At 56.1% G+C, this 115,343-nt stretch carries 105 protein-coding genes, 2 tRNA genes, 1 pseudogene and 1 riboswitch (2 of these 109 running past the window's edge); of the genes and pseudogenes, 62 read left to right on the top strand and 46 right to left on the bottom strand.

What is annotated here, in order from left to right; translation table 11 throughout:
• Positions 1-260, bottom strand: the 5' end (the start) of a protein-coding gene (locus tag ACZ5EH_RS08005; RefSeq protein ID WP_464277599.1) for an RluA family pseudouridine synthase. Its footprint begins 721 nt before the window's first position; 260 of the gene's 981 nt are visible here — the first part of the coding sequence; its start codon is at positions 258-260; its stop codon lies beyond the left edge, outside the window.
• Between the two features lie 346 nt (positions 261-606).
• On the opposite strand from ACZ5EH_RS08005, the gene ACZ5EH_RS08000 reads away from it, so the two are divergent.
• The 3 genes from ACZ5EH_RS08000 to ACZ5EH_RS07990 all read left to right on the top strand — a co-directional run bounded on the left by ACZ5EH_RS08000 (position 607) and on the right by ACZ5EH_RS07990 (position 3,149).
• Positions 607-1,638 carry a TRAP transporter substrate-binding protein gene (locus ACZ5EH_RS08000; RefSeq protein ID WP_464277598.1) on the top strand — a complete coding sequence of 344 codons (1,032 nt, stop codon included), beginning with the start codon at positions 607-609 and terminating at the stop codon, positions 1,636-1,638.
• Between the two features lie 126 nt (positions 1,639-1,764).
• Positions 1,765-2,604 carry a fumarate hydratase gene (locus ACZ5EH_RS07995; RefSeq protein WP_464277597.1) on the top strand — a complete coding sequence of 280 codons (840 nt, stop codon included), beginning with the start codon at positions 1,765-1,767 and terminating at the stop codon, positions 2,602-2,604.
• Positions 2,604-3,149 carry a Fe-S-containing hydro-lyase gene (locus ACZ5EH_RS07990; protein ID WP_464277596.1) on the top strand — a complete coding sequence of 182 codons (546 nt, stop codon included), beginning with the start codon at positions 2,604-2,606 and terminating at the stop codon, positions 3,147-3,149. Before ACZ5EH_RS07995 ends, ACZ5EH_RS07990 begins: the two co-directional genes overlap by 1 nt.
• Positions 3,150-3,322: 173 nt before the next feature.
• Here ACZ5EH_RS07990 and ACZ5EH_RS07985 read toward each other — a convergent pair whose 3' ends face one another.
• Positions 3,323-6,112 (bottom strand): ATP-binding protein, encoded by a 2,790-nt coding sequence (locus tag ACZ5EH_RS07985; protein ID WP_464277595.1) that lies wholly within the window; start codon positions 6,110-6,112, stop codon positions 3,323-3,325.
• A complete protein-coding gene (locus ACZ5EH_RS07980) occupies positions 6,109-7,377 on the bottom strand; it encodes an ABC transporter substrate-binding protein (RefSeq protein ID WP_464277594.1) in 1,269 nt (422 codons plus the stop codon). Before ACZ5EH_RS07980 ends, ACZ5EH_RS07985 begins: the two co-directional genes overlap by 4 nt.
• 285 nt (positions 7,378-7,662) lie before the next feature.
• On the opposite strand from ACZ5EH_RS07980, the gene ACZ5EH_RS07975 reads away from it, so the two are divergent.
• From ACZ5EH_RS07975 to ACZ5EH_RS07935, 9 genes are all read left to right on the top strand, one after another.
• Complete coding sequence (locus ACZ5EH_RS07975; RefSeq protein WP_464277593.1) at positions 7,663-8,577, top strand: SDR family oxidoreductase; 915 nt, start codon at positions 7,663-7,665, stop codon at positions 8,575-8,577.
• Positions 8,578-8,754: 177 nt separating this feature from the next.
• Positions 8,755-9,513: an SIR2 family NAD-dependent protein deacylase gene (locus ACZ5EH_RS07970; RefSeq protein ID WP_464277592.1), complete on the top strand. Its 759-nt coding sequence runs from the start codon at positions 8,755-8,757 to the stop codon at positions 9,511-9,513.
• A gap of 124 nt (positions 9,514-9,637) precedes the next feature.
• The gene (locus ACZ5EH_RS07965) at positions 9,638-10,369 is read left to right on the top strand and encodes a MotA/TolQ/ExbB proton channel family protein (RefSeq protein WP_464277591.1); all 732 of its coding nucleotides are present in this window, start codon (positions 9,638-9,640) and stop codon (positions 10,367-10,369) included.
• A gap of 51 nt (positions 10,370-10,420) precedes the next feature.
• Positions 10,421-10,903 (top strand): protein TolR, encoded by a 483-nt coding sequence (gene tolR / locus ACZ5EH_RS07960; RefSeq protein ID WP_464277590.1) that lies wholly within the window; start codon positions 10,421-10,423, stop codon positions 10,901-10,903.
• 21 nt (positions 10,904-10,924) lie between these two features.
• Positions 10,925-11,989, top strand: coding sequence for a cell envelope integrity protein TolA (gene tolA / locus ACZ5EH_RS07955; RefSeq protein ID WP_464277589.1), 1,065 nt, complete (start codon positions 10,925-10,927; stop codon positions 11,987-11,989).
• Positions 11,990-12,021: 32 nt separating this feature from the next.
• Positions 12,022-12,957 (top strand): TonB family protein, encoded by a 936-nt coding sequence (locus ACZ5EH_RS07950; protein WP_464277588.1) that lies wholly within the window; start codon positions 12,022-12,024, stop codon positions 12,955-12,957.
• Positions 12,958-12,965: 8 nt separating this feature from the next.
• The gene (locus ACZ5EH_RS07945) at positions 12,966-14,258 is read left to right on the top strand and encodes a translocation protein TolB (protein ID WP_464277587.1); all 1,293 of its coding nucleotides are present in this window, start codon (positions 12,966-12,968) and stop codon (positions 14,256-14,258) included.
• A 283-nt stretch (positions 14,259-14,541) separates the two neighbouring features.
• A complete protein-coding gene (pal, locus tag ACZ5EH_RS07940; protein ID WP_464277586.1) occupies positions 14,542-15,060 on the top strand; it encodes a peptidoglycan-associated lipoprotein Pal in 519 nt (172 codons plus the stop codon).
• A gap of 273 nt (positions 15,061-15,333) precedes the next feature.
• Positions 15,334-16,452, top strand: a complete 1,119-nt coding sequence (locus ACZ5EH_RS07935) for a CsgG/HfaB family protein (protein ID WP_464277585.1) — start codon at positions 15,334-15,336, stop codon at positions 16,450-16,452.
• A gap of 96 nt (positions 16,453-16,548) precedes the next feature.
• Here the strand turns inward: ACZ5EH_RS07935 and budA are convergent, their stop codons facing one another.
• The 5 genes from budA to purU form a co-directional block, all read right to left on the bottom strand.
• Positions 16,549-17,334, bottom strand: a complete 786-nt coding sequence (budA, locus tag ACZ5EH_RS07930; RefSeq protein WP_464277584.1) for an acetolactate decarboxylase — start codon at positions 17,332-17,334, stop codon at positions 16,549-16,551.
• Between the two features lie 204 nt (positions 17,335-17,538).
• Positions 17,539-18,333, bottom strand: coding sequence for an ABC transporter ATP-binding protein (locus ACZ5EH_RS07925; protein ID WP_464277583.1), 795 nt, complete (start codon positions 18,331-18,333; stop codon positions 17,539-17,541).
• On the bottom strand, positions 18,327-19,229 hold the full coding sequence (locus ACZ5EH_RS07920; protein ID WP_464277582.1) for an ABC transporter permease: 903 nt from the start codon (positions 19,227-19,229) through the stop codon (positions 18,327-18,329). Before ACZ5EH_RS07920 ends, ACZ5EH_RS07925 begins: the two co-directional genes overlap by 7 nt.
• 71 nt (positions 19,230-19,300) lie before the next feature.
• On the bottom strand, positions 19,301-20,248 hold the full coding sequence (locus ACZ5EH_RS07915) for an ABC transporter substrate-binding protein (protein ID WP_464277581.1): 948 nt from the start codon (positions 20,246-20,248) through the stop codon (positions 19,301-19,303).
• Positions 20,249-20,470: 222 nt separating this feature from the next.
• The gene (gene purU / locus ACZ5EH_RS07910; protein WP_464278277.1) at positions 20,471-21,328 is read right to left on the bottom strand and encodes a formyltetrahydrofolate deformylase; all 858 of its coding nucleotides are present in this window, start codon (positions 21,326-21,328) and stop codon (positions 20,471-20,473) included.
• A gap of 355 nt (positions 21,329-21,683) precedes the next feature.
• Here purU and ACZ5EH_RS07905 point away from each other — a divergent pair, with 355 nt between their 5' ends.
• From ACZ5EH_RS07905 to ACZ5EH_RS07875, 7 genes are all read left to right on the top strand, one after another.
• Positions 21,684-22,439: an ABC transporter substrate-binding protein gene (locus ACZ5EH_RS07905; RefSeq protein WP_464277580.1), complete on the top strand. Its 756-nt coding sequence runs from the start codon at positions 21,684-21,686 to the stop codon at positions 22,437-22,439.
• A 126-nt stretch (positions 22,440-22,565) separates the two neighbouring features.
• Positions 22,566-23,258, top strand: coding sequence for an amino acid ABC transporter permease (locus ACZ5EH_RS07900; RefSeq protein ID WP_464277579.1), 693 nt, complete (start codon positions 22,566-22,568; stop codon positions 23,256-23,258).
• Between the two features lie 26 nt (positions 23,259-23,284).
• A complete protein-coding gene (locus tag ACZ5EH_RS07895; protein WP_464277578.1) occupies positions 23,285-24,049 on the top strand; it encodes an amino acid ABC transporter ATP-binding protein in 765 nt (254 codons plus the stop codon).
• The gene (locus tag ACZ5EH_RS07890; protein WP_464277577.1) at positions 24,049-24,741 is read left to right on the top strand and encodes an amino acid ABC transporter permease; all 693 of its coding nucleotides are present in this window, start codon (positions 24,049-24,051) and stop codon (positions 24,739-24,741) included. The genes ACZ5EH_RS07895 and ACZ5EH_RS07890 overlap by 1 nt, the downstream gene beginning before the upstream one ends.
• Before the next feature lie 3 nt (positions 24,742-24,744).
• A complete protein-coding gene (locus tag ACZ5EH_RS07885) occupies positions 24,745-26,148 on the top strand; it encodes an FAD-binding oxidoreductase (protein WP_464277576.1) in 1,404 nt (467 codons plus the stop codon).
• Between the two features lie 165 nt (positions 26,149-26,313).
• The gene (locus tag ACZ5EH_RS07880; RefSeq protein ID WP_464277575.1) at positions 26,314-27,498 is read left to right on the top strand and encodes a pyridoxal phosphate-dependent aminotransferase; all 1,185 of its coding nucleotides are present in this window, start codon (positions 26,314-26,316) and stop codon (positions 27,496-27,498) included.
• 77 nt (positions 27,499-27,575) lie between these two features.
• A tRNA-Leu gene (locus ACZ5EH_RS07875) sits at positions 27,576-27,662 on the top strand.
• Positions 27,663-27,774: 112 nt separating this feature from the next.
• Here the strand turns inward: ACZ5EH_RS07875 and ACZ5EH_RS07870 are convergent.
• The 3 genes from ACZ5EH_RS07870 to ACZ5EH_RS07860 form a co-directional block, all read right to left on the bottom strand.
• On the bottom strand, positions 27,775-29,256 hold the full coding sequence (locus ACZ5EH_RS07870; RefSeq protein ID WP_464277574.1) for a hypothetical protein: 1,482 nt from the start codon (positions 29,254-29,256) through the stop codon (positions 27,775-27,777).
• A 148-nt stretch (positions 29,257-29,404) separates the two neighbouring features.
• Positions 29,405-30,499 (bottom strand): lytic murein transglycosylase, encoded by a 1,095-nt coding sequence (locus tag ACZ5EH_RS07865; RefSeq protein WP_464277573.1) that lies wholly within the window; start codon positions 30,497-30,499, stop codon positions 29,405-29,407.
• A 39-nt stretch (positions 30,500-30,538) separates the two neighbouring features.
• Positions 30,539-30,808 carry a hypothetical protein gene (locus ACZ5EH_RS07860; RefSeq protein WP_464277572.1) on the bottom strand — a complete coding sequence of 90 codons (270 nt, stop codon included), beginning with the start codon at positions 30,806-30,808 and terminating at the stop codon, positions 30,539-30,541.
• Between the two features lie 311 nt (positions 30,809-31,119).
• Here ACZ5EH_RS07860 and ACZ5EH_RS07855 point away from each other — a divergent pair, with 311 nt between their 5' ends.
• From ACZ5EH_RS07855 to ACZ5EH_RS07835, 5 genes are all read left to right on the top strand, one after another.
• Entirely contained in the window at positions 31,120-31,911 is a 792-nt protein-coding gene (locus tag ACZ5EH_RS07855; RefSeq protein ID WP_464277571.1) for a hypothetical protein, read from the top strand.
• Between the two features lie 131 nt (positions 31,912-32,042).
• A complete protein-coding gene (locus tag ACZ5EH_RS07850; RefSeq protein ID WP_464277570.1) occupies positions 32,043-33,020 on the top strand; it encodes a GGDEF domain-containing response regulator in 978 nt (325 codons plus the stop codon).
• 252 nt (positions 33,021-33,272) lie between these two features.
• On the top strand, positions 33,273-34,724 hold the full coding sequence (locus ACZ5EH_RS07845; RefSeq protein WP_464277569.1) for a vWA domain-containing protein: 1,452 nt from the start codon (positions 33,273-33,275) through the stop codon (positions 34,722-34,724).
• Positions 34,721-34,996: a hypothetical protein gene (locus ACZ5EH_RS07840; RefSeq protein WP_464277568.1), complete on the top strand. Its 276-nt coding sequence runs from the start codon at positions 34,721-34,723 to the stop codon at positions 34,994-34,996. Before ACZ5EH_RS07845 ends, ACZ5EH_RS07840 begins: the two co-directional genes overlap by 4 nt.
• A gap of 61 nt (positions 34,997-35,057) precedes the next feature.
• On the top strand, positions 35,058-35,609 hold the full coding sequence (locus tag ACZ5EH_RS07835) for a hypothetical protein (RefSeq protein ID WP_464277567.1): 552 nt from the start codon (positions 35,058-35,060) through the stop codon (positions 35,607-35,609).
• Here ACZ5EH_RS07835 and ACZ5EH_RS07830 read toward each other — a convergent pair whose 3' ends face one another.
• Positions 35,610-35,774: a YegP family protein gene (locus ACZ5EH_RS07830; RefSeq protein ID WP_464277566.1), complete on the bottom strand. Its 165-nt coding sequence runs from the start codon at positions 35,772-35,774 to the stop codon at positions 35,610-35,612.
• 108 nt (positions 35,775-35,882) lie between these two features.
• On the opposite strand from ACZ5EH_RS07830, the gene ACZ5EH_RS07825 reads away from it, so the two are divergent.
• Both ACZ5EH_RS07825 and ACZ5EH_RS07820 read left to right on the top strand, forming a co-directional pair.
• Complete coding sequence (locus ACZ5EH_RS07825; protein ID WP_464277565.1) at positions 35,883-36,128, top strand: hypothetical protein; 246 nt, start codon at positions 35,883-35,885, stop codon at positions 36,126-36,128.
• Between the two features lie 104 nt (positions 36,129-36,232).
• Positions 36,233-37,486 carry a glycosyltransferase family 2 protein gene (locus ACZ5EH_RS07820; protein WP_464277564.1) on the top strand — a complete coding sequence of 418 codons (1,254 nt, stop codon included), beginning with the start codon at positions 36,233-36,235 and terminating at the stop codon, positions 37,484-37,486.
• On the opposite strand, the gene ACZ5EH_RS07815 is transcribed toward ACZ5EH_RS07820, so the two are convergent.
• Complete coding sequence (locus tag ACZ5EH_RS07815) at positions 37,435-38,136, bottom strand: DUF2238 domain-containing protein (protein WP_464277563.1); 702 nt, start codon at positions 38,134-38,136, stop codon at positions 37,435-37,437. The two genes, ACZ5EH_RS07820 and ACZ5EH_RS07815, sit on opposite strands and share 52 nt — an antisense overlap.
• Before the next feature lie 330 nt (positions 38,137-38,466).
• Between ACZ5EH_RS07815 and sbtA the strand changes: the two genes are divergently transcribed.
• From sbtA to ACZ5EH_RS07795, 4 genes are read left to right on the top strand one after another with little or no spacing between them, the layout of a single operon-like run.
• A complete protein-coding gene (gene sbtA / locus ACZ5EH_RS07810) occupies positions 38,467-38,577 on the top strand; it encodes an SbtA family thio(seleno)oxazole RiPP natural product precursor (protein ID WP_464277562.1) in 111 nt (36 codons plus the stop codon).
• 15 nt (positions 38,578-38,592) lie between these two features.
• The gene (locus ACZ5EH_RS07805; RefSeq protein WP_464277561.1) at positions 38,593-38,727 is read left to right on the top strand and encodes a hypothetical protein; all 135 of its coding nucleotides are present in this window, start codon (positions 38,593-38,595) and stop codon (positions 38,725-38,727) included.
• 24 nt (positions 38,728-38,751) lie between these two features.
• Positions 38,752-40,446 (top strand): thio(seleno)oxazole modification radical SAM maturase SbtM, encoded by a 1,695-nt coding sequence (sbtM, locus tag ACZ5EH_RS07800; RefSeq protein ID WP_464277560.1) that lies wholly within the window; start codon positions 38,752-38,754, stop codon positions 40,444-40,446.
• A 56-nt stretch (positions 40,447-40,502) separates the two neighbouring features.
• Complete coding sequence (locus ACZ5EH_RS07795) at positions 40,503-41,417, top strand: radical SAM/SPASM domain-containing protein (protein WP_464277559.1); 915 nt, start codon at positions 40,503-40,505, stop codon at positions 41,415-41,417.
• Between the two features lie 12 nt (positions 41,418-41,429).
• Here the strand turns inward: ACZ5EH_RS07795 and ACZ5EH_RS07790 are convergent, their stop codons facing one another.
• A complete protein-coding gene (locus ACZ5EH_RS07790) occupies positions 41,430-42,950 on the bottom strand; it encodes a SagB/ThcOx family dehydrogenase (protein ID WP_464277558.1) in 1,521 nt (506 codons plus the stop codon).
• 229 nt (positions 42,951-43,179) lie between these two features.
• Between ACZ5EH_RS07790 and ACZ5EH_RS07785 the strand changes: the two genes are divergently transcribed.
• The 3 genes from ACZ5EH_RS07785 (at position 43,180) to ACZ5EH_RS07775 (ending at position 45,605) form a co-directional block, all read left to right on the top strand.
• Positions 43,180-43,734, top strand: a complete 555-nt coding sequence (locus tag ACZ5EH_RS07785; protein ID WP_464277557.1) for a biotin transporter BioY — start codon at positions 43,180-43,182, stop codon at positions 43,732-43,734.
• Positions 43,731-44,528, top strand: coding sequence for an energy-coupling factor ABC transporter ATP-binding protein (locus tag ACZ5EH_RS07780; RefSeq protein WP_464277556.1), 798 nt, complete (start codon positions 43,731-43,733; stop codon positions 44,526-44,528). The genes ACZ5EH_RS07785 and ACZ5EH_RS07780 overlap by 4 nt, the downstream gene beginning before the upstream one ends.
• A 75-nt stretch (positions 44,529-44,603) precedes the next feature.
• The gene (locus ACZ5EH_RS07775; RefSeq protein ID WP_464277555.1) at positions 44,604-45,605 is read left to right on the top strand and encodes a hypothetical protein; all 1,002 of its coding nucleotides are present in this window, start codon (positions 44,604-44,606) and stop codon (positions 45,603-45,605) included.
• Between the two features lie 61 nt (positions 45,606-45,666).
• Here the strand turns inward: ACZ5EH_RS07775 and ACZ5EH_RS07770 are convergent, their stop codons facing one another.
• The 3 genes from ACZ5EH_RS07770 to ACZ5EH_RS07760 are packed head-to-tail and all read right to left on the bottom strand — an operon-like array spanning position 45,667 to position 51,547.
• Complete coding sequence (locus ACZ5EH_RS07770; protein ID WP_464277554.1) at positions 45,667-48,801, bottom strand: efflux RND transporter permease subunit; 3,135 nt, start codon at positions 48,799-48,801, stop codon at positions 45,667-45,669.
• Positions 48,798-50,063 carry an efflux RND transporter periplasmic adaptor subunit gene (locus ACZ5EH_RS07765; protein ID WP_464277553.1) on the bottom strand — a complete coding sequence of 422 codons (1,266 nt, stop codon included), beginning with the start codon at positions 50,061-50,063 and terminating at the stop codon, positions 48,798-48,800. The genes ACZ5EH_RS07770 and ACZ5EH_RS07765 overlap by 4 nt, the downstream gene beginning before the upstream one ends.
• Positions 50,060-51,547, bottom strand: coding sequence for an efflux transporter outer membrane subunit (locus ACZ5EH_RS07760; protein WP_464277552.1), 1,488 nt, complete (start codon positions 51,545-51,547; stop codon positions 50,060-50,062). The genes ACZ5EH_RS07765 and ACZ5EH_RS07760 overlap by 4 nt, the downstream gene beginning before the upstream one ends.
• Before the next feature lie 597 nt (positions 51,548-52,144).
• Here ACZ5EH_RS07760 and ACZ5EH_RS07755 point away from each other — a divergent pair.
• From ACZ5EH_RS07755 to ACZ5EH_RS07740, 4 genes are all read left to right on the top strand, one after another.
• Positions 52,145-52,498, top strand: coding sequence for a helix-turn-helix domain-containing protein (locus tag ACZ5EH_RS07755; protein WP_464277551.1), 354 nt, complete (start codon positions 52,145-52,147; stop codon positions 52,496-52,498).
• Between the two features lie 34 nt (positions 52,499-52,532).
• Positions 52,533-52,931, top strand: coding sequence for a hypothetical protein (locus ACZ5EH_RS07750; protein ID WP_464277550.1), 399 nt, complete (start codon positions 52,533-52,535; stop codon positions 52,929-52,931).
• A gap of 286 nt (positions 52,932-53,217) precedes the next feature.
• Positions 53,218-54,189, top strand: coding sequence for an MBL fold metallo-hydrolase (locus tag ACZ5EH_RS07745; protein ID WP_464277549.1), 972 nt, complete (start codon positions 53,218-53,220; stop codon positions 54,187-54,189).
• Positions 54,190-54,422: 233 nt separating this feature from the next.
• Positions 54,423-54,734: an isoamylase early set domain-containing protein gene (locus tag ACZ5EH_RS07740; protein ID WP_464277548.1), complete on the top strand. Its 312-nt coding sequence runs from the start codon at positions 54,423-54,425 to the stop codon at positions 54,732-54,734.
• A 350-nt stretch (positions 54,735-55,084) separates the two neighbouring features.
• On the opposite strand, the gene ACZ5EH_RS07735 is transcribed toward ACZ5EH_RS07740, so the two are convergent.
• Entirely contained in the window at positions 55,085-55,300 is a 216-nt protein-coding gene (locus ACZ5EH_RS07735) for a helix-turn-helix domain-containing protein (RefSeq protein ID WP_464277547.1), read from the bottom strand.
• Positions 55,301-55,541: 241 nt separating this feature from the next.
• Here ACZ5EH_RS07735 and ACZ5EH_RS07730 point away from each other — a divergent pair, with 241 nt between their 5' ends.
• From ACZ5EH_RS07730 to ACZ5EH_RS07720, 3 genes are all read left to right on the top strand, one after another.
• Positions 55,542-56,342, top strand: coding sequence for a LexA family transcriptional regulator (locus ACZ5EH_RS07730; protein ID WP_464277546.1), 801 nt, complete (start codon positions 55,542-55,544; stop codon positions 56,340-56,342).
• Positions 56,343-56,452: 110 nt separating this feature from the next.
• Positions 56,453-57,436, top strand: a complete 984-nt coding sequence (locus tag ACZ5EH_RS07725) for a lytic transglycosylase domain-containing protein (RefSeq protein WP_464277545.1) — start codon at positions 56,453-56,455, stop codon at positions 57,434-57,436.
• Positions 57,437-57,682: 246 nt separating this feature from the next.
• Positions 57,683-58,336 carry a hypothetical protein gene (locus ACZ5EH_RS07720; protein WP_464277544.1) on the top strand — a complete coding sequence of 218 codons (654 nt, stop codon included), beginning with the start codon at positions 57,683-57,685 and terminating at the stop codon, positions 58,334-58,336.
• 5 nt (positions 58,337-58,341) lie between these two features.
• Here ACZ5EH_RS07720 and ACZ5EH_RS07715 read toward each other — a convergent pair whose 3' ends face one another.
• From ACZ5EH_RS07715 to ACZ5EH_RS07705, 3 genes are read right to left on the bottom strand one after another with little or no spacing between them, the layout of a single operon-like run.
• On the bottom strand, positions 58,342-60,351 hold the full coding sequence (locus tag ACZ5EH_RS07715; protein ID WP_464277543.1) for a transglutaminase-like domain-containing protein: 2,010 nt from the start codon (positions 60,349-60,351) through the stop codon (positions 58,342-58,344).
• A gap of 8 nt (positions 60,352-60,359) precedes the next feature.
• Positions 60,360-61,847: a DUF58 domain-containing protein gene (locus ACZ5EH_RS07710; RefSeq protein ID WP_464277542.1), complete on the bottom strand. Its 1,488-nt coding sequence runs from the start codon at positions 61,845-61,847 to the stop codon at positions 60,360-60,362.
• 23 nt (positions 61,848-61,870) lie between these two features.
• Positions 61,871-62,875, bottom strand: coding sequence for an AAA family ATPase (locus ACZ5EH_RS07705; RefSeq protein WP_464277541.1), 1,005 nt, complete (start codon positions 62,873-62,875; stop codon positions 61,871-61,873).
• Positions 62,876-63,275: 400 nt separating this feature from the next.
• Between ACZ5EH_RS07705 and ACZ5EH_RS07700 the strand changes: the two genes are divergently transcribed.
• Both ACZ5EH_RS07700 and ACZ5EH_RS07695 read left to right on the top strand, forming a co-directional pair.
• Positions 63,276-63,443 carry a flagellar biosynthesis anti-sigma factor FlgM gene (locus ACZ5EH_RS07700; protein WP_464277540.1) on the top strand — a complete coding sequence of 56 codons (168 nt, stop codon included), beginning with the start codon at positions 63,276-63,278 and terminating at the stop codon, positions 63,441-63,443.
• A gap of 169 nt (positions 63,444-63,612) precedes the next feature.
• Positions 63,613-63,837 carry a hypothetical protein gene (locus ACZ5EH_RS07695; RefSeq protein ID WP_464277539.1) on the top strand — a complete coding sequence of 75 codons (225 nt, stop codon included), beginning with the start codon at positions 63,613-63,615 and terminating at the stop codon, positions 63,835-63,837.
• A 10-nt stretch (positions 63,838-63,847) separates the two neighbouring features.
• Here the strand turns inward: ACZ5EH_RS07695 and ACZ5EH_RS07690 are convergent, their stop codons facing one another.
• From ACZ5EH_RS07690 to ACZ5EH_RS07665, 6 genes are all read right to left on the bottom strand, one after another.
• Positions 63,848-64,420, bottom strand: coding sequence for a YeeE/YedE thiosulfate transporter family protein (locus ACZ5EH_RS07690; protein ID WP_464277538.1), 573 nt, complete (start codon positions 64,418-64,420; stop codon positions 63,848-63,850).
• Between the two features lie 44 nt (positions 64,421-64,464).
• Entirely contained in the window at positions 64,465-65,061 is a 597-nt protein-coding gene (locus ACZ5EH_RS07685; protein WP_464277537.1) for a YeeE/YedE thiosulfate transporter family protein, read from the bottom strand.
• On the bottom strand, positions 65,058-66,449 hold the full coding sequence (locus ACZ5EH_RS07680; RefSeq protein WP_464277536.1) for an MBL fold metallo-hydrolase: 1,392 nt from the start codon (positions 66,447-66,449) through the stop codon (positions 65,058-65,060). The genes ACZ5EH_RS07685 and ACZ5EH_RS07680 overlap by 4 nt, the downstream gene beginning before the upstream one ends.
• Positions 66,450-66,543: 94 nt before the next feature.
• Complete coding sequence (locus ACZ5EH_RS07675; RefSeq protein ID WP_464277535.1) at positions 66,544-67,356, bottom strand: efflux RND transporter permease subunit; 813 nt, start codon at positions 67,354-67,356, stop codon at positions 66,544-66,546.
• Positions 67,326-69,785 (bottom strand): efflux RND transporter permease subunit, encoded by a 2,460-nt coding sequence (locus tag ACZ5EH_RS07670; protein WP_464277534.1) that lies wholly within the window; start codon positions 69,783-69,785, stop codon positions 67,326-67,328. The genes ACZ5EH_RS07675 and ACZ5EH_RS07670 overlap by 31 nt, the downstream gene beginning before the upstream one ends.
• Positions 69,786-69,877: 92 nt before the next feature.
• Positions 69,878-70,087: a hypothetical protein gene (locus ACZ5EH_RS07665; RefSeq protein ID WP_464277533.1), complete on the bottom strand. Its 210-nt coding sequence runs from the start codon at positions 70,085-70,087 to the stop codon at positions 69,878-69,880.
• 297 nt (positions 70,088-70,384) lie between these two features.
• On the opposite strand from ACZ5EH_RS07665, the gene ACZ5EH_RS07660 reads away from it, so the two are divergent.
• The 13 genes and pseudogenes from ACZ5EH_RS07660 to ACZ5EH_RS07600 all read left to right on the top strand — a co-directional run bounded on the left by ACZ5EH_RS07660 (position 70,385) and on the right by ACZ5EH_RS07600 (position 89,127).
• On the top strand, positions 70,385-72,061 hold the full coding sequence (locus ACZ5EH_RS07660; RefSeq protein WP_464277532.1) for a response regulator: 1,677 nt from the start codon (positions 70,385-70,387) through the stop codon (positions 72,059-72,061).
• A 345-nt stretch (positions 72,062-72,406) separates the two neighbouring features.
• Positions 72,407-73,435, top strand: coding sequence for an HDOD domain-containing protein (locus tag ACZ5EH_RS07655; RefSeq protein WP_464277531.1), 1,029 nt, complete (start codon positions 72,407-72,409; stop codon positions 73,433-73,435).
• 1,113 nt (positions 73,436-74,548) lie between these two features.
• Positions 74,549-77,728 carry a PAS domain-containing sensor histidine kinase gene (locus ACZ5EH_RS07650; protein ID WP_464277530.1) on the top strand — a complete coding sequence of 1,060 codons (3,180 nt, stop codon included), beginning with the start codon at positions 74,549-74,551 and terminating at the stop codon, positions 77,726-77,728.
• Positions 77,725-79,182: a sigma-54-dependent transcriptional regulator gene (locus ACZ5EH_RS07645; RefSeq protein ID WP_464277529.1), complete on the top strand. Its 1,458-nt coding sequence runs from the start codon at positions 77,725-77,727 to the stop codon at positions 79,180-79,182. Before ACZ5EH_RS07650 ends, ACZ5EH_RS07645 begins: the two co-directional genes overlap by 4 nt.
• Before the next feature lie 272 nt (positions 79,183-79,454).
• Positions 79,455-81,677 (top strand): HAMP domain-containing methyl-accepting chemotaxis protein, encoded by a 2,223-nt coding sequence (locus tag ACZ5EH_RS07640; RefSeq protein WP_464277528.1) that lies wholly within the window; start codon positions 79,455-79,457, stop codon positions 81,675-81,677.
• Between the two features lie 26 nt (positions 81,678-81,703).
• On the top strand, positions 81,704-82,273 hold the full coding sequence (locus ACZ5EH_RS07635; RefSeq protein ID WP_464277527.1) for a chemotaxis protein CheW: 570 nt from the start codon (positions 81,704-81,706) through the stop codon (positions 82,271-82,273).
• An 87-nt stretch (positions 82,274-82,360) separates the two neighbouring features.
• Positions 82,361-82,663, top strand: a complete 303-nt coding sequence (locus ACZ5EH_RS07630) for an STAS domain-containing protein (RefSeq protein WP_464277526.1) — start codon at positions 82,361-82,363, stop codon at positions 82,661-82,663.
• A gap of 304 nt (positions 82,664-82,967) precedes the next feature.
• The gene (locus ACZ5EH_RS07625) at positions 82,968-85,022 is read left to right on the top strand and encodes a chemotaxis protein CheA (RefSeq protein ID WP_464277525.1); all 2,055 of its coding nucleotides are present in this window, start codon (positions 82,968-82,970) and stop codon (positions 85,020-85,022) included.
• Positions 85,023-85,051: 29 nt separating this feature from the next.
• Complete coding sequence (locus ACZ5EH_RS07620; protein WP_464277524.1) at positions 85,052-86,095, top strand: HD domain-containing phosphohydrolase; 1,044 nt, start codon at positions 85,052-85,054, stop codon at positions 86,093-86,095.
• Between the two features lie 402 nt (positions 86,096-86,497).
• Positions 86,498-87,070 (top strand): TetR/AcrR family transcriptional regulator, encoded by a 573-nt coding sequence (locus tag ACZ5EH_RS07615; RefSeq protein ID WP_464277523.1) that lies wholly within the window; start codon positions 86,498-86,500, stop codon positions 87,068-87,070.
• Between the two features lie 257 nt (positions 87,071-87,327).
• On the top strand, positions 87,328-87,768 hold the full coding sequence (gene ccsA, locus ACZ5EH_RS07610; RefSeq protein ID WP_464277522.1) for a cytochrome c biogenesis protein CcsA: 441 nt from the start codon (positions 87,328-87,330) through the stop codon (positions 87,766-87,768).
• A gap of 200 nt (positions 87,769-87,968) precedes the next feature.
• Positions 87,969-88,286 (top strand): annotated as a pseudogene (locus ACZ5EH_RS07605) (peroxiredoxin family protein); the annotation flags it as partial.
• 142 nt (positions 88,287-88,428) lie between these two features.
• Positions 88,429-89,127, top strand: a complete 699-nt coding sequence (locus tag ACZ5EH_RS07600) for a flavodoxin family protein (protein ID WP_464277521.1) — start codon at positions 88,429-88,431, stop codon at positions 89,125-89,127.
• Between the two features lie 164 nt (positions 89,128-89,291).
• Here the strand turns inward: ACZ5EH_RS07600 and ACZ5EH_RS07595 are convergent, their stop codons facing one another.
• Together ACZ5EH_RS07595 and ACZ5EH_RS07590 are read right to left on the bottom strand one after the other, a co-directional pair.
• Positions 89,292-90,038, bottom strand: coding sequence for a VPLPA-CTERM sorting domain-containing protein (locus ACZ5EH_RS07595; protein WP_464277520.1), 747 nt, complete (start codon positions 90,036-90,038; stop codon positions 89,292-89,294).
• Positions 90,039-90,492: 454 nt separating this feature from the next.
• Positions 90,493-91,230 (bottom strand): VPLPA-CTERM sorting domain-containing protein, encoded by a 738-nt coding sequence (locus tag ACZ5EH_RS07590; RefSeq protein WP_464277519.1) that lies wholly within the window; start codon positions 91,228-91,230, stop codon positions 90,493-90,495.
• Between the two features lie 307 nt (positions 91,231-91,537).
• Here ACZ5EH_RS07590 and ACZ5EH_RS07585 point away from each other — a divergent pair, with 307 nt between their 5' ends.
• Positions 91,538-92,107, top strand: coding sequence for a zinc-binding dehydrogenase (locus ACZ5EH_RS07585; RefSeq protein WP_464277518.1), 570 nt, complete (start codon positions 91,538-91,540; stop codon positions 92,105-92,107).
• A gap of 501 nt (positions 92,108-92,608) precedes the next feature.
• Complete coding sequence (locus tag ACZ5EH_RS07580; protein WP_464277517.1) at positions 92,609-93,775, top strand: phospholipase A; 1,167 nt, start codon at positions 92,609-92,611, stop codon at positions 93,773-93,775.
• Between the two features lie 50 nt (positions 93,776-93,825).
• Here ACZ5EH_RS07580 and ACZ5EH_RS07575 read toward each other — a convergent pair whose 3' ends face one another.
• From ACZ5EH_RS07575 to ACZ5EH_RS07560, 4 genes are all read right to left on the bottom strand, one after another.
• Positions 93,826-94,059, bottom strand: a complete 234-nt coding sequence (locus tag ACZ5EH_RS07575; protein ID WP_464277516.1) for a hypothetical protein — start codon at positions 94,057-94,059, stop codon at positions 93,826-93,828.
• A 15-nt stretch (positions 94,060-94,074) separates the two neighbouring features.
• Positions 94,075-96,138, bottom strand: a complete 2,064-nt coding sequence (locus ACZ5EH_RS07570) for a ribonucleoside triphosphate reductase (protein WP_464277515.1) — start codon at positions 96,136-96,138, stop codon at positions 94,075-94,077.
• 177 nt (positions 96,139-96,315) lie between these two features.
• Positions 96,316-96,489: riboswitch (cobalamin riboswitch) on the bottom strand.
• Between the two features lie 484 nt (positions 96,490-96,973).
• Positions 96,974-97,049, bottom strand: a tRNA-Lys gene (locus ACZ5EH_RS07565).
• Between the two features lie 69 nt (positions 97,050-97,118).
• Positions 97,119-98,141, bottom strand: coding sequence for a hypothetical protein (locus ACZ5EH_RS07560; RefSeq protein ID WP_464277514.1), 1,023 nt, complete (start codon positions 98,139-98,141; stop codon positions 97,119-97,121).
• A 363-nt stretch (positions 98,142-98,504) separates the two neighbouring features.
• Here ACZ5EH_RS07560 and ACZ5EH_RS07555 point away from each other — a divergent pair, with 363 nt between their 5' ends.
• The 5 genes from ACZ5EH_RS07555 (at position 98,505) to ACZ5EH_RS07535 (ending at position 103,193) form a co-directional block, all read left to right on the top strand.
• Positions 98,505-99,476 carry a GDP-mannose 4,6-dehydratase gene (locus ACZ5EH_RS07555; protein ID WP_464277513.1) on the top strand — a complete coding sequence of 324 codons (972 nt, stop codon included), beginning with the start codon at positions 98,505-98,507 and terminating at the stop codon, positions 99,474-99,476.
• A 20-nt stretch (positions 99,477-99,496) separates the two neighbouring features.
• Positions 99,497-100,699: a pyridoxal-phosphate-dependent aminotransferase family protein gene (locus ACZ5EH_RS07550; RefSeq protein WP_464277512.1), complete on the top strand. Its 1,203-nt coding sequence runs from the start codon at positions 99,497-99,499 to the stop codon at positions 100,697-100,699.
• A gap of 58 nt (positions 100,700-100,757) precedes the next feature.
• On the top strand, positions 100,758-101,141 hold the full coding sequence (locus ACZ5EH_RS07545; RefSeq protein WP_464277511.1) for a DUF1844 domain-containing protein: 384 nt from the start codon (positions 100,758-100,760) through the stop codon (positions 101,139-101,141).
• 166 nt (positions 101,142-101,307) lie between these two features.
• A complete protein-coding gene (gene argC, locus ACZ5EH_RS07540) occupies positions 101,308-102,372 on the top strand; it encodes an N-acetyl-gamma-glutamyl-phosphate reductase (RefSeq protein ID WP_464277510.1) in 1,065 nt (354 codons plus the stop codon).
• A gap of 11 nt (positions 102,373-102,383) precedes the next feature.
• Positions 102,384-103,193 (top strand): SGNH/GDSL hydrolase family protein, encoded by an 810-nt coding sequence (locus ACZ5EH_RS07535; protein ID WP_464277509.1) that lies wholly within the window; start codon positions 102,384-102,386, stop codon positions 103,191-103,193.
• Between the two features lie 91 nt (positions 103,194-103,284).
• Here the strand turns inward: ACZ5EH_RS07535 and ACZ5EH_RS07530 are convergent, their stop codons facing one another.
• The 13 genes from ACZ5EH_RS07530 to ACZ5EH_RS07470 all read right to left on the bottom strand — a co-directional run.
• Positions 103,285-104,493 carry a beta-ketoacyl-[acyl-carrier-protein] synthase family protein gene (locus ACZ5EH_RS07530; RefSeq protein ID WP_464277508.1) on the bottom strand — a complete coding sequence of 403 codons (1,209 nt, stop codon included), beginning with the start codon at positions 104,491-104,493 and terminating at the stop codon, positions 103,285-103,287.
• Positions 104,493-104,762, bottom strand: a complete 270-nt coding sequence (locus ACZ5EH_RS07525; protein WP_464277507.1) for a phosphopantetheine-binding protein — start codon at positions 104,760-104,762, stop codon at positions 104,493-104,495. Before ACZ5EH_RS07525 ends, ACZ5EH_RS07530 begins: the two co-directional genes overlap by 1 nt.
• 4 nt (positions 104,763-104,766) lie before the next feature.
• Positions 104,767-105,699, bottom strand: coding sequence for an LpxL/LpxP family acyltransferase (locus ACZ5EH_RS07520; RefSeq protein WP_464277506.1), 933 nt, complete (start codon positions 105,697-105,699; stop codon positions 104,767-104,769).
• Positions 105,692-106,927, bottom strand: a complete 1,236-nt coding sequence (locus ACZ5EH_RS07515; protein ID WP_464277505.1) for a DUF2062 domain-containing protein — start codon at positions 106,925-106,927, stop codon at positions 105,692-105,694. Before ACZ5EH_RS07515 ends, ACZ5EH_RS07520 begins: the two co-directional genes overlap by 8 nt.
• Positions 106,920-108,365 (bottom strand): B12-binding domain-containing radical SAM protein, encoded by a 1,446-nt coding sequence (locus tag ACZ5EH_RS07510; RefSeq protein ID WP_464277504.1) that lies wholly within the window; start codon positions 108,363-108,365, stop codon positions 106,920-106,922. Before ACZ5EH_RS07510 ends, ACZ5EH_RS07515 begins: the two co-directional genes overlap by 8 nt.
• Positions 108,366-108,467: 102 nt before the next feature.
• Positions 108,468-109,844 (bottom strand): lipid biosynthesis B12-binding/radical SAM protein, encoded by a 1,377-nt coding sequence (locus ACZ5EH_RS07505; protein WP_464277503.1) that lies wholly within the window; start codon positions 109,842-109,844, stop codon positions 108,468-108,470.
• Positions 109,841-111,106 (bottom strand): B12-binding domain-containing radical SAM protein, encoded by a 1,266-nt coding sequence (locus ACZ5EH_RS07500; RefSeq protein ID WP_464277502.1) that lies wholly within the window; start codon positions 111,104-111,106, stop codon positions 109,841-109,843. The genes ACZ5EH_RS07505 and ACZ5EH_RS07500 overlap by 4 nt, the downstream gene beginning before the upstream one ends.
• 14 nt (positions 111,107-111,120) lie before the next feature.
• Positions 111,121-111,894 (bottom strand): beta-ketoacyl synthase N-terminal-like domain-containing protein, encoded by a 774-nt coding sequence (locus tag ACZ5EH_RS07495; protein WP_464277501.1) that lies wholly within the window; start codon positions 111,892-111,894, stop codon positions 111,121-111,123.
• Positions 111,891-113,084 (bottom strand): beta-ketoacyl synthase N-terminal-like domain-containing protein, encoded by a 1,194-nt coding sequence (locus ACZ5EH_RS07490; RefSeq protein ID WP_464277500.1) that lies wholly within the window; start codon positions 113,082-113,084, stop codon positions 111,891-111,893. Before ACZ5EH_RS07490 ends, ACZ5EH_RS07495 begins: the two co-directional genes overlap by 4 nt.
• Positions 113,085-113,199: 115 nt before the next feature.
• Positions 113,200-113,658: an acyl-CoA thioesterase gene (locus ACZ5EH_RS07485; RefSeq protein ID WP_464277499.1), complete on the bottom strand. Its 459-nt coding sequence runs from the start codon at positions 113,656-113,658 to the stop codon at positions 113,200-113,202.
• Positions 113,658-114,038 carry an ApeI family dehydratase gene (locus tag ACZ5EH_RS07480; protein ID WP_464277498.1) on the bottom strand — a complete coding sequence of 127 codons (381 nt, stop codon included), beginning with the start codon at positions 114,036-114,038 and terminating at the stop codon, positions 113,658-113,660. Before ACZ5EH_RS07480 ends, ACZ5EH_RS07485 begins: the two co-directional genes overlap by 1 nt.
• A gap of 2 nt (positions 114,039-114,040) precedes the next feature.
• A complete protein-coding gene (locus ACZ5EH_RS07475; RefSeq protein WP_464277497.1) occupies positions 114,041-114,790 on the bottom strand; it encodes a hypothetical protein in 750 nt (249 codons plus the stop codon).
• A protein-coding gene (locus tag ACZ5EH_RS07470) for an MMPL family transporter (protein WP_464277496.1) crosses the window boundary here: on the bottom strand, positions 114,774-115,343 show its end. It continues 1,962 nt past the right edge of the window; only the last 570 of its 2,532 coding nucleotides appear in the window; its start codon lies off the right edge, out of view; the stop codon is at positions 114,774-114,776. Before ACZ5EH_RS07470 ends, ACZ5EH_RS07475 begins: the two co-directional genes overlap by 17 nt.

Here is a 115,343-nt window from a genome sequence, read left to right as displayed (position 1 = left end):
GGCGCTGTGTCCCAGAACTCCCGCGCCTGTGGGGGCAGCCGCACCATCTGCCCTGCTTCCAGACGCTGGAAAGGTTTGGCGCGTTTTTTGTCCACACGCACCTGCCCCGTGCGTATCCAGCGCATGAGCAAAGACTGGGGCGCACCGCCATCCTTATGCAATACACGCTGTATATATTGCAGCAGCTTCTGCCCCCCTTCTTGGGGAGTGACGGGCATAAGCAAAGGCCCGGTGTTCTGTTTATCGTCTGTCGGAGTCATAGTACAGGCGCCATTGTGTCAACAAACAGGAAATTCAGTTGTTATTGCCCAAAGCAGACGCATCCCCTCGCCGGATGCAGAAGCATCGAGCGCATCTTGCAAGAATGGAAAATACCACTTTCGGTTATAAGTAATACGCAAAACAATGCGCCGGGTCTACGTTGCTTGCCTCAAGAATCCTTCGGGGCTCCAATATGTTGCGGGGCGGGTGCCCGTGTGGTATCGGAAAGCCCTGCGGCAGAACGCCTGCTGGGGGCAGGCGCTGTTTCCGCAACTGCAGCTCTTTTCACATCTTCGGTCGTATAAGGCCGCCACCACTGGTTTCGTTCAATAAAAGGGGAGTGAGATGAAGAATCTTCTGCGTTCCGTCCTGTACAGCCTTGTATTCATGGCTCTTGTCGCCATGGCCTTGCCTTCTTTTTCGCAGGCAGCCGATATCACCCTGACCTATGCCAACTTTCCACCTGCCTCCACCTTTCCCTGCGTGCAGATGGAGCGCTGGAAAAAAGAAGTCGAAAAGCGCACCGGTGGCAAGGTTGAAGTGCAGACCTTTCCCGGAGGCACGCTGCTGGGCGCCAAAAACATGTACGATGGCGTCAAGCAGGGCCAGGCCGACATCGGCAACATTTGCATGTCCTACCAGCCGGGCGTCTTTCCGTTGACCACTGTACTGGAGCTGCCTGTGAGCTTCACCAGCTCCGTCACGCCCAGCATGGTGCTGTGGGACATCTACGAGAAATATCAGCCCGAGGCTTTTGCCGACGTCAAGGTGCTGGCCATGTTCACCACCGCCCCTTCCAATATTATGAGCCAGGTTCCCGTGCGCTCCCTTGCCGACCTCAAGGGACTGGAACTGCGGGCCTCGGGCGGCGCTTCCAAAGTGCTGGACATGCTGGGCGCAGTGCCCGTCTCCATGCCCATGTCGGAAACGCCCGAAGCCTTGCAAAAAGGGTTGGTCAAAGGCCTGCTCTCCTCTCTGGAAGTGCTCATGGACTTCAACTTTGCGGAAAGCTGCCGTTACGAGACCATGACCAACTTTCAGGTGTACCCTTTTGCTGTCATCATGAACAAGAGCAAGTGGGAAGAACTGCCTGAGGACGTGAAAAAGGTCTTCAACGACCTGGCCAAAGAGCAGTCCCAGTGGACGGGCGATTACATGGACGGACATGTGGACGAGTCCATCGCCTGGAGCAAGGAAAAATACAGCATCGAGGTCATTGAGCTGCCTGAAGAAGACATGAAGCAGGCCTCCAAGACCCTGGAACCCATGATTGCCGAGTGGAAAGAAAAAGCCAACGCGGCGGGGCTTCCGGCTGACGAGATTTTTTCCCAGATGCTGGACCTGAAGGCAAAATACGAAAAGGAATTCGGCCACTAGGCCGATGATGAAGGGGTTCTGGCCAGAGCGGCAAGAGCCCCTTCCTTGTTTTCATGTGGCGGCCGGCCGCGGAAGGCCATTGCCGGGGCCGGCCCTTGTTTCTTTCCTGTATCCCAAGGAGTCGCCATGCGGACCATACCCGCCCAGGAGATCATCGACGCGGTGGCCGGACTGTGCATGGACGCCAACCGTTACATCCCGGAGGATGTACGTAACGCGTTCGAAAAAGCCCGAGCCGAAGAAACGTCTGACGTAGCCAAGGAAATTTATCGCCAACTGCTGGAGAACGCAGACCTGGCCGCAGAAACAGGCCTGCCCCTTTGCCAGGACACGGGTCTGGCCGTCTTCATTGTGGAGATGGGCAACGACGTGCATGTGGAAGACATGCCTCTTTCCGAGGCGATCAACGAAGGCGTGCGCAAAGGGTACCAGGAAGGGTATCTGCGCAAATCTGCCTGCGACCCCATGACCCGGGCCAACACGGGCGACAACACCCCTTCCATCATTCACACCTTCACCGTACCTGGCGACAAGCTGAAAATCAGCTTCATGGCCAAGGGCGGTGGCAGCGAAAACATGTCGCGCGTTACCATGCTGGCCCCTGCACAAGGGTGGGAAGGCATCAAGAAATTCGTCCTGCAGCGGGTGGCGGAGGCAGGCCCCAACCCATGCCCGCCGATCATTCTTGGCATCGGTGTCGGCGGTACCTTTGACTACGCGCCCATCCTGGCCAAAAAAGCCCTGATGCGTAAGCTCGACGACACGCATCCGGATCCGGATGTGGCGGCCAAGGAAGCCGAACTGCTCGGCCTGGTCAATGAACTGGGCATCGGCCCCATGGGCCTGGGCGGCTCCACAAGCTGCCTGGCCGTAAAAATCTCCATGGAGCCCTGCCACCTGGCCAGCTTGCCCCTGGCCGTGAACGTCCAATGCCACTCCGCACGGCACAAGGAGGTCACGCTCTGATGGCTGAACATCATTTGCAGACACCGCTTTTTGACGAGGACATCATGAAGCTGCACAGCGGCGACGTGGTCTTTCTCACCGGCATGATATACACAGCGCGCGACGCAGCCCACAAACGCCTGGTGGAGGCATTGGACAATGGCGAAGAGCTCCCCTTTGATCTGAAGGGCGCGGCCATCTACTACGTTGGTCCCTCGCCTGCGCCTCCGGGGCGCCCCATTGGCGCTGCCGGCCCCACCACCAGCTACCGCATGGACTCCTACGCCCCCCGGCTGCACGCCCTGGGACTGAAGGCCTCCATCGGCAAAGGCAAACGCAACGATGAAGTGAAAGCCGCCATGAAAGAACACAAGGCCGTGTACTTCGGCGCAACAGGCGGCGCTGGCGCCCTGCTTTCCCAGTGCATCAAGGAAGCCAGGGTCATTGCCTACGAGGACCTGGGGCCTGAAGCCATCCGCGAACTTGCTGTGGTGGACTTTCCCCTTTTGGTCATCAACGATGCCTACGGGGAAGAGCTGTACGTCAAACCCAAGCTGGACATCTGAGTCGCACGCTGCAATCGGACTACATGGGGAAGTGAGGAGGGCCTGTCTGTTGGGTCCCCCTTGCTTCCCTTTTTTCATTCCCAAAGGATCTCTGCAAAAGTACGTGCGGGGGGCGGGAGCTGCTTTGCAAGATTCTCCCTTGCAGGGCTCTTGCTTCGTCCTTTGCCCGATGCTCAGGCAAGGCGGATGCTGTCGAGGTAATGCAGCAGGCCTCTGGCCAGTTCCGCCACGGTGCCTGCATCGCCTTCCTTGGCAGCGCTGTTGATCTTCTTGCCGTATTCGCTCACAGGGGGAAAGCCGTAGGCTTCTCCCTCGCCATGCATCTGGTGCGAATAGGTCCTGATAATGGTGAAATCGTCCCGTGCGGCAGCATCAAGTACAGCCTGGGCATTCTCGCGCATGACTTCCAGAAACTTCGGCGCCACATCTTCCAGTTCAGGGGGCACCACCACTTCCAGCTCCTCCTGCGCGTCTGCATCTGTTGCTTCTTCCTGCTTTGACGCTGGAACAGCCAGATTCTGTATCGCCTCTTCCGTTGTGGAGGGCGCAGAAGCTTGCGCCATGGCGTCATGCGTCTCAGGGTAAATGAGCTCCAGCATGGCCGAGAAAAGCGCCTCACGACTCACGGGTTTGGCAACATGCGCGTCGCACCCTACTTCGTTGCAGCGCGCAATGTCAGGGGGCAGCACATGGGCCGTCAAAGCTATGATGGGAACATGTGCGCCGCTTTTCTTCTCCATCTCCCGGATAAGGCGGGTTGCTTCAAGCCCGTCCATGACCGGCATCTGAATATCCATGAGCACCATATCGTAGTGCTTGGCGGCAAAACGCTCCACCCCCTCCTTGCCGTTGCGAGCCACATCTATGGTGAACGGGGTATTTTTAATGAACGATTGGATCAGAAAAACGTTGAATTCCGAATCTTCGACCAGCAACAAACGCAGCGGCGGCAATGCCACGGCCATAACGTCGCTGTCATTGCTTCCATCTCTATCCTGTTTTTCTTCCTGCTTGGGCAAGAACAACCCAACGTGAAAGTCACTTCCCTTGCCAGGGGTGCTTTCCACCCAGATGCGCCCCCCCATGAGTCCTATCAACCAACGTGAAATGGCCAGCCCAAGGCCGGTGCCGCCAAATTCTCGGGTAATGGAGCTGTCTGCCTGATTGAAGCTGTCAAAAATACTCTCCAGCTTGTTCTCCGGAATACCGACGCCGGTATCGCTCACCGTAAAAACATGGGAAAATTCGCCTACTTTTTTTGGTTTGGACACATGCAGCCGCACATGCCCTTTTTTGGTAAACTTGATGGCATTTCCCAACAGATTGGTGAGCACCTGTCTCAGCCGCATGGGGTCTCCCTTGACGTGGGGCCAGACATCCGGCTCTATGTCCAACTGCAGGGAGAGGTGCTTGTTGGCAGCCATGGGGTGCGCGAATTCCGCAAGTTCCTGCAGCAATTCACCCAGGTTGAACTCTATGCTTTCAAGACTCAGATTACCGGTTTCCACTTTGGAGAGATCAAGAATATCATTGAGTACGGACATAAGCCCGCGCCCTGCGGAACGAAACACTTCCACATAGCCGCGCTGTTCTTCATCCAGCTCCGTGTCCATGAGTATGTCGGCCATGCCCATGATAGCGTTCATGGGCGTACGTATTTCATGGCTCATTGTGGCCAGAAAGCGGCTTTTTGCCTGATTGGCCACCTCAGCGTCCTGCTTTGCCGTTTGCAGGGCGCTTTCAATGCGCTTCCGTTCTTCTATTTCGTCAGCCAATTCCTCATTACGTCGGGAAAGCTGCTCGGTACGCTCCTCCACCAGTTTTTCCAGGTGAGATCGATAACGTTCAAGTTCCTCTTCGGCCTGCTTGCGTTGCGTAATGTCACTGACCAAGGCGTCGATCCGCGCGATTTCTCCCCTGGAATCGAAAACCGCGTTGGCGTTCAGGGAAATCCAGATCATGACATCATCGTTGCGGCGAAAATTGGTCTCGTAGCCTTTGGCCTGCCCTCTTTCTCGCAGCAACTGTTTGATTTCGCGACGCTGCGTGGGATGCACATGGAGCAGATCCTTGATGCTCTGCACAGCATCCAGGGCGTCTTCCGGCTTGTTGTAGCCAAGAATACGCGCCATGGCCAAATTCATATTCAGGAACCGGCCATCTCCTGTCATCTGGCAAATGCCTTCAAGGGAATTTTCATACAAGGAACGGTAGCGTTCCTCAGATTCGCGCAATGAGGCCTGCTGCGATTGGAGGCGTTTGCTCATCTCATTGAAGGCGCTGGCCAGACTGCCTATTTCGTCATCGCCCTCCATGGGAACCCGCTCTCCCAAGCGGCCGGCCTGAATACTGGCGATTCCACTGCGCAAGGAATCCAGGGGGCGCAAAACCAGACGAGTGAGCAGATATTGCAGCGCCCCTGAGGTGATGAGCACGCCAGCTATGACCATGCCGGCAAAAAGCGTCAGATACAGAGTGGTTTCCCGCTCTATCTGGGCAAGGCTCGAATACAGGGCAATATAGCCCACACGCTCGCCATAGGCGGAAATATCTCCCAGGTGCAGCGCGTAGTCTTTTTCGCCAGCCTGGGTCCGCAGAAACAAGGGCTTTTCTGCAAGCCGCTCCAAAAGCACGGGCGCCAGATCAGGCGAGGCAAAATCCGCACTGCGCAAAACCAGCTGCCCCGAAGCATCGTACAAGGCCACTGCGTCTATACTCTGCACGTCCAACAATTTCTGAATGCTGTGCTGCAGCGCTTCGTGCTGTCCGGCAAAAAGCTCGTTGGCCAGGCTCTCCATGCGTTGCCCTGCGACTGCAGAAAGGAAAAGATCAATTTTTTCCAGGGCAGTCGCCCGCCGCTGTTTTTCCATCATAAACAGCGCGGAGCCAAAGATCAGGGCAACGATCAGGCCTGTAGCCCAGACCGCAAAAGTAGCCCTGGAGCGGATGCTTTGCAGTCTCATGGATTGGCCTGCATGTCTTCCGGGCTCACGGTTTGCAGATACACCGGCGTCTCTTGTTCATAGCTCATGATGACTGCGCTCTTGTGCGGATCGCCATGCTCGTCGAAAGTAATGGAGCCTGTCACGCCAGAAAAATCTTTTGTTTGACTGAGTGCTTCGCACAGGGCCGCAGCATCTGTGCTGCCCGCCCGATTCATGGCGTCCGCCAGGAGGTATACTGCATCATACGCCAACGCGAGCCCAGATGAAAGCTCTACAGTATTTTTATAACGCGCGACAAAGGCCTGGGTCTTTTCATTATCCCACAGGGGGGACCAGTGGGTGCAAAAATACACGCCCTGCCCTTCGTTACCTTCCAGATCTACAGCGGTGGTGGCTTCCCAGCCATCTCCCCCCAGTGCGGGAACCATGACCCCTTCCTTGCGCAACGCCGCCACTATCTTGCCGCTTTCCGCATGACCGGGAATGAACACGCCATCCACATCCAGATAGGCAACCTGAGAAACAAGCGCGCCGAAATCTTCCGCTCCGAGCAAATCTACACTTTTATACGGAAGGCGCTGGACGATCTGCCCCCCATAGGCCTTGAACCGGCTCTGGAAAAGGGCATCCAGGCCTATGCTGTATTCGCTGTTCAAATTGACCAGCGTGACAATCTTTTTCAAACCCAACTTTTTGGCGGCAAACCAAGCCAGAACCTTGGCCTGGAATACGTCGGTAAAACACACGCGAAACACGCAATCGCCGACCAGGGTCACTGCCGGCATGGTGGCGGTGTCCGAAACCATGGGCAAATCCAGCGCCTCGGCCTCCCGCCCTGCAGGCAGCGCATGAGAACTCCAACTCGGACCCACCAGGGCCGCCACACCAGCTTCGCTCGCATGTTTGACGGCAAGTTTGGAACCAATTGGCGTGCTCATGTTGTCAAACATTTGCAATTCCAGCTTGCGCCCCATCACACCACCGTTGGCGGCGTTAATCTCCTGCACCGCCAACCGTGCGCCTTTTTGCGAAAAGGTATTGGCAGGGGCGGCCAGTCCCGTAAGACTGTACACTCCGCCTATCTTGATGTTCGAATCCTGGGATTCCGCATCCGGCGCTGCAACGGGTGGACTGCCGAAAACTCCCGGCATTTCTTTGGCTGGTTCGCTGGCGTGAGCTCCAGATGCATACTGAAAAAAAGCGGCCATGAACGCCAGTATCGCAAAAGCAGCAAGCATCCAGATGCCTGGCAACCTCTGCGTCAGGAATATCCTTGATTGCATTTCCTACTTGTTTCCCTTGGCAGCATTGATTTTCCTGCTGGTTGGCTGCCCAATAATCTCCACCATGCCCAATTTTGAGAGGATATTCAATCATTGTCCATTATCCGTAATGCGTATCTCGCCCCGCTCCCACCTCAATAATAAAAGGCGGCAGACCGCCCCTGACAGTGCACGGCTGATGCCCGCACTTTGCGATTTCCGGCTGTATGGCCTATGCCATTACAGACAGGTATCTCGAATAACAGGTATGACGCGCCTGCTTTTTTACGACACCATGGAGCCAGAATGCACTGCAAACGGCTATTGCTGACAGGCGGCAGCGGCTTTCTGGGCGGACATCTCGCCCTGCAAGCTGCCCAGGACGGCTGGCAGGTGCTTGCCCTTGGGCACAACACCCTCCCGCTCAGTGGGCCGCGCATCGAAGCCATGTGCTGTGACCTCACCAGGCCGGGCGCACTCACGGAGGCCGTGGCAGCCTGGCGGCCAGATGTAGTGGTGAACCTGGCAGCCCAGTCCAATGCAAACAAGTGTGAACAGGACCCGGAAAAATCTCGTTTGCTCAATGTGGAGCTGCCGCGCGAGGCGGCAAGCGCCTGTGCTGCCCGTGGTCTGAAGCTGGTGCATGCCTCCACGGACCTGGTTTTCAGCGGGACAATGGCGCCTTATGCGGAAGACGCTCCTCCTGAGCCATTAAGCGAATATGGCCGGCAAAAAGCCGCTGCCGAAGCCGTGGTGTTGGAAGGCTGCCAAGCACAAGGGACGAGCGTCTGTATTTGCAGGCTGGCCCTGCTATACGGAAGCCCAGTTCAGACTCCGGACACGGGCTTTTTTTCCACCATGGTGCGGGAACTTATGCAGAACAACGGCGCGGGGCTTACGCTCTTCAGCGACGAATACCGCACGCCGCTCTTTGTAAAAGATGCGGCAAAAGGCGTGCTGCTAGCCGTTGAAAAAGGCAGCGGCCTGCTGCATCTTGGAGGGGACGAACGAGTTTCCCGTTTGGAATTCGGCAAACGCCTTGCTGCAGCACTTGGCAAAAGTGGCGAAGATATACAAGCCGTTCCTCTGGCCGCCGTAAAAATGGCGGCGTCACGGCCTGCAGATGTCTCCTTGTGCATAGACAAGGCCCAGGCGCTGGGCTTTGCTCCAATGCCCCTGGCAACCGGAATCAGTGCTGCCGCGACCCTGTGGAACAGCTGACAGAAGGCGTTTCAAAGGCGCGAACATTTGCAATATAATAGCATTTTACGCAACTTTTACGTGATGCTCCCCGCCCCCCTCTTCACAACTCGGCACAAGCGCTGTACAGGGGGGCGAGTCCATGAATATGCCTGCCCTGACATTCATGGCTGACAGAAACACAAAGGTCTGGAGACCATGAGTAAAGATTGGAGAACCGACGCAGAATCCGCCGCCGAAATCTGGCGTGCATCCGAAAGCTGCCTTGTACTCACAGGGGCGGGCATTTCCGTACCGAGCGGCATCCCCGACTTCCGCAGCCCCGGTGGTTTGTGGGAACGCTTCCGCCCGGAAGAAGTGGCCACATTGCAAGCCCTGCGCGCGCACCCCGACAAGGTTTGGAAATTTCTGCTGGAGGCCCACACCATTTTCAGCGGGGCAAAACCCAATCCTGCGCACAAAGCCCTGGCCAGGCTGGAACAGGCCGGCAAGGTGCAGGCAGTAGTCACCCAGAACATAGACAATCTGCACCAGCGCGCAGGATCGCGCAATGTCATCGAATTTCACGGTTCCGGTCAACGCTACTACTGCATGGGGTGCAAACGCGACTACGACCCCCAACAGGTATCCAGCCTGACTACTGCTGATATTCCCTGGCATTGCGAAGATTGCGGCAAAATAATCCGGCCTGATTTTGTTTTTTTTAATGAGCAGATACCTGCCAAGGCCATGAACAGCGCATTAGCTGCCGCGCAACAGGCCGATCTGGTGGTTATTATAGGCACTTCAGGAGAGGTTGCCCCCGCCAATACGCTGCCTTTGTACCCCAAGCGTAAAGGCGGGAAAGTATTGGAATTCAATATGGATACCTCCATGTTTGGAGACGTGTCGGACATTGTGGTAACCGGACCTGCAGAGGAATCGCTGCCATTTGTTTGTGACCTGCTGTTGGGGTGATGCACACGGTATTTTGAGGCCAATGCCTTGACCTTCCGGCGCGCAACTTGTATCGCCCCCAGGTGTAGACTTTATCTAGATAGACATGGTAAGGGTTCCCAAACCTTATTTCCGGAGCGCGCTCATGCAAGAGATGCAACTCTTCGAGCTTCTGGGCCACGCCACTCTCGTGGTCAAGATCGTGCTGAGTTTATTGGCTGTCATGTCCCTGTTAAGCTGGGCCATCATTTTCACCAAAATTTTCACGCTGGCCAGCGCCCGCCGCAAAGTCGCGGGGAACATGTATGAATTCCAGGAAGCAGACAGTCTGCGTGCCGCCATCAAACTGATGGGACGCGACGTTCGTTCGCCTGCTTATCAGGTGGCTGCCGGCGGTGTGGACGAATTGAACCGCCTGGAAGAAAATGGCAGCAGCGAGAAGATGAGCGTGGTCATGGACAACCTGCGCCGCACCCTGCGCCAGAGTGTCAGCGAACAGGAGCAGCGTCTGACGACATCGCTATCTTTTCTGGCCACATGCGCCAACGCAGCGCCCTTTATCGGCCTGTTCGGCACGGTGTGGGGCATCATGCACTCGTTCCACTCCATTGGCCAAATGAAGACGGCGGCCCTGGCCGCTGTTGCGCCTGGTATCTCCGAAGCACTGGTTGCCACTGCCATCGGGCTTGCCGTGGCCATACCGGCAACCGTTGCATACAACGCTTTTGTAGGAAAGATCAGCGCCATCGAAGCTGATCTGGTGAATTTTGCCGGCGTGTTTTTGAACCGCGTGCAGCGTGAATTACCGCATATGGACGATACACAGCCCAAGCAAAAGTCCGTGCCGCCCCGCTCCGGTGGTGGTGTCAGGCTGTAACCTGGAAACCTTATCCTGCCCGTGTTCACTGAGCCGGGCTTGGGAGCCGCCATGGCCGTAAAAATGAACCGCGGCGGACATCTAGCCGAAATCAACGTTACGCCCTTTGTGGACGTCATGCTGGTGCTTTTGATCATTTTCATGGTCACTGCCCCCATGCTGGAGCAGGGATTGGAAGTGGACCTGCCCTCCACCCGCACTGTGGAGTCGTTGCCTTCGGACAGCGACCACATGGTGCTCACTGTGCGCCGTGACGGTGCGTTGTACCTGGACGAATACGCGGTGCCCTTTGATGAATTGGCCGGTCACGTAAAGCGCCTGGTCACCGATAAGAAGAAGCAACTCTTTTTGCGGGCGGACAAGGAAGTTCCCTACGGACTGGTGGTCAAGGTCATGGGAGAACTGAAAAACGCCGGAGTGGACAAGCTGGGTGTGGTTGCCGAAAAGGACATGGAGCTCGACCTGCCCGCGCAACAATCCGGCAAGAAGCCCGCAACACCCGACGCGGCCGAAAAGGCCGGGAAGTCGCAGTAACTCCGGCGGTAGCCGGATCGGATGGGCGCGTCCATGTTACGCGTTGTCAGCTATACATTATCCATACTACTTCACGCCGGAATCATTTTTGGTTCCCTGTATTGGCCTGTGTCTCAAACGCACATAGACCTGAACGTACCGGTTTATGAGGTGAATCTTGTGACATTGGCCGGCGCACCGGGCAAACCTGGCGACCCGGGCGACCCTGGTCCGGGTGAAAAGCCTGCTGAGAAAGCTCAGGAAAAAGCCCAGCCCAAGAAGGCGGAAACGCCCCCTGCTCCCGAACCTGCTCCTGCAGTGAAGCAGACGCCCCCCGCGCCGGAGCCGAAAGAACAGCCCAAACCTGTGCAGCAGTCCAAGCCGGAGGCCAAGCCGCAACCCGTGGCAAAGAAGGCGCCTCCTGAAAAAGGCAAGGACATCAGCCAGAAAAAGAAAGAAGCGCCCAAAAAGCCCGAGCCTAAAAAGGCTGAGCCTGAAAAAAAGGTTGCGGAAAAAAAGCCGGAGCCAGAACCGGAAAAAAAACCTGAACCGAAGAAGACCGAGCCCAAGCCCAAGGAGCAGCCGAAGCCTGCGGCGGCCGCCACGCCCAAGCCGAAGCAGCAGGAGCAGAAAAAGCCTGACACCAGGGAGCAGATTCTGGCCCAGGCGCTGCAGACTGCGCGTACGGATGCAGCCAAGCAGGAGAAGCAGGACCGCGACACGCTGGCCAAGGAACTGGCCGACCTGCGCGAATCCGTGCAAGGCAGTGGCGGCGGTACCGGAACAGGCGGTGGTGGTCAGGGCGGCCAGAACGGTATGAACGGGCAATCCGCAGCGTATTTGCGCGCCGTTGCCTCTCTCATCAAGGAACGCTGGGCATTCCCCAAACTTGATTCCTCCACTGTTTTGAAGGCCACGGTGGAAATGCGTCTCAACAGAAACGGGGAAGTACTCAATTATAGCATTATCAACGAATCCGGACGCCAGGACTTCGACGCATCGACCCTCAAGGCCGTTGCCGAGGCCCAGCAGGTGAACCTGCTGCCGCCTCCGCCTCCTGGTCTGGAAGTCATCCGCATCAACTTCAACTCGCAGGAATTGCGGTAGGTACGTTAATGGCATTGTGCACGAGAGTTTTTTTGCTGGCAGCGCTGCCCATCATGCTCACAGCGCTTTACGCCCATCGTGCGGCCGCCAGCCAGAATGATGCACTCTCACAAGTTGCACAGCAGCAAAGCCCTAACCGTGAGGGGTTTGCCAGAGAAGTATTCAAACAGCACGTCGACAAGCAATCGCCTGAGCAAAACGAAAACGAAACGCTTTATGCCGCGTATATTCGCGCCGTTGCCGCTCTTATCAAGGAACGCTGGCTCCCCCCAAAGACATCCAGCGCTTTGGCTGCGGCAGTTGAAATACATCTGGACACTGATGGTGAGATTCGCGATTTTTCGCTTGCATCGTCATCTGGTGCTTATAAATTTGACGCATCTGTTTTGACCGCTGTGGCCGATTCCATGCAGAAGTACCTGCCCCCACCTCCGGCAGGGCTGAATACGTTTCAGATAAAATTCAGTTCCCATGAAGTACGGGACATGAACGCCCCACAAATGACGCGGGAGCAAATATTGGCGCAAGCGATTGCAAATGCCCGTAACGACGCGGAGAAACAAACTTCCAAGGACCGCGACGACCTTGCCAAGGAACTGGCTGATCTGCAGAAATCCATGCAAGGCAGCGGCGGCGCTACCGGCTCAGACAATGGAGGTCAGCGCTTCCAGAAAAGTAATAACGGGCAATCCGCAGCGTATTTGCGCGCCGTTGCCTCCCTTATCAAGGAACGCTGGGCATTCCCCAAACTTAATTCGCCCACGGTTTTGAAGGCCACGGTGGAAGTACGTCTTAACAGGGATGGGCATATACGCCATTACAGTCTGATCGAGCATTCCGGACGCCAGGACTTCGACGCATCGATCCTCACGGCCGTTGCCGAGGCCCAGCAGGTGAACCTGCTGCCGCCTCCGCCCCCTGGTCTGGATGTCATCCGGATTAACTTCAACTCGCAGGAACTGCGGTAGGTACGACCATGTCCTCGTGCACGAGAATATTCATATTGGCAGCGCTGCTTATCATGGCCGCGGCGCCCCGAGCGTTTGGTGAAGCTGTAACCATCGACATTTACGGCCCCGGGCAGAGCCGGATGAATATGGCTCTGGCACAACCGCTGGGGCAGCAAGGCGCACCCGCCCCCGCCCTTGCCCAGGATTTGCAGGCTTTGATCCGTCAGAACCTCGATATTCTGCCGTTTCTCGAGCTTGTTTCGCCCCAGTCCATTGTGGGGGGGGACAGGCTGGAAGGCTACACAAACGACGCCATCGACTACAAACGTTTTCAACTGGTTGGGGCGGACCTGCTGCTGACTGCAGGGTGGACGAGTGATAACAGCGTTGAGTTGCGTGTTTTCCAGGTTTTTACCCAACGCATGTTGCTGGGCAAAAGCTACACAGACGTCACCAAAGGGCAATTGCCTCAGGTGGCGGACCGTTTTTGCGCTTCGTTTATGGAAGAGCTGACTGGTCATGGCGAATTCTTCCGCTCCACCCTGGCGTTTGTTCGCAAGACGGGCGAAAGCAAAAATGTTTTCACGGTGCGCCCCATGGGGCGTGATCTGCATCAGGTCACCAACCTGAACGGCTATTGCCTGTCCCCGGACTGGTCCAAGGATGCGCGCTACATAGCCTTTACCTACATCGACGACCGCAAGCACTCCCTGGGCGTGGCCGACCTGGCCACCGGCAATGTGACAACCAAGGCCTTCAGCGGCCGCACCGTCATCAGCCCTGCCTTTACCGCAGCCAACAAAATTGCGGCCAGCATGTCGGAAGGAGACTACTCAGACATCGTGCTGCTTAACAACGCCCTGGAAGTGGAGCGCAAGCTCGTACAAAGCCAGAGCATCGATGTATCCCCTTCCTTTGATCAGAAAGGCTCGACCCTGGCCTTTGTCTCCGACCGTTTCGGCGGCCCCCAGATTTTCATTTCCGCAGGCGGTGGTGCGAACCGGGTTACTTTTGAAGGCTCCTACAACACCGACCCCTCTTTGAGCCCCCAGGGCGACAAGGTGGTTTACACAAAACGTATGCCGGACGGTTTCCGAATTTTTGTCATGGACTTGAAAACCGGCATTGAGGAGCAGATTTCCTTTGGCCCAGGCAGCGACGAGCAACCGGCATTTGCACCTGATGGCTACTTTGTGGCCTTCACCTCCACCAGAAACGGAGGGCGGCAGCTTTTTCTGACCACCCGCCACGGCGACCAGCCGGTGCAAATACCCACCAATGGCGAAGGCAGCTTTCCCGCCTGGGGGCTGACGGACTAGCTAAACGTTGTTGCTATGGGCAGTTATATTGCGAAACCAGGCAGGCAAAGCATACCTTCTTATAATAACTGCATTTTAAGGCAGCAGATGTGTGATGAGTATGTAACATGCAGCTTTACTTGGATTTTCGATTGAAAAACTAATGTAAAAACTTTCTTGCAACCTTGACAGAAAACGGCTGCGAGATCATACAGTGCCAACAATTTTCACCGCCACGGGTGGAATTCACCCCGCAACGAGGAAGAACACACCCAAGCGCATGATGCGCAAGGAGGAAGGTCCTATGAACGTACGTCCCATTTGGTTTTTGGCTTTGATTCTGGCAGTGGCTTTGACTGCGGGCGCAGGCTGCGCCAAAAAGAACGTCGGCTCCGCCCCCGGCGCTGACGCCTCCGGTGCACAGCAGGGTTCCGGCGGCATGAACGAAAGCGAACTGGCCGCCAAGAATCTGGAACAGGCCAAACGCGTTGTAATGAGCGAAAAGGTGTACTTCACCTTTGACAGCTTCGCCCTTTCCCCCCAGGCTCAGGACGTTTTGAAGCGTAAAGCCGACGTGCTGCGCGCCCAGCCCACCCTGAAGGTGCTCATCGAAGGCAACACCGACGAACGCGGCACCGAGGAATACAACCTTGCCCTGGGTGAACGCCGTGCACAGGCCGCCAAAAAATACCTGGTCCTGCTGGGCGTCAACCCCATGCAGCTCGAAACCATCAGCTACGGTGAAGAGCGCCCTGCTGATCCCGGCCATGACGAGCAGGCCTGGGCCAACAACCGCCGCGACGAATTCCGTCTGGTCTGGTAGTCGGCAGCAGCACCCGCCGTCCTTCCGGAACGCTACCGCACAACCACCGGACAGACGGCAGACATCACTTCTACGAATCCAAGCGGGCAGGGAGTCTTTTCCCTGTCCGCTTTTTTCATGCACAGCCCCCCTCATCATTTACATCGTGTGTTTCCCCTTACACCGTGCTGGAGGTGCAAGGAACACGGATACGCACAAGCTATATGGCTTCTTGACATGGCTGCCTCTGGAGTACACAAACTATGAACGAATCCTTCATGTTCTGGAGACCAGATGCGCAGCAGCCTGAACCTAGCATACGCGACAAGGGACTGGATATTCCTGTCACTTCTGGCTTGTCTGCTGCCATTGTGTTTTCCCGCCGGCGTTCTGGCTCTGGATACTGCTGCAGCTCTCACGGCTGCGGACACAGCACCCACTGTTGAAGGTGCAGAGACAGCTCAAAATACGCCCCCTTCTGATACGGAGTCTGATTTTCTGTTCACCATGGCCGTCACTGATTTCGACATCACCACTGATGGCGCAGATAAAAAGCAGGCCGAGGTTCTGAGCAACCTGCTGGTGCAAATTGCCGAAACGGTACTGTGCAGCGTGGACTCCATCGGTCTGGTGGAGCGCCGCAAGACCAGGGAGATACTCGATGAACAGTACTTTGGACAAAACGGGGGCAATGTCGAATCCAGCGCGCAGCAAGTCGGCGCCTTACTCGGTGCAAAATACGTCCTGACGGGGGGCTTTATACTTTTTGGCGCCAACGGTCGCCTGGATATCAAAATCATCGACGTGAAAAGCGGCAGAATAGTGGCCGCAAAAAGCGCCAACATGGCGAACCACGATTTCAACACAATCAACGCCGTCATGACGGGCACCACGCAGCAACTGATAGCCAAGCTGGTGCCGGATTACACACCGCCCCCGCCTCCCGTTGTAGCGTCACCCGAGCCCAAGCAGCTAAAAACCGCACCCCCACCCGCAGCGCAGCCTTCCGCACCTGTCCAAAAGCGCCATGCCATTGCAGACGCTTCCATCGACGCCTTTGTGAGATCGTATCTTACCGCTTACAACGCCGGTAACATTGACGCACTGCTCGAGCATTATGGCGATGCAGTAGACCTGCTCAACATCGGTATTGTCCCGAAAAAGAGAATACGCAAGGAACTTGGCTTTTACTTCCGACTCTGGCCCATGCACCAACGCAAGCTGGAAGGCGACATTCAGGTATACCAGACCAGCGCCCCCCACTTGAAACGTGTGGAATATTTTTACGAATACACAATGAACAATGGCAAGAAGACCAGAAATGGGTTGGCGCAAGACATCTATCTTCTTGCTGTCTCCCCAGACGGTCTGGAAATAATCTCCGAAAAGAACATCGTGCATAAACGTCGCTAGGACGGTTATTTCTGACAAATGAAAAGCGCCCCTTGAACCTGCTGTTGGTTTCAGGGGCGCGATTTTGCAGACTGCGGTTGTCGGTATTAACGGGCGCTATTGGCGGGCGCTCTCCACTTTGTGCAGATCCTTGACCGATCCATCCAGGTCAGCTTCCTGGAAATCCTTGCTCAAAGGCAATTCCACACTCAAAATGGGAGTGGCGTCCAAAAAGACATCCACGCCAGGCGCCTTCAGATCCAGCACATGCCCGCCGGCATCGCGCTCTGTGGTCAAAAAGTGCAGGTGCAGACCAGGTACGCCCAGGCCATCCATCAACTTTGGGCTGTAGAAACCCACGAGTGTGCCCCTGCGATGCGAAAACGTGAACTCAGGCTGATCCTTCACCGCCTCACTCAGTGAGGGGTAGGGCTTTTTCTGCCTGTCCACACTACGGGTGCGCACAAGATCAAATGACGCATCCACACGGACTGCATAGAGCATGTTGGGCTCTGTCTTGGTGGCTTCTTTAATGGCCGCAGCAAGGGATTCCATACCATCCAGGGGCTCCACATGCACCTGGACGTCATGGTCGAAAAAAGTCACGCCAGCGTAAGGTGTCTCCATGACATCGGGAACCATATGCACCGTACCGTCGCCGCGCACCTGGTAGACCTCCCCGTCCAAGACCACCATTTCACCGTCCAGGGCGCGAAAGGTTCCCAGACCAAGGTCCCCATGTTCCTTGAGGGCGCCGCAGGTCACGCCGCCGTCATAAACGCCCTGCATCAATGATTCAATTGTGGATACTTGATAATAGACATCACGTTTGGGCTCTGCCCAGGCGTTCATGGCCGAGAGAAGAAGAATCGCAACAAATAGAAAAGAAATGCTCTTTCGCATAGTACTTGTCCTCTGAGCATCTTCGCCTGGTTACAGCGTAGATGACCTCATGCATTTCCTTGAAACAACAATATGTTGTCCCAAAGCGTGCTCGTGTATAAAGACGAAAATGCGTTAGCTTCGCTTGCAGTCGACCTTCAAGATGCAGGCCTTGGAAGACAGCATACTCGGGATTTGCGTCCGGTCAACCTCAAGGCTGAAAAACTACCCCAGTAGCAGGCGGTCCGATGCCAGCTCCTCGCCGCGTACGGCATGGAAGCGCTCCAGCAGATCGTCCACAGTGAGATTCTTCTTTTCATCGCCTTCAAGGTCAAGGATCACTTCGCCCTGATGCAGCATGACCAGCCGATTTCCGTACTGTATGGCCTGGTGCATGTTGTGGGTGACCATCAGCGTGGTCAGCTTCTGCTCTTCCACTATGTCCTGTGTCAGGTCCATGATCTGCAACGCTGTCTTAGGGTCCAGGGCCGCGGTGTGTTCGTCCAGCAACAACAGGTAGGGGCGCACGATGGTCGCCATGAGCATGGTCAGGGCCTGACGTTGCCCGCCAGAGAGCAGCCCCACAACATCCTGCAAGCGATTTTCCAGACCAAGCCCTATCTTGGAGAGCTGCTCCCGGAACATGTCACGCTGCGATGCCCTGACGCCCTTGCCCAGGCCGCGAACCTTGCCGCGCAAGGCGGCCAGAGCCATATTCTCTTCTATGGTCATGGTGGCGCAGGTGCCTTTGAGGGGATCCTGAAAAACGCGGCCGATGAACTTGGCGCGCTTGTATTCCGGCCAGTTGGTCACATCGTTTTCCGCCAGCAAGAGCCGCCCGGAATCAGGCAAAAAGCCCCCTGCAACACAGTTCAGCATGGTGGACTTGCCCGCCCCGTTGGAGCCAATGACAGTGACAAAGTCACCACGCTCCACGATGAGGTCCAGGTTATTCAGGGCCAGGACTTCGTTGATGGTGCCTTTATTGAAGTATTTGACGATCTTTTTGAGTATCAGCATCGCGCGCGCAGCCTTTGTTTCAATTGCGGCGCCACCAGGGCGATGACAACAAGGATGGCGGTGATCAGGTTCAGGTCGCTGGGGGTGAATGAAAACTGCCCCAGCTCCATGGACAAGGCCAGAGCAATGGCCAGGCGATAGAGCACAGACCCCAGCAGGGCGGCTATCACGTGCCGTACGACCCCACGCTGGCCGAATACGGTTTCTCCCACAATGACCGAGGCAAGCCCGGCAACAATGGTGCCCACCCCCATGTTAACATCGGCGGCGCCCTGGTTCTGGGAGACCAGCGCCCCGGAAAGGGCAACCATTGCGTTGGAAAGCCCCACCCCAAAGATGATGATCCGGTGTGTATTTACACCCTGGCTGGTGATCATCTGGGGGTTGTCGCCCGTGGCGAGCATGGCCTGCCCCAGCTGGGTTTTAAGAAACCAGATCAGGAACAGCACGGCGGCCAGGGCGATACAGCCGAAAAATGCGCTGGCGGCAAGATTCGGGGGCAAGCCCAGGCCCTGCCAGAACCCGGCCCAGCTTTCCACCACTGTGGGTTTGCCGAGCAAAGAAATATTGGGGCGCCCCATAATGCGTATGTTGATGGAGTAGAGCGCGATCATGGTCAGGATGGACGCGAGCAGGTGCAGAATCTTGAACTTGGTGTTCAGGATGCCCGTCACCATACCGGCCAGAAACCCGGCTCCCGTGGCGAGAAAAAGAGAAGCCACCGGGCTGACTCCCGAGACAATGGCCACCGAAGACACCGCAGCGCCGAGGGGCAGACTGCCATCAACGGTGAGGTCTGGAAATTCCAGGACCCTGAACGTGAGGTACACGCCCAGGACCATGAGTCCATAGACAAAGCCCTGTTCTAGGGCGCCGTAAAATGCATACCAGGTCATGGCGAACAAATGCCCCGACCAACTTCATGCAGCCGGCCGGGGCGAGTTTTAATTTTTGGTTGCAGGCGTCGCTATTCGACGACCTTGTCAGCGCGCTCCTTCACGGACGCGGGGATAGCCACACCCATGGCCTCGGCGGCCTTGGGATTCACATACACCATAAGATTTTCAAGCTTTTCCACGGGCATGGTGGCGGGTTCTTCACCGTCCACCAGGATACGCTTGGCCATGGAAGCGGTCTGGCGCCCCATGCGGTAGTAGTCCACCGCCAGGGATGCCACGGTGCCGCGCTCCACGGAATCATTGTCTGCGCTAAAGATGGGCAGGTCGGTCTCGTCACCCACTTTAAGCGCGGATTCAAGAGCAGCCACAACCGTATTGTCCGTGGGGATATACACGGCCTGGCACTTGCCCACCAGGCTTTTGGCGGCCTGATACACGCCGCCGGAGTTGGCCACTGTGGCTTCTTCTACGGTAATGCCATGCTTGGCGCAGGCGTCCTTGAGCATGTTGACCAGGGTTACGGAGTTGGCTTCCCCGGCGTTGTAGATCACGCCCAGGCTCTTCATGTCAGGCAGAAATTCGCGGATAAGATCAACCTGCTCGGCCACGGGGCTCATGTCGGTCATACCGGTGACATTGCCGCCGGGAGCCTGCATGTCCTTGGCAAGGCCCGCGCCGACAAAGTCGGTAACCGCGGTGGCCAGAACAGGGATGTTCCTGATCTTCTGCGCACATGCCTGGGCGGAAGGCGTAGCAATAGCCAGGACCACATCGGGCTCTTCGCCAAGGATCTGGCTGGCGATCTGCGTGGTGGTGCCCATGTTGGCCTGGGCAATGTGCACGTTGTACTCGGCGTCCAGCCCCAGTTCCTTCATGCCGTCCTGAAAGCCCTTGAGCACGGCGTCCAAGGCGGGGTGCTCAACGAACTGGTTCACCGAAACAGTGTAGGTCTCCGCCCGGACAACTGCGGGCAGGAGCATGGCCACAAGAACGGCAAGCAGAAAAAAGCGTTTCATGTAACTCCTCCCTGATAAGGATGGTCTGTGAGCTGATTTCGTTTTGTTTCCGAACCACTTGAAATATAGCCGCACCGCCTGCGCGGTTTTTATACGGCTCTCGTTTCCTACAGCAGTACGGGTAAATTTCATCGCTTACTTTACCCCGCCACGTCAAGGGCGGAGCGCTTGTTCGGCTACTACTACCCCGATTTATCCCGGAAGGGAAATGCTATTGCGGCATCACACGAAAACCACGGTTTTATTCCCATGGGCGATAATCCTGTCATCCAGATGCCAGCGCACGGCCCGGGCCAGAACCTGGCGCTCCAGATCGCGCCCCATGTCCTTCAGGTCCTTGACGCTGTGGCGATGGTTCACCCTGGCCAGGTCCTGTTCGATTATCGGCCCGGCGTCCAGCTCAGCAGTAACGTAATGGGCGGTCGCCCCGATGAGTTTGACGCCCTTTTCATAGGCCTGGCGGTACGGGTCCGCCCCGGCAAAAGCAGGCAAAAATGAGTGGTGTATATTGATGATGCGCCCCTCGAAGTGGGAGACGAATTCAGGAGAAAGAATTTGCATGTAGCGCGCCAGCACCACGCAATCCACCTTGCCATCCATCAGTTCGATCATCTGGGCTTCACTGGCGGCCTTGTCGCCTTTTTCCACTGGGATGTGATGAAAAGGAACGCCAAAAGCGTCGACTTTTTCTTTGCACACAGGGTGGTTGCTGATGACCATGACAACATCTGTATGCAATTCACCCCGGCTCCAGCGCCAAAGCAGTTCCATAAGGCAGTGCTCATGCCCGGAAACCAGGATCGCCATACGTTTCGGACTACAGGCGTAGCACATGCGCCAGTCCATATTGAACCGATCCGCAACTACGCGGGCAAAGGCTTCTTCCAAAGCGTCACGGGTCACATCCAGATGCGGGGTCTGAAATTCCAGGCGCATGAAGAAGACGCCGCCCTCCGCCTTGGTGGAGTGCTGGTCGAGTGCGGTGATGTTGACGTTGTGCGAAAAAAGAAAATTTGTCACGGCAGCAACAATGCCGGGCTTATCCGGACAGGTTATCAGCAAGCGGGCAGTCGTCTCCAGGGATTCAACCGGCAAAAAGGACTGGGACGTTGCCGGCTCCAAAGTGCTTTTCAGGGGCGGCTCCACGGTATGCTCCTCTCATTCGTCAGTATTATTAGGATGCGCCTCGCGGCGCGCATGAGTTCCCTACCCGATTGCGCGTAATGACGCTACCCCCTGCGCATGTCGCAACAAGCCAGATATCAGGCGCGTCGGCAGCTTGTTCACTTGATAACTTGGCACGAGTCTGCTACTTCCCATGCGTCTGGCACGGCTAATGGCAACATTGTTGCTACCGTTTTGCCACATTTGAAAAATGCGACTCGCGGACGTCTTTACCTTTCATAACCATCCATTTTTCAGGGGAGTGTTCTCGATGGCCAAAAAGATTTTCTCCATTCTGACGTGCCTGGCCCTGGCCCTGGCTTTCACTTGCGGCAGCGCCGTCGCACAAGAAAAAGAATACGTGAACGGCATCGACTTTGGTTTCCCTCCTTTCGGCTTTGTAGATAAGGACGGCAAACCCTCGGGCTTTGACGTTGAATCCATGAACTGGATCGCCGAAAAGATGGGCTTCAAGGTCAAGCACCAGCCCATGGACTGGGACGGCATCATCCCCGCCCTGACCTCCGGCAAGATCGACCTCATTGCTTCCGGCATGAGCGCCACCGAAGAACGCGCCAAGATCGTCAATTTCACCAATCCTTACTATCAGGTGACCCAGGTGCTGGTTGTCAACAAAGACAACGACATGAGCCTGGAAAAGATGCTGACCTCCGGCCAAAAGATCGGCGTGCAGCGCGGCACAGTGACCAACAAGCTGCTCGAAAAGCTCTCCAAGGACCCGAAGTATGACTTCGAACTGGTGCTTTACGATTCCACCGACCTTTCGCTGCAGGATATGCCCATCGGCCGTATCGCCGGCTCTGGCATGGACAGCTCCATTGCCTTTGAGCTGATGAAGGACAAGCCGCTGAAGATTGCCGGCACCTTTGACGCCAAGCCTGAAAACTACGCCTACGCCGTCCGCAAGGACGACAAAGAGCTGCTGGAAACCCTGAACAAGGGGCTTGAACTGCTCATGGCCGATCCTTACTGGAAAGAGCTGAAGGCCAAGTACGACATTCCATAGACCGGCAGCCTTACCGTGTAGCCGACTCCGGCCCGGAAGGCCCTGGCGCCTTCCGGGCCGTTTTGCCCTTCTCTCACTGTGAGACACGGGACTGCGGCAACACCCGAAGCATGGAGAATTCTGAAGATGAATCAGGCCATACAGGCCATTTGGGAAGCGCTCCCTTACATCTTGAGCGGCACATGGTACACTGCCGGACTTATACTCGGCGCCATGGGGCTTGGCTTCTGCATGGGCATTCCCCTCGCAGTGGGGCAGGTATACGGCGCTAAACCCCTGCGCAAGATTATCGGCACCTATGTCTGGATATTCCGGGGCATCCCCATTCTTGTGCAGCTGTACCTTTTTTATTTTGGCATTTTGGCCTGGCTGGGCAAATTTTCGTTTTTCGCCGCAATCCATCTGGACAGCGCCTTTGCCGCCGCGGTCATCGTTCTGGGATTGACCAGCGCGGCCTATCAGTCACAAATTTTTCGGGGCTCCATCCTCTCCTTGCCGGAGGGACAGCTGAAAGCCGCCCGCGCCCTGGGCATGAGCGATTTCACAGCCATCAAAAGCATTATCCTGCCCCAGGCGCTCAGGTTGTCCATTCCTGCCTGGTCCAACGAATTTTCAATCCTGCTTAAAGACTCGGCCCTGGCCTACGTCATAGGCGTCATGGAAATCATGTCCCGCACGCGCTCGGTGGCAGCAACGACCCACCAGCCGCTGCCCTTGGCGCTTTTTGCCGGGGTCATCTTTTACATCCTTACCCTGTTGGGCGTCAGAGCATTGAAAAAAATAGAAAAAAAGGTCCGCATCCCGGGTTACTCCCACTAGTGGGGCGCCCTGAAAAGGAATTTTTCATGCCGCAAAACGATGCAATCCTGCACGTCGACTCCATCACCAAGTCCCTTGGTGAGAATCTGGTGCTCGACGGCGCCACAATGACCCTCAAGAAGGGCGATCTCAAAGTTCTGATCGGTCCTTCCGGGGGTGGTAAAAGCACTTTTCTGCAATGCGCCAACCTGCTCATCACCCCGGATAGCGGCCATGTATGGCTCGAAGGCCGCGAGGTGAACAGCAAAAGCAAAAAAGAGCTCTACTCCTTCCGCCAGCAAGTGGGCATGATCTTTCAGGATTTCAACTTGTTCGACCATCTCAGCGCCCTGGAGAACGTGCGCATCGCCCTGGTCAAGGTCAAAGGCATCCCGAAAAAGGAAGCCACCCAACGGGCCGAAGCCGAGCTTGACCGTGTTGGCCTTGCCGACAAGGCCTCCCTCTACCCTGCCCAGCTATCCGGGGGGCAGAAGCAGCGCGTCTCCATTGCCAGGGCTCTGGCCATGGACCCCAAGGTCATGCTGCTGGACGAGCCCACTAGCGCCCTGGACCCTGAACTCATCGGCGAAGTGCTGGCCGTTATTCGCGACCTGGCGACAGCAGGAATGACCATGGTCATGGCTACGCACCAGATCAGCTTTTCCGCCTCCCTGGCCGACGAATTTCTGTTCATGGAAAAGGGGCACATCATAGAACGCGGCTCGCCCGCAGAGCTCTTGTGCAAGGATTCCAGCTCACGCACCCAATCGTTCTGCACCAAAATCAATGAACTCACGGGGGAAGTCGCATAGTGAGCGAGGTGTTCAATTTCATAGCCCAGGATGTGGTGCCCGGCCTGAACCACGGCCTCATCACCTCCGTGCAGCTAATCATTCCCTCTGCCCTTATCGGTGTATTTCTGGGCATCGTGGTGGGGGCTCTGCGTGTTTTTGGGCCTAAATGGACAAAAGCCATTACAGACGCCTATGTCTCTCTTTTCCGCGGCACCCCACTCGTTGTGCAGCTCTTTTTCTGGTATTTTGCTCTTCCGTATGCCGATCTCTGGGGCTTTCGCATTGTCATGGGGCCAAAGACGGCGGCCATTGTAGGCTTTGCCCTTTGTAGCGCCGCCTATCAGTCGGAGTACATCCGCGGTGGCCTCCTCTCCATCAAAGGGGGACAGATCAAGGCTGCCCACGCCCTGGGCATGTCGCCTTTCAAAACGGTCCTCCACGTCATTCTGCCACAGGCCTTTCGTCGCGCCCTTCCAGGATGCGGCAACGAAATCATCTACCTCATTAAATATTCCTCGCTTGCATCCATCATCACAGTGAACGAGCTTACCGGCGTTGGCCGCGCCATTGCCAAAAGCACCTGGAAGAATACCGAGGTCTATCTTGTGGTCGGCATCTACTATCTGCTGCTGGTCACCCTGGCCACGCTGATTCTGCACTGGGTAGAAGGCAGGCTTTCCGTCCCCGGTTTTGAAAGCAAAAGGGGTTGATGCATGAGCGCCCCTTACGTTGCCCTCTCAGAAGATACGCTGGACAGACTTCGCGATATTTTTGGCCCAAAAGGCTGCTGCGCACTGCCCGAGGAACTGGCGTCTCTTTGTTGCGACGAAAGCGGCCTGCCCTCTCTCTCCCAGGCCGAGGCGGCTGTGTACGCCCAGAACGCCGGACAAATTTCCGCACTCATGCAACTGGCCAACGAACGCCGCTTTACGGTAACGCCCCGCGGCGCTGGCACCGGCCTGGCGGGCGGGGCCAATCCAGGGCATGGCGGGGTCATTCTCTGCATGGAAAGCATGAACTCCCTGCGCATCGATGCGGCGAACCTGGTGGCCGAAGTCGAGCCCGGCGTCATCACTGCAACATTACGCGATGCAGCCAGAGAACAGGGGCTGTTTTATCCTCCGGACCCAGCCAGCCTCGATACGAGCAGCATCGGCGGCAACGCCGCCACCAACGCGGGGGGCCCTGCCTGTGTAAAATACGGCACCACCCGCGATTATGTTCTTGGGCTGGAAGCCGTACTGCCAACGGGCGAGATCGTCTCCGCGGGCGTGCGTACCAGAAAGGGTGTGGTGGGGTACGACCTGGCGCACCTCATCGTAGGATCCGAAGGCACTTTTGGCGTCATCACCAAGCTGATACTCAAACTTGTTCCCTTGCCCCAGGCCACCCGCAGCCTGGTTGCCGCCTTCCCCGATATGGGCGCGGCCATGCGTTGCGTTACAGGTATTCTAACCCGCGGCTGCCTGCCATCCGCCATGGAATTTCTGGACCATACCTGCCTGGCCCTTGTGGGCGATTTGCTGCCCTTTGACACCAAGGGAGACGGCGCCCTGCTCCTCATCGAAACCGACGGCTCCCAGGCGCAGGCAGCGCGCGAAAGCGAAGCCATTACCGCTATTTGCCGTGAATTTGGCGCAACAAGCGTATTGCCCGCTGCGGATGAAGAGCAACGCCAGCGTCTCTGGTGGGTGCGGCGTCAGGTCTCGGTGCGCATCCATGAATCCTGCAAGGTGTACATCCCTGAAGATGTTGTGGTGCCCATCGGCTCCATCGCCACCCTTGTGGGGGCGCTCCCCGCCATGGAGCAAACCCATGGCGTGCGTATCTACGCCTTTGGCCATGCGGGCGACGGCAATATCCACCTGAACCTGACAGCTGAAAACAGTGAAGACGCTCCAAAGGTGGAGGCCGCCGTTCAGGATGCCCTGCGTCTGGTCCTGAAACTTGGGGGCACCATGTCCGGAGAGCACGGTGTGGGCATTGCCAAGCGCCCCTTTGTGCCTATGGAGCTTTCAGAAAAGAGCATTTCATTGCAGCGCGGCATCAAAAAGCTGTTTGACCCGGCTGGCGTCCTCAACCCGGGCAAGCTTTTTCCGGACCCAGAGGGCGAATAATATATTTTCGGAGCGCTTTTTTGCATAAAAATTGCGCTCCCCCCCCCTTTCCACCAACTTTTCAGATACGAATTTGGGAAAGGGGAGCGCGGAGGGGTGGAATCCCTGCCAATAGGGATTCTTCCCTTCGCAATCCAACTTTCACTCATAATGCAGGGGGCGAAAATGCCATTGTACGATGTCAGTCGCCGCGTGCGGCACATACCGCATTCGGCCACCAAACAAATGCCTGTCATTGCTGCGCAGGTCGGTGATTGTGTTTCCTTGGGACAAGGCGTGCCTTCTTTTCCTACGCCCGATCACATTATCGACGCTGTTTGCGAAACGCTGCGCACAGACCACGGCGCAGGCAAGTACTCGTTGCAACAGGGACTGCCCCAACTCAGGCGGGCCATTGCGGGGCAATTACGCGCCGAAAAAAATCTGGAAGTGGACCCCGACACCGAATTGGCCGTCACGGCCGGCGCCATGGAAGCCCTGCTCATGGCCACCCTCACGCTTGTAGGACCGGGGGACGAGGTGCTGCTTCCTTCGCCGTATTACCCCTCCCACGTGGAGCAAGTATTGCTGGCCGAAGGCACCCCCGTCGCCGTGCCGCTCAAACCCGAAGATTGGAGCCTGGACATCGAGGCCATGCGCAATGCCGTGACCTCTCAAACCAAGGTGATGATCATCAATTCGCCCCACAATCCTACTGGGGCGGTCTTCTCCCGCGAAGATCTCATGGCCCTGGCCGAATTGGCCGTCGACAACGAACTCTACGTTATTTGCGATGATACATACGACTCCCTGACCTACGAGAAGCCCGGGGCTTTCAGCCTGGCGACCATTCCGGAACTCCGCCCCCGGCTGATAGCAGTGAACAGTTTTTCCAAGCGTTACGCACTTACAGGGTGGCGCGCCGGCTACATAATGGCACCTGCTGATATCCTGGGCGAAATGCTCAAGGTGCACGATTGCTCGGTAATCTGCGCACCAACGCCGGCCCAGCACGCTGCACTGGCTGCATTGCAGGGCCCGCAGCAGGAAATGGAGAACTTTCGCCTGGCCCTCGACGCCCGCAGGCAAATCCTGTGCAAGGGGCTGGATGCACTCGCCCCCTTGTTCAGCTATGTTCCCCCAAAAGGGGCGTTCTATATCATGGCGCGCTGTGACAGTTGCCTGCCCGACTCTCGCGAACTCGCCATCCGGCTTATCCGCGAGGCCCGAGTCATCACCATACCAGGGGGGGCTTTCGGCCCCGGCGGCGAGCGTCACCTGCGCATGTCCTTCGGCTCCAGCGAGGAAGAAATCACGGAAGCACTCTCCCGCATCAAGGACTGGGCGCGGCGCGAAGGCGCTTTGCGTTAAGCGTGAAAAAATCTGCTTGGAGGAGCAAAAAATGCTTGCCAAGCCCCGGAGGGTATGATTAAAAGACCCTTCTTGAGGCCGAAGTGGTGGAATTGGTAGACACGCTAGGTTCAGGGTCTAGTGCGGGTTTCCGCGTGGGAGTTCGACTCTCCCCTTCGGCACCATCAAGTTTACAACAGCCTGACCCGAGGCTGATGAAAAGGTCGCTGCACACGCAGCGACCTTTTTTTTGCTTTTACGCCGCGCCGCACCATCCACCGTTTTCTATCCAGCAGGTCAGGAAGCTTCAGGAATCTGCCGCCTTTCAAAAATCACAGCGCCCCTGTCTTCGTAAATCAAATTCCAGGAAGCCAAAGCCCTGATTTGTACCGCAAGGGGTGAACGCGCCCGCAATACTGCCAACTGATGGTCGAAATCATCCAGAAACGCCATGTCCTCGCCATTCAATGCTGCAAAGACACGGGCGGAGACAGTTTCAGGAAAAACCGTCTCGTAACGTCCATCAAAAGCAATGTGAAACGCCGTGGGAAGCCGCCAAAGAAGATACTCCCCCCATTCAAATTCTGTGAGGATGTTCCCGCCATCGCGTTTTTCCAAAAAATCAGCGGCTTGCACTGGGTATGCAGTATTACCCTGCCGGGGGGGCGCAACAGCCGTATCCGGGATAGTCAACCGCAATGGAGCTGTGCCGGCAAGTTCCAGACATGCGAGAACAAGCAGCACCCCCCCCAGTAATGCCATGCCTGACCTGTGTGCGACAGGAATGGCTGACAGCTTGTATTTATGTAAAAAAAGCCTTTGGTATACGTGGTCCAGATATCTGGGAAGCAGCATGGCCACGCTGAAAAACACGAATACCGAATGGCGTAAATGCCGGAACCCTGCAAAAAAGGTTACGCCCAGCACCAGGGCGTCGCGACTTTTCAGTCGCCCTGCCCCAAGTATGACGCCCAATGCAACTGCTAGCGCTAAAAAGTAGGGCACAACATTTTGTACAAGATACCCCTGCTGCAATGCAGTGGTGATGGAAATCCATTCGCCAATCCACTCCCTTTGCAGGCCGACAGCGTCAACCATATATAGAAGGTAATCAACGCCATACGGATTGATGAGCGTGGCAAGCAGCTGGAGTGCAAAAATTACTATCGGCCAGAAACAGTACTCTTTTTTGCGCCAGCCATGGAATGTTGCATCAAAAGCGTACAGCCCACATATCCCCAGCCCCAGGGCGAACCCACCATGCAGATTGGCCCAAAACACCATGAGTGCCGGAGTGCACCACAGCAACCACCTACTCCCGGTGGCGTAAAAGCGCTCCCAGGCAGCGACCCATGCAATGAAGAATAAATTGGTGAAGATTTGAGCGCGTACCGGGGAATAACCGATCGTAAAAACGGGCGAGGCAACAAGCAGCATGAAAAACGATGCTGTCCAGGAGCTTTTACGTAGCCTTGCACAATACAACAGCATCGCCACCGTACAAAGAAACATGAACCAGCGAAAAAGCATAAGGCCGGTAAACCCGAATCTTTCGACTATTGCCTGGAAGATAACCCCAGTGAGCCACTCATGGTAAATCCAGACGTCCTTCACTGGCAGATAGGAAAAGGGGTCGTGAAAGGGAAAATCACCCTTGAAAAACAATTTTCCAAACGCAAAATACCCAAACAAATCAGGGTTTGCGTCATTGGCCAGAAACTTGGCGGCACACCACAGGACAACCCCCACCCCAAAAATGAAAGATGTCCAGAATCGCATGCGCGATATGCTCAAATGGCCATTGTCAATTGTGCCCATGCTTCCAGAGAATTCCAGACAATGCCTGAAGGTGTCAGGGTGGCTCTGTGGCGACAGGTTGCAATGAGCTCACTCAATGCACGGACATCCCACCAGCCAAAGGCGTCACTTATTTATCTTCTTTCAATCGCTCCGCCACCGCCATGATTGTATTCACGTACACAACACTGTGATTGTAGTTGTACAACGCCTTGCGTTGCTTGCGTACGCTTGCGCCCGGGTTGCTCCACCCGTGTCTTTTCAAATAGTTGCCCATACTCGGCAGGGCGTCGTCCACGTCAAAGAGGTTCACCACCCCATCGTTGTCGCCATCCACGCCAAAACGCAGCGCATTGCTGGGCATGAACTGGCAGATGCCTATGGCGCCATAGATTGAACACGGCAGGGTACGCGGGTCTGCTCCCTTGTTTTTGGAGTACACAAGAAGCGCCTTGAGCTCGTCATAGGCCCAGTCCGCCTTTTGGCGGGTGCGTTTGCGCAGCCAAGTAAGCTGGGCGCCCTGAGGGGTATCGTACTTGAAGGTCTGCAAAAAGGTCTCCGGCGTGGTGGAGCGCGCCATGCTGGCAAGGGTGGCAAAGGCGGCCTGGTCTCCGAGAAAATTCCCCACACGGGTTTCCACGGCCAGAAGCCCCACTGCAATTTCCGGAGGAATGCCGTATTCGTCCTCCACCTTTTGCAACAACTTTGTGTGGGTTTTGTAAAATTCCCGTGCCTCGGCCATACGCTCTTCCGTGAGCACGCTACGCCAGACCGAAGCGCCATGGCTTTCAGGCTTTGGAGGGGGTGTATACCCCGCCGGCGCCTTGCGCCCCTGATTGACGGCGTACTCCAGCAAGGATTCGCTGACCTGCCCGTTCACCTCCAGCCCGTTGTTGGCCTGGAAACCGCGGATGGCAGCCCGGGTCTTACTGCCGGCATACCCATCGGCCTTGCCAGGAGCATAGCCCAGGCGGTCTAGCTGGCTCTGGATTCTACGCACCAGGCCGGAACCATACTTCTTGTTATACAGGGTGAGCATCTTATGCCCCATGGCTTTGGGGTCGTACGCAATACCTGCAAAAAGCTGCTGTAGCTGACTTCTGTCAAAGCCATCGGCCACCAGCCTGTCTACAAGGGGTTTCCAGTCCACGCTCTGGGCTGCAACAGTTGTACGGGCACAACAAAAAAACGCCACAACCGCCAATAAGATCGCTATTCGTCGCACGTCATTCTCCAGCGTACCGACACGTTCAAGATGCCGGGATTATTTTTTGTTTTTCAGGCGCTCGCGCACTTCACGGGCAAGATTGGCAAAATCTTCCTTGCTCAAGCGTCCGGAATCGCGCAGGGCCTTCAACCTGAGCAACACAGCGTCCAAATCCAGGGGGCCATCCAGCAATCCACGCTCCACACCGACCTTGGAGAGCTTTGCCGCCAGTTTTTCCCCCAAAGGGCGGCCGTGCTTGCGGGCCAGATTCACGCCTTGCTTCACGGCCAGCAGCCTGAGTTGCGCAAAAAGCTCGCGTCTGATCATACATTTCCGCCATGTGGCAAAAGGTTGCTTTCAGATTTGGTGCAGGAGCGGCCAGCGGATATCCAGATATCGTGCTCGTCTCCTCTACCATCAATACCGTGGCAATACGGTATCACGCAAGAGGCGCTTGCTTCTCTACTTTTCTGTAATGTGTATTCCCAGCCCTTCCAAGGGGGGCAGGTATCTTGCTGTTGCCGAGAGGCATGTGTTATCGTAAGAGAGTTTAAGATTTAGCAAATCACGGACTGCTACCCGTATCAGTAATAGACGCCCCATTTCAAGAAATATGGGGCAAGCAAGGAGTGACATATATGCTGGGCGCATTTCTGCCTGCTCGTTTGATATTGCTTCTGTTGTTGGCTCTGGTTGTCAGCTTGGCGTCTGGTTGTTCCTGGACCAGCGGTCTTTTCGGCGGCTCGGATTCTCCGGAGCAAACCCAATCCGAAGGCGAGGCCCCTAAAGCATCGACCGACGGCAAAGACCTGGACATGAACATGGGGGCGGCCCAGGAGAGCAAAAGCACTCCCGCTCCAAAAGCGGAAAGCGCCCCTGCTGGCAAACAGGAACCGGCCTCGGAAAAAGCTGCTGTGCAAGATTCCACTGCCAAAGAGGAAAAGGCCGCCGCCAAGGAGCCTGCCAAGCCTGAAGCAGAAGAAGAAATCCCGGAAATCAAGGCCAGGGGCCGTGTCCCCCTTGAACGCGCGGACGGTTCCGTCGTCACCCATACTGGCGATATCGACTACCGCACTTCCGAGGCCCTTCTGGAAGCTGTTGAAAAGGCATCCACCAAGGATACCTTTCTCGGGTACACCGAGCCTTTTGACGCGTTTCCCGTTTTGGATGGCGCCGACACCATCAGCGCTGCCTTCGTTCCTGCAGACTACCCGCATCACAAGATATTCTACCACATGTTCTACCAGCCCAATCAACCTTTCCACGAGCGGGTCTACGGCTACACGGTGATCGATATGCGCACCAATCAGGACTATGGGCACTTCGACGGCAATGCTGACGGCATTTTCGAACAAAAAACGCTGGACCCAAAAATCATCATAGACGACTACCTTAAGACATCAGAAAAGGCACCTGGGGCTGCCCAATAGCATTCTAGAATTACCGTCTTTTATTTTTTCTTTGCCACGGTCGGCTCTCTGTGGCATTAGAGTCTTTACCTGTGCAGTTTTTTCAACACTGGCCATACGGTTTTATAATATATGGGAAAGAGTATCACCTGATGAAGATTTTGATTGTCGATGACTCACCGACATCGCGAATGCTCCTTGAAAGCATTCTCCGCCATAGCGGCTACTCTGAACTGCTTCAGGCCAGTTCTGCCCGAGAGGCTATCGAAATACTCGAGCAGGGCGCCAGCAGCAATGCGGAGGACGCCTCTGTTGTGCATGAGGTCGACCTTGTCCTCATGGATTTGAACATGCCTGGCATGAACGGCATCGAAGCAACGCGCACCATCAAAAACATCGAGCGTTGCAAGGACATACCCGTTATCATGGTCACTGTCAGTGACGATGCCGACAGCCTGGAGCGCGCATTTGAAGTCGGCGCCATCGATTTTATCAACAAGCCCGTCAGCAAGGTGGAGCTCCGCGCCAGAGTGCGCTCTGTACTGCGGCTGAAGCAGGAAACCGATCAAAGAAAAGCACGGGAGCGCGAACTCGAAGAACTGACCAGAAAACTCGAGGCGCTCTCCAATCTGGACGGCCTCACCGGCGTTCCCAATCGGCGGCTATTTGACGATACGTTCCAAAAAGAGTGGCGCCGGTGCCGCAGGCGGGAAACACCCATCTCCCTCATCATGATCGATATAGACTTTTTCAAGGCCTATAACGACACATACGGGCACATTCAGGGGGACGCCTGCCTGCAAAACGTGGCCAAGGCCATTCAGGACATGCTCAGACGTCCAGGCGACATTGTCGCGCGGTTCGGCGGGGAAGAATTCTGCGTCCTGCTGCCCCACACCGACGCTGAAGGCGCTTACCAGATTGGCAAAACCATTAAGGACCAGATCTCGGGTCTGGGCATGGAGCACAGAGCCTCCAAGGCTGCCGATGTGGTGACTGTCAGCCTGGGCGTTGCCACCGCCATCCCCACTGACGAGCAGGACCCCAAAGACCTGCTGCGCCAGGCAGACCAGGCCCTTTATAATGCCAAACATCATGGCCGCAACATGATAGAAATCTTTGGCAACTGAGCCCGCACCCCTTCGCAAAAACATTGCAAAAAGCACGCACCCCTACTTTGCACTACTTTGCATTGTAGTTTCGTAGTGTTGCAGTAGCATTACCCTCACGTAAGCCGCAATTCGGCCGAGCTTGCCGGCGGCAGAACACGAGGAGGGTAATATGAACAGAATCTCACTGCGCACCGTACTCATCATCATCTCGCTCACATTCACGGTAGTGGTTGGCTTTTTTCACAAGCCGCGCCGCACAAGGAGGGAGTCATGAACAAGACGACCCTTCGCTCCATCACCGTTGTCGCCGTCTTGATTCTCACCATGCTTGCGGCCCTGGTTTGGGCAAGGCAGGATAAATCCCAGCCCCCCACGGCCCAGATCCCCTTGCCATCCAGCGCGGCGGTTTCCAATTCCTTGTTGTCGATGCAGGCGCAACTCAGCCAGAGTAAAATAGCCCAGAATAGCGACGGGCTGGTTTCCATGGCCTTGACCATCTCCGCCTTTGACGATCCGAACGCCGCAGCCGCCTCCCAGAATAAGCAGGATACGCCTGTGGATATGGTTATTGTCCTGGATCGCAGCGGCTCCATGCAAGGCAGCAAAATGCAAAACGCCAAGGCAGCCATTTTGTCCCTTGCCGACAAATTGAGCGAATCCGACAGGCTGGCCCTTGTTTCCTATTCCAATGGCGTCACCCTGCACAATGGCCTTTCACGCATGACCAGCCGCTCCCGCGATGGTCTCAGACGCACCGTGGATTCCATTGTGGCGCAGGGGGGCACCAACCTGGGCCTGGGCCTGGCAAAGGGCATCGCCATATGTGAAGATGCCCGACAGCCGGGGCGCAATGTCCGCCTGTTGCTGCTTTCCGACGGCCACGCCAACCAGGGTATTGTAGCCTTGCCGGAGCTGGGCGCCATGGCCCGGGCCGCATTGCGGGGCGAATTCACCATCAGCACAGTCGGCGTGGGTGTGGACTTCAATGAACAGCTCATGACCGCCATCGCGGACCGCGGCCAGGGCAGCTACTCTTTCATGGAAAACCCCACTGCCTTTGCCTCCGTTTTCCAGCAGGAACTGGGCTCTGCCAGAATGATGGCGGCCAGTGGGCTGGAAATATGGCTGCCGTTGCAGCAGGGCGCAACCCTGGTGGAAGCGGGCGGATACCCCATAGAACACAGCCCCGACGGCGCAGGATTCTATCCCGGCAACATCCAGTACGGCCAGACCAGAACCATTTATGTGACCCTGCGTCTACCCGTGGAACATACCGGGGAGATTGCGCTGCCCTCACCCATCCTGCGCTATCGCGTTGGCGACGCCCCCCGTGAAATACGGCTGGACATGCCACTTTCCGTACTCTGCGTGGCAGATGAAAAAGAGGCCGTGGCATCTCTGGACCAGGATGTATGGAGCAGCAAGGTCGTTCAGGAAGACTACAACCGGCTCAAGGAAGAAGTTGCGCTGGACGTGGCCCAGGGCAACGAAACACAGGCCCTTGCGCGCATTCGCGAGTACAAGGAACAAAAGAGCAGCCTCAATGCTGTTGTCGGCTCGGAACAGGTGCAGGAAAATCTGGAAAAAGACGTAGAGGCATTGCGTGACGAGGTGCGCCAGATACAAACCGCTCCAGAACCGGCAATGCTGCGCAAACAGGCGTCCAAAAAAATCCAGCATGAAGGCTATTTGAGCCGCAGAGCCAAAGGGAGCGTCCAATGAACGTCCTTAAACGCATCAACCGTATGCTGCGGGCTGAAATGCACGCCCTGATGGACGACGTGCAAGACAGGGAAACCATGTTGCAGCGCGCCATGGAGGGCATGCGCAAGGCGCTTGCAGAAGAAGAGCGCAAGCTTCGCAGGCTGGATGCAGCATTGCATGCCGACTGTGGCGAAACAATGCAGTCTGAACGGCAAATACTGGCCGAACGGTTACGCGTTCACAAAAGCCAGTACGCCAACCTTGCGCTGCGTGTCGAATATACACGCTGAAACCATATCAGGGCGCCCTGTTCCAAAATGGGGCGCCCTTGGCGATTCCAGGGAGGTTCCCATGAGTCCCGCCAGCCGCTTCACATTGGCCATGGCCTGCATTGTTTTGACGAGTGTACTCTTTCCCTTGCTCCACTTCGCCTTTGCCCTGCATGCCGGTTCGGCCGCAGCACTGGGCGCCTGTATCTGGCTGGCGATCATGATCAGCGGCTGGATTCATTCCCTGGGGCGAGAAAAAGGGCGCGTGGCCGCCTTTGCCGTGATGCTCCTGCCTCTGCCTGTGGTGTTCCTGGCCACTGCGCCCCTGCTTATAGGGGTGCAGGGCGCATGCGCCTTGTTCCTTGCGCGACGGCTGCTTGCCCCCGCCCCCAGTGGGATATTGCCCTGGATAGCCGAAACAACGCTTACTTTTGGAGGAGGGGCTCTTTGTATATGGCTTGCGCCGGATGTCATACCGGCGCCGTTGAGCCGCGACGCACTTTCTTGGAGCGCTGCTGCAGGGCTTTTCATGTTGTTGCAGAGTGTACTGCTGGTGCCTCTGGGCGCAAAAAACAAGCGCCCCCTGGATCCTTTCGAGGAGCACATGCAGCAGGCAGAGCGGATTCTGGGGTAATTAGTCCTGATATCCGTTGCGCCTGGCATTGCCCAGGCAATCCGCCTTGTTGGCATAGCCTTCCGATGCTGCGCCTACGATTCTGCCGTTGGGCGCAATACGGCGCCAGCGCCACTTGTCCCTTGCGTCCTTGTAAAATTCCCACACGTCCTTTTCGCCGGACATATTCGCCTCACATTGGTTTCAGAATTGTTTCTTGTAATCATACCAGACAAATCAGAGAGGCGATACGTTATCGAACAAACATACCCTTATTTCCGCTTCCTTCTCCTCTTGTCATTCCGCCGGGCAGACCCTATATTCATGCTTCAGGGAGGCGTAATGAGCATAACCTATGTGACCGGACCACACCTTGACCAGCCCGTCAGCGACACCGCGCCGACCATGGACTATCTGGCCGGTGCACCCACCGGCCCCTACGTCGTAGAGCCGTCCACGCAGACATTTTACGTGCATCCGGCCACCAGCGGCTACGTGGTGGAAGCCGACGCAGGCGGTGTAGTCAACACGTCGGCCTGAGCCCCCCAAATGCGGCGATCTGAAAAATCTGCTCCCAACGCGCCCCTGTACAATAATAAACGGGGGCGCTTTCTTTTTGCCTTCCAGAAAGCAGGAGCCCTGAATTGACTCCGGACAGATGCACAACCATTGTCATCCCGGCCTGGAATCTTTGGGAGTACACACGCGCCTGCCTTGAGAGTCTGGCTTCCTGCGCAAAAGGTGCGCCCTTTCACATCGTGGTGGTGGATAACGGCTCCACAGACGCAACCGCCGAGCACTGCGCGCCACTGGGCGAACACCTCTTTCCGGGGCGCTTTACCCACCTCAGGCTGGAGCGCAACCTGGGATTTGCACAGGGGTGCAATGCCGGCGCAAAAACCCCAGCTGCCGCAAAAAGCGCTTTTTTGCTTTTTCTGAACAACGACACCAATGCAACGCCCGGCTGGCTGGAAACGCTGCTGGCGACCATGGAAGCGCCTGGGCAGCCTGTGGCGGCCTCCCCCCTGCTGCTCTATCCCAGGGTCAACCGCGTGCAGCACGCCTGCATCGGCTTTGATCCCAACATGCACCCTGTCCACCCTTTTCATTATTTTCCCGGCAGGCACCCCGCCCTGGATTCGCTGCGCTCCCCGCAGGCGCTGAGCGCCGCTGCACTCATGGTCCGGCGCAGTGAATTCGAGGCCGTGGGCGGCTTTTGCCCAGAGTACATGAACGGCAGTGAAGACATAGACCTCTGCTGCCAGTTGCAAAAACGTGGAGGGAAATTCGCTTTTGCCCGCCGGGCCATTCTGCACCACGCCACCAGCAAAACCCCGGGGCGCTGGGAGCACACTGCCCACAACGCCCGCCTGCTGAATACACGCGCCAGGGGGTGCTTTTTGCCGGACCTGCATCGCCATGCGGCGCGCGCCGGCTTCACACTCTCCCTTACCCCTTGGCTGGAGCCCCTTTTGGCCATGCGCACCCCCCTGCCTGAGCACCTGGACACGGCCGGGCAAACACCCAGGGAGCTTGGCTCGCTGCTTGAGCAAGAACCCTTATGGGAGGCGGGATACCGGCGCATTACAGGCCTGCTGCAAAATGAGGCCCCCACCCTGGCGCTGCAATGGGGCGAGGCCTGGGCTCTGCTGCGCCCTTCATTTGAGGCTTTGGAAAACGTGCTTAAGCTGGCGCAAGCGTGCGACGATCCCGTCGCCATTGAACGCTGGAGCGAGGCCCTGCGTAAAAACCGGGAGCTTGTCGCCCACACGCGGGAATTGCGCTCTGTGGCGCAGCAAAGCATGGAGTGGTGCCGAAAAAACGGGCAGAAAGAAGTGGAAAAGCTCTATAAAGACTGGCTGGACGGACCGGCTGAGTCCTGCGGCACACTGTCATAAATCAACGTATGACGAGGGCGCTGTCGCTTGGGAATACGCGGCACTCGACTTTCCCGAATACCATAGAGCACCAGGGCAGAAACCGCGCCCAGCGTATCAGCCAGCATGTCCTTCTGCGCATCCCAGATGTCTCCCTGGCTTCCCAAAAATTCAATGCCGGCGTCACCGCCCTCGAGCACGGCGTACAGCCATTCGATAATCTCGTAGCCTGCAGCCACGGCCATCACCGCCAGCAATCCAAAAAGCACGGAGACCCAGCGCACGGCCCAACCCTTGCGGTCTAGCAATTCGGCAAAGGCAAAGGCGTAAAACCCCACCATGAAATGCCCCACCCTGTCGAAGTGGTTGCGCTCAAAGCCAAAGGCTTCGGTGACCCAGCCAAAAGGAACATTGGCAAAGGTGTAGTGCCCCCCGATGGTGTGCCAGAACATCCAGCATGCCATCATCACGTAGGCCGCGTTGCTGAAACGGTACTGCCGGTAGGTGCACGCCAACAGCAGGAACACGATCATCAGTGGCAGATTCTCGGCCCACCACACTGCGCGGGAAACAGGCGCAATAGCCAGCACAGCCCAAAAGACCACATAGGCCAGGGCCAGAAGCAGTGGGAATCTGCGGCCGAAAAAAGTCTTGTATTCCATTCCCTTCATTAGGCTGTCACTTCCCGAAAAGTCAACTGAAAAGGGCGTCTTGTCCCGCTGCAGCACCCGCAAAACGTGCTTTTCACCGCACCTTATCCGTAGTTGTTCGGGTACCTTTTTGTAAAAAACAACCCAGAGCCATTGTATTCTTCTATGAATATGCTATTGTGGCATAGAATTATCCAATTGCCATGTCGGCTGCGCAAGAATCCAGGGGTTTGCAAAGGGAACTGGGGCAGGGGGGAGAGTTCCCCGCAGTTGAACAACGGAGGATTGTGCAGCCCACATGGCCCTAACAAAGGGGGCGCCCCGTCCCTGGCTCGTTTCTGGAGGGAAAACATGGATAAGAAGGATGTCAAAAAAGCCCTGGCCGGCATCTGCATCGCAGGGCTGGTAGCCGGCTCAAGCCTTGGGTGGCACGCCAGCACGGCCAATGCCGCCTCGGGTTGAGGCGGTTCCGGGGGTGTGGTCGACACCCCGAAAAAAGACCAGAACGGTGGTGACAAATCGGACGCCGCCACTTCGCAGGATTCCAAGGACAAGGCCCCGGTTACGGAAGGTACGGAAGATAAACCCAAGAAGCCCAAACCATCCGGCTGAGGCGCTGTTCTGTAGCGACGCCGTGTGCGTCGCACCACCAATTATCGCAAGAGGGCGCGTCGTCTGCCGATGCGCCCTCTTGCCTTGCAACTCAATCCAGGCCATCTTGTATCCATGAAAGCACAGGACGATGTCTGCAATCGCATTTTTGCAACCTGCCGCCGCATCCTTGGCGAAAACGCCTGGGAAAACGTCCTGTCAGAATCCGCCCCACATGATCCTGACGCGGTATGCGCCCATCTGGCGCGCATAGATGACACCTCCTACCCGTGGCTGGGCGACCTGGCCACCCTTGAACTGGCGATGGAGCAGGTGCGCTGCTGGCAAGAGGCACAGCAATCGGATGCAGCTCCCTGCCATGGTCTGGAGTTGCACCCTGCACTACAAATCCTTTCTGCCAATGTTTCAGGACTTTGCAGCCTCATTGCGGGCGCGCCCCTCGAAGCTATCCAGGCCAGACCCGAGATAATTCTGGTATGGCCCGAACCAGACAGCACCGTAACGTGCGCCGCCGCCAGTGATGATGATCTATTGGCGTTGAAAATAGTAAGCGAGGCATTGCCCCTGGCCGATGTGGCCCGTGTGGCCGGCGTTACCATCGCCGCTGTGCAGGGACTGCTGCGCGCTGCGGCGGAAAAGGGCATCTTGCGCAAGCCACCTTCCCTGTTACGACGCACGCCAGACCGTGCAGCAGCATCGCCCGCCATGCCCGAGGGGATTCACGCGGCCACGGGCTTCACGCTGCAATGGCACCTGACACAGGCATGCGACCTGCGTTGTCGCCATTGCTACGACCGGTCCCCCCGCCAAAACGCCCCTCTTGAAGAGGGCTTAAAACTCCTGGAAGAGCTGGCGGCTTTTTGCCGGCAGCGCAATGTTTCCGGCCAGGTCAGTTTTACGGGGGGCAATCCCCTGCTGCACCCACATTTCATGGATTTCTACCGCAAAGGCGCGGCTTTGGATCTTGGCCTGGCCATTTTGGGCAACCCCTGCGGGCCGGAAATCATCGACGCCATGATCGACGTGGAAAAGCCTGTATTCTATCAGGTCAGCCTGGAAGGGCTCGAAGAACACAACGATTACATTCGCGGCAAAGGGCATTTTGCCCGTGTCCTGGAGTTTCTGGATATGCTGCGGGAAAAAGGCGTGCTTTCCATAGTCATGCTGACCCTCACGCGGGACAACATGGACCAGGTGCTGCCCCTGGCGCGTCTCCTTGAAGGGCGTGCAGACCGCTTCACCTTCAACCGCTTATCCCTCATGGGCGAAGGCGCCGCCCTGGCCAGTGTAGACAAGGGCGCCTACGTTTCCTTTCTGCAGGACTATATCAAGGCCTGTCGCGCCATGCCGCACGTGCGCATGAAGGACAATCTGCTCAACGCGGCGCTTGCCATGCAAAACGCCCCCCTGTTTGGCGGGTGCACGGGACATGGCTGCGGCGCCGCCTTCAACTTCATTTCCGTGCTGGGGGATGGAGAAGCCCACGCCTGTCGCAAGATGCTCGCGCCTTTGGGCAATGTGTATGCGCTCGGGTTGGCGGCGGTGTATGACGGAGAGCGCGCAGCGCGCTATCGTCAAGGCAGTTCCGCCTGTGACGGATGCGGCATACGCCCTGTTTGCGGCGGGTGTCTGGCCGTTGCCGCCGGTTTGGGGCTGGACCCATTGCGCCAGCGCGACCCGTATTGTTTTTTCGACCAGGCGCCCCCGGCTGGATATTGAGCCGCTTGTAACGCTTCCGCGCTTGCGCCCGGGGGCCTGCCGCCCTATTGTGGGGCATGGGCTCTTCACCTGTCACGCTTCTGAACATCGAGTTCAACTCCTCCTGCAATCTGCGTTGCCGTTGGTGCTCCCTGGACCATGACAAGCAACGCCAGGTAATGGAGCGCAGCCTGCTGGCCAAGGTCATGGAGCAACTCGTGGCGAGCGATGTCGTCCGGCTGGCGCGCATAGACCTGCATAATGCGGGAGAAACACTGCTGCACCCTGACCTGCCCGGCATGCTCACCGAAATACGTCGCGCGCGCCCCAATCTGCCTGGAAATCCCAGAGTACAATTGCTGACCAACGTGATGCTGCTCACGCCGCACAAGGCGGAACAGATAGTACGCAGCCGCGCGGTTGATGTCATGCGCTTCTCCCTTGATGGCGGCACGCGTGAGTTGTTCGAATCCATCCGCATTGGCGCGAAATGGGACGTGGTGAGGCGCAATGTGGAGACGTTTCTGCAAATCAACGCCGCAGCGGGGGCGCCCATCAAAACCGAAGCCATATGTATTCTACCGCCGGAAAGCCCGACAGCCCCAACCACTGCGCGGCTGGATCCTGATTTTCGCCATCTGCTGGAGCGGCTGGACAAGGTTTCCCTGCGGCATCCGCACAACTGGGACGGCAGCGCTGATCTGGGAGTGGACGACGCCAGTTACCGCGCCATTGCCACGCGTATGGAAGGTCGTTGTTGCTTCCTGCTCGAACGCAACCTGGTTGTTCTGCCAGACGGCAATGTTACGGTCTGCTGTAACGATCTCAACGCACGGGGCGTCATAGGCAGCATTCAGGAACATGGGGTGGACGCCCTGGCCATGAGTCCCAAACGCCAGCAAATGATGGAGCTCTTCCGCACGGGCAACAAGGCAGCAATTGAGCTGTGCAAGGACTGCAGCGGTTTTTTCGGACCACCGCGTAAAGACTGAGGCGCAAAGACGTCAGCGACGCACGGGGCCGCACGCCACCAGGTAAAGCAACCAGGCGCGATCCTCCAGCCCCAGCAGGACAGCGGCTTCCTTGTCGAAAAAGGCGCCGATGCCACAGGCTCCCAAGCCCAAGGCTGTCGCCGCAAGGTATACCCGCTCGCCAAGGCGACCGGCCTCGATCATGGAATGTCTGTAGGAGCGCGGACCTGCCGCGGCTTCCAGGCCGGGAATATCCACAAAAAAAAGACACTGTACCGCGGCGTTTCGAATCCACTCCTGCCCCAGGCAAACACTGCCAATGGCTAGCGGCAGAGGGGGGTGTCTCGGGGTGGTGAACATTTTCGCAACGCTATTGTCTTCTCGCCGCAGCAGGTACACCCCGTCACGAATGCGGTTGTCCGCCACATTCTGCACCACCATGGCCACTTCGCAAGCGCGAAAGCCGTATTCCTCCTGCCCGCACAGGCTGCGCGCCAACGCCAACACAACCTGGGGATCCACCTTTTGCGGCACAAAATTTCGTTTCGAGCTGCGTTTTTTGATGATGGAGAACAGGGGAAGGTCTGCCATGCGGGGCAGGAACTCTTTTCTGACCTCAGGCAACCGGGCGAATTTCAATTCCTTGTCCAGGATAGCCTGCCAGCCGGAAGACGCAGGCGCCGGGCTCGCCAGGGGCAATTGCATGCTGCTTTGATGCATGGTGTCCAGCAACTGATATTGCAGCTCTGCCTTGGCCACCCTGCTGGCTTTGGCCAGTTCTTCCTGTTCAAAAGGCGCGGATGAAAGGCGCGGCGCGGGCAACGATGTGGCAGGCGCACCCAAGACTTCGACAACGGCCAGAGCCCCTTCCAGGTCGGATGTAACTCCCAGCAGGCTGTTTATCGCCTTGTCATCAAAATCAATATGCACACGGACATCCAGGCCTTCCGCCCGTAGCGCCAACTTGAGGTTTTCCAGCACATGGCCGCAATCCAGCAGACAGTAGCGGTAGCCTCTTGCGCGGTATTTCCAGGTGGATCGAAAAAAGATGCTGGAAAGCACGAAAGTAAGCGGAGCAGGCGAGCCCATCATGGCGCACCCTGCCGCCACCCGTTGTACAGCGTCCTGACGTTCCAGGGACACAAGCGCATGTTCCAGTGGCGCATAATGATAGAGCCCAGGCCAAAGCCCGGGTTCGCCATCCAGCAGCGAGCCCACAGCGCAATACATCTCCACAGGGTGCAGCGCCCCGGCAGAGGCGGCGCCACGGAAGTAGTAATCGCCGCGCGGGGTGTTGCTGACGCCCGTTATGCCGCAGGCCAGATAGAGAATGCGGCTGAGCATGGGCACATCCACGATTTCGGCGGACACGCCTTGCCCGTACAAAGCCTCGAAAAGTGATGCCGTAGGGAATCCAACAGGCTCGGGCAGAGAAAATGTCTCCAGAGCCAGTTTTTCAGGATAGCGCTTGAATTCGGCAGGCAGGTTGCTCCAGTCGAGCCCCGGTCCTCCGAGCGTCCACCGCGTATGGCTCGTTTCATTATGGTATGTCATGGCTTTGCCGCCATCCATAGTACCCTGTCGCTTAACCCTGAAAACCATCCACTGCCCCTTGTACCATGACGAAGTGGGACATCTTGACCAGAACCGCCTGGTATGAAAAAAAGCTTACGCGTCACCAATGGCTCCTGGCGTAATGCAGACCAAATTAACTGTCAGTATCCATTCACGCTTCCTTATACGCTATCGTATAATCTACATTCATCTTGAGACGTGGTAAAGCATGACACAGACATCCCTGACACAGGTACACAACATCGTTTGGACCGCGCTAATGGCGGCGCTCATTGCGGCCGGCGCTTTCATAAATATACCCATTGGTCCGGTGCCGATATCTTTGCAGACCATGTTCCTGGTATGCAGCGGTTTTTTGCTCGGCCCCAGGCAGGGTATGCTGGCCGTAGTCCTTTATCTTGTGGCCGGATTTGTCGGCTTGCCTGTCTTTGCAGGGGGCGCTGCCGGTCTGGGACACCTGTTCGGCCCCACTGGCGGCTATCTGATCGGATTCATACCCTGCGCCGGTCTGTCCGGCATGGCGCTGCGGGGCCTGGAGCCAGGCAAGGCGCCGTCCTGGAAATCGCTTTTTTTCTGGGGGTTCTTGGGACAACTGTCGGTCTTTGTCATAGGTGTGCCACGGCTGGCCATGGTTATTGATTCAAGCCTGGGCAAAGCCTTTGCCGTCGGCATGCTGCCCTTTATGCCCGGCTTTGTGCTGAAACTCATTGGCGCCTGTTTTGCCGCCCGTTTTCTGCACGCCAAGGGACTCGTACGCAGATGAACGAACACACGCCCTCTGCAGCGCAAGAACTGCCGCCGCTCATCCAGTTGGAGGAGTGCAGTTTTGCGTACCCGGGCAAAGGCCAGGTGTTGGCGAATGTGAGCTTTTCTGTGCCGCAAGGCGCCCTGTTTCTTTTGGCCGGTGTGAACGGCAGCGGCAAAAGCACACTCTTGCAACTGCTTGCGGGACTGCATGCGCCCTCTTCCGGAAAAGCCGTCATAGCGGGCAACACGATGCCAAAGGGGCAACGGGCCGTCCGCCGCATGGCGGCTCTCTGCCTGCAGGAACCGGACTTACAAATTCTGGGAGCCACCCCCCGGGAAGACCTGGAGCTCTGTCTCCACAAGCATGCCGATCCGGCTCCCGCCCTGGAAATGGCCGATCGTTTCGGCATAGCCCATTGCCTGGATACGCCTGTTCATACATTATCCCACGGGCAAAAACGCAAGCTTTGCCTCGCCACTGCGCTGCTCACCCAGGAATTACGCGGCAAGAACACATCCGCCCTTTTACTCTTGGATGAACCCGTTAGCGGGCTGGACTATCCGGCTATTATCGAACTCAGGGAGTTGCTACAGGACAACAAGAACCGTGGCGTGACCCAGGTGGTGGTCAGCCACGACCTTGAGCCGCTGCTGGACCTGGCAGACTTCATGGGGTTGCTGGCTGATGGCAGGCTTCTGCATCTCGGAACTGCCGAAGCGGTATTGCCCCACGCGCGGGAGTGCGGCGTACGCCCCCCATGCCGTTGGAACCCCGATGCTCCTGCTGCGCCCATCCCCCCCTGGGAATGATCCGCGCGCATCCGGCGCCTGATTCATTGAAGCAGCATTATTGCGCTCTTTTCTCCACGCTGGTATCAGGTAGGGATGTGTAAAAATCCCTCCCCCGAAATCGCGCTTGCCACCGATTTGCGCGCCCTGCTCGAAAGTGGCCTGACCATTGAGCCTGAGCAGTTGCGCGTCATTGCGCAGGCTTTGTATCTAGACGATCCATTGACGTTGCCGCCCGCTGCTGCAGAGCAGACGATGCACGCCATTCAGAGAAAGCTCACCGCGACCAGCGGCGCAGATGAAGACACGGACGAGACCGAAGCCACGGCCATGCGCGAGCTGGCCCTGTTTCCGGATGCCTCCTTGCGACAAGCCGCTGAGCTTCTGGCCCTCAAACACGGGGCTGACGCCAGCGCCAGTTTTGATCTCACCTGTCTGGCGGAACAGCTCGCAGGCGTGGAAGTCAAACTGCGCCCCGCCTTTGCCACTGCGAATCTGCCCGCCATTCGCCTCGAATTCGATATGGCTGATGCAATGCAGTTCGCCACCAGGCTGCGGCTGTACAACAAAATCCCCCCACAGGTGGCCAATGCCCTGAAGCAAGTGCGCCAGGAAGCTGGTGAAAATGCGTTCCTTGCCATGCGCGCCGCGTGCAGGGGCGTCCGCTTCTCCTGGAAAGAGCACCACCTGGAATTTATTACCCGTTTATTGCAAGGGGCGCTGGATATGCCCCGCTGCTGCAAGCGCCTGCCTGCCGTGCTGGATTGGGCTTTGGGCTTTGCCCCTATTGCTGGGGAGGATATCCCTGGGGCCATGGCTGCACGCCGTGACGAACTTTCGCGGCAGCTTGAGCTTGCCAAGGAAGTGGACAAGGTACGCGACAAGCACAACTTTGAGACCCGGCGCATGCTGGGCATAATCGAACCGCACCTGGAACCCGATGCGATCCGTTCCGAGCTGCTCTTGCTCGACCTGGCCTCTGTCGCAACAGGATGGGGCGTTGTGCCCATGCACCCTCAGGTCATGGAGCAGGACCTGGGCGACCTGGAAAGTGTGGACGACATGCAGGAAATGATGCTGCGTCTCGGCATCTTCTGACGTGCTCACAAGTCGTTGCGGCAACCCGATCGTCATGTAAAAGGGCGGAATCTCTTCCGCCCTATTCGTGCCCGTGGGATTCCGTTGTCGGCGCCGGCGCAAACCAATTGGCAAGCCGCACTTTGACATCCTCCAGCACCAAATACAGCGCCGGCACCATGAGCAGCGTGATAAAGGTGGCGAAAAGAATGCCGAATCCCAGGGAAATGGCCATGGGAATCAGGAACCGCGCCTGCCTGGAGGTCTCCATGATCATGGGCGCCAGCCCCCCGCACGTGGTCAGGGTGGTCAACATGATGGGGCGGAAACGTTGCACGCCAGCGTAACGAATCGCCTTTAACGGCTTTTCCCCTTTGCGCACACGCCGGTTGGCAAAATCAATGAGCACCAGCGAATCGTTCACCACCACGCCGGAAAGAGCCACCAGCCCGAACATGCTCATAAGGCTCAATGAGTACCCCATTATCAAATGGCCGTAGACAGCGCCGATGAGACCGAAGGGGATGCAAAACATGATGATGATCGGCTGAAAATAGCTCTTGAACGGAATGGCCAACAGCCCGTAAATACACAGCAACGCAAGCAGCAGCCCTTGGTACAGGCTCTCCATGCTGTCCTTGAGGTCTGCCTGGCGCCCTTCAAAACTCCAGGAAAGCCCGGGGAAACGGTTGCGCAACTGCGGCAGCACGCTTGCCTTGAGCTCGTTCATGATGTTTTCCGCCATGGAGCGGGGCGTTACGTTGGCGGTAACACTGTTCACACGCCTGCTATCAGTACGCACGATGCTGGTGTACGCCCTGTTGGGCGCCACCTCGGCCAGTTCACGCAAAAGCATGGTCTGCCCGTTGGGCAACAGAATAAGCAGGTCTTCCAAGGTCTGCAGCGTGGCTCTTTCCCGTTCGGGTAAACGCACTCTGACGGTGACCTCATCGCGCCCCCGTTGTTGCTTCAGGGCCTCTGCACCGTAAAACGCGCTGCGCACCTGGCGGGCAATCTCATTGGAGCTGATGCCGGCGGCTTCTCCAGTGGGCAGCAGGGTAATGTCAAATTGACGCTTGCCTTTGGCAGCACCATCATCGATGTCCGAGACCCCCTGGAAATCCGCCAACTCTTCGGCCAACGCCTCGCTGGCGCGGTCGAGCACATCTGTATCCTTGTGGCTCAATTGTACGGTCAAGGCCTTGCCGCTGCCAGGACCGCCGCGGTCAGCCTCAAAAGATATGGACTCCAGGCCGGGGATGGTGCCGGCTTCTTTGCGCCATAGCTCGGTCACCTCTGTGGTGGAGATCGGCCGTATTTCAGATTCAGTCAAATAGATGCGGGATTCAACCTCGTTTTCCTCGACCTTGGTGAAAATCCCCAGGCTGAGCTGGTCGCCGCCATGATCCCTGACCACGGCTTCAGCCGCATCCCCAAGGCGTTTCTCCAGATTCTTGACGCTTTGCTCAGAAGCTCCATAGGGCAGAAAGGCATCCACGTAGGCATAGTCGGACTCGATGCGTGGAAACAGCTCCATGCCCATGCGACCGGACCTTACAAACCCCAGGGTGCCTATCAGCAAGGCAAGGCCGAGCGCCAACACAAGATATCTGTTTTTGAGGGAGAAACTCAGCAATTTACCATACCTGTGGTGAATAAAACCCTCGAACCAGGTGCTGAAACGGGCCTGCAAGGCTATGAAGCGGTTGACGGTGCGCCAGCGGGTGCGTTCCGAGCCATGTGAAAGGTGCGCCGGCAGCACGAAAAGACCTTCGATGAGCGAGACCAGGAACACCGCGCCCACAACTATGGGTATGTATTTGAATATCTTGCCCATCACACCAGGCACGAAGTACATGGGCAAAAAAGCCACGATGTTGGTAATAACGCTGAAGACAACCGGCCCGGCCACCTCTTTTGCCCCATCTATTGCGGCGGCAAGGAAATTCTTGCCCCGACGCCGGTGGTAGTAGACGTTTTCACCCACCACAATGGCATCGTCCACAACAATACCCAGGGTCACGATGAAGGCGAACATGGTTATCATGTTGATGCTGAAGTCGGTGGCTGAAAGGAACAGAAAAGAGCCCAGAAACGATGTGGGGATGCCGAGGCTGACCCAAAAGGCCAGACGTATTTCAAGAAACAGGGCCAGGGCGATGAAGACCAGGCCCAGCCCCATGTAAGCGTTGCGCAACATGAGATCGGCGCGATTCTCGAATATTTTGGAACGGTCCCTGAGGACATCGATGGAGACCGTGGATGGCAGATTTTCGGAAAATTCCTCGGCCACTTTGCTGGCAGCGGTCGCCACCTCAACAGGGGTCTGGTTGCCCACGCGGTAGACTTCCACCATGATGGCCTTGTTCCCGTCAAAGGAGGCCCACATGTTGGTGTCTTCAAACCCTTCATTTATGTTGGCGACGTCTTCAAGATAGACTTTGTCGCCCCCTTCACCAATTTTGATGGGGATGCGCGCAAATTCCGAGGCGTACTCCCTGCGGTCCGTAACGCGGACAAGTATTTCGCCCTGGCTGGTGCGCATGCTGCCGCCGCCCCTTTCCACCGAGGCGGAGGCAATCTTGTCCGCAATATCGTCCAGTGTCAGGTTGTAGCGTCTGAGATTGTTTTGGGAGACTTCGGCGTGAATCTCCAGATCCCTGGCGCCTTCCAATTCCGCCTGGGTTATGCCCGGACTCATCAAAAGGGCGTCCTTGAAATCATCGGCCACCCTGCGCAAGGTCATCTCGCCTACGTCACCATGAACCGCAAAGGTGACCACCCCCCTGCGCCGCGATGCGATAACCACCGTGGGGTCTTCGGTTTCGTCGGGAAAAGTGTCGATAGCATCGACTTCGCTTTGAATATCCTGCAAGAGCCGGTCGATGTTCGCGCCTTCTATGGCCTCGACCTGTACGGTGCCCACGCCCTCGCCGGCCGTCGCCGTAACCTCATCCACTCCTTCTATGCCCTGGACAGCCTGCTCCACGGCAAGAATGACGCCCTTTTCCACTTCTTCCGGGCTGGCGCCGGGATAAGGGACGGTCACGGTCACCATGTCCATTTCAAATTCAGGGAAAACCTCCTGCTTGATGTTTCCCCCGACGATCACCCCCCCTATGAGCAACACGAGCATCACCAGGTTGGCGGCAACCGAATTGGAGGCCATCCAGGCAATAGGGCCTTTTAAGTGCATATGGCGTTCAGGACTGCTCACTGCATAACCCTCTTGTTGGCGTTCTCCGCCTCTGCACGCTTCTCATTGCCCTTCCCGGCATCTTCTGCCGTGGCGGGTTCTTCGCCTTCTATGCGCAAAGCCATGCCCGGAATGGGCGATGTAATCTCGGAAACAACAACAGAAGCACCCTTTTCCAAGCCGTTTTCACCATAGGGGATGAAAACGTGCTCGGAATCCTTGCCTGCAGGCTGCACTTTCTTCACAGCGAGCTTATTATCCTGCACCAACCAAAGCTGATCGCCTTCCCTAAGCGCGCTGCGCGGCAGGGTGAAAACATTCTGCAAGGGCTGGGTTTCAATCTCCAGGCTCACATACTCGCCAAGAATAAGCGGCTTGCCCGCATTGGTCTTGCTATCCAGAGGGGAATCCACAACAACAATGCCTTTCGCCATTCTGGTCTCATCGTTCAGCGTACCGGAAAGCCGCTGCAGGCGGCCATGCCAGCCATTTGCCCCCGTCTGGGAGCGCACAGTCACAGGCACGCCCCCTTCCCGATCAAACTCCAGATGGCTCAAGACATCCAGAGGCAATGCCGCCTCTATCCAATATTCATCAGTGCCCACCAGGGTCGCCAGATCGGTGGACGTGCTCACTTGCGAGCCCGCATTTATATCCAGTGTGGTGACGATGGCATTAAAAGGGGCGCGCAGTTCGGTACGCTCCAGGTCCAGCTCCGCCTGAGCAAGATCGGCCTTGGCGCTTTCCAGCGACGCCTGGGCCTGCATGAGCTGGGGCTTGCGCAGGGCAAGATCCGTGTCGAGCTTTTCGCCTTTTTCCTGGGAAGCGAGCATCTTCAACTCTTCCCTGGCAATCACCTGCTGCCCCAGCTCCAAAGCCAGGTCAGCCTCGGCGCTCTGCACGGCCACTTGCGCCTTGGTTACTTCCAGGGAGTACTGCCTGGGGTCGAGCTTGACCAAAAGATCGCCGGCCTGCACACGGCCGCCAGGTGTCAGGTGGTCGGAAATGTTCTCCACTGTTCCCGAAACTTCCGGACGCAGGACCACTTCCTTTGCCGGCACCACCGTGCCCATGGCTTCCAGGCGCATGGGTTTGTTGCCCGGTTCCGGTTGCATCACCTGCACAAGCCGCGCAACCGTCTTTTTTGGGGCGCGCTTGGGCTGCACCTTGGAGTTGATGAAATACCTGGCGACCCCAATACCCGCGGCAAGCAGCACCAGACACAGCACAAAGGTGACAAAAGCCCGCAGTTTCGGGTGTTTATTCTCATTTCTATGGCTCATTGCCTGCTCCCGCCCTTGTAGTCCGCCCCCATAACGAGACGTATGGAGTCTCCGGCAGCATCCACGTATCCATCAGGTGTAAGCCGGTCTGTCCAGTCGCCACCCAGCGACCTGTAAAGGGCGATTCTGTAAGTTATGCGATTAGCCCGTTCCGCCACGAGCTTGCGCTCCAAATCCTGTACGTTGACCATTTCCGTCAGCAGCGGAAGATAATCGTCCTGCCCTTGCAGATAGCGCAACCGGGCCTGAATCCGGGCCTGTTTCGCAGCCTTGAGCTGATCTTCCAGCAACGCAACATACTCTCCTTGTCGCTTTTCCTGAATCAAGGCGTTTTGTACTTCCTGCACGGCAGTTGCCACCACCCGTGCGTAATCAGTCATATACTCATCCACAAGGGCGCGTTGCCTGCGTACTTCCGCGGCTCGTGCACCGCCATCAATAATCGGCCCCAGCAAGGAACCGGCAATCTGCTGCGCCCAGTTGTCCAGAATATACCCGATATTATTACTTTGGAACATATCGCTTGCCGACAGACTGATTGACGGGAGCCTGTCGGCCCTGGCCGACGCCACGTCGAAATCCCCCGCTTTGAGCCTGGCCAAGGCAGCCCGCACATCCGGCCTGTTTGTCAGCAATTGCACAGGCAGCCCCGTCTCGGGCAAGTCTATGAGTTGGGGCAAATCCTCCTGGGTAATCTGAATGAACTCAGGGGACGAACGGCCGACAAGAAAGGCGATTTCGTTTTCCAAAACACGCGCCTGGGATTGCAGAAGCGGCATTTCCGACCTGGTGCTGGCCAGCAGTTCGCGTTGCTGGGAAACATCCAGGGCCGTAGCCTGGCCGTATTTGAAACGCAAAACCTGTAAATCAAGCTGTTTGCTGTTGACGTCGATCTGATCGAGCAGAATTTTCATTTCCGCGCGAGCCGCAAGCAGGTCCACCCAGTTGGTGGCCACCTCACCAGTCACTGTCATTGCGGCAGCGGAGACATCATATCCCGCGGCCTCGGCTTCCAGGGATGCGGATTCGCTCTTGAAAAGGAACTTCCCCCACAAATCGACTTCATAGGAAGCGGCAAGACCAATACCGTAGCTTTCGCCCTCAGTGTAGGTGCCTTTGTCTTCCGAGGTGGTTTGCGAGTACCCTCTGTCACCCTGCGCGGATCCTTCCAGATTGAGCGTCGGGTACATGTCTGCATCGCTGATGACGCTTGCGGCCCGGGCCTGACGCAGCCGCGCCCATGCGGTTTGCACATCGAAATTGCCCCGCAAAGCGGTTTCCACAAGGGTGTTCAACTCCTCGCTCTCAAAAGCGCGCCACCAGGCCTTGGGCAATGCTTGTGCGCCATCGCCCCCCGAAGCATCATATTCCCCGGGCAAAGCCATGGGGCCGCCCTTGCGTTCATGTGGCCAGAGCATGCCGGCGCAACCGCTGAGGGAGGTCGTCAGCAGCAGCAACGTCACCAGTAGTATCAATCGATTCATTGTATCCTCAATGGTGCTGCACAATTGTGGAGCACTCCCGTATTCCTGCCCGGTTATCGGATGCGAAAACCGGTGCAATCTTTAGTATGACGCATGACGATGGCGTGGGGTTTACAGCAAATAAAAACTTTTTTTCATATCGCAAGAGCCGAAGGATCTGATTGCACAGCAGGTACCTGTGCCTTGTGTCCTGTTGCCTGGTGGCGTATGCTTTGTTTCAAAACAGCAGCGGGTAATACGTGCTTCATTTCTGCCTTGTATTTCCAGACAGCACCCCACGCAAGCGTTTTCACTGTCTTAGCGATTTTTGTCGGAAATCAGCTGACACCAATGGGTGCGCATTCGCACATACCATGGCTAACGCGCATTGTTTGTACGACAAACCGTACATTTTCCCCAAGTTTTGTTGGTATTTTTAAGATTTTTTATGTTTTTAACTTTTTGGAATATCATACTTTTTTTATCAAGAAGCGTGAATATACCATGATATGCTAAGGTTGTTTTGCGTTGACGTATGTTGACACCAGTTGATTATCGCGGTAGCAGTCTGACCATATTGCTGGGGTGGCCGGCAGCCGTTATGTACCTGATTTGGTCATGTACACTTATCGGCCCGACCTTGGACAGCCCGGTACGATTCCGGAGCACCCTGGCTTCGGATGTAGGGGCGGCATGACAGAGAAGACGACCTTCACTCTCATCGAGGCCGCGGAGTTGTTGAACTGCCACAAGGAAACGGTGCGCCGGGAAATAAAAGCCGGCAAGTTACGCGCCGCCAAGATCGGCAAGGAATACCGCATCTCCAAAACGGACCTCGAAGACTACTGGTCGCTGCGCGGCGGTGGAGCTCTTTTTGATGATTCACCCAGACCGCCCCTGACGTCGGATAGATTGCCGGATAAGAAAGCTAAGAAAAATACCGGTCCTGAGCAACTAAAACTTCCCACGTAAAGGCCATATGGCCGGCTGCAAGGAGGGAATGGCGATGGCGAAATCCCAAGAAGCCCCTGAACGCATGGAAGAGATTACTCTCGAAAACGACACAGGCGCGAACATTACGTTCACTGGCCGTCTGTATGCTGAGCATTCGTTTTTCGACGAGGAAACCCAGGCGCTCACCCATCAGAGGCTCTACCTTACCAACTCTGGCGACCAGGCATACTCCGTGGTCACCTCTGACGGTAAGAGCAAAGAGCGCAGAGCCTACACGATTCGTCGTGAAGGTCACCTCTGTAAAATCAACAACGGCCTTTTTGACGTCAGCGTCAATGCCAACGACCTCATAGCGGTCGTGCGCGGGTTGTGCGGCCTGGCCGAAAACATGGACTACGAAGAATTCTTCACTGACGTCCAGGGCGACAAGGACCGCGCGGTCAACGAATAACCGCGTCGCGTCGGACCTGCCTTATTCGCAGATGCGTCCCGGCTATCACCGGGAACGGGATTCTGCCCCCTTTTGCAAGCCAGCCGGTTGCATGAATTTTTGCCCCCTTTTTCCAGGGAAAGGGGGCTTTTTTCATGGCGTATCCTCATGAAGCGCACCCTCGCCTGGCTGATGCACGTTGCCAATACGGCCCTTGATGCCTAGATACAGGTATATGAAACTGCGAAGATTGTTCCTTTTTCCTCTTTATCTAACCTTGAGTCTGACAGCCTGTGCAGGAGCCGGCATGTCTTCATATGAGACGAGTCCTCATTTCCAGAATGGCCGCTTTGTTTTTGATGGCAAGAAAGCCCCCCATGCGATGCTGGACATCTTCAAGGTCATCTTTGACAAAGACAGGGCCAAGTGGCCCGAATGGGTGGAGAACGCCCCCTTGCCAGCAGACGCGCCACACCCGGAAGAAAGGGTATTTGGTGAAAAACTTTCTGTATCTTTCATCAATCACGCCACGTTTCTGGTGCAGTGTAACGGCCTGAATATCTTAATCGATCCTTTTTTCTCCGAACGCGCCAGCCCCGTGAGTTGGGCAGGCCCCAGACGCATGCGCGCACCTGGCATGACAATGGCGGAGCTCCCTCCCATTGATGTGGTGCTGGTGAGCCACAACCATTACGACCATATGGATTTGCCGAGTCTTGAAAAGCTGGCCGCCCAGGATCACCCTTTGTTGATTACAGGGCTGGGCAATGCCTATTACCTCACTGGGCTGGACTATCCGGTAATTCGCGAACTGGACTGGTGGCAGAGCACCTGGGTGAAGGGTGTCACCATCCATTACGTACCCGCGAATCATTTTTCCAAACGGGGCCTTTTTGAAGCCAACAAGGCATTATGGGGCGGTTTTGTCATAGAAAGCAGCGCAGGCAGGCTCTATTTTGCAGGAGACACCGCCTGGGGGCCGCATTTTGCTGAAATCGGCAAACGCTTCGCCCCCATTCGAGTAGCCCTGCTCCCCATTGGCGCTTATGAGCCGCAATGGTTCATGAGCGCATCGCACGTCAACCCCGAGGAAGCAGTCCACGCGCACCTGGCTCTTGGCGCACGCGAATCCCTTGCCATGCATTACGGCACCATTCAACTGAGCAATGAAGCATTTGGCGCGCCAGTGGACGATTTGGAAAACGCCAAACGCCTGCACAACGTCGGGGGTGCCTTCGACGTTATTGACTACGGCGCGACTCGGGTATTTCTCCCGTGACGAATATCTGATAGCCCTTAAACAAGCGTTTGCTCACCTTGTGCCTACAAATGCGGCCGTTACAATCCGACGACATTTTGTTACAGCCGGAATGTAAAGCCAATTCAAATGCGGATTTTCTGGACAATTTTCTTCTGGCTATTGACAGCACAATGAACACATGCTCTAGACTTGGGGGTGAAAATTCCCTTCATTCGCGTATGAACTGTAAATAACGACGGAAGGATGCAGCTATGTCATTGTCCAAAAAGTTTCTGAAGACCAAGCCCATTTGCAAAGTCTACTTCAAAGTGCCCAAAGAAGCCGTGGAAGGTGCTGAAAAAGTCCATCTGGTTGGTGATTTCAATGATTGGGACCAGACCGGCATCCCCTTGAAGAGCAACAAGGACGGTTCCTTTTCCGTGCAGGTTGATCTTGAAGTAGGGCGCGACTACCAGTTCCGCTACGTTGTGGATGGCAACAGCTGGATAAACGACTGGGAAGCGGACCGCTATGAGTTCAACCCGGCCGGCAATTGCGAGAACTCAGTCATTGTTCTGAGCTGAGACGCTCAAGCTTCGCCTGCCCCAGGCTGCCCTTTGGCATTTAGCCTGGACTTTTTCAGCGCAGACGTATTTTGCGCGATATTGGCGTGGGTGAATCTCAGCCAGTACGTTATTACGTTGCGTGGGCGTTGCTTTGCGTAAACGTTTACTTGCACTGGTGCATTCAACTTTGACGTCGCCCATACTGTGTTGATGCACAGGACTTGACGCCTGCTGCCGCGGGTCTGGCCCCCCCCCGCAGCTACTTCATGTAGCTTTTCAGACCTCGGGGGCGTCTCCAAGTTCGCGCAATGACGCCCCCATACTGGTCCACAACTGCTGCAGACTGCCTGTCGCCACTGCTTTTTTTCTCAGTTCCACAACTGCTGCATTGGGACACTTCGCTGCACAGGGACACCTCGCTGCACATACAGCCACACCTCCACATCTCTGGGCATAACTCTCCAGACGCCATCCATCTTGAACGCAGGGAAATCCCGCTCCCTGATCCATTTGTATAACGTCTTCCTGGAACAGCCGAGCTCATCGGCAATATTCTCCAGACCGGCGATCACAAGCTTGCTCATTACTTGCCCCTTTTCAGTGCCCACCTGTACATCTGCTTGCATACAAGGGGGCAGCATGCTGCACACCAGCATGAATTTCGCAAATACAATACTATTTTTGCAGTTATGCTTGACTTCTCTGCGCTTTGGTGTACGCTGTACACCAATCCGCCTGAATACCCCCTGTATGCTATCCAGGACGCCTTTACACTTACTCGCTCGGGTGGATGGTGTCAAGAAAATCTTTACCAGGATGAACGCCATGATCCCGCAGCCCCTCCCCAGAGACGATTTTCCTACTGTTCTTGCCCGCATGATGCAGGGCGCCGGCGTTACTACCCAAACCGAGCTTGCAGCGTTGCTGGAAATAGGCAAGGCCGCTATCTCCGACGCCAAACGCCGCAACATTGTTCCGGCGGAATGGTATCTTAAACTGTGCAGAGCGCCCTACTATCTTAATCCGCTATGGCTGGAGAGCGGTGTAGGCGATATGCGCCTCGGCCATGCGTATCATGCTTCAGAAAGCCCGCTCTCAGACGAGGCCTCCAGGGAAGCATCGCAAAAACAGACGCGCTCCACCCCTTCTAAGCCATCCGGGGTGGCCGAAACTGCCCCCCCTTATGGGGAAGAAGCGCCCACGCACATCAATAAAGCGGCGCAAGAGGAAATCATTGTGCCCATGGCCATGCCACGGGTCACTCCAGAAGGCGGGCTGGCGCCATCAGAAGACTCTCCTCCCTGCACTTTTTCCAAGGCATGGCTCAAGGCCAAGGGCAGTCCGGAAGCAATGAAGTTGCTTCGCATCACTGGCGAGGCCATGATTCCTACGCTCAAGGAGCGGGACTTTGTCCTTGTAGACGAAAGCCAGACTGATATTCTCGAGGGCGCAATCTACGTTTTGCGCATGGATACCCAAATGGTGGTAAAGCGCGTGGACATGCGGCCTGGCAGTCTCCTCTTGCTGAGTGACAACCGGGAATTTTACCCCCCCATCGAAGTGACGCTGCCCTGTGCTGACGTAGCTGTCATAGGCAGGGTGGTGTGGGTATGCAGAGACCTCTGACCCCCAGCCGGAAACAGGCGAAACAAACACTCTATGAGTGCACTCCACCCCCCTGTCATGCGCAAGGCCAGCACTTGACACAAAAACCGGATTGCATGATGTCTTGGTCCATGGACAGCATCGCCGGCGTTCGCCGCACATTTGCGGCAGGAGTGATGCTCCTGCACGGTTTTCTGACCTTCCTCGCGTCGCTGGTTGCGATGCGCGTTGCGTCGTTGTTTACGTCGCTGGCAAAGCTGCCCTTCGTGTCATTCTTCGCGCTTTTTATAGCGCTGTTATCAGGGGCGTTATCCGCGTGTTTTTATCAGCAGCCCATGTCTGCACAACATGATATCCTGCACAAGGCAGCGCCCATGGCGCCGTCAGCGACACAGGCGCCAATCAACCCGCTGTTGGCATTTCTCTCTATTTCTGTAGCCGCCTTTTTTATTCTCAGCCCTTTTGGCGGCAGCAAAGCCCAAGCTTACTCGCTGTATGGCTATGAAGACGAATATGGGATCATTCATCTGCTCGACCAACAGGAAAATGACCAATACGTTTTATTGTATGAAGGGGAGAAACGTCCGAAAATGAGCCTGGAGACGATCCGCTCCCTTATCAGAAAAAAAGGCGGCGCCACCGCCGATCAGAAAAAAGAGTGGATAAAGGAAAACGTGACTGCGTGGAAGCCGCGCCCCGTGTCGCTGGCGCCCATCACCCCACCAAAGGAACTCGTGCAGACAGTCAAGAAAATCGCAACACGCCACACCATGGATCCTAACCTGTTACTGGCGGTCATAGCGCAGGAATCCGGCTTCCACACACGGGCCATCTCGCCAAAAGGCGCCCAGGGACTCATGCAATTGATGCCAGAAACCCAACGTATATATGGACTAGACGACCCATTCGACGCGAATGGCAACATTGATGCCGGCGCGCGCTACTTACGACAACTCATGGGGCGGTTCCAAACACTCTCACTGGCCCTGGCGGCCTACAACGCAGGTCCTGAGGCTGTGGCGAAATATAACGGCATTCCGCCTTATCAGGAAACCCAACAGTACGTAAAAAACGTACTTGCTCGCTATGAGCTTCTCAAGGCTGGTGGAAGGTAATATCATCTGGGGAGAAGACAGGTTTTAGCCTTGATTTGTGTTTGAAAAATCACTAGTGGGGTCTGTTTGGCCTTGTCTAATTACGGTTGCACCTGCGCAACCGGCGCCAGATTGCTAGCGGGATGAACGGCATCACACTGCTCCAGGCAAGGCTACACACGAGGGCTGGTGTTATAAGCCCCAACAACATACCTTGGCGGCTGACTGCCAAGATGCTGCGCAGCCCTCATTTTTCAGGAGGTAAAGATGTACGACGCTGGAAAAATAGATACACTCACCAAAGTGCTTTTCTCTTTCGGCAAATTTCTTTCAGCACTCATGGTGCTGGCCAGTCTCATCGCTTTTGTCATTGGCATCTTTCAATACATCGGTGCTGCTCCGGACAAACTGCAACCGCCCGAGTTCGACAGTTTTACGCCTTACCTGGGCCTGCCGGGCGAACGCCCTGTGGATCAGGATTTTTCCCGGATCGACACCAAGCGCGCCATAGAAAACAAGTACGATGAGCACATGAAGAACATCGTCAAGGATTTTCAATTCGAGACGGGCTACTACAACCAGCTTGTGGAATGGCTTTCCACAGTGCCGGAAAACCGCCGCACCCGCTTCATCGACGGCTTTTACTCCTTCATGAACGGTTTCCAGACCTGGGTGAAGGAGAACAAGACCAAGCTCAAACTTACCAACGAGCAGGTCCGCGGCCTGTACCTCGACATGGGGCGCAGGTATCAGACCATCTTCACCGAACTGCTGCGCAAGGAAGAAGCACGCTGGGACGCCTCATATCAGGAGCGCACCAACTTGCTGCTGTTCATAGTCAGCACCGTCATATTCATGGTGCTTTTCCTTATCGTTCCCATTGCGCTGAAGATCGAGGAAAACACCCGCTTCTTCAAGTAACCGGCTCATACGTCCGCCTTTTTCCGGCCTGGTTGCGTGGCTTTTTTCTCCGCCCGCAGCCAGGCCGCTATCTTTTTGCGCAACTCACGGTGCGCCACTGCATCCAGCCCCCTTGGATCAAAACGCGCACGGTAATACAGTTCCATGGCGTCTCCCAGGCCACGGACGCCTGCCCTGTCCAGATATGTCTGCCAGGGTTCTGCTACCCTGCGCGAGAACCCGCGCCTGGCCAGCAGACGCTCCACGCGATCAAGGCCAAATTCCCTGTATGCATCCGGGTATGATTCCCGTTTCCCTTTGCCGATGCGCATTCTGCGCCCCAGTCTGTAGAGCAGGAAAAACAGCAGCGGCCCGGCGATCCAAAGCAGAATCCGTTTCGTTCTTGCGTCCTCACCCAACCAGCACCAGCGTGCAAAGGCAAAGGCCAAACGTTGCCGCAAATCGGCAAGGTCCTGGAACAGTGATTCCCCTTTGGCGTCCTCTTCCCACCACACAGGGGGGGTGGCGTCCACCGCCACCCACTGCCCTTTTATCCAGGCGAGCGCCCAGGCATGGGCGTGGCGCTCCCGGACAATGAACATGCCTTCTTCCGGGCTATACTCCTGCACCACATACCCAACGGCATACCGTGCCGGAATGCCGGCGGCACGCAACATGTACACAGCGGCCATGGCGAAATACTCACAGTGTCCCTTGCGGCTGACCAGCAAAAATTCCGCCAACGGGCTCATCTCCGGATGCTCGCGCTCAAGGAGCAGACTGTATGCGTATTGGCTGCGCAGATAATCGCGAATGGCCATGGCCCGTGCAAAAGGCTCCAGATGCTCCACATGCAGCGGTTCAAGGAGACTGTCTATTGTCTCCCGGTCCTGCGGCACCACCTGATCCACTGCGTTGGGCGGCATCTGCAGGCTGGTACCAGGGGCATACAACGCCTTGTACCCTGCGAGTCCAGGGGCTCCTGAAACGCGCACGGAGCCCAGAGAACTTTGCTCCACCCCACCTACGGGGAGCGCTTCTATCCGGCGTGTGCCTTCCGGCAAGGGTAACAACCCGCCACGCCGATAAAAACTCTGAAAAATCGTCACCTGCAATGGGGGTGCAGCTCCATTGCCCCCGTTGTTCTCTGTAATGTTGTAATTATCCAGCCGCCAGTCATTACCTTCCGGATTTACAGGTGGCAGCTCCATGAAGTTGCCCCCCGCGGCCAGCCAGTTCTTCCCATCCATAAAGTTGTAGGTCGCTTCACGCAGCAGCAGCGGCAATGTCACACCCTTTTCGGCCGCCACACGCAAGATGATGGAGTCGGACAGTTTGAGCTCGCCCCATTCTCCAATGGCGGTTGTACGCCGGTACGGGTCGTGGCGTACCCAGTTGCGTACCGATTCCTGCACCGTATGGATACTCCATTGCCCCAGCCAGCCACCCCCTGCTGCCAGAAGCGCAGCCAAAAACCAGAGCCCCAGGGAATAGCGCCCCGGCCTGCGCCAGAACAGCCACCAGCATAGAAGAGCAGCAGCGCAGGGGAAAAACAGGGGCGTCCGTGCATTGGCCGCGCCTGCGGCAAAAACGCAGATCATGCCAAAGACAGGGGCAAAACGCAGCCTGAGAGGCGGTTTTGTGCTCTCCCGTTTGGGGCGCACCGTATAAAACAGGGTACTCAGAGCGACCTCGCCCCGTGTGCTGATGGATTCCGCAAACACCAGAGGAAACAAGGAAAAAGGCAACCATTGCACCAACACCAGCAGAAGCGATGTTTCCATGGGGGTAAGGTAAAGATAGAGCGACTCACCCAGGAAGAGTATCACGCACAGGTCCAGAACCCGGCTGAAATCAGCAGGCCGGATATCCAACCGCGCAGGGCTCCTGGAGATGGCTTCCAGGGCGGCGCCCATAATCACCGCCTGGATCAGGAAGCCAGTCAGCACCCCCCAAAAAAGCATCGCCGCCCCTAATAATAGAGGGGGTGCTGCGCGTTTGCCAGCTTGCGCCGCTGGTTCTGTGGCATTGCGCATGGTCATGCTCATAACGCTGCCAGTCCCTGCTCCAGGTTCTCCGGGTCAAGCACGTGCACCTGTGGGTCATCCACGTCCGCCACAGTTTCCCTACCGCACGGCAGCAACAGCACCCAGGGGGCAACGCCCTGCAGCCTGAGCGCCTCAACCAGGTTACGGCGCTCCTGATCGTAGCCCAGAAAAATGCAGACACTCCCGCTCAACACCGGGGCGTGCGTCTGCACCAGTGCGGACAGGGTGTGGAAATCAGGGGCCTGCTGTTTATCCCCCCCGAGATTCGGCTCCACGCCTGCCAGAATCTCCAGCATGCGGGAGACACTTCCCAATCCGCGCCCTGCCGTGACACAATGCGCCGTATCGCCGACAAAAAGCAGGTCCAAGAGCGTGTCCTGATCCTGCGGCGCGGCTGAAAAAGATGCCGCCATACTGACGGCGGCCTCGAAACAAAGCGCATCCGCCCGCGTCGGCACACGTGTCGGGTCTGGAAAGGTATCCAGAACCAGCCCATGGCGCGCAAAATATTCCTGCTGGTACTGTTTGACGATGGGTTTTCCGTGCCGGGCAAAGCTGCGCCAATGGATGTGGCGCAAGGGGTCGCCGTGGCGATACTCCCTGACGGAAGCAAACTCGCCCTCTTCTCCTATACGGGTGGCCATGGGCAAACCGCCGGGCTGATGCTTGCGCCCTGCCCCTAATGACAGCCTGGGCACAGAATACCGCGCAGGCAGTACGACAAGGCTCTCCCCGGCGGGAAGTGGCGAAAAACTGCGGAACAATCCCAAGGGATCGGGCGTAATCAACGCGCTTTCACTGAAACGCAGCACCCCCCGTGTATGCGGCAGGGCGGTTATGCGCACCCGTACCTCTCCCCCAGGGGGGATGGTCGGCGCTGCAGCTTCCCGAACCTGCAGGCTTGCGCCCCTCCCCTGCAACAGCCTCTTCCAGGCAAGCCGCACCCGCAAGGCGGCCACGTCTTTGTCGCGCAATACCAGCCGGCGTCTGGCGGTTTTGTCAGCCGCGGTTTCCAGGGCATGCTCCGGCAGCAAGCTCTCCACCACCCGCAGGCTGCGCTGCAGCCTGTTTGAGGTATTGCGCAAGACAATGTCATATTCCAAGGGAGCGCCGGCTGTTGCAAACCGGGGCAGAATGCGCCGGGCCGAGATAACGCCGGGTTTGACGCCCATGAGCAAAGCCGCGACAAATCCACAGCAAAGCGCCGCCAGCAACAGGGCAAAGAGCTGGAAATTCATGGTGGCGCGCGTATCCACCACAAAAAAGAGCGACGCCATATAAAGCCAGAGCAACGTTTTACCAACAGGGGTGAAGCGCTGCATGGAACGCCGCCCCACCTCTGTAAAACGCCGGTACCCCTGCAACACGCGCAAACCTGCGCGGGCCAGGGGGCGCATGCGTTCCATATACGTCAGCCTGTCCTGCAGCGCGTCAAAAGATGCAAGGGACCTGATCGAGGCAAGAAAAGGCATTCGCAATGGCATAGCCGACCTCTACACTACAGGCGTCAGGCCGGCACGGGGAGCGATTCCAGAATATCACGCACCGTGCGTTCTGCACTGTCGCCGGCGTAACGCACCTGCTGCTCCATGCCCAGACGGTGGGCAATGACCGGCACAGCCGCCTCCTGCACGACCTCCGGCGTCACATACCCGCGCCCGTCCATCAAACTGAGCGCCTGCGCGCAACGCATGAGCGCCAGGGATGCACGGGGGCTGGCGCCCAGACGCACTCCAGGCATATTGCGGGTGGCGCTTGTCAAATCAACCACATATCGCCGTATCTCGGGGGAGAGCCGTACCGTGCGCACAGCGGCCTGCAGGTCCAGGGCCTGCTGTGCATCAGCGCAAGGGCGCACATCCTCCAACGGGTGGCGCACCGTCTGCGCTTTGAGGATGGCCACTTCCTCCTCCGGCGCGACATACCCCAGACTGAAACGCATGGCGAAACGGTCCATTTGCGATTCCGGCAAGGGGTACGTGCCGTGAAAATCAGAAGGATTCTGGGTGGCAATGACAAAAAACGGTTTTTCCAACTTGTGCAGCACCCCATCCACACTTACCTGCTCCTCGGCCATAGCCTCCAACAGGGCGGATTGCGTCCGTGGAGAAGCGCGGTTGATTTCATCGGCCAGCAGAATGTTTGTGAACACCGGCCCCTTGTGAAAGCTGAACGCCTGTTCGCGCTGGTCGAATATGGACACGCCCAGAATGTCGGACGGCAAAAGATCCGGGGTAAACTGCACCCGCGCAAAATCAAGACGCATGGCCTTGGCAAAGGTCTTGGCCAAAGTCGTTTTACCGGTACCGGGAACGTCCTCTAAAAGGGCATGCCCCCCACCGGCAAAACAGGCCAGCAATTTGCGTACGGCGCTGCTCTGACCGCGGATGACAGCTTCCACTGTCGCGGCCAGGGATTGCAGCGTTGCCTGCCCCTTCTCGAGCAAAACGTCTGCATCGGCAGCTGCCGCCGGCATCTCATTCGTGGGGAGCAATGCGTCAGTATGGGGCATGGTTCTGTCCTTTTGTGTCACACAAGGCGGAGTGAATGCAGCAATGCACAATAAAAAAAGTCATACTCCATTATCTACGCGACAGGACATGCAAGCACAAGGCATGGCTAAACAACAATTTTGCCGGCCTTGCCCCCTGTGTAAAAGCAAAAAGAGACAGGCGAGAATTGCACGGTTGAAATACCTGTCCTGCCCGTGAACCAAGGCGCTAACAGCATGATAACAACCTGTTGCAACATGCAATCTGTGCTATGCGACATTCCCTTCCAAGGTACCGTTAACGGACGGAAAGTATTTCTTGAGACTCCTAAAGGCATTCTGAAGGTTGCCGATAGGTGCTTTGCACGCGGGACGCTTTCCCCCGACGGGAAGGCGGCAAACCACCGCGAGCCGACAACCAATGGCCAGAAATGGAAAACAACGCCTATCACCAGCTCCCAGCCCGGAGAGCCTGGAAGCCCGCAAACGCAAGGTGGAAAAGCTCAAGCAGGCGGTGGATGACGGCACATACTCCATCCAGAGGGACGACATTGTGCTTGGCGTATTGCGCGAGGTCATTCGCTTCTGAGGAGCAATGCCCGGTACGCATGGTGCGCATGGTACGCATGGACGAGCAGTATCCCCACGACTTGAAGTAGGCAGCGTTTTACGCTACGACTCCGTAATGGTTCAAAGAGTCTGACCTTTGCCGTCAGGACGAAACAAGACGGCATCAACGAACCAAACCGGAGACACGAATGATCAACAGTACGATTCCTGCAGCCGATCAGCCTTCCAAACTAAGCGAAGAAGAACGTCTCAAGATAGTTGCCAGTGTGTGTTTGCAGCTGCGCAAGCGGGCAGACTTTTTTTTGAATACCGAACCCGAAAATCTGACCACCGAAGATTTCGACCGCATCGCCAACGAACTCGAATTGCTGGCGCAAGACGTCGATTGCCTGCTCTATACGCCAACCGACTGACGCCCCCAAATCATTTGGGAGCGCCTACGGCCGCATCCATAAAATACAGCCCCACAAGCGCCAGCGCCAACACCAGAACCATCACGGGCACGGCCTTGCAACGGTCCATGCCAAAAAGTTCCGGCAGGGTCTCCTTTTTGAACGAGCCCACGCTTTTCAGGCCTTCCAGGCCTGGCGCCAGATTTGCGTAAACAATCGAGCCCAGAATCATGCCTGGTATGCCGCCGAGCAGACCGTGCAGAGAACCCGTGCCAACAGCGCCCGCCAGTGTGCCGGGGCAGTAGCCCAAAAAGCCGAATCCACAGCCAAAAATCAGGCCACCGAGCACGGTGCCGCCTATGGACCCCGGATAGACAGCGATCTGCGCCAGACCGACTGCATTCAGGCTCCAAACGCCTATCATGCCGACAAGAATAGCGGACAGGATGACTTTGGCCACAGTCCAGTCATAAAGCCGGAGCTGCCCCATGAGTACGTCGTAGTCGGTGAGCCCCCCGCGTTGTAGCAGGGCGCCGAAGCAGATACCGAAGAGCAGCCCGAGAACAAGCTGTATCGGTCGATTATCGTGCAATGCTTTAAGCATGTAATTCTCCCTGTGCGTCTGGTTCTAAAACCTTGGTGCACTTTCTAATACAGGCCCAGTGCCACGGCGCTGCCACCGGCAAAAAAGCAGAGCAGCGCAACCCAGCTGCTGGTATTGAGCTGCAGGGTGCCTGTTATGCCGTGGCCACTGGTGCACCCTCCGGCCAACCTGGCGCCAAAGCCGATCATACCGCCCCCTACAAATGCGGCCAGCCAGCGCAAAAGGAAATTCCCGCTGAATTTCGCGGTCCACATGGCAGGTGTCCACTCCCATTGAAAGCTGCCGGAAAGCAGGGAGGAGCCAAGCGCGCCGATGAGAACGCCCACGATGAGCATCCATTGCCAGGTGATGCGCGCCGGATGTTTGCGGTAGTATTCCTTGTCCATGGCCACTTTGCCTTCCAGCCCTTTTTCCAGCATGCCGCCGGTGCGCATGTAGGCGGAGGAGGCGCCGAGCCCCTGGCCTGAAAAGAGAAAGGCCAGGAAACTGATGCAGCCGATGCCGGCGCCGACCACGTATGGATTCCAGCGCCCCTGGGAAATGTTCACAGTGACGCCTTCTGCCGCCTGCCCTGCGTATGCCGTGGCGGCAAATGCCATAACCACGGCAAGGGGCAGGAGCATTTTCAGATACGTTTTCATGCGTTCTCCTTTGACGATTGGATGGGGCACCCCCGCGCCTCGCAGGCCGCCATGGAGCCCAAAGCGTCCTCTACCTGCTCGAAACCGGCGCGCTCAAGCAGCGATGCGGCGATAATGGCGCGCTGCCCGCTGCCGCAAAAGGTCACTATGCGTTTGTCGCGCTGGAGTTCGTCCACTCTGTCGGGAAGGTCGCCCAAAAAGATGTGTTTTGCCCCGGGCAACATGCCCTGCGCCACTTCCTCGTGCTTGCGCACGTCCAGAAGGATGAAATCCTCGCCCTCTTGTATGGCGTTCACGAGTTCATCCACATGCACGGCAGGCACACGATGATAGGGGCGGCCGCTGACCTCCCAAGACGTCAGACCACTGGGCAGAAAACAGGCCACCCTGTCATACCCCAGGCGATGCAACCTGATGCGGGCGATCTCCATCGCCTCGGGCCTGTCAGCCACCAGACCGATGTCTTTGTCATACTCCAGGTAGTACCCCGCATAGGCTGAAAGCATATTCAACGGCAGGGCCAGACTGCCCGGTATGGCTGCCCCGGCAAAGGCTTCGGGATCGCGCACGTCCACCACCTGCATGCCCTCTTCCATACGGCGGGCGAACTCTTCCACCCCTACCGCCTTGGGCGCAGGCAACGAACAGGGCGCGGGCGCGGTTCCATGCAGGTTGAGCTCCTCCATTTTGCGGAAATAGTGCGGCTGGTAGTGGGTTTCCGCGATTTTTCTCTGCACAAAGGCCTGCTTGTCATGCACCTGCAGGGCTGCGTTCTGCTGCCGTTCCAGTCCGATGGTGGAAAAATCCCTGTCCGCCATGCCCGACCCGCATACCGACCCTGCGCCATGGGCCGGCCAGAGGATGGCCTGATCCCCCAGGGGCAGCAATTTTTCAAAGATGGAATCATACAACAGGCCCGCGACCTCTTCTTTCCGGTCCGGGAAAAAGTCGGTGCGCCCCACATCGCCAATGAACAGGGCGTCCCCCGTAAACACACCCACGCAATCGTCTCCCGTGCTGCTGTCATACAGGGCAAGGGAGATGGATTCGAAGGTATGTCCCGGCGTCTCCAGAACCACGGCCTTGAGCGACCCGAACGTAAAAGTATCCCCGTCTGCCACGCCCTCGCCGTAGGTGAAGTCCAGGGCTTTGCCATGATGGATGGTGGCGCCCGTCCTTCTGGCAAGCTCCTTTGAGCCGATGACATAGTCCTCGTTGCGGTGGGTCTCGAAAATATGGGTGATGGTGGCTTCGTGCCTGCGTGCTATTTCCAGGTACTTGTCCACATCACGCCTTGGGTCCACAACGGCAGCCTGGCTGCCGTCGCCAAAAATATAAGAAATATGCGCCAACCCGGGAGAACGTACCGGTTGCAGAAACATAGCCATCTATTACCTCCTTTGCGAAATTATCGGATACATAAAGGTAATAACCCGGGGGGCTACTCCCCGACAGGTGAGAAACGCGTCGATGATAGGGGAATTATGAGGGAGAATCAGGGGAGTTTTTTCCCTGTACATCCTCAGCACAGGTATGCAGGGCGTCCACATCTTCCTGCGTAAGTCCTTCGCTTTTGAGAGTACGGCGGCCAACCAAACGCTCGCGCAGGGCTTCCAGCAGATCCCAGGCGACGGGCACCACAAACAGCGTCAGCGCCGTTGCCGTAAACAGGCCTGTGACGAATGTGGACGCCATGGTGCCCCAGACAACCGAATACTGGGGAAAACCGATGGCCATGGGCAAAAGCCCCAGGGTGGTTGTCAGCGTGGTCAGCAAAATGGGGCGCAGTCTCACACGCACACCATATTCTATGGCGTCCCGCCGGCACATGCCCCTTGCGCGCCCCTTGTTGATGAAGTCCACAAGGACCAGGGAGTCGTTGACCACCACGCCTGTGACGCCCACCACCGCGATGAAGCTGTTGACAGTAAACAGTGTCTGGGTGGCCATTTTGCCCACCACGACCCCCACCAGCGAGAATACCACGGCGGAGAGGATGATGAGGGGCTGCATATAGGAGCGGAATTGGTTGGCCAGAATAAGATATATGATCAGAATGGCGACCAGAAACGCATAGGTCAGGGAGGTAAAGGAGCGCTGTGTGCTTTCAAACTCTCCTCCAAAGGCAATGTCCGCCCCGGGGTAATTGACAGCCCTGTCCGCAAACTGTTTGCGCAAGGCGTTTATGATGGCAGGGGTGGAGGTGGGCGCGTCGGTCTTCAGGTTGGCTTCGATGGTGATCGCCCTGTCCCCGTCATAGCGCTTCAGATGGGCCGGCTCGGTATAGGACTCCACATCGCACAGGTCCGCCAGCCGAATAGGCGCTCTATAAGAGGCATCTGCAAGGCGTCTTCCGGACTTTGCAGATACTTGGGCTCAAATTTCAGCTTCAGGTCCACTTCTTCGTCCGCGACCCGGAACTTTCCCACGAAACGCCCATCCAGAACGCTTGCGGCCAGTTGCGCCACGGCAGTTGGCGGCACGCCGTACTCGGCCGCTTTTTCCTCCTGGACATGGAAACGGAAAATTCTGTTGGGGCGCCCCCTGTCATCGCCAAGGTCCACCAACCATGGGGAAATGTTTTCGCTATTGCGCAAGAAGGACAGCACCGCAGCGGCCAGACGGCTCACGGCATTGGCGTCGGGCCCTACAACGCGGACAGTGATATCCTTGCCTGTAGGCGGCCCCCCCTTTTCTGCACGCACGCCAATACGCCAGTCGTCCTTCTGAAACGCGGCCGTAATGCGTTCTCGCATGTTTTCCAAATGCTGCAGGGGGTCATTATCCACGGTATTGGCAAACTGCTGCTCTTTTTTTGCTGGCAGGGTAATGACCGCGTTGCCGTAGTTGTTGCCATAAATCTGCTGGTAGTCCTCGGTAACGTAGAAACCGGCGTACCCCAGGGCAGAATCGGCCATACCAGGCCCGTCTTCCAGTACGAATGCCTCTATTTCCCGCAACTTGGCGTCCACCAGCTCCAAGGGAGCGCTGGAAGGACCATATACGTTTACGTAATAAAGGTTGTAGTCGTCCGGAAAAAATTTGATGCGGATAAGGGGCATGATGCCCGTTGCCGACACGTACATGACCCCTGCCGAAGCGATGAACGCCACGAGCACCACCAGCAGGGTCAACACGCGAAAACGCATGGTGAGCCTGATGATGCGCACCGTACACCAGCGCATCACGGCCAGGAGCAGGTTGTCCTTGTGCTCCTGCTTTTGCGCAGTTCCCGCATCGGGTCTTTTAGGCCCCCAGTCCTTGTAGTGCAGGGGGAGTATGAACAGGCACTCCACCAGGGAGGCGGCAATGGCGAAGGCCACTGCCTTGGGCACCAGGGCAAAGAACTCACCCGTAGAGCCGGTCATTATGAGCATGGGTAAAAAGGCCGCTACGGTTGTTGTAGTGGCCGATATAACCGGAAAGGCAACCTCGGAAGTGCCCTCCACTATCGCATCCGTGAGGGATGCACCCTCTTGATGGTGGCGGTAGATGTTCTCCACAACCACAATGGCGTCGTCAACAATGATGCCGGAGACCAGAACAAAGGAAAACAGGGTGATCTCGTTGAGTGAATTCCCCGTCAGATACATCAGAATCATGGTGGTCAAAAACGAGAAAGGAATGCCCACCGTGGTCAGGGCGGCGTTGCGGAACCCCATGAAGTACCAGATTATCAGGGAGACAAGCACCACGCCGATGCAGAGGTTCCAGCCCAGTGTGCTCATGGCGTCGTTGATATAGACCGTGGAGTCCTGGGTCATCACAACGCTCACTCCTTCCTCTTCGAGGACGGGCAGGAACTGCTCCACCACGCGGTCCACCGCAGCCTTGATATCCAGTGCGTTGGAGTCCGCCGTCTTTTTTACGGAAAGTGCTATGCCGTCACTGCCATTGACAGAGGTGACGACAAAGGGCTCGCGGTAGCCCATCTCCGCGTGGGAAGCGATGTCGCTGACACGCAGAAAGGATCCGTCCGCATCCCTGCGCACCACGCTTTGCATCACCTGATTTCTGGTCCGGAATTTTTCATCCACCTTGACCACGAACTCGCCCTTGCCGTCCGAAAAATCCCCGGCAGGTATGGACACGTTATGCGCGTCCAAGGCTCTGGCCATGTCATCCATGGTCACACCGAAGGTGGCCATTTTTTCAGGATCAAGAAAGACGTGGAATTCTCTGGTGTACTCCCCACGCAGTAAGACTTCCTGCACCCCGGGAATTCGCGAAAGAGCCAGCTTCAGCTCTTCTCCCATGAGCACGAGGGCGCGATTTTCGCGGTCACCCGAAAGGTTTACGCTGACAACCGGCAACCAGTCGGAAGTTTTGATATTGGTGAAAACAGGAGGGTCTGTTTCCGCGGGCAACTCCCGTTGCACATTCAGAACGCGGAACCGCAGTTCGTCATAAAGCGAATCGTAGTCAGTATCGTCAATGAATTTGACCACAACGCTGGAGCGCTCTCTGAAGGATGTGGACTGGATGAACTCTATGTTCTCCATTCCTTCCAGGGAGTCCTCGACTTCACGCGTGACAAGGGTTTCCACCTCTTCCGGACTGGCCCCGGGAAAGTATATGGAAATAAAGACCTTCCCAAACTCCACCTGGGGGTAGCGCTCCACAGGAAGTTCAAGAAGGGCAAAGGCGCCCACGGCAATCATCAGGACAAAGACGAGATTGAAGAAGACGTGTTGATACAGGGTGAAACGAACGACTGGCTTCATTTCGCCACCTCGTGAAAACACATTGAAAAAATGGTCATCTGAGGCAGGGCGGGCTGTATATGCAAAATGGGTGCGTCTCGAGGAGCAGGCCTCTATTTAGGTTTATCAGACTCGTTACCTTCCGCCTGATTCCCTTCGAGTTCCTCTTTGCCGAACACCTCATGCCGCATCAAAAAAGATGCAACATAGCCCATTGAGACGGGGTTAGCGGTTGCCGCTTCGGGTAGTTCGAGGCCCATGGCGTTGAAACGATCTTTGTAAAGCTCGAATTCCTTACCGGATTTATCTTTTTTTCTATTCATATCGCCACTCTCCCCCCTGCACGCAAAAAAAGCTGTGGGCCGGGCATTAGCACGCCGGCCTCTCCCCGCACGGGGTCCTTGGATGTTGAGTTTCTACCCCTTTCATCGATCTATGCCTCATCATGTCAGCAGTGGCAAGCATTTGTGAAAACTACCTCTGCTTTTTGACGCAAAAGGATGGAAACATCCTTTCCAATATGCTAAGCGCTCTGCTACGGGTATTTTTAATGACGCAACTGGATTATAATGCATTATATATTGCCATAACAGCTACGAAAACAAATCCTATTGATAGATATGAGTGATACGATTAAAATCCTGACCATTGAGGACGACGCCACGCTGCGATTATTTTTCGTTCAGTCGCTGAGCGAACGTGGTTACACTGTTGTCCAGGCGGCTGATGGCCAGAAAGGACTCGAACTCTTTCGCAGTGAAAATCCCGACTGCGTGCTTCTTGACTTCCGCATGCCCGGCGTGCCCGGCCATGAAGTGTTGCGCGTGCTCACCAAGGAAGCGCCCAATACGCCTGTCATTGTGGTTTCAGGCACCAGCTCCATGCGCCAGGCTGTGGACGCCATGCGTCAGGGCGCCTGGGATTACCTCATCAAACCCATTGAAGACATCGACGAATTGGAAACCTCGGTTTTGCGCGCATTGGGCAGGGCTGAGCACAGGCGCAAAAGGATTGAACAAAAGGAGCGCCTTGAAAGCCTGGTGCAGCAACGTACCAGCCAGCTCGAGGCAGAGATCGAAGAACGCAAGCACGCTGAAGCCGAAATGCGCCTGGCCAAAAACGCGGCAGAAGCGGCAAACGAAGCAAAAAACCAGTTCCTGGCTAACATGAGCCATGAGCTGCGCACCCCCTTGAATGCCATCATCGCCTTGACCCACATGTTGCGCAAATCCACGCCCACAGCGGAACAGGAGCACTTTCTCGATCTTATCCTGGATTCATCCACCGAACTTCTGGACATTGTCAGCGACTTGCTGGACCTCTCCACCATCCATGCGGAGCGTCTCGAACTCAAGGAAAAGCAATTTCCCCTCCGAGAAGCCCTGCAGCCCCTGCTGGATAACGCCAACCGCCAGGCGAATGCCAAGGGCCTCGATTTCGTTGCCACTGTGGAGGACAATGTTCCGTTCCAAGCTTTGGGAGACGCCTTTCGGCTCAAGCAGGTGCTCTTGAACGTGTTGGATAACGCGGTAAAATTTACGGAACAGGGTGAAATCCGCGTAAATGTATCCTTGACCAACGGTTCCAACGCTCCTGAATTTCACGACATTCTTTTCGAGGTCAAGGATACGGGCATTGGTATTGCCAATGACAAGCTGGAAACGATTTTTGAAAGCTTCACCCTTGGCGAAGACTACATGACCAAAAAATATGGCGGCACCGGATTGGGCCTGGCCATTACGCGAGATCTTGTGGAACGCATGGGCGGGGAAGTGTGGGTGGAGAGTGAAGCTGGCCACGGCAGCAGCTTCTTTTTCACCATCCGCCTTAAACGTGTTGAAGAAGAACAGAATCAGAGCGTTTTTGTGGCGCAACAACCCGCCCCGCCTCTGCCTTCCTTGCCCGGGCTGCGGATTCTGCTGGTGGAAGATGAGCCCGTGAGCCGTATGTTCACCCGCCGCATGTTGCACATTGCCGGGCATGATGTGCTGCTTGCCGAAGACGGGCTCAAGGCACTGGATGTGCTGGCGGCCAAGCCGGTGGATATGGTCCTGATGGACCTGCAGTTGCCGCACCTCAACGGCATCGATACGGCCCTTGCCATCCGCGCCGGCAAGGTAAAGGGGCTGAACCCCGATTTGCCGATCATTGCTCTGACCGCCTTTGCCATGGAGCGGGACAAAAAACGCGGCGAGGAAGCCGGCTTTGACGAATATGTGGTCAAACCTTTTGACGCCGACGCCCTGCTTGAAACCGTGGATCGTGTGATAAACAGTTCCCAGACACTCCCCTCCTGATCAAATTCTTTGCATTAGAAGTCTGGACTTCTCTATCCAGAAATGTTTTTCACTATACAAGGATTCTCAATCTCATTGATGGGTGGGCAATGCTGTTGATCGACAGCTTTGGACAACCGTTCGTTATGCTGCTGCGAGTAATGAGGTATTTCCATACGGAACAGCATTGCCCCTAAAAAAGGCGTGCCCGCATGGCGCCAGCAGCAAGACTGGAGGTCGCAAGGCTTAACACCATGGCGGCGCTGCATGCCATATACCGGCGTGCAGCCTGCGCCCAGGCGTTCCATGTTATTGCCAAGTGTTTACCGGGGCTCCTCGGGCCCGTCAGAAATGACAGGAGAACTCATGCTCAGCAAGAACGCTCAAGATCGCTTTCGAAACGTCTCCTTGAACAACCCCATCAATGCCCTGCTTTTCAGGTTAGCAATAGAAAACAAGGAGTTGCTTGAACATTCGGCCTGCATGCTGGATGAAGAAGTGGTTGAATTTCCAGACGCCACCACCTTTCTTGAGCTGAAAGCCAACGCAAGCCTGTTACCCTTGGAAACGCTCAAGGAAAAACTGAAACTGCCTTCCGTACCGGGAATCGTCCTGCAATTGCAAAACGCCATCGAGCAAGGCGCGCCAGCCAACCATCTAGCCGGAATCATCGCATACGATTCAAAGCTGGCAGCAGCGGTGATGAGCATGGTGAACAGCCCTTTTTACGCCATGCCCATGAAAATCGAAACGCTGGAGCGGGCCGTGACAGTGCTTGGCACCAAGAAAATTTCGTCACTTGCCCTTGGCATCCGCCTGCTAACCATGTTTGAAGACACCGCCCCCGAAAGCCTCCCCCTTGAATCTTTCTGGAAGCACTCCATTGCGTGCGCCATTTTGGCGAACGACATTGCCATCCTGACCGGCAAGTTCGAGCCGGAGCGCTTTCTGGTTGCCGGGTTGCTGCACGATCTCGGACGCATCATGCTGTATTCCCGCCACCCGAAGCTTGCAAAGCTCTCCATGGCCATGCAACTGCACCACGGTACGCCCCTGCACCTTGCCGAGCAGGAGCTATTCGACGCAGACCACGCCATGATCGGGGGAGTTCTCTTTGGTGAGTGGGGGCTGCCGACAGGCATCGTGCAATCAGCCCTTTACCACCACAATCCAGAAAAATGCCTCGGCAAGGAGGTTCCGGAAATCATATTTGTGGCGAACCAGATCGTAACGGCCATCGGCATAGGCTGTAATTTGCAGTATACAATGCATCCGGGCGAAGCCATTTGGGAAAGCCTGCAAATCAAGGAGAGCGAACTGCGGGAATTGGTCAAAAACGTGGAACAGCGCCTTTGGTGGCTTTTTTATTCACTGTTCCCCAGGGAGGAAGCCTAGCTTTCTGCCCTGCCCGCCAGGGGGAGCCTCCTGGGAAGCCCCCCTTTACAACGGGTAAGCCGTCTCGCTTTGCAATTCGCCTGCAAAGCAAACCCGCAGGAGGTCACAAATACCTGGAGGAATGGCTTTTCGTCCTGTTGCGCGCATACGGGTTGTTTATCCACACCTCATGCTTGATATACTAAAACAAATAGCAACATTCCCCCTCTTATCATTCTCTATTTTACAAAACATGCATGAGAATTTGGCCAAGTAACACACACTTTCTTGCATAATTATCCCCACTTCCTCCTCCCCGCCGCAGCAACAGAGCCTGTCCTACATTATTTTAAGGTGGATAGATGGCCTCATCAATACTATATCAAGCAAACACATGAAGCCTTATGCCTTTTATTGTCATCCAGCCACACCACCACACTGAACAAGTTTACGTAATTGATCGTCTTCTTCTCCAACACACTACAGACTACACACATACACCTTTGGAAACACACTTTAGAAATTACACAACTACACAATACTTTATTATACAAACTTTCCTTCCTTATTCACTACTATTTTAATTTTACCGTTACACATTTACATAATTTCCATATATCTTTTTTTATTCTTTTCACAAAATAATTAAACAAATGGTTTCTCTCATCACTATTACACTTCTCAACTTTCGTAGTTTCATGTTAAGATTTTAAGAAAATACGGCAGGATTCAGGCATTCAAATTTTACAAAAACAAATAATTCTGTTTCGGAATGTTCCTTGAGAAGATATGAATTTCAATCATTCAAATTCATTTTCTACTTTGATCTACAGACGTTCATTTTTTTGAAATACCGAATCTGATACGAAAAAATACTTCTTTTTTGACTTTATAAGAACTATGAGTACTGAAAAGGAAAAAAATTAATCCGGGGACCAAAATTCAATCTTCAGTATGCAACATACATGACGGCTTCCCTATCTTTAGTATTGACTGTTCCGTGAATAGGATTACAATGGTTACGAATTTCAATAGGGCTATCGTTACAAATAAACAATATTGGCAAACGGCGACTCACAACCAGTAACCTTTCAAAGTATTTTCTTCTGTTTCAGATAATTTTTCAGGGGCTGCATGATGGACGATGAAAAAAGTGTCATCCAACTCCGCAAAGAGCTGGAGGAAGCTAAGGTAACAATAGCTGCCTTGGAGGCACGCCTTGCTGACACCCCCCTGCAGGATGAGATCCTGTACAAGAGCCATCTGCTGGACCTGATCATGGAAAATACCACCGACAATATTTCCCTGGTGCGACCTGATCGGACATACATAGCCATGAGCCGCGCCTATGAGAAGGTACTCGACATTCCTCCTGGTTGGGCCATAGGCAAATCTGCTCAAGAAGTTCTCGGCCCTTCCTTTTTTGAAAAAATCCGTTTCATCGCTGCCCAGAGCCTGCAGAAAAAGACGATGCACCACCACGGGTGGTACCATTATCCAGGCGCAGGAAAACGCTTCATGGACATAACCTACGCCCCAATGCAGAACGACAAGGGCGAGGTTATAGCTCTCCTCAACATTGCGCGTGACATTACTGACCAGAAGCAACTGGATATCGCCATTCAGGAAGAACGCGACCGCCTGGACAACATCCTCGCGTCCCTGCAGTCGGGTCTTTGCGTCGTAAATCCGGACATGACCATCGCCTGGCACAACAGGCATCTCAGCAATATCGTACCGCATAAAAACCCTGTTGGAATGGACTTCCACAGTTTTCTGCATGCTTCCAACACCTCGTGCAACACATGCGTCGTGCGCGAGACCTTTGCCTCCGGGCAGTCGCAGTACAAGGAATACAGCATAGAAGGTCGTGGCCGCTGGTTCGCAATCTTCACCCAGCCTTTGGAAAGCAGGGAAGATAACATCGAAGGCGTGTTGTGCAGCATAACCGACATTACAGAACGCAAGCTCGGGGAAATAGAACTCCAAGAAAGCCAGAAGCGGATCAATCTGGCCTTGCAAGCAAACAAAGCCGTTATCTGGGATATAGACTTCAAAACCAACAAGCTGCAGTTCAGCCCCGACCGTTTAGGCCCAGACGCTTCAATCGGGATTAAAGCAATCCAGACCGCGGAAATCTGGCACGAGCATATCCACCCTGCGGACCGACCTTGGGTCCTTGAAGCATTGCAGCGCTTCAGAGACAAGGGGTGCGAAGAGAGCCTCAATCTTGAATACAGATTCCTGAACCACCGAAATGAGTGGATATGGCTGCGCAGCACAGGCAATATAGTGGAATGGGACAGCGAAGGCATCCCTTCCCGCATGGTGGGCATAAGCAACGATGTGAGCGCAGAACGGTACATGCAGGAGCAGCTCAATCAGGTCGAGCAGAACTATCAGGAGATATTCAATACAACCACTGACGCCATCTTGCTGTTGGATGAGGAAACTTTCCAGATTGTAGACGCCAACACAGCTGCCCAGGAGCTGTTTGGGTACACCCATGAGGAAATGCTGCGCCTGGACATAAAGGACCTCTCCCATGGCGAGTATCCTTTTTCCTTGGATGAGGCCCGCCAGGTGGCTCTTGCCTATGATGGGCCGCAGTCCCTGGAGTGGTATCACAGAAGACAAGACGGGAAGCGCTTCTGGGCCGAGGTGCGTCTCAAAAAGGCAACCATCGGCGGCAAACGCAGGTTCATCTCCTCTATGCGGGACATCACCTCCCGTCTACAGACCAGCAGAGCCTTGGAAGAACGCGAACGCACCCTGCGCAGCATACTGGAAGCAGCGCCGCTTCTCATTTGCCTTATCACGCCGGAGAATCTTGTCTGGAGCAACAGCCAGGTCACAGCAATCCTCGGCTACTCCATCGAGGAGGCCGAGGGCGCTTATCTTTCGATGTTTTTCCCGGAAGATACTGATTTTTCCCTTATTCGCGACGACGTTCTGGATCAGCTCCGCACCCAGGGCAGGGCCATCCTGGAAACCGATTTGCGCCACAAGCAAAACTTTCTTGTGCAGACCGTGATCCGCCTGGCGCCCATCGACCCTCTGCGCCCGGAAAACGCCTCCATCTGCATCGTTACCGATGTCTCCTACCGCAAACAGTGGGAGCGGATGCTAATGGAGCGAGAAGCCCGCTATCGCGACATCTTCGACAATGCCCCCGTAGGAATATTGCGCACGGATTTCGACGGCTACCCGTTACATTTCAACCAGGCATTTGCGCAGATGCTTGGCTATGAATCTGTGGCACAGGCATCTCAAGAAATCGGTGAAAACATTTTGCATCTCTATCAAGATGCCTCACGACGTGAAGTGCTCAAGGAGCAGCTTCTCAAGCACGGAGCGGTTAACGATTTCGAGATTGCCTGCATCGATCGCAATGGCGGCCACAAAATACTGCAAATGAATCTGCGTTATATTGATGTAGGCGGTCGCAAACTCATAGACGGTTTTGCAACCGATATAACGGACAAACGCCGGATAGAGCAGGAAACAAAAGAGCGTGACAAGCAACTCATCCAGGCGGACAAGCTTATCTCCCTCGGCATCCTGTCTTCAGGCGTCGCCCATGAAATCAACAATCCCAACAACTTCATCGCCATAAACGCCCCCTTGTTGCAACAGGCCTGGCAATCCCTGCTCCCGCTGCTGGACGCACATGCAGAAGAAGCAGGCGACTTCATGGTAGGCGAACTCCCCTATTCCCGTCTGAAAATGCATTTACCGCGCCTGCTTGATGGCATCATTTCAGGCTCACAGCGCATACAGCAGATTGTGGACAACATGCGTCGCCTGGCGAATCCAGACATGGAAACCATGGCTGAAGAGGTCGACCTGAACAGATCACTCAAGATCGCCATCCCCTTCGTGAAAGCCCGGATCGCCAAATTCCGCTGTCAGCTCGAGTTGGAGCTGGACGAAAACCAGCCCTTTGCCAATGGCAGCCCCCGGCAGATTGAACAGGTCATCCTCAACCTGATGCTCAACGCCCTGGACGCCATGGCAGAGACTGGCGGCAAGCTCATTGTGCGTACCGGGCATGATGCCGCGGCAGGCACTGCCTGGCTCAGTGTCACCGACTGCGGCAAGGGAATTGACCCTGTTGCAGCTAACCAGCTTTTCACTCCTTTTTTCACGACAAAAAGAGCTATGGGTGGAACGGGGCTTGGGCTGGCAATTTCTCAGAAAATAATGCAACTACACGGGGGGAGTGTTACGTTGTCAAACAATACTCCAGGGCCAGGAGCCACTGCAACGATGACTTTGCCAATGGCAAATCATTCTAACGAGAATACAAAATGACTGAAATCAACCCTTCACGGCCTGTCCTGATCGTCGACGATGAAGACAATGCCCTTGAGAGCCTGTCCATTGCCTTGGAATTCATGGGGTATACAAATATTCTCACCGCATCCTCCTCCCAGGAGGCGCTTGAGATACTGCAATCAAAAGACATTGAAGCAGTACTACTGGACATGGTCATGCCGGTCATTTCCGGCGAAGAGCTCCTTGAAACGCTGACCCTGGAAAAACCTGACGTCCCCGTTGTCATGGTCACCGCCATTAATGAACTGGAAACCGCTGTGCGCTGCATGCGCAAGGGCGCTTTCGACTACGTGACCAAGCCGGTGGATTCCGACCGGCTGGCGTCCAGCCTGGCAAAAGCTCTAGACCGCCGCAGCCTGAACCGGCAGTTGCAGATATTCAAAAAGAACGCCCTTCTTTCCGTCCCAGGCGTTCCGGAAGCATTTTCCAGCTTCCTCACCAGGGATCCACAAATTATTAAAATATTACACTATTGTGAAGCAGTGGCGCAAAGCAACGAACCCGTGCTCATAACCGGTGAAACCGGAGTGGGCAAAGAGCTCATCGCCAAAGGCCTGCATGCCGCCAGCGGAAGACGCGGCGAATTCGTCGCTGTAAACGTTGCCGGCCTGGATGACCTGATGTTTGCAGATACGCTCTTCGGGCACAAGAAAGGTGCCTTTACAGGGGCGGAGCAGCACCGCCTTGGCTTTGTGGAAAAAGCCGCCCACGGCACGCTTTTTCTGGACGAAATAGGCGAGCTGACGGAAAGTTCCCAGATCAAATTGTTGCGCCTCCTGCAGGAAAAGGAATTCCACCCCTTTGGTTCTGATATGCCGGTGCTCTCCTCTGCACGCATCCTGGTCGCCACAAACATCAACATTCTGGATGCCGTGAATAACGGCAGTTTCAGGCAAGACCTATACTACCGGCTCAAAACCCATTGCGTGCACATCCCCGCCCTCAGAGAGCGCAAGGATGACCTGCCGCTGCTTTTTGATCGTTTTGTCACCGAAATATCAGAAGAACTGGGCAAAGAGATACCAAGCTACCCCAAGGAACTGCTGCAGCTTCTGACAACGTATCATTTCCCCGGCAACGTGCGGGAACTCAGGGCCATGGTTTATGACGCCCTTTCGACCCACACCTCCCACATGTTATCCACCGGCAGCTTCAGAGAATCCATTAACGCAGAAAATGTCTCCTCACATTGCAAACAACAATTAGACAACTGCCGCCTTTTTGCAGAACTCCCCTCCCTGCCCACGTTGCGAGAAGTTGGCGAGGCCCTTGTAGACGAAGCCATGGAGCGCGCGCAAAACAATCAACGTCTGGCCGCCGGCATGCTGGGCATTACACCTTCCGCACTGAACAAACGTTTGAAACAGCGCAGTGAAGAAAAAAACGACGTGCAGGAAGACCAGGCTCTCTCCTCCCAATATCCCCATTGAATAAATTCACTGCTGTTCACGGATTTCACATGCAAGTATTCCTCCTTATTCTTAGCTAGATAAGAAAAAGTCTCGCATCTCCGCGTTCACACTATTGAATTTATTCACACCCCTTCTGTATTTTTTAATGCAGCTTATACCCTAATTTTACTACATTTTTCCAAATAACCCTTTTGGCATGATTCTTCCAATAAAAACAGGGAATCACGGTTAAGGCGGCTTGTCTGAATGACGGATATGCAGGGCTTACTCATTCTACTTCGGGGGTGACAATGTTTAAAAATCTGAAACTAGGAATCAAGCTTGGGGTCGGCTTCAGTCTTTTGATTCTGTTTACCGTACTTGTCGCCGGTGTCGGCATGCTCAGTCTGTACTCCGTGGAGAACAACGTCGCGATGGTTTCCAACATCAATGACGTCATGAACTCCATGAAAAGCGCGCGGCAGAATGAAAAGAACTACGTCATACGCAAGGACATGCAGTTTGTTGATGCGGTGCACAATGACATAAACGGCCTCATTACCAAGGCTGCCGCCCTCCGCGAGGAGTTGCCTGACGCCGCCGATAGGCAGCGCATGGAAGCTGTCATGAAAGCCGCAAACCGCTATATGGCCGCCTTTGATTCCTATGTTGCGTTGGACGAAGACTCCAACAAGATGATGGGCATCTGGCGGGAGCTGACCACGGAAGTCTACGATCTGGGGCGTGTGGTGCGCGAAGATATCGTTGCTCCTGCACGAGCCCGCGCGTCCGCGCAGGACTACACCAGCGATCTGCTCAAGTGGACCGAGATCAGCGACAGCTTCAACATGGACATCTCCCGGAACTTCCTCTCCCTGCGCATAGCGGCCCTGTACTACATTCTTAAAAAGAACGAGCAGGAGTGGGCCAACTTCGAAAAGTGGACCAACCAGCTCCTCTCAGGCATTCAAAAATGGTCTGACCTGGGGCGCGGCGAGCCCCGTGTTCAGGAAGTGGCGCAAAAAATGTCCGCCGCCATCCAAAAATACCTGGAAGCAGGACAAAATTTTTATAACAACGTGCAGGAACAGGATAAAGCAGCCCAGGAAATGCTTTCCGCTGCCCGCGAGACTCAGGAAATGGGTGAAGAGGCCAGATTGCAACAGATTCAGGCAATGGGGGAGGCAATCACCAGGTCCAACCTGTTCCTCATCATTGGGACGCTAGTCTCAGCCGTATTGGGAATCGTGTTCGCTATCTTCCTTACCAAGGGCATTACCACGCCCATCCGCAGGGTTGTCGAACATGCCAGACTCATGGCCGAAGGCGACATCGAGCAGGAAGTCAAGGCAGACCGCAAGGACGAGGTCGGCGACCTGCTCCAGGCCATGGGGAGCCTGCTCAAAGCTGAAAAGAGCGTGGAGGAAACCGTCTCCGGGCTGGCAAGGGGCGATCTGGACCAACACGTCGAAGTCCGCTCCAGCAAGGACAGCCTGATGCGCTCCATCATCGCCCTCACTGAGGCCGAACGTGAAGTGGCGAAACTCGCCAAGGAAATCTCCCAGGGCAACCTGGAAGTGGAGGCGCAAGCCCGCTCCGCCAATGACGTGCTGATGCACTCTTTGCAAGAAATGATTGAACGCACCACCGATGTGGTGGGCAGCATTCAGACCGGCGCCGAGGAAGTGGCGGCCGGTAGCGAAGAAATGTCGGCAACCGCCGAAAGTCTCTCGCAGGGCGCTACCGAGCAAGCCTCCAGTGTGGAGGAAAGCTCCGCATCCATGGAAGAGATGGCCTCCTCCATCGCCCAGAACGCAGACAATGCAAAGCAGACCGAAGCCATTGCCCTCCGAGCCGCCGAAGACGCGCAATCCTCCGGTGAAGCCGTTACCGAAGCGGTGAAGGCAATGAAGGACATCGCCGAAAAGATATCCATCATCCAGGAGATTGCACGGCAAACAGACCTGCTGGCCCTTAACGCGGCCATTGAGGCGGCGCGCGCCGGCGAGCACGGCAAGGGCTTCGCAGTCGTGGCCTCTGAAGTCCGCAAACTGGCCGAACGCAGCCAGGAAGCGGCCGAAGAAATCACCGAGCTCTCGGCAAAGTCCACTGAAGTTGCCGAACGCGCGGGCGATATGCTTGCCAAGCTTGTTCCCGACATCAGAAAGACTTCTGAACTGGTTCAAGAAATCAGCGCTTCCAGCATTGAGCAATCCGCAGGAGCCACCCAGATCAACCAGGCCTTGCAGCAGCTCGACACCGTCGTGCAGCAGAACTCTGCAGCTTCAGAGGAAATGTCCTCGACGTCTGAAGAACTCTCTGCGCAAGCCCAGCAACTGCAGAGCACCATTGCCTTCTTCAAGATCAACCAAGCTGCGCGTGGCACGGTCAGGACAACCTCCCATACACATGCCTCCAAGGCGCGTTCCTTGCCCACCCCAAAGGCGGCCCCAAAGGGTGGCAAGAAACTGCAGCTGGATCTTGATGAAGACACCTTGGATGACGCTTCAGACAATGATTTCGAAAGATTCTAAGCATTGAAGCGGCCAAGGAGGCCTGCATGAGCGATACCACGAACAAATACCTGACATTCACCCTTGATGACGAATTCTTCGCTATCGACATCAACTCCGTGCGTGAAATTCAGGATGTTACGGATATCACCAGGATACCGGAATCCCAGCAGTATATGCGCGGGGTGGTCAACCTCAGAGGAAGCGCGGTTCCCGTTCTGGATATCAAGCTGAAATTCGGGATGAAGCGCACCGAGCATACCATCAACACCCGGATCATCATCATGTCCCTGATCCGGAATGACTCGGAGCAACCAGTGGGGGTTCTTGCCGACTCGGTAAAAGAGGTCCAGGAAATCGAAGACAAGGACATTGAAGCGCCCCCTCGCATGGGCACCAGGATACACGTGGATTATATCCTGGGCGTTGCCAAAAAGAATGACCGCTTCATCCTGCTCTTGGATCTCCTCAAGCTCCTGGACAAGGAGGAGGTCAAGGAGAGCGACACATGCCCACAACCGGGAGAAGACAAGGATGCTGCCGCCGTACCGGGATGCGAACATGAGCCCAATGCCGCTGAAGCCAGTGCGACGCTTCCCGGCCAGACACAGGAATAACCGTTTTGCTGCAGCCGCGACCTGTACAATGCGCTTAATTACGTATGCTCACACAGGTTACCGGCGCAGAACATGGGGGTACCCAAAATGAATATAGAATTGAAAGGTAGCTGCACCATCCAAAGAAGTGAAGAATTGCTGGAAATGCTGCGGGAAGCAGTCGCAGGCGAGGCCGATACGGTGGCTGTCAGCTTTGCCGCCATTGAGGACGCCGACCTCTCATTCTTTCAGTTGATAGAGGCCTTGCGCCGTTCCTGTCAGACAATGGGCAAAAAGCTTGTTCTGCAGAAGGATCTGCCGGCAGAGCTTGCCTCCCGCGCCCAGTATACCGGGTTTGCCGAAATAACCATGATGGGGGGTGTTGCAGAGCCCCAACAAATAGCTTCCTGATGCGAATGGGCAGCATGACGGCTTTGGTATGTTCCGGACAGTATTCAAAGGGCGTTGGCGCCCGGAAAATTGAGGGGACGCAACCGTCATGCTGCGCAAGACAATGCAGGCCATGCAAAGGGCCCACAGCAGAACAGCAGGTGCAACCGCATAACGTAAGAGCTTTTATTAAAAGTAGTCGCCCGTAAAAGCCTGAAGCTCATGCACCAGCTGCACTACCCTGGCCTGAGACAGCTGCAATTTGGTCCTTCACAGATAGTCCGCGACGCCGCTTTGTGGACCCAAGGTACCTACAGGAGGATCCATGAGCATCATGGATACGAGCAAGCAAGCCTACCTGGACGAAGCGAGAGAAATGCTCTCCGAGCTCGAAGAAGGCCTGCTGGAAATAGAAGAAAACCCGGACAACAAGGAGTGTCTGGCCCGCGTCTTCAGGGCCATGCACACCATCAAGGGCTCTGGCTCCATGTTCGGGTTCGAGGAAATAGCCCGCTTTACCCACGACGTGGAAACCGTTCTGGACAGGGTGCGCAATGGCGAAGTCTCCTTTACAAAGGAACTTTTGACCCTGACACTGCAAGCAAAGGATCACGTCCACGCGCTGCTTCAGGAACCGCCAGAAGGCACACCGGAATCCAGGGCGCGCTCAGACACCCTGCTCGCCTCCTTTCGCAACTATCTCCCAGGAGCAGGGGGCGACGCCAAACCTGAATCCACCGCAGAAGCAACACCGGCTGCTGGCGCCGATGAACCGGTCAGGACGTTCTGGATTCGCTACAGACCGGCGCCGGACACCTTTTTCAGCGGCACCCGCCCCCTTGCTTTGGTGGAGGAACTGCTCGGTCTGGGTACCGGGATCGAAATATTCCATCCGGAAGACATCCCGGACCTGGAGAATTACGAAACATCCAAGGCCTATGGCTGGTGGGACATACTTCTCACCACCACCCTGGGTGAAAACGCCATCCAGGACGTTTTCATCTTTGTTGAAGATGAAGGCGGTGTCGGCGTACGAGAACTGGGACAACAAGGGGTTCGTTGCTCCGACTTAAAGAGCATGGCCCAGATCATCCGTGACAACCTCTCTGAAGCCGAAGAGGTTTTACACGAAGCTTTGCGGCAGGCCTTCAACGTCTGTCTGCAGCAGCGCGAGCTGGCCAAGCCCAAAGAAAGCAAGGCGCCCCAGCGTCCCGCAGCCGAACCGCAGGCCGCGAGCATCCGCGTGGACGCCAAACGGCTGGACAGCCTCGTGAACATGGTTGGCGAAATGGTCATCCTCCAAGCCAGGCTTTCCATCGCCTCCAAGGCCTTGCGCAACACCACCATATCCCAGATCGCAGAAGACATGGAGCGCCTGACCGTCCAGATGCGTGAAAACGCTCTGGGCATGCGTATGTTGCCCATCGGAACGGTCTTCGGTTCCATGCGCCGCATGGTGCGCGACGTAACCAACAGTCTGGGCAAGGAAGTGGACTTCCAGACTGAAGGCGGCGACACCGAACTGGACAAGACCGTCATCGAAAAACTCAAAGACCCGTTGATGCACATCTTGCGCAATGCACTGGATCACGGTCTGGAGAGTCCCGATTTCCGCGAAGAGGCGGGCAAACCAAGAGAAGGCACCCTTCTTTTGCGTGCAAAGCATTCTCGTGGCGACGTACTCCTTGAAATCACCGATGACGGCAAAGGCATCGACGTTGAAGTGCTGAAGCAGAAGGCGATCGAAAAAGGCCTCATTACTCCGGACGCGACCCTGGATAAGAAAGAAGCCTTGAATATCCTTTTCATTCCCGGTTTCTCCACTGCAAAAGAAGTAACCGGCCTTTCTGGCAGGGGCGTGGGCATGGATGTCGTCAAGCGTTCGCTGGATTCCATACGCGGCAGTGTGGACATTGAGAGCGAGCCCGGCAAAGGCACCACCATATCCATAAGGCTGCCCCTTACTTTGGCGATAATTGATGGCTTGAACGTTCTGGTGGCGGAGGAATCATACATCCTGCCTCTAGTAAACATAGAATCTTGTCAGGAGCGTTTCGTCGAAAAAGATCCCCCTTTTGTGGACACCATGGAATACATGGAAAACATGATCCCCTGTGTCAGCCTGCGCAAACTGCTGCGCACCCCGGGCGAACAGCCTGATTATGAGCGCATCATAGTGGTCAATGTGGACGACGCGTTGGTCGGGCTGGCTGTGGACTCCGTCATCGGCAGACAACAGGCCGTCATAAAAAGCCTGAGCGAGCTCTACGATGATGTGGACTTCATCTCTGGAACCACAGTCAACGGTCATGGCAGCGTCTCACTCATACTCGATGTGCCGCAAGTCGTCCGGCGAGCCATGCGTAAAAGTGAACAATAACAACGCTCAAGTTGACAAGGGGTCGCAGCATGCATGTCTCGGCACTTAGTCCTACCCGGTTGAAACATATTCTGGTCGTCGACGATTCCAAATCGTTCCGGCTTTTCATATCAGGACTGCTCACGGAAAAGGGGTACCGTGTAACGCAGGCCGATAGTGGCAGGGCAGCATACAATCTGCTCAAAAACCTGCGATTCGACCTGGTCATCAGCGACGTGATCATGGAGGACGTCAACGGCCTTGAACTGCGCGATAAGATGCTTGCTGACGAAACCCTTGCACTCATTCCTTTTATTGTCATGACTTCAGACCGCCGCCATGACGGCCCTCAGAATTTTGAAGGCCGCGGCATTGCGGGCTATCTGATCAAGCCCTTTCTTCCTGGTCAGTTGCTGATAATGGTCAAACGGTTGCTGGCCAGCTACGACGAAATCATGCAGCAAAATCTGGAGAGGGTCGCCCTGGAGCGCAACCTGCTTTTCGGCGCCATCTCCAGCCTGGCCAGAGCGTTGAATGCAAGAGACGGCTACACCAAATCCCATTCAGACGCGGTGGGCAAACTGGCGGTACGCATCAGTCGCCGCATGGGGCTCCCAGGACAGGATGTGGAGTACATCCATCTGGCGGGGCAACTGCACGATCTCGGCAAAATCGGCGTTCCGGATTCCATCCTGCAGAAGCCGGACAAGCTCACGACCGAAGAATATGAGGTCATCAAGACACATTCAGTTGTAGGGGCAGACATTATCGCCCCCATACCTGGAATGGGGCAGGTGGCGAAAGCCATACGCCACCACCATGAAAGCTATGACGGCACAGGGTATCCCGATGGCCTGAAAGGAGAAGGCATCCCGTTGTGGGCGCGCATTATTGCAGTTGCCGACATTTTCGACGCCCTGACCAGCGATCGCCCCTACCGTAAGGGCTTCCCCATGGACAAGGCTTACAAGATGATCGTCAACTTTACAGGAACGCAGCTCTGCCCGTTATGCGTTGACGCGTTCATGGATACCGCGCCGCCAGAATCGGGAGCCAAAACGCCCTTCGTAGTTCAGGACGCAATGCATAAATGATACGCTGTGATGCGCGCGGGTGTTCCGCGGCAACCAGTGGCAACCAGTGTCCGTAGGGTCCAGAAAGCCCGGCCGTGAAGACTGCCGGACAGCTATCTCTTTTCAGGGGCGCAAACACCTGCCTGCCCAAAATGAAGCCTCCCTTCAAAACAAGACGCATCAAAATCAAGGTGATCGCAGCAAGCTGTAAGCCTGTTACCCAATGTATCAAACGCTTTCTTCACGATGCAAACCGTTGGAATCTCATTATCCTTGTTTTTTGTCGCCATCACCTGGCCCTGATGCCTGGGGCACGCGGGCGCGCGACAATTGTGGGTGTCCAAAAGTGCCAAGGAAACTCGCCTCGTCATATTGCAACTAAAAACGCTTGACATAAACGAATGTTTATTTAACATACAGCTCATGCGTATTAAGGATGATACCAAACGACAAGCGCTCATCGACGCCACGGTCCGCTCGGTCAACACCAGTGGCTTTGCAGCTGCATCAGTATCCAAGATTGCCAAGGCGGCCGGGGTTTCTCCTGCCACCCTGTATACGTATTTCGAGGACAAGGACGCCTTACTGGTTGAAACGTACCGTACGGTCATGGCCGAGTGGTCCAAAGGACTCTTTGATGACGTAAATTTTGACCTGCCGATTCGGGATGTGCTGCACCAGATATGGAGCAACACATTCAGATACGTCACAAAAAACCGAGAGAATTATCTCTATACTGAGCAGTTCTCAAAATCGCCGTACATGCAGTCTATCAGTCTGGAAGAGTTGCAGTCCTTTTTTGGGCCGCTCATATCGGTTATTAATCGCGGGGTTGCGGACAAAGTCCTCAAAGATGTCCATTTCCACATGCACATGATGTTTTTCTTCTACCCCATTCTGACTCTGTCCAACCCAGGATGCGGCCATTCCGGCATCATTGTGGAGCAGACCATTGAAACGGCCTTCAAGCTTGCATGGGACGCCATACGGCTTTAGCCCCCTTTTTTTATAACAATAATTAATTGATCGTTCGTTTAATATTTCACGTTTTAACTTGGCTTCACCCGACCTCGAAGAAAACAATGAACTCTGTAAACCTGCAGGCTGGCAGCCAGGCGACAAGCGTATCCCCAGCGACATGGAACATATCGGCACGTTCTGATCATTTCGGCAATATAGGAATCGCATCCCGGGATTCCTGCAGCTGAAAAGCGGCGCCCAGCACCACCATCTAAAGAGGTAAAGCTAAGCAAATGTCCATTCTCCTCCTCTTACACATCCTGGTCAGTTCCCTGGCTTATCTCCTGTTTGGAATAACCTGTTGCGCGGCCAGCCTTTATTTGTACAGAAGCCGACGCATCAAGGCCAAACAGGTGGGGCTGGGTGACCGCTTCCCCTGGAGCCTGGCGGAACTTGATATGTTTCTTGACCACAGTCTGAAGGCCGGGCTGGCGCTTATGGGCGCCGGGCTAATGCTGGGGATGGCGGTCCATGAGCAAATGTATGGCTCTTTTGGAATCACATCGCCAAGACTCATTTTCCCTCTTTGTATCTGGCTATTTTATTTGGCCGCTCTGCTCATGCGACGTAAAACCGGTCTGGGTTTGACTGTCCAGGCGCATCTCATGGCCTGGGGTCTCATGTGTGCGGCTCTCTCTTTCCTCTATGAAATGAACCTGGCCACAGCCATCTAATCAATACTCGAACCGATCAGGAAGATACCGGATAAAAAACGAATAACAGGATAAGAAAATTGCGAATAAAAGTTAACGAACCAGCACCTGATTTCACTTTGTCAGACATTGACGAACAAGAGATTACCCTCTCCCAATTCAGGGGGCGGAAAAACGTCCTCATTGTTTTCAATCGGGGCTTTATCTGACCTTTCTGCCGCAAGCACATGGCGCAGTTGCGTCAGGATGCGGAAAAGCTGTCGGCAAAGAATGTGGAAGTCTTGGTCATCGGCCCTGAAAAACGGGAAGCTTTCAGAAAATACTGGGACAAGGAAGCCATGCCCTTTAACGGCTTGCCTGATCCTGAATTATCCGTTCCGAAACGCTATGGTCAGGAAGTCAAACTTTTCAAGCTGGGGCGAATGCCCGCTCAAGTGCTCGTTGATACAACCGGTATAATCCGGGCAGTACACTACGCCTCCTCCATGGCTGATATCCCGGACACCGAGGAGTTCATTAAAGCTCTTGATGAAAAATAGAATGGGTGCATAAATACTCGGCGATGGGGGCGCAAAGTACCCAGCCATAACGTACGCAGACGCACTCCAAAAAAGCAAAAGAGTAACGCGGACAACAGGACGACACTCTGCTAATCAAAATGCGCATTACTGGAGACCTAATATGCCTGACAACAAGAATAACATCGCTTTTGACCGCCCCGTGCTCTTGCCCAACCGCAGGGAGTTTATCAAAGCCGGCGTCGCCATTGCTGCTGCCCCTCTTGTAGCAGGAGTCACCGGCGCCATTCTGCCTGCAAAGGTGCAGGCCGCGCAGAATAACGCCAAAAAGAAAAATATCCTGATTATTTCCGCCAGCCCCAGGACGGACAGCAATTCCGATGCGCTAGGCGACGAATTCATGCGTGGCGCTCTGGAATCCGGGCATAACGTCGAAAAGATTCGCCTCGCCGAAAAGGACATCAACTTTTGTACCGGGTGCCTGGCCTGCATTCACGAACCCGGCGCCTGTGTGCAACAAGACGACATGACGGAAATCAACGAGAAGCTGCTCGCCGCCGATGTCTTGCTCCTGGCAAGCCCTGTCTATTTCCATGTCATGAACGGACAGATGAAGACCTTCATCGACAGGGTCTGCCCTATCTATACCATGCTCAGAGACAAAGAAGTCTACTATGCGGTGTCCTGCGCGGGTGGCAGTTCTCAGGTTGAAAGTTCCGTGGAGAGCTTCAGGGTCTTCATCAGAAGCTTCAGCGGTATTCAAGAAAAAGGCGTGCTGTCCGTTACGGGCGCATGGAACGGCGGCGCCGCAGCAACAAGCCCCGATTTCAAAAAGGCTTATGAAATGGGGCGCAACGCCTGATCTCTGAAATGTTGCCTGCTTCCCCAAAGAACAAGGCCACTCTCTGTCGCCCAACAAAAAAACGCTCAGAGCGTCGGGATACCGAGCTCTGAGCGCCATATAAACAGTCATTTCTTTCACCTTCTATCAAGGGCGCGCTTGTTCCCCCCCGGGCAAACAAGCCCCTATCGCTGCATCTTTCTCCTCAAGCCAACGAGGCCGACAAGGCCGGACCCAAGCAGCCAGACAGCACCGGGAAGGGGAACTGGAGGCGTCTCAATGGTGGCACCATACAAACATATTCTCTGGGCACTGGGATTCCCGTTATCGGTTAAAGTCATCGTCACAGAAGAGGCCGTGAGGAAGGAGTCAGGCAGGTCGATAATCTGCATGTCCAACCGCTGCGTACCGCGACTCCACACTTTAACGGTATTTGGATCATCTATGCGGTTAGTGTAATTACCCTGGTTGTAATCACGAACATTGAAATTCCCATCAAGATCATAGTGATACGTGGCGCCATTGTCTCCAGTAAAGTCTATCCATGCCCTTGCTCCGACGCTTCGTTCTCCCCACAACGAATTTATAAGGGTATAGACTTTGTCGATACCTGGTGCGGTTATGTCTACGTCCAGACTTTTTATCCCATAGGTCCTTGGTTCATTGAAGTTCCAGTAATTGTTCTGGCCAGCCTCTGGAATATAGAAGGGAACACCGTTAAAGTTTTGTGCCCCCCTCGGGAAGTACTCTCCGTTAATTACTATGTTATCCAGAGTCTTGTCCGAGATGTCCGCGTTGTAATCAAACACCAGCGGCGTGAACACGGAAGCCTGCGCCACACCTGCAACCAAGAAGGGAACAGCCATAAACGCCAAAAGGATTGATAGAACAATGTGCCTGACCACTTTTCCCCCGCCCCTTATTCTAAACATAGCTTCCCCTTTGGTAATTGGTTCTCCTTACGAATTTTTGGCCTACATATGTTCGAGGCAGTACTGCAACACCTATACCAAATATGGAACCATATTATTTCCATATCTTATTATACAACAACCTTTTCATACACTACAATAATCCAGGACTGTCAGACGATAACGGATATCAGTCTGCAAAAACAAGAAAACAACTCTCATGTTCTACTTAGACTTAGTGTTGTTTTTCCCATGTAAACGACTAAAGGGATATCCGTAATGTAGGCAGCGGCTAGTTTTGCTTACACACCTGCTTTCCAGAGACGCCCAGGCTCTGCTTACCCCTCGGACACCTGACCAGCCATACAAAAAAAGCGCTCAGAGCTTCGAACTAACGAGCTCTGAGCGCCATACATGCAAGCATTCCATTCTCCCTTATCCAAAGGGCGCGCTTGCCCCCCGGGCAAACAGGCCCCTACCGCTGCATCTTTCTCCTCAAGCCAACGAGGCCGACAAGGCCGGACCCAAGCAGCCAGACAGCTCCGGGAAGAGGAACTGGAGCCGTCTCAATGGTAGCTCCGTACAAAAAAACTCGCTGCTTACTGCGCCACCCTTCATCCGTTAAAGTCATCGTCACAGATGAAGCCGTGAGGAAGGAGTCGGGCAGGTCGATAATCTGCATATCCAAGCCCTGAGCGCCATTTGTCCACACTTCAGAGGTATTTGGGTCGTTCAATTGATTAGTGTAGTTACGGCTACGGTTGTAATCCCGTAGATTGAAATTACCATCAAGAGCATAGTGATACGTGGCGCCATTGTCCCCGGCAAAGTCAATATACGCCAAGTATCCGTCGTCTTTTTCTCCCCACAATGAATTTATGAGGGTATAGACCTTATCTATGCCTGGAGCGGCTATGTCTATTTCCAGGCGCTCGACGTTACCGTTGCTTTCCGCATAGGCATTCCAATAATTATTTTGATCAGTACCTGGGATATAAAAAGGAACCCCGTTAAAGTTTTGTAGGCCTCTCGGGAAGGTATAGCCTTGCCCCACCGAGCCAATCGATATATCAGCGTTATAGTCAAACGTCAGCGGTGTAAATACAGACGCCTTCGCCACACCTGAGAACATAAAAGGAACTGCAATAAACGCCAAAAGGATTGATAGTACGACCTGCCTGACCACTTTTCCCCCGACCCCCATTTGTAACATAACATCTCCTTTTGTGATTCGGTCTCCTTACTCGTTTCCAGCTTTCACACGTTCGAAATCGCCAAGCAATATTCATACCTATATACTGGAATACATCATTTCGACATGTTAAAGCGCATCAACATTTACAGTGGCTGCAGCCTTCCAGGATTATCAGACAGTAAATATAATTAGTCTGCAAAAACCGGAATATCTCCGCCCTGCTTCCCGTCACATTTTTCCTTCACCAAATGTATCGTCAAAAAAATCCCCCCTTGCGCAAACCAGCAATAGACCTGTTTCTTCACAAACACCCTCCATTTTTTGATTGCAAAAAAAATTCAAAAAATACATTCTAATCTGCACAATTACCACCTTCTCCCCGATCCAGCATTGGAAGGTCGAATCCGGACAACGCGTTGGCGTCATCGGTCTGGGTTGCCTGGGGCACCTGGCGGTGAAACTCGCCGTATCCCGCAAGGCAGACGTCACCGTCTTCACCACAAGCCCGGGCAAAGTATCCGCCGCCAAAGATCTTGGCGCTCGGGAGGCCGTGCTGTGGAGTGACGAAGAAACAATGAAAAAGCTCGCAGGCCAGTTCGATCTCTTAATCTCCACAGTGCCAAAGGGGTATCCCATTGGCCAGTTCATGAACCTGCTCAGGGTGGATGGAACGCTCGTAAACCCCGGTGCTTTGGATCAACTGGAAGATGTTCCAGGGGGCGCTTTCATCAGCCGCCGTAGAAATCTCGCAGGTTCGCTCATCGGCGGCATTGCCGAAACCCAGGAGGTTATCGACTACTGCACAGCCCACAACATCAAGGCGGATATAGAATTGATTTCCCCTGCCATGATTACCGAGGCCTTTGAACGTGTGGTGAACAAGGACATCCGGTAACGCTTTGTCATTGACCTGAAGGCTAAAAGCTAACTGCTACATATACGGGCGAAACGGAACAAAGTTTACAATATCAAATGCATAACACAAAAAGCCAGCGGGACATCTCGCTGGCTTTTACCATTGCGGCTCCCACCTGCATTGCCCGCTCACTTCTTAGGTAAGCGAAGGCGCTTGATAGACATCCCAACGCGGAACAACACAGCCCGACAAATGCCAAAATACCCGATATAGCTGCTTTCTCCCAAAAAGCATATGGTAAGCACCTGTTTCACGTCTCTTTCCCGCTGCATACATGTGGCACTTGGTTTTTACATAATATTTACCCCAATTGTGCTACCGACATTTTACTATTTGTTCTGGGTGCAATAATAAACAATTGTCGGACAGCCTTGCTGAACCACTTTCACTTCATTTTGAATTTGTTGGGTACTACGAATGCGATACCTTACTTCTTGTCTTTTTTCTTTTTTCCTACTCCTGACCTGCAGCAGTGCAGCAATGGCGGCAATTGACATAGTGCTTGCGCCGGCAAAGGAAAATCCTCAAAAAGCTGGAGCCCTGCTGCTTTCCGTCTACTTCATGAACCAGGGGGATGAGGCCGCCACACTAGCGGTGCCGCAAACCATTGCCTGTTCCCTGGAATTGGACGCCCCCGCATATACGACAACCATGGAAGCTGTTAGCAGTGTTTCCAAAGCGCCTTCCACTTTGCCCCCACATGGTGTTTACCGTCAGGATTATACAATCGCCCTGCCAGAGGGAAAAAGCGGAACAGCCAGAATAACACCAAAAGATCTGGACACAAGAGAAATCCTTGTTGCCGTAGCGCCTGAAGTGGAAAAGAAGCACACACCCATCACTCAGAGCGAAGAGGTCGCCGCGGTCAAAAAGGAAGACGTGGAAGTAGAAGAGGGTGAAGAGGTCACGCCATTGTCCTATGTGGTAGAGAACCTGGCGACCTACAAGCCCATGTATTTTCTGTATGGGGGCGATCCGACCGTCTCGAAGTTCCAATTGAGTTTCAAATACCGCCTCTTTAATCCCAATGGCGACTGGGCCAAAAGCCTGCCATGGCTATCCGGCTTTCATATCGCCTATACGCAAACGTCCTTGTGGGACATGGAGAGCATTTCCAAGCCATTTAAGGACTCCAGCTACATGCCGGAAGTCTTCTGGTCCACCTACGACCTGGGCTTCGAATATCCCAACTGGCTCGACACCCTGGGGTTCAGCACAGGGCTGCAGCATGAGTCCAATGGCAAAGGCGGGAGCGATTCCCGCAGCCTGAATATTGCCTATGTCGAACCGCTTGTCCGCTTCGCCCTGCCATGGGATTTCTATTTTACCATTGCGCCCAAAGTCTGGACCTATGTCTGGGACTTGAGCGACAACCCCGACATTGCAGACTACAGAGGACACTTCGACTTGCGTTTCACCCTGGGGCAACAAGACGGCATACAGCTGACAACCAACCTGCGGAAAGGAAACGCCAGCGGCAAGGGCAGCGTCCAGCTGGACCTGACCTATCCTTTGTCCAAACTGACGAATGACAACCTAGGGCTGTACCTGCAGGCGCAATTCTTCGACGGATACGCCGAAAGCCTCATTGATTACGACCAGCGAGAAACATCCATCCGTTTCGGCGTTGGTCTATCCAGATGGTAGCAGGGGCGCTTTCTTTTTTCCTTACAACCAAAAGGCTTTACGATGCGGCATCAACCGCCATTCTTATCACTTTCAGAAATAATACTGGCTATTTCCTTTAAAGACGCCCCCCGGGATTGCGCCAGCTTCTTCCACTTCCGCTTTTCCTTTTTCAAAGCCTCAATTGTATGCAGCAAGTTTTGAATGGTATTGGCGGGGTAGCCGTGTGTTCCACGGCTACCCCGTCGAATTTCCTCATCATTGTGCTGCCTTATCGAGGCAAGCTGGTTCGCATCCAAGATCATTGTATTTCGCTGCTGCTATGCCGTTTGGCAAAATGAATCCTGCACGTACTCCGTGCGTTCCTTATACTCTTCCTGCTTGCCCTTGTTCCAGCGACTCACAGGGCGGTAGTAGCCAACCACACGGGTGTAGACCTCGGTTTCTTTGTTGCAAACAGGGCAATCGAAATGCTCACCATAGAGGTATCCATGATCTACGCAAACGGAAAACGTTGGCGTAATCGATATATAAGGGATTTTTGTCAGCCGCATCGCCTTGAGCAAAAAGCTCTTCACACTGTCTTCATCCGGCACGGCTTCACCCAGGAAGGTGTGAAAGACCGTACCGCCATTATAGAGCGTTTGCAGTTCATTTTGATGTTCCAGAGCAAAGAACACGTCCGAGCTGATGCCGACGGGCAGCAGTGTCGAGTTGGTGTAGTATGGCGTTTCTCCACCGGAAGTGTAGATGTCCGTGTACAATTCCTTGTCGATCTTGGCCAGGCGGTAGCAGGTGCCCTCCCCGGGAGTGGCTTCCAGGTTGTACAAATTGCCTGTTTCTTCTTGAAACGCCACAACAAGGCGGCGCAGCAGGTTAAGGGTACGCTGCATGAGACGTGACCCAGACTGTGTCTCCAGCCCTTTGCCCAGCAGATTCATGCATGCTTCGTGGCCGCCAATGAGCCCAATGGTAGAGAAATGCCCCTTGAAACCATTCTTGAGATAACGTTTGGAAAACGGGAACATGCCTGCATCCAGATTCTTTTGAACGACCTTGCGTTTGAACTCCAACGATTCACGGGCAAGACACGCATATTCGGTAACAAGCTCAAAGAAATCATCCTCATTGTGCGCCAGGTAAGCCAGCTTTGGCAGGTTCAGCGTCACCACACCCACGGACCCCGTAAGGTCGCCAGATCCGAAAAGACCGCCTGTCTTTTTACGAATTTCACGAAGATCCATCTGCAAACGACAGCACATGGAGCGCACGTCTTCCGGATTGAGGTCTGAGTTGATGAAGTTCTGAAAATACGGGGCGCCATATTTTGCTGTCATTTGCAGCAGCAGTTTTCCTTCTTCGGAATCCCAAGGAAAGTCCTCGGTCACGTTGTACGTGGGAATCGGGAAGGAAAATATGCGGCCGTCCGCGTCACCTTCAAGCATGACCTCAAGGAACGCACGGTTAAAAATAGACATTTCCTCGGCATATTCACCGTAGGTGGTGTCCTGCAATTGACCGCCGATAATCACAGCTTCGTTGGCTATGTGCGCGGGAGGCACAAAGTCCAACGTGAAGTTGGTGAATGGGCTTTGCCCTCCCCAACGTGATGTGGCGTTGAGATTGTGCAGCAGCTTCTGGAGTTGTTGCTTAACCTGCTGAAAGCTTAGCCCGTCGTTACGAATAAAAGGGGCGAGATAGGTATCCACGTTGTTAAACGCCTGAGCCCCTGCCCATTCATTCTGAAGTGTGCCGAGAAAATTGACTATCTGCCCACAGGCCGCATCAAGGTGTTTGGCAGGGGTGGAGGAACAGCGATCGCGAAGGTTAAACCCCTCCAGCAAAAGGTCGCGCAGAGACCAGCCAGAGCAATAGCCCGCCAGTCCAAAGGACAGGTCGTGTATGTGAAAATAGCCGTGGGTGTGGGCCATACGCACTTCTTCAGGATACTTTTCCAGCATATACCGGGCTTGCACCGCCCCTGCCATATGCAGAATCAACCCTTGATAGGAGTGCACGATGTTGGAGTTTTCGTTCACGCGCCAGTCAATATTCTCTAGATAACTTTCGGTCACGCCGGAGATATCCAGAAACGCGTCATTCTGAGAACGGAGTTCCCGCCTCTTTTCCCGGTAAATGATGTAGCGTTCCGCCACTTTGTAGAGACGGGCTTCCATCAATACCTCCTGGACCATGTCCTGCACTTGCTCCTGTTCAGGAACATCCACCCCAAGAAGCTTTTGCTCAACCTTTCCAGCCAGGCGTTCGGCAAGGATCGGATCCTTGATGCCACTGCCTTTGAGCGCCTTGAAAATAGCGTTGCCAATCCGTTTGGTGGACCATGTTTCAATACAACCATCACGTTTGAGAATTTTGCTAGGCATAAGACACTTTCCTGCAAGCAACAAACACGGAAAGCTCCCGACGCGTAAAACAGCGTTCGCGGCTGCATTGCTTGCACAATTGCCGATGTAGATTCCACGGCAGAACCGTAAAAAATCCGACAAGGTTTAACTTGGTATCAAAATTCAAGCCCGTGTCCGGTTTCCGCGAACCGAAAACGGCAAGAAATGCTTCAGGTAGGTCTTCTGGCTTTCCCCATCCGATTCGACTTCCCGCATAATTGCAGTGTGTAATGAATCGGACCGTACGCGAGGATTACAGCGGCGGGACCGCTCCGGATTCGCACCGGATTCCCTGTTATGGCCCATGCCACCTGAAGGGCATCGTGATGTGTAAATTCCTATCCGATGGTCGACGTTATCGCAACCATGTTTCACAGTGCATGACGAAATCTTCGCTAAAATATCATTAAAACAATATGATACAATGTTAAATCGGAGACAGGCAGAGCCGCAGTTTATTACTACCCTTGAAAATTGGCCGACCTTCTAAATATTCTCTCTCCTTAAGACCCAAATCAGCCAGAGCAACAAAAAACCGGTGCTATAAACATCCGTGCGATGCGAACCATGAACGCTGTCACCACAGTTTTTGTTTGCAGTTCCATCCTCCACGATCAACCCTGCAACCTGCTGCATCGCCCTGTAAACGTAGTGATGCCTGCCCTAATTGCGAGCAATGCCGGTGCTTACATCAAACCCCGACCTGTTGCACGTACATAACCGTACCTGACAAATGGAAAACATCATGGCTGGGCAAAACGAAAGGCAACAAAAAAAGGGTTACTTCATTTCTGAAGTAACCCTTTGCATTCTTTGGTGGGCCGTGCAGGGCTCGAACCTGCGACTCTCTGCTTAAAAGGCAGATACTCTACCACCTGAGTTAACGGCCCTGAACGGGAAACACGTTCTTTATCCCTCAATTTGCAGACTTGTCAAGAACCTTTTTGTAGTTTTCTGCACTAATACAAATTATTGCTTCCACCCAACTCTAATTCCAGGGTTTTTTCTGCATCATTTCCGGGTGCAGGCGCAGGTGAAGGCGTGGCCGAGGGGTCATCACAATCCACCAGCCCGTCACCAAGCTGCGTACAACCGCTGAATTCTTCCTGAGATGAGAAAAGCCCCCCGCTGTCGCTTTTTCCCGCACTGGAGCCAAACCCTTTTGGCACACCAAAGGTAAGTATCACGGGAATGCGCGGCGCGCCCATCCGCGCCAATGCGATTTTGTTGCGCATCAGGCGGACACGCAGGGAAAAACGCTCCCAGGCGCCGGCGTCAGGCGCAGCCAGAGGGTCCCGGCTGGCAGCAAAGGTCCGTGCAAATGGAGCGCCGGTGGCAAGCTCATGCTCAAGCGTGCGTATACGCAGGACATCCTCTTCATTTTCAGCCACAGGGAAAAAGGCTAGGTTGCGTTCACCATTTGCCAGCAGACCGCGCAAGGCCTCGCCACAGGCCGGGCAACTGGGAGAGAAGAATACCCGCACAGGCGAATTATAACTGCCCCTTATGGCCCAGGGGCCGGCAAGCTCCTGTCCGGCGGCAAAAAGGTTCGGAGAAAACAGCCCCAACCAGAGTCCGCCCACTATCAGAACAGGAAGCCACCTGGCGTTGATTATCCAGCTCAAGGTCAACAGGAGCGACAGGAAAAAAGCCGCAACGATGAGGCAGTTGACACACGGCAGGCTGAGCGCCATCCACCCGAGAAAAAAACAGTCTACGGCCACAACAACAAGCGCCCCCAGCCAGGCAAGCCGCAGGGCCCCCACCAGGCACAGCGCGCCAATAACAATAAAAACACCGGCGCCGTACCACCACAACGAAACGCCGAACACGTTCACATCCGTATAAAGCGAGCACCCCTGCGTGAGACACAGGCTTTCTGCCTGCCCCAGTCCGGCAGCGATGCAAAAGAGCAGTCCGGCAAGCGCCAATCCGGCGGGGTACAGCCGGCTTGCCATGCCGGATTTTGGATCTCCGCTCATTTTTCACACCTCGTTCGTCTTATGGTTTCTGCTGCTTGCACCGCCCATAGCACGGTACAGCACAGGGGGCAAAACGCGCCGGGCAATTGCGCCCGCCCCGGTACGATTTTTTTTCGTCTTCATGAGTTCAAAACCATTGCCCAGGCCGCCTGACGCAGCCTGCAGTCCAAGGGCTGGTACTACACAGTCCCTAGTCTGTACAGTATGTAAGCACGGATTTCATCCCGCCGCCCCCGGGAAATTCCAAAAGCTTTTCATCCTCCATTAATGCGGTACTGGACAGGCCGCTAGCTTTTGCCTAAATTTTATTCTTTTAAGAAATAATTGCGCCGTGCGCGCATTACCATGCTGAGGATGCGGAACATGCGAGTGTTAATTACCGGGGGCGCCGGGTTCATTGGCTCCCACCTGGTGGACGCCCTGCTTGCCAAGGGGCACGAAGTTGACGTTATCGACGACCTTTCCACCGGGCAGCTTGCCAACATAGAGCATCATCGCTCGAACCCCAACTTCCATTTTACCCGCGCCTCCATAATGGATGAACTGGTCATGGACCGCTTGGCCTCCCGGGCAAAGGTCATCTATCACCTGGCGGCGGCCGTTGGCGTGGACCTCATCGTCAAGCATCCTGCTCGCACCATTGAGACCAATGTGCGCGGCAGTGAAGCCGTGTTCCGCTGTGCCCACCGCTATTACTGCAAAGTGCTCTTGGCCAGTACCTCGGAAGTATACGGCAAAGGCGCCAAGGCTCCCTTCCATGAAGACGACGACGTGGTTTTGGGCGCAACCAGCAAAAGCCGCTGGGCCTACGCCATTTCCAAAATGCTGGACGAGAGTCTCGGCCTTGCCCACCATCAGGAATTCGACCTCAACGTCACCATCATGCGCCTGTTCAATACGGTGGGACCGCGGCAGACCGGCCAATACGGCATGGTCATCCCCCGCTTCATGGCCCAGGCCCTGCGCGGGGAGCCCATCACCATCTTTGGCGACGGCAGCCAAAGCCGCTGCTTTTGCGACGTGCAGGATGTCATCCGCGCCATGCAATTGCTTTCGGAAAGTGAAGACGCCGTAGGGAAAGTCTTCAATGTCGGAGGCGGCAATGAAATCACCATAGAAGACCTTGCCCGCAAAGTTCGCGAAGTTGCAGAAAGCACCTCTGAGATTGTAAAAATACCCTATGCCGAGGCGTACGCGCCCGGCTTTGAAGACATGATGCGCCGACAACCCGATATTTCGCGCATCGAAAGCATCCTGGGATGGCGCCCTCAAACGTCCCTCGCACAGACCCTCGAACGCGTAAAAGAATACATGTTAGAAACAGGGCGCTATTGACGCCCTAGTAAGGAAACACCATGCTGAACAAACCACGCTTGCTTGCCCCAGGCCCAACCCCCCTGCCGGAAGAAGTCCGCCTGGCCATGGCCAGGGATATGGTCCACCACCGCAAGCCCCCTTTCAAAAAATTGCTGCAAGGCGTGCAGGAAAAACTGCAACTGCTTTTCGGCACCCAGAATACCGTCATGCCACTGTCCTGCTCGGGCTCTGGCGTCATGGACGCAGCCATAGCCAACTGCTTCAATCCAGGAGAGAAAGTCCTGGTGGTGGAAGCCGGAAAATTCGGGGAACGCTGGGGGGAGATCGCCGCCAACCACCGCCTGAATATTGTCTTCATCCGCAAGGAATGGGGGCGCAGTGTCACTGCCGCAGAAGTGAAAGAGGCCATGGACGCCAATCCGGACGCAGCCGGCCTGCTGGTGCAGGCATCAGAGACCTCCACCGGCGTGCTGCACCCCATAAAGGAGCTTGGCAAGCTCACCAAAGACCGGGACATGCTGCTTGTGGCCGACGGCATCTCCGCGGTTGGCATCTCCCCCTGCCCCATGGACGCCTGGGGCATCGACGTGCTGCTTACAGGATCGCAAAAGGGGCTGATGACGCCCCCTGGCCTGGCGTTCATCGCTCTGAGCGACAAGGCCTGGGCCAAAAGCGAAAAGGTTACCGACAAACCTTTTTATTTCAACCTGGCAGGAGAGCGTGAAAAGGCCCAGGGCAACCAGACCCTGTTCACATCACCCGTGAGTCTGCTGGTCGGGCTCGAAGCCTGCTTTGAGCTTGTTTTCCCTGCAGAAATGACTGGAGTGGCCGCGCTGGACGCCATCTACCGCAAGCAATGGGCCATGACCATGCTGGCGCGTGAGTCCGTGACCGCCATGGGTCTGGAGCTGCTCGCCAAGGACGGCTTCACCCTCGGCCTGACATCGGTAAAGCTGCCTGAAGGGTGTGACGGCAACGCCGTGCTGCAAACAGCAAACGAACGCTACGGCATAATTTTCGCCGGCGGACAGGGGCACCTCAAAGGGCGTATTGTGCGCATTGGCCACATGGGCTACGTAGACTGGGCTGATGTTGTGGCCGGACTCCACGCTCTTGCCGCCAGCATCCGCCACTGTGGGGGGCATGTTTCCGGCCGCAATGCGCTAGAAACAGGCCTCATGGCTTACGAACGAGCCCTTGAGGCATGGCCGGCTAATCTGCCGGATACGTTGACACTGTAGTATCTTTTCTTTTTTTTGAACGCTAAATGTTGCGCACAGGCAAGCAATGGGAGCGAGCATGAGCGAAAGCAACGATCAGAACAAGGCAACGAACGAAACCACGCAAGGTTGCGGCTGTTGCGGGCAGGAAAAGGACAGCGCAAAAGAGGAAGCAAAACAAGCCTATCAGGAAGCAGGCAAGGCGTATGAGCACCTCTTTCCCAAGGTTACTTTCTCCACATTCATCCTTTCGCTGAGTTCATCGGCCATGGTGCATCTGGGCGAGGTTCCTGAACCGGAAACAGGGCAGACGTCTCAAAATCTCCCCCTGGCCAAGCACACCATAGACATCCTGGCCATGCTCAAGGAAAAGACCTGCAAATGCCTGGACCCGGAAGAAGCCAAGATGCTGGACGGGCTGTTGTATGAGTTGCGCATGACCTACGTGGTGAAATCAAAATAATTGACGCAGCAAGGCTGATATATTGCATATAAAAAGGGGGCGCATTCTGCAGCATGGCAGAGTCCTCCCCCTTTGGTGGCGAGCGGAGCAACCGCGGGGGCAGACCCTGTAAGAACTGTTCGCCACGACACCTTAGCGAACTATTTTCCTGCAGCAGGAGCGTGCCATGAGCACAGCCGCAAAGAGTATCAACATAGGCCTGGTGGGCATCACTGGCTATACAGGCATGGAACTGACCAGATTGCTGGCCGCACACCCTGTTTTCAAGCTGGTGCGGGCAACCTCCCGCGCTTCTGCCGGGCAACCGTTGCAGAGCGTGTATCCGTTTCTGCAAGACTCAGAAATGGGCGCGCTGACTATCACGCCCCCGGATGCCGATGACCTGGCAGCCGCCTGCGAAGTGGTTTTTCTAGCAGTGCCTCACGGCGCCGCCATGGACCTGGCCGGTGAATTGCGGCGCAAGGATGTAAAGGTCGTTGACCTTTCCGCAGACTTTCGACTGCGCGACCCGGAAACTTACGCGACCTGGTACAAGCAGGAGCACCGCGAAGTACCGTTGCTGGAGGAAGCTGTTTTCGGGCTGCCCGAGCTGTACGCCGAGCAGGTCAAAAAGACGTCCCTGGTCGCCAACCCCGGCTGCTACCCCACTGCTGCCATTCTGGGACTGATGCCCGCCCTGCAAGAAGGGCTGATCGATCCTGACAGCATCGTCGTTGACGCCAAATCCGGCGCCACAGGCGCAGGGCGCAAGGCAGCCGTGCCCAGCCTTTTTTGTGAAGTTGCAGACTCCTTCCGCGCATACAACCTGGGCAAGCATCGCCACACCCCTGAAATCGAGCAGGAACTTTCTGCCATTGCAGACCGCCCGCTGCAGATCAGCTTTTCCACACACCTGCTGCCGATCAACCGTGGCATTCTGGAGACCATTTACTGCTCGCTGCTGGCGGAGGCCTCCATCGAAGATATCCAGCGTATTTACGAAAAGGCTTACGCTCCCCACCCCTGGGTGCGGGTACTCCCCCAGGGGCAGCTCCCGGAAACCAGATACGTACGGGGCACCATGTATTGCGACATCGGGCTTGTCCTGGATTCCCGCGTGGGCAGACTCATCATCGTTTCCGCCATTGACAATCTGTGCCGTGGAGCTTCCGGCCAGGCGCTGGCCAACGCCAATCTGATGTGCGGGCTGGACCTTGCCACCGGTTTTGTAAACGCTCCGCTCATGCCCTGAGGAAGCCATACATGCCCTGCTTCTCCAACCTTTGGCTGGCCCCCCTGGCGCCTCTGCTTTCCATGCAGGGGCGGGCCGTTCGACGGGATATGCCAAGATTGCCCGTTGCTGCCGGTCCCAGCCATGGGGTTATTCCAGGCAAGGATCCCGTCATCAAGGTGGCTGCCGTGGGTGAATCGCCCATTGCCGGCGTTGGCGTGGAACGTATGGATAAAAGCCTCGTGGCTCAGCTTGCAGCCGGAATCAGCAAACGCACGGGGCAGGCCGTTTCCTGGCGGGCCTATGGCCTGAATGGCGCCACAGTGGAGGACAACGACGCCCTGGTGCAGTGTATTGATGACGTCAAGGATGAACTGCGGGACATTCATCTGCTGATTATCTGCATGGGCGTTAGCGACACGCTTTCTCTGACGTCCTGCAGGAGATTCTCGCGCAAGATTGATTGTCTTATTCTCAGGCTGCGTATGCGCCTCTGGCCCATGCCGGTGCTTTTGACCGGCGTGCCACAGCCGGAGCGCTTCCTCGTCCGCCTGCCCAACCCGTTACGCTGGGTGCTATCCAAACGCGCCCGCCGCCTGGATGCTGCCCTGGCCCGGATGGCGGAGCAGAGCTTTCAGATCAAACACTGCCCCAGCACCTTGCCGGCGGATACAACCACAAACCCCGAGTATACCAAAGCCTTTGCCTCTGATGGTTTTCACCCGGGTCCTGAAGGCTATCGCCTTTGGGCCGAATATTTGCTGCCATTCGCCATTGAGATGCTGGAACTTTCCAAGAATCGCGCAGGCGACTGCTGTAGGAAATCCGCCCTGGACGCATAGACAGCAAATCACCGCGGCAAACAGCAGCACATCCCACCACAACAAATATAGACAGAAGTACAGGCCGGATTCCGCCTGCCAGGAAGATGTCTTACACACCCAGCGCCAACACGGCGTTGCTGCCCCCAAAGGCAAGCGAAAAGGACAACGCGGCGCGCCCTTGCACTGGTTGCTCCTGCAGGCAGGGGACGGCGGGCACGTCGGGATCCGGCGTCTTACAACCAAAACTGGCGGGGATGCGCCCCTTTTGCAGGCACGCCAATGTCAAGGCGGCTTCTATGGCGCCGGCGGCGCCAAGAGTGTGCCCCGTTCGTCCTTTGCTGGAAAAAAAGGGAATGCCTGGCAGACAATCCGCCAGCACCTTGCCCTCCACGCGATCGTTATCCTTTGTGCCTGTCCCATGGGCATTCACAAAGGCGATATCCCTCTTTTCCACCCCGGCGAAACCAAGAGCCTCGTCCAGTGCGGCCCGCAGGCCACGTCCTTCAGGATGCGGCGCAGTAAGGTGATGCGCATCGCAACGCGCCCCGTATCCCAGAACCTGCCCCAGTCCTGTGGCGCCGCGCTGCAAAGCGCTTTCTTCCCGCTCCAGCACCAGCATGGCAGCGCCCTCTCCCAGATTCAGCCCGGCGCGCGCAGCATCAAAAGGGCGGCAAGGCTCCTGGGAGTGGATCATCAAAGAGGCAAAGCCATTCAATGTGACACGGCACAATTCGTCAGTCCCGCCGGCCAAGGCGACATCGCAAAGTCCGCCCCGGACCCAGCCGGCGGCAATGCCAATGGCGTCAGCCCCTGACGAGCAGGCGTTGCACACCGTCTGCACCAGCGTTACTTCCACGCGGCTGCATTTCCGGCGCAACGCATTGGCCACCACCTCGGCCGGGTTGCTCGCCAGATAGCGTTGGATGGCGCCCATGTCAGGGGCGCTTCCCTGAGGATCACGGTAAGACCTGTAAAATGCTTCATTATTCATGGCGCTGCCCACCGTTGTTCCCACACAAACGCCCACACGCAAACGGGGGGCGTCTTCAGCCAGATGCGCCACGCCTGCCTGGTCAATGGCAGCGGCAGCGGCAGCCCAGGCAAGCCGGGCCGTAAGCAGCGTGTTTTCATCCAGGGGCAGCGCCTGCACCACCTGCGCTGGCAGCTCAAACACGGGGTATATCCGCTGGTGCCCAGTGGTGAAACGCGAGGGGATGTCGGGCGCACTGCCCTCTTTGGCAAAAAGAGCGTCTATGCAGGCCGCCATATCCGCACCCAAGGCGGAAATGCAGCCCATACCCGTAACAAGGGCGCTCATTACCCTTTGCGCTCCGTTATGAAGGCCGCCAGCGAGTCAATGCTCTGCAAGGCTTTTTGCCCTTCTTCCATGTCCTTGATTTCCACGCCGAAATGCTTCTGCACCAGCACCACCACTTCCACAGCGTCCAGAGAATCCAGACCCAGCCCTTCGTCGTCTGCGTCCGGATCGCCAAACAAAGGAGCGTCGTTGGGAATGGCAGTTGGGTCAATATCTTCGAGCTGCAACTCGCGCACGAGCAGCTCTTTCAATTCATCATGCAAACTCATGTATTCACTCCTGATCTTCGTTTCGCCACATATTATGAAAGTTGTAAAACTGGTACGGATAGCGGTGGCAATAGGATTCCAGCGCAGCGGCAAAGCGCATCACATAGGGGCGGCACCCTTCTGCACCTCTGCCAAGCCGGCGGGGTACGCGGATGATCTCCGGCACCTCCAGTTCGTACCCTCCGGCCGCCGTCCTGTGAGAAAAAAACACGGCCACGGGCGCGCCTGTTGCCGCTGCCACGCGATAGGCGCTCACAGGAAAACTGGCCTGCTCCCCCAAAAAGGGCACGGACAGCACGTTGCGCTCGCTGCCCTGGACTCTGTCGCCCATGACGCACAGCACTTCTCCACGCCCCAGCGCGGCATGCATCTCCACCGCGCCGCCAAGATACCCTGAAGGATCAATCACCTTGAAGGGCGTCTCCATGCCCCTGTGCTCAAACCAGTGGCGGTCCACGTCGCCCGCGTCACGCTGCATCAACATGTTCACGGGCGTTTCCAGAAAATCCATGGCTGCCATGGCCGCCTGCCATCCGCCAACATGGGCGCCCATCAGAATGCAGCCCTTGCCTTCGGCCAGCAGGTCCAGCAATGCATCGCGCCCTGTGGTGAAGCTCGCGCCCAGTTCGTCAGGGCCTAAAATACCGACGGCGGCGCGGTCCACAAGTGCTTTGCCGAATTGCACACTCAGCTTGTAGCTATGGTGCAGCAACGCGGCTCCCCGCGCTTCCGGAAACCGTCTGCGCAGATAAAAAAGCGTCCTGTCCCGCAGTGCAGGACGAAACAGCGTGTACCACAGGACCACCAGCCGCAGGAAGCCATAAGCCCAGGGCCTCCCGCCCAGGCGAATCAGCCTGTAAAAAAACGCGTGTTGGAAACGGCTCGCCACACTGCGGCTGTTCCACCCCCGTGGCCTTCCTTGCTGCGTCTCAGCCATTTTTGCGCACCACCTTGTTGCCCTTCTTTACGCCGTGCGCCAGAACGTAGAGCACGCCGCCAGTCAACAGGGCAAACACCGGCCCCAGGACCACGCCCCCGAGCAGCCATTCCAGCAATCGTTGCGGCGCCTGATACCCCAGGGTTTCTATGGAAATTTCTGTCAGAAAGCTGCCATGCCGTAAAAAGTGCCCGGCCTCGATGCACAAGGCCGGCATGATAGGCGGCATGCAGAGCTGATTTACGCCAAGCGCGATAAACCTGTTGCGCCCCAGATATCCTGAGGCAGTGATGACGGTGATGGTTTGCAGCCCTGGCAAAGGCAGACACCCGATGAGCATGCCCAGCCCGCCGGAAAGCGCCACCTCTTTCGGGGGCACCCCGGTCCGCACCAGGTCCCGCACGGAATCCAAAGGATGAATGGGGCGGAATCCAGCACTGACGCATTCCCCCGCTGCGTCCTCTGGAACTAGCCGCTGGTGGGGCCAGGGCAGTACAGAACGGAATGTCAGCCGCGTATTCAGCCAGGAAATACGTGCATTATCCTGAAAAGCCTTGAAATGTGACACCCGCGACGCCTTTTCCGGATAGTGCACGCGTATGGGAATATCCACCAGCTCCAGCCCGGCCCAGGCCGCGCGCACCAGCACCTCCACTTCAAAGGCGTAGCGGTCTTCATTGAAGTCCAGGTCCAGCAGCGCAGCCAAAGGGTAGGCGCGGAACCCGCTCTGGCTGTCCCCCAGCTTGCGCCCCGTATGTACGCGCAACCAGAAATTGGAAAAACTGCGGCCAAAGCGCGAAGCGCCCGGCACATGCAAGGTGTCGAAATCTCGCTCACCCACAAACAAGGCAAAGGGGCGCTCTGCAACTGCTGCAAAAAATTTCGCTAAATCCTCGGGATCATGCTGCCCGTCCGCGTCCAGCGTCACCAGGTGGCTGCACCCTAGCTCCCTGGCCTTGCCCGCCGCCGTCCTGATCGCGGCTCCTTTGCCCAGGTTTTTCTCGTGCCGCAAAAACACCGCATCCTGACCGGCCATGGCCTTTTCCGGCGCGTCCGTGCTGCCGTCGTCCACCACAATGGGCAGCGAAAAAAGCTCCAGGTTCGCAAAGCGCCCTGCTTCCTTGCGCAGCATGTCCCGCGCCCCGGCTACCACCTGGGGCAGGGTCGCCGCATGGTTGTACACCGGCACGGCCACGGCAAGCCGCAGTCCCTGGAAGCAATCATTCATAGCGTTCCCCCTGGCGAGCAAACCGCAAAAACTGCCCCAGGTTTGCAAGAAAGCGCCGCCAGCTGTCCGGGGAGCGCCAGATCATGGATGTCTTGTCCCACATGGCTCGGGGGCTGGTGTAAAACGCCTTGTAAAATGCCGTGAATTCCTGTTCCAGGGTGGCTTTGTCCAGGCCATGGGGCACGAACAGAAAGTGCATGCAGTCCATGCGCTCCCAGTCTTCTTCAAATGTTCCGTATTCCCGGATGTTTTCATAGACTGGCGAGCCCGGAAACGGCGTGAATTTGGCCATGTTCAGATCGTCCAGCGGCAAGGACAACGCAAAATCCCGGGTATGGCGTATGCTCTCCAGAGTCTCCCCCGGCAGGCCCATCATCAAGAGCCCCTTGGCCCGCAGCCCGGCCTTCTTGATCTCGCGCACCGTGCCGGCCACATGCTCCACCCGCATGGTGCGGTTCAACCCGTCCAGCACGTCCTGCGCCGCGCTTTCTATCCCCAGACTGACCATCCACCCGCCTGCGCGCTTGAGCAGCCGCAGCAGGTCAGGATCAACATGATCCGCACGGACAGCACAGTTAAAGGTCATGCCCAAGGGCTTTTCAAGCAGCATTTCACAGAACTCCACCACCCGCTTTTTGCGAAAGGTGAACTGGTCATCATAAATATTTACGTGGCGCACGCCAAAGTCCTGCCGCAGATGGCGCAAATGCTCGTATAAATACGCGGCCGAATTGAAACGGTACGTCCGCCGGAACACGGAACGATCGCAATAGCCGCACGCATAGGGGCACCCTCTGCTGGAAGTGCAGGTTGCGCCAGGCGCTCTGGGGTAATTGAAGAGCGGCAATGTGTAGGCCTGGGGGAAACCGGCCATTTTGCCATAGGCGGGGAAAGGCAGCGTATCCAGCTCCAGCAGATCCTTGCGCGCTGCGTTCTCGCACACCTGCCCCGCCTCGTCGCGGTACACCAGCCCGGGAATCTCCTTCCAGGCAGTGGGGCCGTCGGCTCCCGCCGCCAACAGTTCCTCCAGGGTCTTTTCCCCCTCTCCCGCCACCACAAAATCCAGCTCGGGATGCTCCTCAAGACAGCGTTTTGTTTGGGACGACGCATGCACCCCGCCCATGACGGTGCGCACACCAGGCAAAGCCTGACGCAACACGCCCGCCAGACGCACACCATCCAGGAACGTGGCCGTGGTGCAACTGAACCCAACCCAGGCGGGCCGCATGTCTGCGGCGGCATCCAGCAGTTCCTTGTCATCGGGCGCGGCATAACAGTCCACGATACGCGTGGCGTACCCGGCCCGGTCCAACCAGGCGGCAATGGATGCCAATCCCAAAGGGGGCATGATGTTTGCCAGCCTGGAAATGGCGGACGCCCCACCCCGCGCCCCGGAAGGATGCACCAGCAGAATGCTCTTTTCGTCCAAACGACTCATAAAGAACCTTTTGTCTGTCGCCCGAGGGGTACCCCCCGTAAAAAGGGTTGTCCCTGCGGACGCCCCTTTCAAAAGTCATCGTTGCGCCTGAAAAGCTGTTTCTTATTTCCTTGCCTTTCCCCGTGGAGCGCGGGATTCCAGCAACTTGTTCCATAGCAGCCCCTTGTGGCCGAAGCGGCGCATCACATCCATGCGCAGTTGCGCCTCTCCCGGCGGAAACAGACGCAGCCGGTTGCCTTGAAACGCCTCCATCAGGCGTTTGTTCAAGGCTTCACGGTCCACATGGGGCGAAAAATAATACACGGGGCGCAGCAGGTCATCCCCAGGCGCCAGCACCCCTTCTTCCAGGGCATGCTGCAGCAGGGCAGTGCCCGGCAAAATGCGAATACCGGAGAAAGCGAAAACCACGCTCTTTTCCAGCCGCGTCAGGTTTCGTACGCTCTCTTCAATGGTCTCCGGCGTCTCGCCAGGGCCGGCAAACATCACAAAATGCGCGGCAGGCAGGCCTGCTTGGCGGGCCGCCGCATCCGAGCGCACAATCTCGTCAAAATCAAATCCCTTGTTCAATCCCGCCAGGGTTGCGCCGGCGCACGCATCGCTGCCCAGCTCCAGGGCCATGCACCCGCTTCTGCGCATCAAGTCCAGGTCATCCTTTCGCAAATCCTTGGGCCGAAAAAAGGCGCTCCATTTCATGGTGGAGCCGGCACGGACCAGGGCCTCGGCAACCTCCAGCCAGTGCCCTGCAGGGTCATTGAACACGGAATCCGTAAAAAACAGCTCGCGCACGCCGTGCTCCTTGTGCAACCAGAGCACGTCTTCCGCCACTTCTTCCGCCGGCTTCGGGGTAAAGCGCCGTCCCTCCAGGGCAGGATAGGTGCAATAGCTGCAATTGAAGCAGCACCCGCGCTTTGTCTGCAGATTGGCCAGGCCGCTTTCACCAATGTAGTAATCCAGAATACCCCCATCGTATGCAGGACGGGGGGCGGCGCAGCAGCTTGCCGCGCCGGCCAACTCGTGGGCCGTATACACACCGGGGCGAGCTTCGCCTTTGTTCAGTTTTTCGAGCAAGGCAGGCATGGCGGCTTCGCCCGCTCCGGAAATACCGTAATCTGCGCCAAGAAAGGCCAGAATGGCCTCGGGCATGATGGAGAAGGCAGGCCCGCCCAGCACAACAGGAGCGTTTGTGGCTTGGCGCACCGCTTCTGCAAGGCTTTTGGCGCGCCCCAGATACCAGTGCTCCTCACCGGCAAAGGAATCCACATTGTCGATGTTGCGCAGGGACATGCCAACAACATCGGGGGCGAAATCCCTGATGGCCTGGTGCAAGGCGGCTTCCCCCCCTTGCGAGGCCATGAGGTCGTACTGCCGTACTGTGTGTCCCGCGGCAACGAGCCCGGCCGCCACCACGCTCATGCCCAGGGGGTAAACCGGGTACGGCTCGGTGGCAGTATTGCACGCCAGCAAAAAGACCCGGCTCACGACTCCTCTCGCGGGGCCTTGAAACTGCGTGGGGTGCGCGGGTTGTATCGGCGGTAGGTGCCGTCGGCCATCTCGCGCTGCACAACTTTTCGGAACAGTTCGCCCATTTTGATCTTCTCGCCCCCTCCGGCATAAAAGGTGTCCCAGGCGTAGTGATAGAGTTCCTCGAGCTTGTGCGGCGTCATGTGCCGTGGCTGGAACACAACCTGGTCACAGGTGTAGTCAGCCCAGTTGTTGCTGAAAATGCGGCCTTCGGATTCAAGCTTGGCGCGCACGGGGGAGTGAGGAAACGGCGTAAGGATGGTGAACTCGGCGATGTCCAGTTCGTTCTCCATCAAAAAATCAACCAGACGCTTCACATCATCTTCGGTCTGGTCGTCCGTACCCAGCAGAATGGTGCCTTCAATGGCGATGCCATGATCCTTGAGCTGGCGGATGCGCTTCCTGATGACGTCCGAGGTATCAAAAATGGCCTGGTACACGTACCAGCACCCCGCCTTGGCAGCCAGCTCCAGAATCTCGTCGTCATACATCACAGGGTGCGAGACCCATTTCTTTTTCAGCGGGATCATTGCCGTGAACAGTTCCTTGAGCCACTCGCGGTCCTGGGAAAGGGAATTATCCACCACAAAAAGCCGGTTGTTGGGGATGCCTTCCATTTCCTGAATGACAGTCTCCACTGGACGGGGGCGGTGCACCTTGCCCCCCAAGTACCCGACACAGCAGGGGAAGCAATTGAACCGGCAACCGCGGGAGGCATGCACCAGATCCACCATCTGCACGCCGCGATAATTGTACAAGGAGCGGTCCAGTATGTCGCGCCGGGCTGCCCCCACAAGGCTTATGTCCGGTGGCGTGCGCCAGTAATCGTATACCTTGCGCAACTTGCCGTCCTGAAAATCCTGGAGGACCTGCCCAAAACGTCCTTCAGCCTCGCCGAGAAAAACCGCGTCGGCATGTTCGGCCACCTCTGCCGCATGAAGCTGGGTGGCAATGCCACCGAACACCACCTTTTTACCCCGGGCGCGCAATTCGTCCGCAAGTTCAAAGGCCCTGGGCAGCTGGCTGGTGAGCATCACGCTCATGGCCACCAGATCGCAAGGCGCGTCCAGGTCTACCGGAACGCGGTTGTCATCGGTAAAAAAGACATCCACGCTTTCCGGTACTGTGGCGGCAAAAACCACCGGACCGTGCGGGGGCAGATGGAATTCCGTCTGACGCAACAACTTGCGCCATTTTGGGTAGATGATGTGCAGACGCATGGTGACCTGTGGCTTCAGGCGCGCCGACCAAAGGGCAGGCGCGAAAGCAAGGTTTGGATATCGCCGACGGGGGCGTTTTCGTAAAGGATAGCGCCTTCCCCTCCAGAAGGCGCAGCACAGCTTCCATAGCCGAGGGCAGAGTACCCCGGGGGCAGTCGCTTTTCAAGAACCAGAACCAATGCGCCACGCGGCGCATGGCCGCAAGCGCCCTCAAGACCAACTGCGGCTTCGGGAGCGCCCAGCTCGGCAATGCCGGCCAGCATCAGGGAGGCTTCTCCCCAATCTATCATATCCAGGGCAGTGGCCAGCGCAGCAAGTCCCTGCCCGTGCGCCACACCAGGAGGCTCCTGCAAGGCCATGGCGGGGCCCGTCAAGCCAAAGCGCAAGGCCGCTTCGCCCAGAGCTATGCTGGGCAAGGTGTAGGCGAACAGATGCGGACTCGCCATCTCGCCATGGGGGGGCACTGTGCCCCAGTAGGCAACATCCGTGGCCAAACAACCGTAGCCCGTGGACATCACCGCCCCAGCAGGGGTAGGCGTGGAGCGCGCAGCTTTGCCGTACAAGCCTGCATCTCGCAGAGCCATGGCGCAAGCCGCCAGCCACACGCGACACAGGGCGTCCATGCGGCCAAAGCTCTTATCCGGGGCGTCCAGCACATCCACACGCCGCAGTTCCGGCAGCGGTCCATCCCCAAACGGCAAGGCACGGGGAACACCCTGCCCTGTGCCGCCCATATCCTGGGGCGCGCACCAGCCGATACCTGTAATCTGCACCGTACAGTCACTCATGAAGCACCCCCCGGCAGGGTAAACGCCAGCACGGCATTGGCGCCGCCAAATCCTGCATTGCAGCTCACCAGAGCCGGTGCCTGCAATGTCTGGCACGCAGCGGCAGCCTTGCCCTGGCAACGCGGTTCCGGCGCCGTCAATCCAACAGTGGGGGGGATACGCAACTCGCGCAGGGCTTGCAGACAAAACGCCGCCTCCATGGCCCCGGAAGCTGCCATGGAGTGCCCCAACGCGCCTTTTGCCGTGAAAAACGGGGGAATGTCGGCAAATACATGTTCAAAAGCTGTGAGTTCCATGGCGTCGTTGTACACAGTGCCCGTACCATGGGCGCAAATGCCTGCGGTGGCGTACTGCTTGCCGCTGCGTTCCAGCGCAGCATGAAGGGCTGCGCGCAGACCTCTGGCGTCCTTTGCAGGGGCGGTGATATGGCGGGCGTCCGAGGCCAGCCCCCAACCACACAGCGCACCCATGGGGGCATACCCATGTTTACGGGCGAATTCAGGCGCCATCAGCAGCAAAGCGGCCGCGCCTTCTCCCAGGTTAAGCCCGTCCCGCGCTACATCAAACGGCTTGCAGGGGTGTTCCGACACGGCGCGCAGGGCCGCAAACCCCGTCTGGGTGAAGGGTGAAATAATATCCGCCGCCAGCACCAGCGCAACATCACAGCGTTTTTTTGCTATGGCCTGGGCGGCGCGGATAATGGCCACAGCGCCTGATGCGCAGGCAGCGGCGACGTTTTCGCCCCCTGCCGGCGTGCAATGCAATCGCTCCTTCGCCCAGTCCCGGATTCCTGCCGGCAATACATCCTTCCATGCCGCCACGGGATATTCTTGGCCAAAATTACGCTCAAGTACGTCGATGCCGGCTTTTGCGCTGGAAACATACAGAAAAAGACGCCCCTTGTTTACGGGCCAGCCCTTCATCCTGGTCGCCAGCTTGTCCAGCAGAGAAAGCAGCAGCGAACGCCCTGCCGTCATATTCGATTTGGCTTCCAACCCCGGCACAAGGGCGGCGTATCCCGGCGTTCCGGCGGCAAACCGTCCGCCAACATCAAGCGGACGCACTGCGCCCTCTCCGGCGCACAGCCTGCGCCATGTGGCGTCCAGGCTGTCGGCCAGCGGAGACACCACTTCAGCATGGGTTACCCACACCGGCGGAAACCAAGGCAAGACATCGGTGGAAAATCCCATCGTAAACCATGATCCGGGCGGGAACATCTTGAAAGACCTTCCCTCTCCGGACTCCCCCTTTCAGAACTTATTGATATTGTAATCTACTGAAATACTGACGATAAAAATTAATCTTTCACCAGCACCCCTTCGCGCCAGCGCTGCAAAAATTCCATATAGAACGGGGGGGCACCATCTGCAGCACCTCGTCCGCGTCCAGCATGAGCTGCACGGTGTAGCCCGTGGTGCACAGCCTTTCTGCTTCGTCGCGGATGGAGCAAGAATAGTTGATGCGCGCAGCTTCGGTAAAATGCAGGGCGCCCTCGATGCTGCAGACCTGGCCGAATCGCAACGGCCTGTGGTAGTCCAGATGCATTTTCTTGATGGGCGCAAGCACCCCGGCTGCATAAAGGTCCATGTAGCCGATGCCAAAGGTTTCGCAAACCGCCACCCGCGCATCTTCCAGGTAGCTGGGGTAGCGGCCGTGCCAGACAATGCCCAGGGGGTCCACTTCTTCGAAGCGCACACGGCGTTGCACCGTTTGCCGCAGCGGCGCAGGGTCACCCGGAGCTGTCGAAAAATAGGGCTTACGCATCAGCTATGGTCCTGCGTTTCGTGGCATCGCAGTATGATTGAAGCCGCTCGCCCCTGGCTTGTTTCAATATCCACTACATATCCTTTCTTGCCCGTGGTGATTTGCACCTGCAGCGCTCCGGGCCCTATGGGCAGCATGAACTTTGCGCGCTCCACGCCAGTTATTGCAGGAGGCGTAAGCCCCTGGCTTTCCAGCCAATGCGTAAGCGCCATGCGCGCCAGCATCACCTGGACAAAGGCAGGCAGGATGGGATTTTCGGGAAAATGTCCCTGAAACGCAGGAAAATCCGCAGCAAGTTCGAAGCGCTGCACCACCGCCCCTTCGCTGGATTCGTGAGGAGCGGCAAGCTGCTGTTGCAATGCTTCGTAAATGTTATTCACGTTCAGTTCCCCGCCTCTTCCGGCGCAAACGAAACCAACAAGGCATGAATCGTATAGCCGCCGCTGGCGTCGTGGTATGCCAAACGCCGTGGCCATGGCAAGCGCATGTTTCCTGCTGGTTGCCAGTCGGAAAAAGCAAGCTCCCACTCCGCATCCGGCGCAGACAGTCCTGTCAACCGTCCAGCATTTTCCGTATCCGGCGCTGCATAGATCCGTTGCAGCAAGGATTTTGCCCGCTTTGCCCCCACACCGGCTGTTTCGTATGCAAGCATATATTCGCCGGTGCGCGCATAACGGCCGGCAGTGTCCACATTTTCCGGCAGGGGCAGCAGCAGCATGCGTCTGAAAGTGCGCGCAATGTGGCGCACTACAGAAGGCGCCTTTTTCAAATCAGGCGCCACACTATGAGTGATGTGTCCGGAGGGGGTCACGTCCAGGTCGCAGATGGTCAACCCCATATCGCCCATGACGACGACGCGGGCGACATGGTTGCCACCGTCGCGGCGCACTATCGCGCTCAGGCGCAACTTGCGCGAGCCAATCTCCAGACGACCTTCCAGTCGCAGCATGGCAACACCTTCCATGCCCAGCCAGTCATTTGCAAGCAGCTCTCCGGCCTTTGCGGCATCAAAAGCCGCAGGCGCTTCCAGCCAGGGGTGGGTACGCACACTGGCGCAACCGACCACAAACAAGATGGCCAGGGCGCAAAGCGTGCGCGCTCCGAAATGTCTCGCGTCAGATGTCTTTGGCACGTCTTTTCCTCAACAATTCCTGTAGCGCGGGCACCACCAGCAATGATGCGGGCAAGGCGCCAGCCAGCCCGTATACAACCGCCACGCCCATGGAATGCAATGCAGGATGGCTGGCGGCGGCCAAAACGCCAAATCCGAGCAGGGTACTGAGTCCGGAGAGCAATACGGCCTGATCCGTGCTTTCCGCGTGGGTGCGCTCTCCGCGCATGGTCATGAATATGCCGTAATCCACGGCCAGTCCCATGCAAAGCACCGCGGCCAGCACACCGTAAATGTTCAAGCCGGTATTCATAAAGCCCGTCCCCCCTGCCAGGGCGGCCAGGGCGGAGGCAACAGGCACCGCAGCCAGCAGCATCTTGCGCGGACTGCGAAAAAGCAAAAGCAACAAAACGAGCACCGCGCCGGACGCCAGCAGCAGAAACCGCGTAAAGTCCCGCTGCAGGGACCGCTGCATCTGCTCCCGGAACCTGGTCTGCGAGACCAATCGCATGGGGCCTTCGCCGCTGGTCCAGGCTTGCGGCAATCGCCGCAGGAGAAGCGGATCATCCGGCAA

It is taken from the genome of Desulfovibrio biadhensis (genome assembly GCF_055388615.1).
This window is presented reverse-complemented; position numbering and strand designations above follow the sequence as displayed.

Bases quoted from the DNA above. Each gene is read 5' to 3' on its own strand.
- ACZ5EH_RS07520 (WP_464277506.1), bottom strand. From the start codon at position 105,699: ATGGCTGAGACGCAGCAAGGAAGGCCACGGGGGTGGAACAGCCGCAGT.
- ACZ5EH_RS07705 (WP_464277541.1), bottom strand. From the start codon at position 62,875: ATGCCCCATACTGACGCATTGCTCCCCACGAATGAGATGCCGGCGGCA.
- ACZ5EH_RS07730 (WP_464277546.1), top strand. From the start codon at position 55,542: ATGATCCCGCAGCCCCTCCCCAGAGACGATTTTCCTACTGTTCTTGCC.
- ACZ5EH_RS07840 (WP_464277568.1), top strand. From the start codon at position 34,721: ATGAACGTCCTTAAACGCATCAACCGTATGCTGCGGGCTGAAATGCAC.
- ACZ5EH_RS07790 (WP_464277558.1), bottom strand. From the start codon at position 42,950: ATGACATACCATAATGAAACGAGCCATACGCGGTGGACGCTCGGAGGA.
- ACZ5EH_RS07555 (WP_464277513.1), top strand. From the start codon at position 98,505: ATGCGAGTGTTAATTACCGGGGGCGCCGGGTTCATTGGCTCCCACCTG.
- ACZ5EH_RS07980 (WP_464277594.1), bottom strand. From the start codon at position 7,377: ATGCAATCAAGGATATTCCTGACGCAGAGGTTGCCAGGCATCTGGATG.
- ACZ5EH_RS07900 (WP_464277579.1), top strand. From the start codon at position 22,566: ATGAATCAGGCCATACAGGCCATTTGGGAAGCGCTCCCTTACATCTTG.
- ACZ5EH_RS07615 (WP_464277523.1), top strand. From the start codon at position 86,498: ATGCGTATTAAGGATGATACCAAACGACAAGCGCTCATCGACGCCACG.
- ACZ5EH_RS07975 (WP_464277593.1), top strand. From the start codon at position 7,663: ATGCACTGCAAACGGCTATTGCTGACAGGCGGCAGCGGCTTTCTGGGC.
- ACZ5EH_RS07560 (WP_464277514.1), bottom strand. From the start codon at position 98,141: ATGAGCGGAGATCCAAAATCCGGCATGGCAAGCCGGCTGTACCCCGCC.
- ACZ5EH_RS07725 (WP_464277545.1), top strand. From the start codon at position 56,453: ATGGACAGCATCGCCGGCGTTCGCCGCACATTTGCGGCAGGAGTGATG.
- ACZ5EH_RS07915 (WP_464277581.1), bottom strand. From the start codon at position 20,248: ATGAAACGCTTTTTTCTGCTTGCCGTTCTTGTGGCCATGCTCCTGCCC.
- ACZ5EH_RS07965 (WP_464277591.1), top strand. From the start codon at position 9,638: ATGCAAGAGATGCAACTCTTCGAGCTTCTGGGCCACGCCACTCTCGTG.
- ACZ5EH_RS07830 (WP_464277566.1), bottom strand. From the start codon at position 35,774: ATGTCCGGCGAAAAGGACGTGTGGGAATTTTACAAGGACGCAAGGGAC.
- ACZ5EH_RS07795 (WP_464277559.1), top strand. From the start codon at position 40,503: ATGGGCTCTTCACCTGTCACGCTTCTGAACATCGAGTTCAACTCCTCC.
- ACZ5EH_RS07680 (WP_464277536.1), bottom strand. From the start codon at position 66,449: ATGGCTATGTTTCTGCAACCGGTACGTTCTCCCGGGTTGGCGCATATT.
- ACZ5EH_RS07945 (WP_464277587.1), top strand. From the start codon at position 12,966: ATGTCCTCGTGCACGAGAATATTCATATTGGCAGCGCTGCTTATCATG.
- budA (WP_464277584.1), bottom strand. From the start codon at position 17,334: ATGCGAAAGAGCATTTCTTTTCTATTTGTTGCGATTCTTCTTCTCTCG.
- ACZ5EH_RS07750 (WP_464277550.1), top strand. From the start codon at position 52,533: ATGGCGAAATCCCAAGAAGCCCCTGAACGCATGGAAGAGATTACTCTC.
- ACZ5EH_RS08000 (WP_464277598.1), top strand. From the start codon at position 607: ATGAAGAATCTTCTGCGTTCCGTCCTGTACAGCCTTGTATTCATGGCT.
- ACZ5EH_RS07690 (WP_464277538.1), bottom strand. From the start codon at position 64,420: ATGCTTAAAGCATTGCACGATAATCGACCGATACAGCTTGTTCTCGGG.
- ACZ5EH_RS07785 (WP_464277557.1), top strand. From the start codon at position 43,180: ATGACACAGACATCCCTGACACAGGTACACAACATCGTTTGGACCGCG.
- ACZ5EH_RS07545 (WP_464277511.1), top strand. From the start codon at position 100,758: ATGAGCGAAAGCAACGATCAGAACAAGGCAACGAACGAAACCACGCAA.
- ACZ5EH_RS07665 (WP_464277533.1), bottom strand. From the start codon at position 70,087: ATGAATAGAAAAAAAGATAAATCCGGTAAGGAATTCGAGCTTTACAAA.
- ACZ5EH_RS07920 (WP_464277582.1), bottom strand. From the start codon at position 19,229: ATGACCTGGTATGCATTTTACGGCGCCCTAGAACAGGGCTTTGTCTAT.
- ACZ5EH_RS07740 (WP_464277548.1), top strand. From the start codon at position 54,423: ATGTCATTGTCCAAAAAGTTTCTGAAGACCAAGCCCATTTGCAAAGTC.
- ACZ5EH_RS07490 (WP_464277500.1), bottom strand. From the start codon at position 113,084: ATGGGATTTTCCACCGATGTCTTGCCTTGGTTTCCGCCGGTGTGGGTA.
- ACZ5EH_RS07850 (WP_464277570.1), top strand. From the start codon at position 32,043: ATGAAGATTTTGATTGTCGATGACTCACCGACATCGCGAATGCTCCTT.
- ACZ5EH_RS07780 (WP_464277556.1), top strand. From the start codon at position 43,731: ATGAACGAACACACGCCCTCTGCAGCGCAAGAACTGCCGCCGCTCATC.
- ACZ5EH_RS07745 (WP_464277549.1), top strand. From the start codon at position 53,218: ATGTCTTCATATGAGACGAGTCCTCATTTCCAGAATGGCCGCTTTGTT.
- tolA (WP_464277589.1), top strand. From the start codon at position 10,925: ATGGGCGCGTCCATGTTACGCGTTGTCAGCTATACATTATCCATACTA.
- ACZ5EH_RS07760 (WP_464277552.1), bottom strand. From the start codon at position 51,547: ATGAATCGATTGATACTACTGGTGACGTTGCTGCTGCTGACGACCTCC.
- ACZ5EH_RS07590 (WP_464277519.1), bottom strand. From the start codon at position 91,230: ATGTTACAAATGGGGGTCGGGGGAAAAGTGGTCAGGCAGGTCGTACTA.
- ACZ5EH_RS07935 (WP_464277585.1), top strand. From the start codon at position 15,334: ATGCGCAGCAGCCTGAACCTAGCATACGCGACAAGGGACTGGATATTC.
- ACZ5EH_RS07985 (WP_464277595.1), bottom strand. From the start codon at position 6,112: ATGAGACTGCAAAGCATCCGCTCCAGGGCTACTTTTGCGGTCTGGGCT.
- ACZ5EH_RS07600 (WP_464277521.1), top strand. From the start codon at position 88,429: ATGCCTGACAACAAGAATAACATCGCTTTTGACCGCCCCGTGCTCTTG.
- argC (WP_464277510.1), top strand. From the start codon at position 101,308: ATGAGCACAGCCGCAAAGAGTATCAACATAGGCCTGGTGGGCATCACT.
- ACZ5EH_RS07700 (WP_464277540.1), top strand. From the start codon at position 63,276: ATGGCCAGAAATGGAAAACAACGCCTATCACCAGCTCCCAGCCCGGAG.
- pal (WP_464277586.1), top strand. From the start codon at position 14,542: ATGAACGTACGTCCCATTTGGTTTTTGGCTTTGATTCTGGCAGTGGCT.
- ACZ5EH_RS07685 (WP_464277537.1), bottom strand. From the start codon at position 65,061: ATGAAAACGTATCTGAAAATGCTCCTGCCCCTTGCCGTGGTTATGGCA.
- ccsA (WP_464277522.1), top strand. From the start codon at position 87,328: ATGTCCATTCTCCTCCTCTTACACATCCTGGTCAGTTCCCTGGCTTAT.
- ACZ5EH_RS07670 (WP_464277534.1), bottom strand. From the start codon at position 69,785: ATGAAGCCAGTCGTTCGTTTCACCCTGTATCAACACGTCTTCTTCAAT.
- ACZ5EH_RS07845 (WP_464277569.1), top strand. From the start codon at position 33,273: ATGAACAAGACGACCCTTCGCTCCATCACCGTTGTCGCCGTCTTGATT.
- ACZ5EH_RS07535 (WP_464277509.1), top strand. From the start codon at position 102,384: ATGCCCTGCTTCTCCAACCTTTGGCTGGCCCCCCTGGCGCCTCTGCTT.
- ACZ5EH_RS07620 (WP_464277524.1), top strand. From the start codon at position 85,052: ATGCATGTCTCGGCACTTAGTCCTACCCGGTTGAAACATATTCTGGTC.
- ACZ5EH_RS07650 (WP_464277530.1), top strand. From the start codon at position 74,549: ATGATGGACGATGAAAAAAGTGTCATCCAACTCCGCAAAGAGCTGGAG.
- ACZ5EH_RS07640 (WP_464277528.1), top strand. From the start codon at position 79,455: ATGTTTAAAAATCTGAAACTAGGAATCAAGCTTGGGGTCGGCTTCAGT.
- ACZ5EH_RS07860 (WP_464277572.1), bottom strand. From the start codon at position 30,808: ATGATCAGACGCGAGCTTTTTGCGCAACTCAGGCTGCTGGCCGTGAAG.
- ACZ5EH_RS07880 (WP_464277575.1), top strand. From the start codon at position 26,314: ATGCCATTGTACGATGTCAGTCGCCGCGTGCGGCACATACCGCATTCG.
- ACZ5EH_RS07500 (WP_464277502.1), bottom strand. From the start codon at position 111,106: ATGCGTCTGCACATCATCTACCCAAAATGGCGCAAGTTGTTGCGTCAG.
- ACZ5EH_RS07595 (WP_464277520.1), bottom strand. From the start codon at position 90,038: ATGTTTAGAATAAGGGGCGGGGGAAAAGTGGTCAGGCACATTGTTCTA.
- ACZ5EH_RS07645 (WP_464277529.1), top strand. From the start codon at position 77,725: ATGACTGAAATCAACCCTTCACGGCCTGTCCTGATCGTCGACGATGAA.
- ACZ5EH_RS07755 (WP_464277551.1), top strand. From the start codon at position 52,145: ATGTACACTTATCGGCCCGACCTTGGACAGCCCGGTACGATTCCGGAG.
- ACZ5EH_RS07855 (WP_464277571.1), top strand. From the start codon at position 31,120: ATGCTGGGCGCATTTCTGCCTGCTCGTTTGATATTGCTTCTGTTGTTG.
- ACZ5EH_RS07735 (WP_464277547.1), bottom strand. From the start codon at position 55,300: ATGAGCAAGCTTGTGATCGCCGGTCTGGAGAATATTGCCGATGAGCTC.
- ACZ5EH_RS07580 (WP_464277517.1), top strand. From the start codon at position 92,609: ATGGCGGCAATTGACATAGTGCTTGCGCCGGCAAAGGAAAATCCTCAA.
- ACZ5EH_RS07775 (WP_464277555.1), top strand. From the start codon at position 44,604: ATGTGTAAAAATCCCTCCCCCGAAATCGCGCTTGCCACCGATTTGCGC.
- ACZ5EH_RS07510 (WP_464277504.1), bottom strand. From the start codon at position 108,365: ATGAGTCGTTTGGACGAAAAGAGCATTCTGCTGGTGCATCCTTCCGGG.
- ACZ5EH_RS07485 (WP_464277499.1), bottom strand. From the start codon at position 113,658: ATGCGTAAGCCCTATTTTTCGACAGCTCCGGGTGACCCTGCGCCGCTG.
- ACZ5EH_RS07970 (WP_464277592.1), top strand. From the start codon at position 8,755: ATGAGTAAAGATTGGAGAACCGACGCAGAATCCGCCGCCGAAATCTGG.
- ACZ5EH_RS07995 (WP_464277597.1), top strand. From the start codon at position 1,765: ATGCGGACCATACCCGCCCAGGAGATCATCGACGCGGTGGCCGGACTG.
- ACZ5EH_RS07925 (WP_464277583.1), bottom strand. From the start codon at position 18,333: ATGCTGATACTCAAAAAGATCGTCAAATACTTCAATAAAGGCACCATC.
- ACZ5EH_RS07515 (WP_464277505.1), bottom strand. From the start codon at position 106,927: ATGAATGATTGCTTCCAGGGACTGCGGCTTGCCGTGGCCGTGCCGGTG.
- ACZ5EH_RS07765 (WP_464277553.1), bottom strand. From the start codon at position 50,063: ATGAGCCATAGAAATGAGAATAAACACCCGAAACTGCGGGCTTTTGTC.
- ACZ5EH_RS07885 (WP_464277576.1), top strand. From the start codon at position 24,745: ATGAGCGCCCCTTACGTTGCCCTCTCAGAAGATACGCTGGACAGACTT.
- ACZ5EH_RS07815 (WP_464277563.1), bottom strand. From the start codon at position 38,136: ATGAAGGGAATGGAATACAAGACTTTTTTCGGCCGCAGATTCCCACTG.
- ACZ5EH_RS07835 (WP_464277567.1), top strand. From the start codon at position 35,058: ATGAGTCCCGCCAGCCGCTTCACATTGGCCATGGCCTGCATTGTTTTG.
- ACZ5EH_RS07495 (WP_464277501.1), bottom strand. From the start codon at position 111,894: ATGAGTGACTGTACGGTGCAGATTACAGGTATCGGCTGGTGCGCGCCC.
- ACZ5EH_RS07870 (WP_464277574.1), bottom strand. From the start codon at position 29,256: ATGCGATTCTGGACATCTTTCATTTTTGGGGTGGGGGTTGTCCTGTGG.
- ACZ5EH_RS07550 (WP_464277512.1), top strand. From the start codon at position 99,497: ATGCTGAACAAACCACGCTTGCTTGCCCCAGGCCCAACCCCCCTGCCG.
- ACZ5EH_RS07710 (WP_464277542.1), bottom strand. From the start codon at position 61,847: ATGCCATTGCGAATGCCTTTTCTTGCCTCGATCAGGTCCCTTGCATCT.
- ACZ5EH_RS07630 (WP_464277526.1), top strand. From the start codon at position 82,361: ATGAATATAGAATTGAAAGGTAGCTGCACCATCCAAAGAAGTGAAGAA.
- ACZ5EH_RS07625 (WP_464277525.1), top strand. From the start codon at position 82,968: ATGAGCATCATGGATACGAGCAAGCAAGCCTACCTGGACGAAGCGAGA.
- ACZ5EH_RS07635 (WP_464277527.1), top strand. From the start codon at position 81,704: ATGAGCGATACCACGAACAAATACCTGACATTCACCCTTGATGACGAA.
- ACZ5EH_RS07575 (WP_464277516.1), bottom strand. From the start codon at position 94,059: ATGATCTTGGATGCGAACCAGCTTGCCTCGATAAGGCAGCACAATGAT.
- tolR (WP_464277590.1), top strand. From the start codon at position 10,421: ATGGCCGTAAAAATGAACCGCGGCGGACATCTAGCCGAAATCAACGTT.
- ACZ5EH_RS07895 (WP_464277578.1), top strand. From the start codon at position 23,285: ATGCCGCAAAACGATGCAATCCTGCACGTCGACTCCATCACCAAGTCC.
- ACZ5EH_RS07695 (WP_464277539.1), top strand. From the start codon at position 63,613: ATGATCAACAGTACGATTCCTGCAGCCGATCAGCCTTCCAAACTAAGC.
- ACZ5EH_RS07525 (WP_464277507.1), bottom strand. From the start codon at position 104,762: ATGAGTTTGCATGATGAATTGAAAGAGCTGCTCGTGCGCGAGTTGCAG.
- ACZ5EH_RS07570 (WP_464277515.1), bottom strand. From the start codon at position 96,138: ATGCCTAGCAAAATTCTCAAACGTGATGGTTGTATTGAAACATGGTCC.
- ACZ5EH_RS07655 (WP_464277531.1), top strand. From the start codon at position 72,407: ATGCTCAGCAAGAACGCTCAAGATCGCTTTCGAAACGTCTCCTTGAAC.
- ACZ5EH_RS07990 (WP_464277596.1), top strand. From the start codon at position 2,604: ATGGCTGAACATCATTTGCAGACACCGCTTTTTGACGAGGACATCATG.
- ACZ5EH_RS07715 (WP_464277543.1), bottom strand. From the start codon at position 60,351: ATGCGCAATGCCACAGAACCAGCGGCGCAAGCTGGCAAACGCGCAGCA.
- ACZ5EH_RS07720 (WP_464277544.1), top strand. From the start codon at position 57,683: ATGTACGACGCTGGAAAAATAGATACACTCACCAAAGTGCTTTTCTCT.
- sbtA (WP_464277562.1), top strand. From the start codon at position 38,467: ATGGATAAGAAGGATGTCAAAAAAGCCCTGGCCGGCATCTGCATCGCA.
- ACZ5EH_RS07530 (WP_464277508.1), bottom strand. From the start codon at position 104,493: ATGAGCGCCCTTGTTACGGGTATGGGCTGCATTTCCGCCTTGGGTGCG.
- ACZ5EH_RS07905 (WP_464277580.1), top strand. From the start codon at position 21,684: ATGGCCAAAAAGATTTTCTCCATTCTGACGTGCCTGGCCCTGGCCCTG.
- ACZ5EH_RS07660 (WP_464277532.1), top strand. From the start codon at position 70,385: ATGAGTGATACGATTAAAATCCTGACCATTGAGGACGACGCCACGCTG.